Annotated in this window: 109 protein-coding genes (2 of these 109 cut by a window edge); 26 read left to right on the top strand and 83 right to left on the bottom strand. The window is 69.2% G+C overall.

What is annotated here, in order from left to right; genetic code table 11:
* Window positions 1–691, top strand: the 3' portion of a protein-coding gene (locus AB0K21_RS01630) for a polysaccharide deacetylase family protein (protein WP_343968171.1). 128 nt of this gene lie to the left of the window's left edge; 691 of the gene's 819 nt are visible here — the last part of the coding sequence; its start codon lies off the left edge, out of view; the stop codon is at window positions 689–691.
* Here the strand turns inward: AB0K21_RS01630 and AB0K21_RS01625 are convergent.
* The 3 genes from AB0K21_RS01625 to AB0K21_RS01615 all read right to left on the bottom strand — a co-directional run bounded on the left by AB0K21_RS01625 (window position 595) and on the right by AB0K21_RS01615 (window position 4446).
* On the bottom strand, window positions 595–1935 hold the full coding sequence (locus tag AB0K21_RS01625) for an acyltransferase (protein ID WP_343968173.1): 1341 nt from the start codon (window positions 1933–1935) through the stop codon (window positions 595–597). The genes AB0K21_RS01630 and AB0K21_RS01625 overlap by 97 nt on opposite strands.
* Window positions 1936–2004: 69 nt before the next feature.
* On the bottom strand, window positions 2005–3555 hold the full coding sequence (gene guaA, locus AB0K21_RS01620) for a glutamine-hydrolyzing GMP synthase (protein WP_343968175.1): 1551 nt from the start codon (window positions 3553–3555) through the stop codon (window positions 2005–2007).
* A gap of 57 nt (window positions 3556–3612) precedes the next feature.
* Complete coding sequence (locus AB0K21_RS01615) at window positions 3613–4446, bottom strand: SDR family NAD(P)-dependent oxidoreductase (RefSeq protein ID WP_343968176.1); 834 nt, start codon at window positions 4444–4446, stop codon at window positions 3613–3615.
* A 146-nt stretch (window positions 4447–4592) separates the two neighbouring features.
* Between AB0K21_RS01615 and AB0K21_RS01610 the strand changes: the two genes are divergently transcribed.
* Entirely contained in the window at window positions 4593–5339 is a 747-nt protein-coding gene (locus tag AB0K21_RS01610) for an SDR family oxidoreductase (protein ID WP_343968178.1), read from the top strand.
* 172 nt (window positions 5340–5511) lie between these two features.
* On the opposite strand, the gene AB0K21_RS01605 is transcribed toward AB0K21_RS01610, so the two are convergent.
* A complete protein-coding gene (locus AB0K21_RS01605; RefSeq protein WP_364146996.1) occupies window positions 5512–7059 on the bottom strand; it encodes a DUF885 family protein in 1548 nt (515 codons plus the stop codon).
* Between the two features lie 187 nt (window positions 7060–7246).
* The gene (locus AB0K21_RS01600) at window positions 7247–8644 is read right to left on the bottom strand and encodes a pyridoxal-dependent decarboxylase (RefSeq protein ID WP_364146993.1); all 1398 of its coding nucleotides are present in this window, start codon (window positions 8642–8644) and stop codon (window positions 7247–7249) included.
* A gap of 396 nt (window positions 8645–9040) precedes the next feature.
* On the opposite strand from AB0K21_RS01600, the gene AB0K21_RS01595 reads away from it, so the two are divergent.
* The gene (locus AB0K21_RS01595; RefSeq protein WP_343968183.1) at window positions 9041–9577 is read left to right on the top strand and encodes a hypothetical protein; all 537 of its coding nucleotides are present in this window, start codon (window positions 9041–9043) and stop codon (window positions 9575–9577) included.
* Window positions 9578–9628: 51 nt separating this feature from the next.
* Here AB0K21_RS01595 and AB0K21_RS01590 read toward each other — a convergent pair whose 3' ends face one another.
* Both AB0K21_RS01590 and AB0K21_RS01585 read right to left on the bottom strand, forming a co-directional pair.
* Window positions 9629–11320, bottom strand: coding sequence for a GMC family oxidoreductase (locus tag AB0K21_RS01590; RefSeq protein WP_343968185.1), 1692 nt, complete (start codon window positions 11318–11320; stop codon window positions 9629–9631).
* A gap of 143 nt (window positions 11321–11463) precedes the next feature.
* Window positions 11464–13029, bottom strand: coding sequence for a succinic semialdehyde dehydrogenase (locus AB0K21_RS01585; protein ID WP_364146989.1), 1566 nt, complete (start codon window positions 13027–13029; stop codon window positions 11464–11466).
* 89 nt (window positions 13030–13118) lie between these two features.
* Here AB0K21_RS01585 and AB0K21_RS01580 point away from each other — a divergent pair, with 89 nt between their 5' ends.
* Both AB0K21_RS01580 and AB0K21_RS01575 read left to right on the top strand, forming a co-directional pair.
* Complete coding sequence (locus tag AB0K21_RS01580) at window positions 13119–15161, top strand: beta-propeller domain-containing protein (protein ID WP_364146986.1); 2043 nt, start codon at window positions 13119–13121, stop codon at window positions 15159–15161.
* A 210-nt stretch (window positions 15162–15371) separates the two neighbouring features.
* Entirely contained in the window at window positions 15372–18278 is a 2907-nt protein-coding gene (locus tag AB0K21_RS01575; RefSeq protein WP_364146983.1) for a M36 family metallopeptidase, read from the top strand.
* Window positions 18279–18670: 392 nt separating this feature from the next.
* Here the strand turns inward: AB0K21_RS01575 and AB0K21_RS01570 are convergent, their stop codons facing one another.
* Together AB0K21_RS01570 and AB0K21_RS01565 are read right to left on the bottom strand one after the other, a co-directional pair.
* On the bottom strand, window positions 18671–19096 hold the full coding sequence (locus AB0K21_RS01570; RefSeq protein ID WP_343968194.1) for a hypothetical protein: 426 nt from the start codon (window positions 19094–19096) through the stop codon (window positions 18671–18673).
* Between the two features lie 311 nt (window positions 19097–19407).
* Window positions 19408–21159 carry a glycerol-3-phosphate dehydrogenase/oxidase gene (locus AB0K21_RS01565; protein ID WP_364146980.1) on the bottom strand — a complete coding sequence of 584 codons (1752 nt, stop codon included), beginning with the start codon at window positions 21157–21159 and terminating at the stop codon, window positions 19408–19410.
* Between the two features lie 182 nt (window positions 21160–21341).
* On the opposite strand from AB0K21_RS01565, the gene AB0K21_RS01560 reads away from it, so the two are divergent.
* The 5 genes from AB0K21_RS01560 (at window position 21342) to AB0K21_RS01540 (ending at window position 25227) form a co-directional block, all read left to right on the top strand.
* Window positions 21342–21932: a sigma-70 family RNA polymerase sigma factor gene (locus AB0K21_RS01560; RefSeq protein WP_364146978.1), complete on the top strand. Its 591-nt coding sequence runs from the start codon at window positions 21342–21344 to the stop codon at window positions 21930–21932.
* Window positions 21916–22761, top strand: coding sequence for a hypothetical protein (locus AB0K21_RS01555; RefSeq protein ID WP_343968200.1), 846 nt, complete (start codon window positions 21916–21918; stop codon window positions 22759–22761). Before AB0K21_RS01560 ends, AB0K21_RS01555 begins: the two co-directional genes overlap by 17 nt.
* Before the next feature lie 69 nt (window positions 22762–22830).
* Window positions 22831–23532: a hypothetical protein gene (locus AB0K21_RS01550; protein WP_343968202.1), complete on the top strand. Its 702-nt coding sequence runs from the start codon at window positions 22831–22833 to the stop codon at window positions 23530–23532.
* Window positions 23529–24359 (top strand): hypothetical protein, encoded by an 831-nt coding sequence (locus AB0K21_RS01545; protein WP_343968204.1) that lies wholly within the window; start codon window positions 23529–23531, stop codon window positions 24357–24359. The genes AB0K21_RS01550 and AB0K21_RS01545 overlap by 4 nt, the downstream gene beginning before the upstream one ends.
* A 1-nt stretch (window position 24360) precedes the next feature.
* A complete protein-coding gene (locus AB0K21_RS01540) occupies window positions 24361–25227 on the top strand; it encodes an ABC transporter ATP-binding protein (protein ID WP_343968206.1) in 867 nt (288 codons plus the stop codon).
* Between the two features lie 148 nt (window positions 25228–25375).
* On the opposite strand, the gene AB0K21_RS01535 is transcribed toward AB0K21_RS01540, so the two are convergent.
* From AB0K21_RS01535 to AB0K21_RS01525, 3 genes are all read right to left on the bottom strand, one after another.
* Window positions 25376–26254: a DMT family transporter gene (locus tag AB0K21_RS01535; protein WP_343968208.1), complete on the bottom strand. Its 879-nt coding sequence runs from the start codon at window positions 26252–26254 to the stop codon at window positions 25376–25378.
* Between the two features lie 184 nt (window positions 26255–26438).
* The gene (locus AB0K21_RS01530) at window positions 26439–27923 is read right to left on the bottom strand and encodes an MFS transporter (protein WP_343968210.1); all 1485 of its coding nucleotides are present in this window, start codon (window positions 27921–27923) and stop codon (window positions 26439–26441) included.
* 211 nt (window positions 27924–28134) lie between these two features.
* Window positions 28135–29652, bottom strand: coding sequence for a DUF2079 domain-containing protein (locus tag AB0K21_RS01525; RefSeq protein WP_364146973.1), 1518 nt, complete (start codon window positions 29650–29652; stop codon window positions 28135–28137).
* A 430-nt stretch (window positions 29653–30082) separates the two neighbouring features.
* On the opposite strand from AB0K21_RS01525, the gene AB0K21_RS01520 reads away from it, so the two are divergent.
* Window positions 30083–31690: a hypothetical protein gene (locus AB0K21_RS01520; protein ID WP_364146971.1), complete on the top strand. Its 1608-nt coding sequence runs from the start codon at window positions 30083–30085 to the stop codon at window positions 31688–31690.
* Window positions 31691–31890: 200 nt separating this feature from the next.
* Here AB0K21_RS01520 and abc-f read toward each other — a convergent pair whose 3' ends face one another.
* Window positions 31891–33525, bottom strand: coding sequence for a ribosomal protection-like ABC-F family protein (gene abc-f, locus AB0K21_RS01515; protein WP_364146968.1), 1635 nt, complete (start codon window positions 33523–33525; stop codon window positions 31891–31893).
* Between the two features lie 291 nt (window positions 33526–33816).
* On the opposite strand from abc-f, the gene nagA reads away from it, so the two are divergent.
* Window positions 33817–34953 carry an N-acetylglucosamine-6-phosphate deacetylase gene (gene nagA / locus AB0K21_RS01510; protein ID WP_343968220.1) on the top strand — a complete coding sequence of 379 codons (1137 nt, stop codon included), beginning with the start codon at window positions 33817–33819 and terminating at the stop codon, window positions 34951–34953.
* A gap of 72 nt (window positions 34954–35025) precedes the next feature.
* Here the strand turns inward: nagA and AB0K21_RS01505 are convergent, their stop codons facing one another.
* Both AB0K21_RS01505 and guaB read right to left on the bottom strand, forming a co-directional pair.
* Window positions 35026–36144: a GuaB3 family IMP dehydrogenase-related protein gene (locus tag AB0K21_RS01505; RefSeq protein ID WP_343968221.1), complete on the bottom strand. Its 1119-nt coding sequence runs from the start codon at window positions 36142–36144 to the stop codon at window positions 35026–35028.
* A 72-nt stretch (window positions 36145–36216) separates the two neighbouring features.
* Window positions 36217–37698 carry an IMP dehydrogenase gene (gene guaB / locus AB0K21_RS01500; protein WP_343968223.1) on the bottom strand — a complete coding sequence of 494 codons (1482 nt, stop codon included), beginning with the start codon at window positions 37696–37698 and terminating at the stop codon, window positions 36217–36219.
* Between the two features lie 292 nt (window positions 37699–37990).
* Here guaB and AB0K21_RS01495 point away from each other — a divergent pair, with 292 nt between their 5' ends.
* The gene (locus AB0K21_RS01495) at window positions 37991–38368 is read left to right on the top strand and encodes a DUF5319 family protein (protein ID WP_030912798.1); all 378 of its coding nucleotides are present in this window, start codon (window positions 37991–37993) and stop codon (window positions 38366–38368) included.
* A gap of 55 nt (window positions 38369–38423) precedes the next feature.
* Here AB0K21_RS01495 and AB0K21_RS01490 read toward each other — a convergent pair whose 3' ends face one another.
* The 4 genes from AB0K21_RS01490 to groES all read right to left on the bottom strand — a co-directional run bounded on the left by AB0K21_RS01490 (window position 38424) and on the right by groES (window position 41646).
* Complete coding sequence (locus AB0K21_RS01490) at window positions 38424–38567, bottom strand: hypothetical protein (RefSeq protein WP_343968227.1); 144 nt, start codon at window positions 38565–38567, stop codon at window positions 38424–38426.
* 142 nt (window positions 38568–38709) lie between these two features.
* The gene (locus AB0K21_RS01485; protein WP_343968229.1) at window positions 38710–39348 is read right to left on the bottom strand and encodes a sigma-70 family RNA polymerase sigma factor; all 639 of its coding nucleotides are present in this window, start codon (window positions 39346–39348) and stop codon (window positions 38710–38712) included.
* 273 nt (window positions 39349–39621) lie between these two features.
* Window positions 39622–41244, bottom strand: a complete 1623-nt coding sequence (gene groL, locus AB0K21_RS01480; RefSeq protein WP_343968231.1) for a chaperonin GroEL — start codon at window positions 41242–41244, stop codon at window positions 39622–39624.
* A gap of 90 nt (window positions 41245–41334) precedes the next feature.
* Entirely contained in the window at window positions 41335–41646 is a 312-nt protein-coding gene (gene groES / locus AB0K21_RS01475) for a co-chaperone GroES (protein WP_030912806.1), read from the bottom strand.
* A gap of 242 nt (window positions 41647–41888) precedes the next feature.
* Between groES and AB0K21_RS01470 the strand changes: the two genes are divergently transcribed.
* Together AB0K21_RS01470 and AB0K21_RS01465 are read left to right on the top strand one after the other, a co-directional pair.
* Window positions 41889–43055, top strand: coding sequence for a class I SAM-dependent methyltransferase (locus AB0K21_RS01470; protein WP_364146961.1), 1167 nt, complete (start codon window positions 41889–41891; stop codon window positions 43053–43055).
* A gap of 192 nt (window positions 43056–43247) precedes the next feature.
* Window positions 43248–44507 (top strand): hypothetical protein, encoded by a 1260-nt coding sequence (locus AB0K21_RS01465; RefSeq protein ID WP_343968233.1) that lies wholly within the window; start codon window positions 43248–43250, stop codon window positions 44505–44507.
* Between the two features lie 51 nt (window positions 44508–44558).
* Here AB0K21_RS01465 and AB0K21_RS01460 read toward each other — a convergent pair whose 3' ends face one another.
* Entirely contained in the window at window positions 44559–45086 is a 528-nt protein-coding gene (locus tag AB0K21_RS01460) for a MarR family transcriptional regulator (protein ID WP_343968235.1), read from the bottom strand.
* 107 nt (window positions 45087–45193) lie between these two features.
* Here AB0K21_RS01460 and AB0K21_RS01455 point away from each other — a divergent pair, with 107 nt between their 5' ends.
* Window positions 45194–46252 carry an alkene reductase gene (locus tag AB0K21_RS01455; protein ID WP_343968238.1) on the top strand — a complete coding sequence of 353 codons (1059 nt, stop codon included), beginning with the start codon at window positions 45194–45196 and terminating at the stop codon, window positions 46250–46252.
* Window positions 46253–46357: 105 nt separating this feature from the next.
* Here the strand turns inward: AB0K21_RS01455 and tsaD are convergent, their stop codons facing one another.
* The 12 genes from tsaD to glmS all read right to left on the bottom strand — a co-directional run bounded on the left by tsaD (window position 46358) and on the right by glmS (window position 58275).
* Window positions 46358–47389 (bottom strand): tRNA (adenosine(37)-N6)-threonylcarbamoyltransferase complex transferase subunit TsaD, encoded by a 1032-nt coding sequence (tsaD, locus tag AB0K21_RS01450; protein WP_364146956.1) that lies wholly within the window; start codon window positions 47387–47389, stop codon window positions 46358–46360.
* Window positions 47382–47834, bottom strand: coding sequence for a ribosomal protein S18-alanine N-acetyltransferase (gene rimI / locus AB0K21_RS01445; RefSeq protein WP_343968243.1), 453 nt, complete (start codon window positions 47832–47834; stop codon window positions 47382–47384). Before rimI ends, tsaD begins: the two co-directional genes overlap by 8 nt.
* Entirely contained in the window at window positions 47831–48514 is a 684-nt protein-coding gene (gene tsaB / locus AB0K21_RS01440) for a tRNA (adenosine(37)-N6)-threonylcarbamoyltransferase complex dimerization subunit type 1 TsaB (protein ID WP_343968246.1), read from the bottom strand. Before tsaB ends, rimI begins: the two co-directional genes overlap by 4 nt.
* A 116-nt stretch (window positions 48515–48630) precedes the next feature.
* Window positions 48631–49185, bottom strand: coding sequence for a class F sortase (locus AB0K21_RS01435; protein WP_343968248.1), 555 nt, complete (start codon window positions 49183–49185; stop codon window positions 48631–48633).
* 6 nt (window positions 49186–49191) lie between these two features.
* Complete coding sequence (locus AB0K21_RS01430; RefSeq protein WP_364146952.1) at window positions 49192–49869, bottom strand: hypothetical protein; 678 nt, start codon at window positions 49867–49869, stop codon at window positions 49192–49194.
* Between the two features lie 169 nt (window positions 49870–50038).
* Window positions 50039–50536 carry a tRNA (adenosine(37)-N6)-threonylcarbamoyltransferase complex ATPase subunit type 1 TsaE gene (tsaE, locus tag AB0K21_RS01425; RefSeq protein WP_343968253.1) on the bottom strand — a complete coding sequence of 166 codons (498 nt, stop codon included), beginning with the start codon at window positions 50534–50536 and terminating at the stop codon, window positions 50039–50041.
* Window positions 50533–51609: an alpha/beta hydrolase gene (locus AB0K21_RS01420; RefSeq protein WP_343968255.1), complete on the bottom strand. Its 1077-nt coding sequence runs from the start codon at window positions 51607–51609 to the stop codon at window positions 50533–50535. The genes tsaE and AB0K21_RS01420 overlap by 4 nt, the downstream gene beginning before the upstream one ends.
* Window positions 51610–51629: 20 nt before the next feature.
* Window positions 51630–52757: an alanine racemase gene (gene alr / locus AB0K21_RS01415; RefSeq protein ID WP_343968257.1), complete on the bottom strand. Its 1128-nt coding sequence runs from the start codon at window positions 52755–52757 to the stop codon at window positions 51630–51632.
* A complete protein-coding gene (locus AB0K21_RS01410) occupies window positions 52754–54349 on the bottom strand; it encodes an NAD(P)H-hydrate dehydratase (protein ID WP_343968260.1) in 1596 nt (531 codons plus the stop codon). Before AB0K21_RS01410 ends, alr begins: the two co-directional genes overlap by 4 nt.
* A gap of 10 nt (window positions 54350–54359) precedes the next feature.
* Window positions 54360–54710 carry a holo-ACP synthase gene (locus AB0K21_RS01405; RefSeq protein WP_030912838.1) on the bottom strand — a complete coding sequence of 117 codons (351 nt, stop codon included), beginning with the start codon at window positions 54708–54710 and terminating at the stop codon, window positions 54360–54362.
* 129 nt (window positions 54711–54839) lie between these two features.
* Complete coding sequence (locus AB0K21_RS01400; RefSeq protein WP_364146948.1) at window positions 54840–56255, bottom strand: alkaline phosphatase PhoX; 1416 nt, start codon at window positions 56253–56255, stop codon at window positions 54840–54842.
* A 178-nt stretch (window positions 56256–56433) separates the two neighbouring features.
* Window positions 56434–58275 (bottom strand): glutamine--fructose-6-phosphate transaminase (isomerizing), encoded by a 1842-nt coding sequence (gene glmS / locus AB0K21_RS01395; RefSeq protein ID WP_343968266.1) that lies wholly within the window; start codon window positions 58273–58275, stop codon window positions 56434–56436.
* A gap of 122 nt (window positions 58276–58397) precedes the next feature.
* On the opposite strand from glmS, the gene coaA reads away from it, so the two are divergent.
* From coaA to AB0K21_RS01360, 7 genes are all read left to right on the top strand, one after another.
* On the top strand, window positions 58398–59333 hold the full coding sequence (gene coaA, locus AB0K21_RS01390; protein ID WP_343968269.1) for a type I pantothenate kinase: 936 nt from the start codon (window positions 58398–58400) through the stop codon (window positions 59331–59333).
* Between the two features lie 134 nt (window positions 59334–59467).
* Window positions 59468–59995, top strand: a complete 528-nt coding sequence (locus AB0K21_RS01385; protein WP_364146944.1) for a DinB family protein — start codon at window positions 59468–59470, stop codon at window positions 59993–59995.
* A gap of 46 nt (window positions 59996–60041) precedes the next feature.
* Window positions 60042–60992: a DUF389 domain-containing protein gene (locus AB0K21_RS01380; protein ID WP_364146942.1), complete on the top strand. Its 951-nt coding sequence runs from the start codon at window positions 60042–60044 to the stop codon at window positions 60990–60992.
* A gap of 74 nt (window positions 60993–61066) precedes the next feature.
* The gene (locus AB0K21_RS01375; protein ID WP_364146939.1) at window positions 61067–61972 is read left to right on the top strand and encodes an ABC transporter ATP-binding protein; all 906 of its coding nucleotides are present in this window, start codon (window positions 61067–61069) and stop codon (window positions 61970–61972) included.
* Window positions 61965–62843 (top strand): ABC transporter permease, encoded by an 879-nt coding sequence (locus AB0K21_RS01370; protein WP_343968277.1) that lies wholly within the window; start codon window positions 61965–61967, stop codon window positions 62841–62843. Before AB0K21_RS01375 ends, AB0K21_RS01370 begins: the two co-directional genes overlap by 8 nt.
* A complete protein-coding gene (locus AB0K21_RS01365) occupies window positions 62840–63754 on the top strand; it encodes an ABC transporter ATP-binding protein (protein ID WP_343968279.1) in 915 nt (304 codons plus the stop codon). The genes AB0K21_RS01370 and AB0K21_RS01365 overlap by 4 nt, the downstream gene beginning before the upstream one ends.
* A 2-nt stretch (window positions 63755–63756) precedes the next feature.
* Window positions 63757–64473, top strand: a complete 717-nt coding sequence (locus AB0K21_RS01360) for an ABC transporter permease subunit (RefSeq protein WP_343968282.1) — start codon at window positions 63757–63759, stop codon at window positions 64471–64473.
* Between the two features lie 64 nt (window positions 64474–64537).
* Here the strand turns inward: AB0K21_RS01360 and AB0K21_RS01355 are convergent, their stop codons facing one another.
* The 6 genes from AB0K21_RS01355 to rplM all read right to left on the bottom strand — a co-directional run bounded on the left by AB0K21_RS01355 (window position 64538) and on the right by rplM (window position 74814).
* Window positions 64538–64846 (bottom strand): hypothetical protein, encoded by a 309-nt coding sequence (locus tag AB0K21_RS01355; protein WP_364146936.1) that lies wholly within the window; start codon window positions 64844–64846, stop codon window positions 64538–64540.
* Window positions 64847–64855: 9 nt separating this feature from the next.
* Window positions 64856–65191: a hypothetical protein gene (locus tag AB0K21_RS01350; RefSeq protein ID WP_364146934.1), complete on the bottom strand. Its 336-nt coding sequence runs from the start codon at window positions 65189–65191 to the stop codon at window positions 64856–64858.
* 82 nt (window positions 65192–65273) lie between these two features.
* Window positions 65274–72005 carry a fibronectin type III domain-containing protein gene (locus AB0K21_RS01345; protein WP_364146931.1) on the bottom strand — a complete coding sequence of 2244 codons (6732 nt, stop codon included), beginning with the start codon at window positions 72003–72005 and terminating at the stop codon, window positions 65274–65276.
* A 417-nt stretch (window positions 72006–72422) separates the two neighbouring features.
* Complete coding sequence (glmM, locus tag AB0K21_RS01340) at window positions 72423–73778, bottom strand: phosphoglucosamine mutase (protein WP_343968289.1); 1356 nt, start codon at window positions 73776–73778, stop codon at window positions 72423–72425.
* A 1-nt stretch (window position 73779) separates the two neighbouring features.
* Window positions 73780–74301, bottom strand: coding sequence for a 30S ribosomal protein S9 (rpsI, locus tag AB0K21_RS01335; RefSeq protein ID WP_030912863.1), 522 nt, complete (start codon window positions 74299–74301; stop codon window positions 73780–73782).
* Window positions 74302–74370: 69 nt separating this feature from the next.
* The gene (gene rplM / locus AB0K21_RS01330; protein ID WP_343968292.1) at window positions 74371–74814 is read right to left on the bottom strand and encodes a 50S ribosomal protein L13; all 444 of its coding nucleotides are present in this window, start codon (window positions 74812–74814) and stop codon (window positions 74371–74373) included.
* A 483-nt stretch (window positions 74815–75297) separates the two neighbouring features.
* On the opposite strand from rplM, the gene AB0K21_RS01325 reads away from it, so the two are divergent.
* From AB0K21_RS01325 to AB0K21_RS01315, 3 genes are all read left to right on the top strand, one after another.
* The gene (locus AB0K21_RS01325; protein ID WP_343968294.1) at window positions 75298–76002 is read left to right on the top strand and encodes a CAP domain-containing protein; all 705 of its coding nucleotides are present in this window, start codon (window positions 75298–75300) and stop codon (window positions 76000–76002) included.
* Between the two features lie 35 nt (window positions 76003–76037).
* Window positions 76038–76964, top strand: a complete 927-nt coding sequence (locus tag AB0K21_RS01320; RefSeq protein ID WP_343968296.1) for a hypothetical protein — start codon at window positions 76038–76040, stop codon at window positions 76962–76964.
* 95 nt (window positions 76965–77059) lie between these two features.
* Window positions 77060–78766 (top strand): hypothetical protein, encoded by a 1707-nt coding sequence (locus tag AB0K21_RS01315; protein WP_364146927.1) that lies wholly within the window; start codon window positions 77060–77062, stop codon window positions 78764–78766.
* Here AB0K21_RS01315 and truA read toward each other — a convergent pair.
* From truA to AB0K21_RS01090, 45 genes are all read right to left on the bottom strand, one after another.
* Window positions 78756–79634 (bottom strand): tRNA pseudouridine(38-40) synthase TruA, encoded by an 879-nt coding sequence (gene truA, locus AB0K21_RS01310; protein WP_343968300.1) that lies wholly within the window; start codon window positions 79632–79634, stop codon window positions 78756–78758. The genes AB0K21_RS01315 and truA overlap by 11 nt on opposite strands.
* 88 nt (window positions 79635–79722) lie before the next feature.
* Window positions 79723–80268 carry a 50S ribosomal protein L17 gene (gene rplQ, locus AB0K21_RS01305; RefSeq protein ID WP_364146924.1) on the bottom strand — a complete coding sequence of 182 codons (546 nt, stop codon included), beginning with the start codon at window positions 80266–80268 and terminating at the stop codon, window positions 79723–79725.
* 89 nt (window positions 80269–80357) lie between these two features.
* Window positions 80358–81374: a DNA-directed RNA polymerase subunit alpha gene (locus AB0K21_RS01300; protein WP_030912872.1), complete on the bottom strand. Its 1017-nt coding sequence runs from the start codon at window positions 81372–81374 to the stop codon at window positions 80358–80360.
* A gap of 99 nt (window positions 81375–81473) precedes the next feature.
* Window positions 81474–82100, bottom strand: coding sequence for a 30S ribosomal protein S4 (gene rpsD / locus AB0K21_RS01295; RefSeq protein ID WP_030912875.1), 627 nt, complete (start codon window positions 82098–82100; stop codon window positions 81474–81476).
* Window positions 82101–82119: 19 nt separating this feature from the next.
* Complete coding sequence (gene rpsK / locus AB0K21_RS01290) at window positions 82120–82524, bottom strand: 30S ribosomal protein S11 (RefSeq protein ID WP_012887860.1); 405 nt, start codon at window positions 82522–82524, stop codon at window positions 82120–82122.
* A gap of 45 nt (window positions 82525–82569) precedes the next feature.
* Window positions 82570–82950 (bottom strand): 30S ribosomal protein S13, encoded by a 381-nt coding sequence (gene rpsM / locus AB0K21_RS01285; protein ID WP_012887859.1) that lies wholly within the window; start codon window positions 82948–82950, stop codon window positions 82570–82572.
* A 210-nt stretch (window positions 82951–83160) separates the two neighbouring features.
* Window positions 83161–83274 carry a 50S ribosomal protein L36 gene (gene rpmJ / locus AB0K21_RS01280; protein ID WP_003956441.1) on the bottom strand — a complete coding sequence of 38 codons (114 nt, stop codon included), beginning with the start codon at window positions 83272–83274 and terminating at the stop codon, window positions 83161–83163.
* Between the two features lie 23 nt (window positions 83275–83297).
* Entirely contained in the window at window positions 83298–83519 is a 222-nt protein-coding gene (gene infA / locus AB0K21_RS01275; RefSeq protein WP_012887858.1) for a translation initiation factor IF-1, read from the bottom strand.
* Between the two features lie 406 nt (window positions 83520–83925).
* Window positions 83926–84363, bottom strand: a complete 438-nt coding sequence (locus AB0K21_RS01270) for a DUF1707 domain-containing protein (protein WP_343968310.1) — start codon at window positions 84361–84363, stop codon at window positions 83926–83928.
* A 50-nt stretch (window positions 84364–84413) separates the two neighbouring features.
* Complete coding sequence (gene map / locus AB0K21_RS01265) at window positions 84414–85232, bottom strand: type I methionyl aminopeptidase (protein WP_343968312.1); 819 nt, start codon at window positions 85230–85232, stop codon at window positions 84414–84416.
* 123 nt (window positions 85233–85355) lie between these two features.
* Entirely contained in the window at window positions 85356–86006 is a 651-nt protein-coding gene (locus AB0K21_RS01260) for an adenylate kinase (RefSeq protein ID WP_343968314.1), read from the bottom strand.
* A complete protein-coding gene (secY, locus tag AB0K21_RS01255; RefSeq protein WP_343968316.1) occupies window positions 86006–87325 on the bottom strand; it encodes a preprotein translocase subunit SecY in 1320 nt (439 codons plus the stop codon). Before secY ends, AB0K21_RS01260 begins: the two co-directional genes overlap by 1 nt.
* Window positions 87326–87504: 179 nt before the next feature.
* Window positions 87505–87960: a 50S ribosomal protein L15 gene (gene rplO, locus AB0K21_RS01250; protein ID WP_343968319.1), complete on the bottom strand. Its 456-nt coding sequence runs from the start codon at window positions 87958–87960 to the stop codon at window positions 87505–87507.
* A gap of 2 nt (window positions 87961–87962) precedes the next feature.
* Window positions 87963–88145, bottom strand: a complete 183-nt coding sequence (rpmD, locus tag AB0K21_RS01245; RefSeq protein WP_030912892.1) for a 50S ribosomal protein L30 — start codon at window positions 88143–88145, stop codon at window positions 87963–87965.
* A 3-nt stretch (window positions 88146–88148) separates the two neighbouring features.
* Window positions 88149–88781 (bottom strand): 30S ribosomal protein S5, encoded by a 633-nt coding sequence (gene rpsE / locus AB0K21_RS01240; protein ID WP_030912894.1) that lies wholly within the window; start codon window positions 88779–88781, stop codon window positions 88149–88151.
* Between the two features lie 61 nt (window positions 88782–88842).
* Window positions 88843–89226, bottom strand: coding sequence for a 50S ribosomal protein L18 (rplR, locus tag AB0K21_RS01235; RefSeq protein WP_030912897.1), 384 nt, complete (start codon window positions 89224–89226; stop codon window positions 88843–88845).
* A gap of 2 nt (window positions 89227–89228) precedes the next feature.
* Window positions 89229–89771, bottom strand: a complete 543-nt coding sequence (rplF, locus tag AB0K21_RS01230) for a 50S ribosomal protein L6 (RefSeq protein ID WP_343968323.1) — start codon at window positions 89769–89771, stop codon at window positions 89229–89231.
* 17 nt (window positions 89772–89788) lie between these two features.
* Entirely contained in the window at window positions 89789–90187 is a 399-nt protein-coding gene (rpsH, locus tag AB0K21_RS01225; RefSeq protein ID WP_343968325.1) for a 30S ribosomal protein S8, read from the bottom strand.
* Between the two features lie 146 nt (window positions 90188–90333).
* Complete coding sequence (locus AB0K21_RS01220) at window positions 90334–90519, bottom strand: type Z 30S ribosomal protein S14 (RefSeq protein ID WP_012887844.1); 186 nt, start codon at window positions 90517–90519, stop codon at window positions 90334–90336.
* Window positions 90520–90521: 2 nt separating this feature from the next.
* Window positions 90522–91091: a 50S ribosomal protein L5 gene (gene rplE, locus AB0K21_RS01215; RefSeq protein ID WP_030912902.1), complete on the bottom strand. Its 570-nt coding sequence runs from the start codon at window positions 91089–91091 to the stop codon at window positions 90522–90524.
* A complete protein-coding gene (gene rplX, locus AB0K21_RS01210) occupies window positions 91091–91387 on the bottom strand; it encodes a 50S ribosomal protein L24 (RefSeq protein ID WP_063766231.1) in 297 nt (98 codons plus the stop codon). Before rplX ends, rplE begins: the two co-directional genes overlap by 1 nt.
* 8 nt (window positions 91388–91395) lie before the next feature.
* On the bottom strand, window positions 91396–91764 hold the full coding sequence (gene rplN, locus AB0K21_RS01205; protein ID WP_012887841.1) for a 50S ribosomal protein L14: 369 nt from the start codon (window positions 91762–91764) through the stop codon (window positions 91396–91398).
* Window positions 91765–91945: 181 nt separating this feature from the next.
* A complete protein-coding gene (gene rpsQ, locus AB0K21_RS01200; protein WP_030912907.1) occupies window positions 91946–92227 on the bottom strand; it encodes a 30S ribosomal protein S17 in 282 nt (93 codons plus the stop codon).
* A complete protein-coding gene (gene rpmC / locus AB0K21_RS01195) occupies window positions 92220–92456 on the bottom strand; it encodes a 50S ribosomal protein L29 (RefSeq protein ID WP_030912909.1) in 237 nt (78 codons plus the stop codon). Before rpmC ends, rpsQ begins: the two co-directional genes overlap by 8 nt.
* Entirely contained in the window at window positions 92456–92875 is a 420-nt protein-coding gene (gene rplP, locus AB0K21_RS01190) for a 50S ribosomal protein L16 (RefSeq protein ID WP_030912912.1), read from the bottom strand. The genes rpmC and rplP overlap by 1 nt, the downstream gene beginning before the upstream one ends.
* 2 nt (window positions 92876–92877) lie before the next feature.
* Window positions 92878–93735 carry a 30S ribosomal protein S3 gene (rpsC, locus tag AB0K21_RS01185; RefSeq protein ID WP_326635525.1) on the bottom strand — a complete coding sequence of 286 codons (858 nt, stop codon included), beginning with the start codon at window positions 93733–93735 and terminating at the stop codon, window positions 92878–92880.
* A complete protein-coding gene (gene rplV, locus AB0K21_RS01180; protein ID WP_030912916.1) occupies window positions 93735–94088 on the bottom strand; it encodes a 50S ribosomal protein L22 in 354 nt (117 codons plus the stop codon). Before rplV ends, rpsC begins: the two co-directional genes overlap by 1 nt.
* 85 nt (window positions 94089–94173) lie before the next feature.
* Complete coding sequence (rpsS, locus tag AB0K21_RS01175; protein ID WP_012887835.1) at window positions 94174–94452, bottom strand: 30S ribosomal protein S19; 279 nt, start codon at window positions 94450–94452, stop codon at window positions 94174–94176.
* An 11-nt stretch (window positions 94453–94463) separates the two neighbouring features.
* Window positions 94464–95300 (bottom strand): 50S ribosomal protein L2, encoded by an 837-nt coding sequence (gene rplB / locus AB0K21_RS01170; RefSeq protein ID WP_271220144.1) that lies wholly within the window; start codon window positions 95298–95300, stop codon window positions 94464–94466.
* Window positions 95301–95390: 90 nt separating this feature from the next.
* Window positions 95391–95693, bottom strand: a complete 303-nt coding sequence (gene rplW / locus AB0K21_RS01165) for a 50S ribosomal protein L23 (protein WP_030912923.1) — start codon at window positions 95691–95693, stop codon at window positions 95391–95393.
* Window positions 95693–96340 carry a 50S ribosomal protein L4 gene (gene rplD, locus AB0K21_RS01160; protein ID WP_343968338.1) on the bottom strand — a complete coding sequence of 216 codons (648 nt, stop codon included), beginning with the start codon at window positions 96338–96340 and terminating at the stop codon, window positions 95693–95695. Before rplD ends, rplW begins: the two co-directional genes overlap by 1 nt.
* Window positions 96337–96990 (bottom strand): 50S ribosomal protein L3, encoded by a 654-nt coding sequence (gene rplC, locus AB0K21_RS01155; protein WP_343968340.1) that lies wholly within the window; start codon window positions 96988–96990, stop codon window positions 96337–96339. Before rplC ends, rplD begins: the two co-directional genes overlap by 4 nt.
* A 14-nt stretch (window positions 96991–97004) precedes the next feature.
* Complete coding sequence (gene rpsJ, locus AB0K21_RS01150) at window positions 97005–97313, bottom strand: 30S ribosomal protein S10 (RefSeq protein ID WP_030912931.1); 309 nt, start codon at window positions 97311–97313, stop codon at window positions 97005–97007.
* A gap of 334 nt (window positions 97314–97647) precedes the next feature.
* On the bottom strand, window positions 97648–98841 hold the full coding sequence (gene tuf / locus AB0K21_RS01145) for an elongation factor Tu (RefSeq protein WP_343968342.1): 1194 nt from the start codon (window positions 98839–98841) through the stop codon (window positions 97648–97650).
* A gap of 158 nt (window positions 98842–98999) precedes the next feature.
* Window positions 99000–101099 (bottom strand): elongation factor G, encoded by a 2100-nt coding sequence (gene fusA, locus AB0K21_RS01140; RefSeq protein WP_343968345.1) that lies wholly within the window; start codon window positions 101097–101099, stop codon window positions 99000–99002.
* 36 nt (window positions 101100–101135) lie between these two features.
* Window positions 101136–101606: a 30S ribosomal protein S7 gene (gene rpsG / locus AB0K21_RS01135; RefSeq protein ID WP_012887827.1), complete on the bottom strand. Its 471-nt coding sequence runs from the start codon at window positions 101604–101606 to the stop codon at window positions 101136–101138.
* Between the two features lie 2 nt (window positions 101607–101608).
* Window positions 101609–101980, bottom strand: a complete 372-nt coding sequence (gene rpsL, locus AB0K21_RS01130; protein ID WP_012887826.1) for a 30S ribosomal protein S12 — start codon at window positions 101978–101980, stop codon at window positions 101609–101611.
* A 541-nt stretch (window positions 101981–102521) separates the two neighbouring features.
* Complete coding sequence (locus AB0K21_RS01125) at window positions 102522–106409, bottom strand: DNA-directed RNA polymerase subunit beta' (RefSeq protein WP_343968351.1); 3888 nt, start codon at window positions 106407–106409, stop codon at window positions 102522–102524.
* A 26-nt stretch (window positions 106410–106435) separates the two neighbouring features.
* Entirely contained in the window at window positions 106436–109903 is a 3468-nt protein-coding gene (rpoB, locus tag AB0K21_RS01120; RefSeq protein WP_343968353.1) for a DNA-directed RNA polymerase subunit beta, read from the bottom strand.
* A gap of 443 nt (window positions 109904–110346) precedes the next feature.
* A complete protein-coding gene (locus tag AB0K21_RS01115) occupies window positions 110347–110880 on the bottom strand; it encodes a hypothetical protein (protein ID WP_364146909.1) in 534 nt (177 codons plus the stop codon).
* A complete protein-coding gene (locus AB0K21_RS01110) occupies window positions 110877–111395 on the bottom strand; it encodes a hypothetical protein (protein ID WP_343968357.1) in 519 nt (172 codons plus the stop codon). Before AB0K21_RS01110 ends, AB0K21_RS01115 begins: the two co-directional genes overlap by 4 nt.
* A gap of 202 nt (window positions 111396–111597) precedes the next feature.
* Window positions 111598–112599: an ABC transporter ATP-binding protein gene (locus AB0K21_RS01105; RefSeq protein WP_343968359.1), complete on the bottom strand. Its 1002-nt coding sequence runs from the start codon at window positions 112597–112599 to the stop codon at window positions 111598–111600.
* A gap of 232 nt (window positions 112600–112831) precedes the next feature.
* Window positions 112832–113221: a 50S ribosomal protein L7/L12 gene (gene rplL, locus AB0K21_RS01100; RefSeq protein WP_030923997.1), complete on the bottom strand. Its 390-nt coding sequence runs from the start codon at window positions 113219–113221 to the stop codon at window positions 112832–112834.
* A gap of 81 nt (window positions 113222–113302) precedes the next feature.
* Window positions 113303–113827 (bottom strand): 50S ribosomal protein L10, encoded by a 525-nt coding sequence (gene rplJ / locus AB0K21_RS01095; RefSeq protein ID WP_343968364.1) that lies wholly within the window; start codon window positions 113825–113827, stop codon window positions 113303–113305.
* 320 nt (window positions 113828–114147) lie between these two features.
* Window positions 114148–114907, bottom strand: the 3' portion of a protein-coding gene (locus AB0K21_RS01090) for an LppX_LprAFG lipoprotein (protein ID WP_343968366.1). 71 nt of this gene lie beyond the right edge of the window; 760 of the gene's 831 nt are visible here — the last part of the coding sequence; the start codon falls outside the window, past its right edge — the gene reads right to left on this strand; it ends in the stop codon at window positions 114148–114150.

Below are 114907 nucleotides of genomic sequence, written 5' to 3'. Positions count from 1 at the left end.
GGACTGCGCGAAGGTCAAGTGCATCGCGCTGACCTTCGACGACGGCCCCGGCAAGTACGCCGACAAGCTGCTCGACACCTTCAAGAAGTACAACTCCAAGGCGACGTTCTTCCTTGAGGGTCAGTACGTGAAGTCCCGCCCCGCGTTCGCCAAGCGGATGGTCGCCGAGGGCCACGACATCGGCAACCACAGCTACAGCCACCCGCACCTGCGGGAGCTGTCCGAGGACAAGATCCGCGAGGAGCTGACCAAGACCCAGGACATCGTCAAGAAGTCCACCGGGAAGTACCCGACGACGATCCGGCCGCCCTACGGCGAGTTCGACCAGCGGGTCGCGGCGATCGCCGCCGAGATGGGCATGCCGATCGTGCTGTGGAACGGCGGCTCCCGCGACTGGGCGACCAGGAACGAGAAGGCCATCTACGACGAGGTGCTCAAGAACGCCAAGCGTGACGGGGTCATCCTCATGCACGACTGGGTCGAGCAGACGGTCAAGGTGATGCCGAAGCTGCTGACCGCGCTGCAGAAGCAGGGCTACCACATGGTGGCGGTCTCCTCGCTGCGCGGCGCCAAGACCACGAAGGCCGGAGAGGTCTACCCCGTCGGCTCCGAGAAGGACGAGGACCTGACCTCCGAGTCGCCCACCGGCGACCCGGACGACTTCGCGGAGTCGCCCGAGGACGGCAGCTGAGCCGCCCCACCCGAGGACGCCCTCCTGGCCATCTCGGCTGAGGGCGTCCTCTCGGCGATCTCGTCCGCGGACCGCCGCCGAGCCAGCCGCCTGCCCAGCTCCTGCATGGGAAGCTCCACGTAGCGGTAGGTGAGCAGGCTCAGGCCGAGCACCACCAGCACGAACGCCGCGGACAGGGAGAGCTGCAGCACCGGCCCGGCCTCCCGCACGTCCCCGACAACGATGTGCGCGATCCGCAGCAGCGGGTGATGCAGCAGGTAGACCGAGTAGCTGACCAGCCCCAGCCAGACGAGGAACCTGGGCAGCCGGCGCCCGCGCAGGGCCATCGCGCCCGCGAACGACACCCCGGCCAGCGCCATGGTGACGAACCACGGCCCCGGCTGCACCCACCACCAGCCGGCCTGCTCCGACCAGACCGGGGCCAGCGCCACGAGCACCGTCGCGACCGCCACCGGCCAGAGGGCCCCCTCTCCGTGCTCCCAGCGACGGATCGCGGTTCCGGCGAACATCACCGCGAGAATCGCCGCCCCCAGCCACGGCACGAAACCGGAGAAGATCAGCAGCACCACGGCCATCGCCCCGAGGACATACGCGGCGATCTTCGTGAACCGCCCGCCGATCAGGCAGGCCAGGCCCGCGAAGAACAGCACGCCGGACACGTACGCGGGCCAGTAGCCCTTCATCGGCGGCGCCGTCAGCACCAGCCCCGCCACGACCGCGACCGCCCCGAAGCCGATGGCGAAGGCACCGCTCGCGCGGTGCACCCCGCCGACGAACAGCGCGGTGACGATCAGGTAGAAGACCATCTCGTACGAGAGCGTCCACATGGTGTCGGCCAGGCCGCCCAGGTGCACCACGTCCAGCAGCATCGTGGCGTGCGCGGACACCGAGGCCAGGTCCCTGGGCACCTGCTCGCGGACGGGCATCCAGATCGCCATGACCAGGACGCCCACCGCGACCAGCAGGTAGATCGGGTAGAGCCGGAACACGCGGCTGATCCAGAAGGCCCGCACATCACCCCGCCGCTCCAGCGAAACCGGGATGATGTACCCGCTGACCAGGAAGAACACCAGGACGCCGTACATCCCGAGGTTGAACCAGTACGGCCGCAGGGCGGGCATGAACCAGGGCAGCATGTGCTCCAGCAACACGGCGACCGCGCCGATCCCACGCAGCGCGTCGAGCCACGCCAGACGGGGAACGGGGGTCCTGGCGGAGCTCGCGCCGATCAGTGGGGAGGACACCCGCACCAACCTACCCCTCGGCACCCCGGGAAACCCCGCCATCGGCGGCAGCCGTCCCCCGCCGGGCGCCTACTCCCACTCGATGGTGCCCGGGGGCTTGCTGGTCACGTCCAGCACCACCCTGTTGACCTCGCGGACCTCGTTGGTGATGCGGGTGGAGATGCGGGCGAGCACGTCGTAGGGGACGCGGGACCAGTCGGCGGTCATGGCGTCCTCGCTGGAGACCGGGCGCAGCACGATCGGGTGGCCGTAGGTGCGGCCGTCGCCCTGGACGCCCACCGAGCGGACGTCGGCGAGCAGCACGACCGGGCACTGCCAGATCTCCCGGTCCAGCCCGGCGCGGGAGAGCTCCTCGCGGGCGATGGCGTCCGCCTCGCGGAGGATCTCCAGGCGCTCCCGGCTGACCGCGCCGACGATGCGGATGCCCAGCCCCGGACCGGGGAACGGCTGGCGCCAGACCATGGAGGCGGGCAGGCCCAGCTCCTCGCCGGCCCGGCGGACCTCGTCCTTGAACAGCGCGCGGAGCGGCTCCACCAGCGAGAACTGGAGATCGTCGGGGAGACCTCCGACATTGTGGTGGGACTTGATGTTGGCGGTGCCGGTGCCGCCGCCCGACTCGACCACGTCGGGGTAGAGCGTGCCCTGGACGAGGAAGTCGACGGGGCCGTCGGCGATGATGGCGCGCTGCTCGTCCTCGAAGACCCTGATGAACTCGCGGCCGATGATCTTGCGCTTCTCCTCGGGGTCGGTCACCCCTTCCAGTGCCTTCAGGAAGCGCTCCTGGGCGTCGGCCACCCGGAGCTTGACCCCGGTGACGGCCACGAAGTCGCGCTCGACCTGCTCGGCCTCGCCCTTGCGCAGCAGCCCGTGGTCGACGAAGACGCAGGTCAGACGGTCACCGATAGCCCGCTGGACCATGGCGGCGGCCACCGCGGAGTCGACGCCGCCGGAAAGCCCGCAGATGGCGCGGCCCTCGGGGCCGATCTGGGCGCGGATCGCCTCGACCGCGTCCTCGACGATGTTGAGCATCGTCCAGGAGGGGCGGCAGCCCGCGGCGGCCAGGAAGTGCTTCAGCACCGCCTGGCCGTGCTCGGAGTGCAGGACCTCGGGGTGGAACTGGACACCGTACAGGCCCAGCTCGGGGTTCTCGAAGGCGGCGACGGGCGTCTCGGCGGTCGCGGCGGTGACCGTGAAACCCTCGGGGGCGGCCGAGACGCTGTCCCCGTGGGACATCCAGACCGACTGCTTCGCGGGCAGCCCCGCGAAGAGCACGCCGTGCTCGCCCACCTCCAGGTGGGTGCCGCCGTACTCGGCGGTGCCGGTCCTGGCCACCTCCCCGCCCAACTCCTGGGCCATGACCTGGAAGCCGTAGCAGATGCCGAAGGTCGGCACGCCGGTGCCGAACAGGCCCTCGGGGGCGGCCGGGGCACCCTCGGCGTACACCGACGAGGGGCCACCGGACAGGATGATGGCCTTGGGCTTCTTGGCCATCATCTCCTCCACCGGCATCGTCGACGGGACGATCTCGGAGTAGACGTGGCATTCACGTACCCTTCGCGCGATCAGCTGCGCGTACTGCGCGCCGAAATCGACGACCAGGACCGTGTCGAACTCAGACACCAAGACCCCCAAAAGGAACAGAGCGGTGGTCCCAGTCTATCGGCGCCCGTCGGCGTGCTACTCGTAGACGGGAAACGGGGGCAGCGCTCCCGCGAGCAGGGCCTCGGTCTGCTCGCGCAGGCCGGCCGCGTAGCCGGAATGGGTGAAGACCAGGAAACGCTCCTGGCGGATGGCCGCCACCGCGGCGAGCGCCACCTGTTCGGGGTCGATGCCCCGTTCCACCAGACCGTCGATGATCTCAGCGGAGGCCACCTCGTCCTCGGTAGGCCCGGCGACCGTGAGATTCTCCGGCCTGACCCGTTCCGAGCGGTTGATGCCGGTCCGTACCCCGCCCGGGCAGAGCGCGGTCACCCGGAGCTTGGAGCCGGCCATCGCGAGGTCCTGGGCGAGGGACTGCGAGGCGGCGAACGCGGCGTACTTCGAGACCGAGTAGGCGCCGGAGAACGGCGCGGCGAACAGCCCCGAGACCGAGACGGTGTTGAGGATGTGGCCCTCGGTGTCCTGGGCGATCATACGGGGGACGAAGGCCCGGATCCCGTGGAGCACACCCCAGAGGTTCACCCCGAGCAGCCAGGCGAAGTCCTCGGGCTCCCTGGTCCACATCTGGCCGCCCTGGAAGACCCCCGCGTTGTTGCACAGCACGTGGACCGCGCCCAGCTCGCCGAAGGTCCGGTCGGCGAGGTGCTGCACGGCCGCCGGATCGGAGACGTCGGTGATCTCGGTGAGCACCTTGACCCCCTCCACCAGCGAGGCGGTCTCCGCGAGAGGGCCCGGGTCGACGTCGGCGAGCATGAGGGCCATCCCCTCCGCCGCCAGGCCCAGTGCGAGCGCCCGGCCGATCCCGCTGCCCGCCCCGGTGACGACCGCGATCTTGTCTGACAGTTCACGCATGGCGTTTCCTCCACCCTGACGGTTCCCGCATCGTGTTACCTCTAACTGACGGTTCACGTATCGCGCCGTCCCCGGCCGCACCATACCTAGCGGCCGCTTGGCCACAAAGCTAACGTGTGGCTCACCACCAGTCGAGGAGGCAGGCCATGGCAGGTACCGGAGTCGTCGTCACCGGCGGAGCGTCAGGGATCGGCAGGGCCTGCGCGCTCGCGCTCGCCGAGGCCGGGCGCCCGGTCGCGATCTGGGATCTCGACGAGACGGGTGCCAAGGAGACCGCCTCCTTCGTCGCCATGAACGGCGCCCCGGCGATCGCCGTCACCGTCGACGTCACCGACGCCTCGTCCTTTCCCGCCGCGGTCGCCACCAGCCGCGACGCCCTGGGGGCGATCGGCGGCCTCGTGCACGCGGCCGGGATCGCGGCCCCCCTGGGCGTCGGCGAGCTGACCGAGGCGGCCTGGGACGCGGTGCTCAACGTCAACCTGCGCGCCCACGCCCTGCTGGTCAAGGCCCTGCTTCCGGACCTGCGCAGGCACGAGGGCTCCGCGGTCGTCGGCATCTCCTCGGTCGAGGGCCTGGTCGGGCAGGCGTTCATCCCGGCCTACTGCTCTTCCAAGGCGGGCATGCTCGGCCTGACCCGCTCGATGGCCCACGAGCTGGCGCCGATCCGGATCAACGCCGTCTGCCCCGGCTACATCGACACCCCCATGCTGGTCAAAGCCACCGGCGGCGACCAGAGCTTCATGGAGTCCTTCGAACGCAAGTCCCTCTTCCACCGCCTCGGCCGCCCCGGGGAGGTCGCCGCGGCCGTACGGTTCCTGCTGAGCGACGAGGCGTCCTTCATCACCGGCACCCACCTGGTCGTCGACGGCGGCGCCACGGCCGTCGACCGCTGATCCCGCCGGTTAGCGCGCTTCGGTACGCCGTTCGGCCCGGCGGGAGCGGCGGCCTGGGCGATCGGTCGTCGATCTCCCGGCGGGCCGTCCCGGTACGGGCGTGCCCGGGAGGCCGCTCGACCTCACCGGAGCGCGGCAATGGAGGAAGGCACGCTCCGGCCTGGCACCGAGGTCACGGTGCTGGCCGACGGTCACCGGGGCGGGGCTGAAGGGCGTGGTCGAGGAGACCCAGGGGTGGGGAGCCGAGGTCGAACATCGCGGTGTGGAAGCGTTTGAGGCCGAAGTCCGAACCCCAGGCGGTCCTGGCGCGGTCCCGGAGGTCGAGGATCTCCAGCTTGCCCCAGGTGTAGCGGCCGTAGGTGGGGTCGAAGGTGGCCCGAGCCGCCTCGGAGAGCGCAGCCGGGCCGACGATGTGGGTGTCGGCGGCGAAGCGGCGGGCGCCCTCCTCGACGGTCATCGCACCGGAGTGCACGCCGATCGCGCAGGCCAGCCGGGTCACCCTGATCAGGGCCTCCAACCACACACCGATCTCGAAGCGCGGATCCTCCGGCGCGAAGCCCTCCTCGACGCAGAGCTCCTCCGCGTAGTGCGCCCAGCCCTCGGCGAAGGAGAGCGACATCAGCGTCCGCCGCACGTCGGAAGGGGCGTGGCGGAGCGCCCGGCTGTGTGAGAAGTGTCCGGGGGCGACCTCGTGCACGTTGATCGCGGGCAGCGTGGTCTCGCTGAAGACCTCCAGCCACTCCTCGACATCGCCCGGCGGCCACGAGAGGTCGGGCGGGGTGACGTGGTACCACGAGGGGCCGTCGGGCTCGCCGGGCGCCGACCAGCTCATCATGGCCATACCCCACCGGCGCGACTCGGGCGCGATGCCGACCAGGCACTCCCCGTCGTGGTAGGGCACCAGGTCCCTCTCCCGGGTGAAGTCGATCGCGCGCTCGGTGCCGATCGTGGCCGCCTCGATCACGCCCTCGGGACCGGGGTGCTGCCTGACCAGCTCGCGCGCGACCTCCAGCGGCTTGCGGTCGGCGAACCCCAGCGCGGCACAGGACTCCGTCAGCCGATCCATCAGCCGGTCGCGCTCGGCGTCGGAGCGTTCGGCGAGCCGTCCCAGGTCGACCGGGAGACCCTCGGCGGCGCTCATCAGCCGGGCGAGCCCCTCGGCACCGAGCGAGGCGTCCGGGTCGCCGGAGCGCGCGGCCTTCTCGACGTGCTCCACCAGCCGGGCGTGCGCCCGGAACGCCGCCTCGCGCACACTCTCCTTCGCGTCGCGGGGCACCCCGGCGGCCAGGCCGCGTACCGCGCCGAGCAGCGCGGTCGCGACGGGGGCGCTGAGCAGGTCGAGCGAGGCGATCGCGTTGTCCACCGCCTCCGGCCAGCGGGCGAGGTGGGCCTGCTTGGCGGCGTTCCGCTCGGCCTCGGGAGCGTACTCGCGGTCGTAGGTGGCCAGGTCCAGGTTGCCCACGTGCTCCATGGGGCTGCGCCGGTGCAGCTCCAGCTCGGCGAACTGCACCCGCGCGGCCTGCTCGAAGATCTGCAGGTGCGCCGCGTCATAGGGGTCCTCGGGCAGCGGCCCCTGACCCAGCGCGGCCAGCCCGGCGCGCACCCCCGCCGGCGACAGGTCCTGGATCAGGCCGTCGTACTCGTGCCGCCCGGCCATTTCCCGGACACCGGACACATTGAGATCGCATACCGCCCGCAGGCGCCCGTCGAGTTCGGTCATGGTCGCGACGCTATATCAGTACGGGCTCCGGGGGACCTGGCACGACAGCCCACGATCAGCCCGCGAGGCGACCTCACCCCGGCTACCAGGACAGGCCCCGAAACCCCATGGCAAGCCCGCAGAACGACCTCGACCCCGGATCCGGGGGCCAGGCCCGATTCAGCGCTTCTTTCCGGAATTCACCGGTTCACCGGCCCTCCTGGATTCGAGGATTCCCCAGCTCGGCGATCCGGTCGAGCAGCGCCTCCAGCGTCTTGTCGTCCGTGGCCGGGGCCATGACGGTCACCCGCAGGTGGCGGGCCCCGCCGATCTCCGCCGAGGTCAGCTGGAAGGCGCCGTCCGCCATCAGGCGCTCGCGGACGTCCACCGGGTCGCCGGTGCCGTACCTGAAGCAGACGATGTTGCTCTCCGGCTCGTACGGGCACTCGAAGCCCGGCCGCTCGCGGGCCAGTTCCCAGAAACGGTGCGCGGTGGCGTACCGCCGCGCGACGTGCTCGCCCAGGCCGCGCTCGCCCCGCCAGGCCAGGTTGAGGAAGATCTTCAGGCCCAGCTCGGCCTTGCTGCACTCCACGGTCCTGCCGATGAGGTCGAAGCCCTGCTCCCCGTAGAACAGGTAGCTGGCCCGCTGCTGGAAGGCCGCGTCCAGGTCGCCCTCGCGCCGGGTCAGCACCGCGGCGGCCAGGCTGGAGGTGCGCAGCATCTTGTGCGCGTCCCAGATCAGCGAGTCGGCGAGTTCGATCCCGTCGAGCAGGTGGCGGTGCTCGGCGGCCAGCAGCGCCGAGGCGCCGTGGGCGCCGTCCACGTGGAACCAGACATCGGCGGCGGCGCAGAACTCGCCGATCCCGCGCAGGTCGTCGTAGAGCCCGGTCCCGGTCGCGCAGGCGTTCGCCACCAGGGCCATCGGCCGCCGCCCGGCCTCGCGTACCCGTTCCAGGGCATCCGGCAGGCGGGCGACGTCGACCCTGCCGAGCCCGTCCACGTCCAGCGGCATGACCGCGCGCTCCCCCAGCCCGAGGATCGCGGCCGCGCGGCTGAGCGAGTAGTGCGCCGAGGCGGGGGCGAGCAGGGCGAGGTCACCGGGGACGCCGTCGGTCCACGCGCCGGGGGCGGCCGCCGCCCGTGCGGCCAGCAGCGCGGTCAGGTTGGCCAGCGAGCCACCGTGGGTGAGGACCCCGCCGCCCGCCTCGCCGAACCCGACCGTGTCCAGCATCCAGCGCAGCACCTCGAACTCGACGGTCGCCGCCGAGGCGCCCATCTCGTAGACCGCCATCGGGTTGTTGGCCGCGCCGTGCACGAAGTCGCCGAGCGCGGCGGGGAAGTCGGGCGCGGCGATCTGATGTCCCAGGTAGGCGGGGTGGTGCATCCGGGTGCCCTCGGCGAGGTAGCCGCGCAGGAACTCCCGGTACGCCTCCGCGGTCATTCCGCCCTCGCGGATCCACCGGGCCAGCCCGAGCCGCTCGGCCAGCTCGCCCGGGGGCCTGCGCCGGATGACCGGCACCGCCCCCGCCTGGCTCTCCGCCACGTAGGCGGCCAGCTCATCGACGGTCACCCCGGCCGCGCGGACGAACTCCTCAACATTCCACATCACATAGAAATCCTGGTCGAATCCACGACACCCCACCAAATGAGCCAAAAAGCGGTAGATCGGACCAACGAGACGGCCCTCAGCTACGAAGCGGCCTTCCACCCGATCAACTTATCTGTTCTGTAGAATTAACTCTACGTCAGGTATCATCATCTCCGCATGGATCGGCATCCCAGCAAGGAGATACGAGCGGCGATCGATTACATGATCGCCGCAGGCTGGAGGTCATGCATGGGGGCGCGCTTCATGTCCCGGTGGGCATCAGGGATGCAGGCCTCCCTCGTCCATCTGGTCGACACCGCGCTCCCCGGAGGCACACGCCAGGCGGCTGCGGCGTCTCGTCGACCAGTGCCCGCACGGGTTTGAGAACGAACTATCAGAGGGAGCGTGAGTCCCGTGACCGTCTACAGTTTCGAACTTCACTTCACGGCCCCGAGCGGCGAAACGGTGATCGACGCGCTGTACGAGGCCGGCTGGGACGACGCCACGGTGTCACTCGACCCGGCCACGGGCGGACCCGGCATCGCCTCGTTTGATCGTGAGGCGACCGGGGCGGTGGAGGCGATCGCGTCCGCGATCACCCAGGGGCGCTCGGTGGGGATCGAGGTGACCGGAGTAAGCGAGGACCTCGTGACGCTCGCCGAGATCGCCGACCGCACCGGCCGGAGCTTCGCCACAGCCGACCATTGGGCCGTCGGCCGCCGCGGGCCGGGAGGCTTTCCCGAGCCGAAGGTGCGGCGCCCCCGCGTGAGCCTCTGGTCGTGGGCGGAGGTGGCGACCTGGCTTCACAAGAACCGTCTTGCCGAGGTCTCGCCCATGGAGGTGGAACTCGCCGAGGTGTGCGAGATCGCGGATTCGCTCATCCGCGCCCGGCGCCTCCAACGGCGGCTTCCGGCAAAAGACCGCGAGCGCCTCTGTCACGCGATGGCCTGATGTCAGTCCTTGATCGTCGACTCACCTCACGTGCCATGGACGAAGTGCCGCTCAGGTGATGCCGACGATGGGGAGACGGAGGGCGCCGGGGGCGGTGGCGGGGACGGCGGGGTTGGCGGGGGCGACGGGGGTCAGGCGGGCGTACGGGGAACCCTGGGCGGGGCGCGGGTCGGTCTCTCCCCGGTTGGGCCAGAAGGCCATCGCGCGCTCGGCCTGGGCGGTGATGGTGAGGGAGGGGTTGACGCCGAGATTGGCGGAGATCGCGGAGCCGTCGACGACGTGCAGGCCCGGATAGCCGTGGACGCGGTGGTAGGGGTCGATCACCCCGGTCTGGGGCCCGGCGCCGATGGCGCAGCCGCCCAGGAAGTGCGCGGTGGCCGGGATGTCGAACAGGTCGAGCCAGGTGCCGCCCGGCATGCCGCCGACCTCCTCGGCCGCGTGCCGGACGAACTCGTGACCGGCGGGCAGCCAGGTGGGGTTGGGCTCGCCGTGGCCCCGCCCTGAGCGGAGCCTGCGGCCGAGGAGTCCCCTGCGCATGGACAGGGTGATCGAGTTGTCCTTGGCCTGCATGACCAGCGCGATGATCGTGCGCTCCGACCAGCGGCGGTGGTTGAACAGCCTCGGCACCAGGTGGGGCCTGCGCAGGGCCTCGCCGAGGAACTTGAGCCAGCGCGGCGCTCCGCCGCCGTCGATGAGCAGGGTGCGGAGCAGGCCCATCGCGTTGGAACCGTCGCCGTAGCGGACCGGCTCGATGTGCGTGTACGCGTCAGGGTGGATCGAGGAGGTGATCGCCAGTCCCCTGTTGAGCTTCTCCCCCTTGGCCGACGGGCGTTCGAACCCGAGCAGCGCCTCGGAGTTGGTCCTGGTGAGGGTGCCCAGCCGGTCGGAGAGGCGGGGCAGGGTCCCCGCTGCCTTGAGCCGGTGCAGCAGGCGCTGGGTGCCGTACGTCCCCGCCGCGAAGATCACCTGCTCGGCGGTGAACACGCGGCGGCGCCAGGGGGCGCCGGTCCGGTGCGTCTCGATCCGGTAGCCGCCGTCCACCGGCACGACCGAGGTGACCGTGGTCTCGGGGAGGACCTCGGCCCCGGCCCGCTCGGCGAGGTAGAGGTAGTTCTTGATCAGCATGTTCTTGGCCCCGTGGCGGCAGCCCGTCATGCACTCGCCGCACTCGGTGCAGCCCCTGCGGCGCGGCCCCGCACCGCCGAAGTAGGGGTCGTCCACCTCGACGCCCGGAGGGCCGAAGAAGACGCCGACCGGGGCCAGGTGGAAGGTGTCGCCCACGCCCATCCGCTCGGCGACGGTGCGCATCACCTCGTCGGCCCTGGTGACCGTCGGATTGATCACCACGCCCAGCATGCGCCTGGCCTGGTCGTAGTAGGGGGCGAGCTCGGCCTTCCAGTCGGTGATGCCCGACCACTGGGCATCCTGGAAGAACACCTCCGGCGGCTCGTAGAGGGTGTTGGCGTAGACCAGTGATCCCCCGCCGACCCCGGCGCCCGCCAGGACCATGACGCCGGTGCCCTTCTGGCCGCGGAGCAGGTGGATGCGTTGGATGCCCTTCATGCCCAGCCCCGGCGCCCACAGGAAGTCGCGGGCCCGCCAGGAGGTCTTGGGGAACGTGCCCTCGTCGAAGCGGCGCCCCGCCTCCAGCACGGCGACCCGGTAGCCCTTCTCGGTCAGCCGCAGCGCTGAGACGCTCCCGCCGAAGCCGGAGCCGATCACCAGCACGTCGTAGTCGAACACGACGACTCCTTTCGAGTAACGACCTTCGGCGGTTTCCGGCGGCTCAGGTGACCTCGGGGCGGCGCCGTGACGGACGTTCGCCGTCGCGGCCTCGTGGGCCTGGCCGGAGTGGTTCGGATGCGCTTCCGACTCCCCCGGGTGCCTCACTTCAGGTGGAGCGCCTTCATGACCCTGAGCGCGCCCGCGAGGGTGTCGGCGTACTTCTCGTACGCCATGCCGAGGATCGGCTCGAAACCCAGCCAGGGCGCCTGGCTGGAGACGGTCTGCGCCTCGGTGTACCTCAGCAGCCCTTCGGCGCCATGCCGGCGGCCGAGCCCCGAGGACTTCATCCCGCCCATGGGCGCGTCGTAGGAGGCGTAGGCCGAGGCGTACCCCTCGTTGATGTTGACGGTGCCCGCCTTGATCCGGGAGGCCAGTGCGCGCCCGCGCGACAGGTCGCGGGTCCAGATGGAGGCGTTGAGCCCGTAGGAGGTGTCGTTCGCCTTCTCGACCGCCTCGTCGTCGTCGCCGAAGCGGTAGACCGCGACCACCGGGCCGAAGGTCTCGGCGCGGCAGAGCTCCATGCTCTCGTCGACGTCGGTCAGGACGGTGGGCTCGTAGAACAGCGGGCCGAGGTCGGGACGGGCCTTCCCGCCGGCCAGCACCCTGGCGCCCTTCGCGACGGCGTCGTCCACCTGGGCGCCGACCGCCTCCAGCTGCCGCTGCGAGGAGAGTGAGCCCATCTGCACGTTCCAGTCGAGTCCCGCGCCGAGCCGCATGTTCCTGACCTGCCGGACGAACTTCTCCACGAAGGCGTCGTACACCGAGTCGTGGACGTAGAGCCGCTCGATGGACAGGCAGAGCTGCCCCGCGTTGGTGAAGCAGGCGCGCAGCGCGCCCTGGGTCGCGATGTCGAGGTCGGCGTCGTCGAGTACCAGCATCGGGTTCTTGCCGCCGAGCTCCAGCGAGCAGCCGATCAGTCGCCTGGCGGCCTCCTCGGCGATCTTCCGGCCGGCCCGGGTGGAGCCGGTGAACGCGACGTAGTCGGCGCCGTCGAGCAGCGGATCGCTCACCTCGTCGGGTTCGCCGAGGACGACCTGCCAGATCTCGCGGGGCATCCCGAGGGAGACCAGCAGATCGATGGTCCACAGCGTGGACAGCGCGGTCTGGGTGTCGGGCTTGTGGACCACCGCGTTCCCCGCGAGCAGCGCGGGTACGGCGTCGGTGACACCGAGCGAGAGCGGGTAGTTCCACGGCGAGATCAGGGCCACCGTTCCCCGGGGCCGGTGCGCCTCGGCGGTCCTGGTGGCGACGGGCAGTATCCCGGCCCGCGATCTGGTCTCCAGCAGGCCTGGGGCCCGCCGCGCGTAGTAGAGGGTGCAGCCCGCGACGTCGAGCACCTCCTCGAAGGCGTGCCTGCGCGCCTTGCCGGTCTCCCACTGGACCACGTCGAGGATCTCCTCGCGGCGGTCGAGGATGGCGTTGTGCAGGCGGAGGAAGGGCTCGGCCCGCTCCCTCACGGGCAGCGCCGCCCACGCCCGCCGCGCCTCCCGCGCCGCGGCGTGCGCGGCGCGGACGTCGTCGGCTGTGGAAACGGGCACCTCGGCGAGCACGTCGCCGGTGAACGGTGCCGTGATCTCCCGCGTCTTGCCGGCGGAGGTCACGTACGGTACGACACGTTCGATCATGCGGGGGTCGAGGGCCCGTGTCATTTCAGGGGGAACGGCCATGTTCGCAGGGTAATCGCGGGAGGCGGGCCGTGGCTACTCACCGGTAGCGAAGTGTTGAACCACACCCCTTTCGGATCCGTCGTAGTGGCATGAGGACATCGATTCGTACAGCCGGCGCGGTCACCCTCGCCGCGGCCCTGCTCGCCACGGCGTGCAGTTCTACGGAGACGAGGAGCGGCGCCGGACCCGCGGCACCGGTCACGCTGGGGAACATCAGGCTGGTCTCCTACAGCGGCTGCGACGACATGCTGGCCGGGCTGCGCGCGGCGACGGCGAAGAACGTCGGCCCGTGGGGCCTCGGCGGCCCGCCGATCCTGTACGCGGAGGCGGAGGCGCGGTCGGACGCCGCCGCCAAGGTCGGCGGCGCGGCGCCGCCCGAGCACTCCACCACGAACACACACGAGGCCGGGGTCGACGAGCCCGACCTGGTGAAGACCGACGGCGACCGAGTGATCACCGTCAACCGCGGCGTGCTGAGGGTGGTGGACACCGCGACCAGGAAGGTCACCGGCACGCTCAAGCTGGTGGACGCCGAGCAGGCGTGGGCCCCGGCCGACCTGCTGGTCGGCGGGGACAGGGCGCTGGTGCTCTTCTCCGGCGGCGGGATCATCCCGTACGGCGCGGTGGCCAAGCGCGCGCCGAGCCCGGGACCGCGCTACGTCCTCGTCGACCTGTCCGGGGAGCCGAAGGTGATCGGCTCGCTCACCCCGGACGGCTCCCACGTGGACGCCAGGATGGTCGGCTCGACGGTGCGGATCGTGGTCCGCAGCCAGCCGCGGATCGACTTCCCCGACCTCGGGCCCGATCTGTCGGACAACGAGCGCACCCGGCGGAACACCGAGGTCGTCGCGGCGGCACCGATCGAGGCGTGGCTGCCGAAGTACGAGCTGACGTCCGCGACCGGCGTGACCTCGGACCGCACCGTCGACTGCGAGCGGGTCAGCCACCCGGCGGAGTACACCGGGACGTCGATGCTGACCGTACACACCCTCGACCTGTCGCAGGCTCTCGCCGAGACGACCCCGATCAGCGTGGCCGCCGACGGCGACACCGTCTACGGGACGGGCTCCAGCCTGTACGTGACCAGCAACCCGCACTGGTGGTGGCCCAGGCCGATCGAGCCACCGATCGTCGAGGAGGCCCCGGCCACCACTCCCACGGTCGCCGCGACCCCGGCCGCCGCCGCCTCGGGCCTCGACCCCGCTCCGACCCTGCTCCCGGAACCGGCCCCCACACCGAGCGACACCCCCTCGCCGGCGACGACGCCGAAGGAGCCCGCGGAGGAGACCGAGGTCCACCGGTTCGACATCACCGCGGCCGGAGCGCCCCGCTACGTCGCCTCGAGCAAGGTGCCGGGCAGGCTGCTCAACCAGTACTCCCTGTCCGAGCACGAGGGGCACCTGCGGGTCGCCACCACCTCGACCGCCGGGCAGAACAGCTCCAGCGCCGTCTACGTGCTCGACTCCGGCACCCTGGCCGAGAGGGGCAGGGTCGGCGATCTGGGGCTGGGCGAGCGGATCTACTCGGTCCGCTTCATCGGCCCCGTCGGCTACGTGGTGACGTTCAAGCAGGTGGACCCGCTCTACACGCTCGACCTGCGCGATCCGGCGGCGCCGAGGAAGACCGGCGAGTTGAAGATCACCGGCTACTCGGCCTACCTGCACCCGGCGGGTGACGGGCGGCTGATCGGCGTGGGCCAGGAGGCCAGTGAGAAGGGCCGCACGCTCGGCACCCAGGTCTCCCTGTTCGACGTCAGCGATCCGGCCAACCCGCGCCGCCTGTCGCAGATGTTCCAGAAGGACTCGGGCTCCGAGGCGGAGTGGGACCCGCACGCCTTCCTGTACTGGGCCAAGACCGGGACGGCGGTCCTCCCGCTGAACTCCTGGACGGGCACCGAGCAGACCAACGGGGTCGCCCTGGTCCTCGACATCGGTGATTCCGCCGTCACCAGGACCGGCACGATCGTCCACCCCAAGCCCAAGCCGGTGAACGACACCCGCCTCGCCCCCTACGACCCGGGCATCCGCCGCTCGGTCGTGATCGGCGACAGCCTGTGGACGGTCTCCGACCTCGGCCTCAAGGTCAGCGACCTGAAGGACCTGGCCGACCAGGCCTGGATCTCCTTCTCCTGAGCCTTCCGAACCCTCGTCCCGCGCCCCCGTCCCGCCGCCGGGGGCGCGCCCGTCACCGCACTCGGGCGCTCCACAGAACCTCCTATTACACCGACATATCAGCCTTTACAAGATCTTGTTATGACACTTGAATAAGTGTTACCTCTTGCGCAACACACGTGATCCGCGTGTGGCATGGCCAACGACGGCCATCTCTCCGCAGGAGGATCGGTGTCGACCAGACCCTGGTTACGCATCACCGTCATCGCCGCCGCGACGGCGGCGCTCGCCCTTCCCCTGCCGGGAATCGCGCAGAGCGAACCCGGCGCCCAGCCCCCCAAGGCCCACGACTTCCAGGCCGAACAGGGCGCCAAGCCCGACCTGGACAACCGGCGCGGCAGCGTCGCGCCCCCGGCCTCGCTCTCCAGATCGGCGGCGAGCACCGCGACGATCCGGTGGAACGCCCTCGGCACCCCCGCCGTCGTCACCGGCTCCGCTCCCCTGGCCGAGGGCCTCGGCAGCGACCCCGAACAGGCCGCGCGGGCCTATCTCAAAGCGAACGAGAACCTCTTCGGCCTCTCCGGCGAGGCGGTGGACGCGCTGGAGAAGATCGCCGTCAACCCGATAGGGGACGGGCACGCCGTACTGCTCAGGCAGAGGTTCGGCGACCTGCCCGCGGGCGTGGACGGGCAGGTCGTGGTCGGCGTGAAGGACGGCAAGGTCCTGCACGTCACCTCGACGCTCTCCCGCTCCTCCGAGGCCCCGCCCGCCGCCAGACTCACCGAGCGGCAGGCGCTGGAGATCGCGGCCAGGGACGGCGGGATCGACCTGGCCACGGCCACCGTCAAGAAGGCCACCGCCACGGCGGTGCCCGCCCCCGACGGGACGCACAACGCGTTCCAGGTCGTCCTGATCGGCGGCGGCGACGGTGAACCGGCCGCTTACACCACCCACGTCGACGCGGTCAGCGGCGAGATCCTGACCCGCGAGAACCTGGTGGACCACCACGGCGCGCCCGACGACCCCACCTGGAAGGCGTTCCCCGCCAACCCGCCGGGCGACTACTCCTCCACCGACACCCGTAAGACCTGGTGCCCCGCCGCGGGCCCCGGTTGCGACCTGGTCGGGGCCGACCCGGCCACCGGCAAGGCCTGGGACCTGACCCACGCCACGGACGCCTCGACGAACACCAGCGTCGGCAACGCCGCCAAGACCGTGGAGAACCGCGCCAGCGGCGACGCGTTCTCGGTGGGCACCCGGAGCAACGTGGCCACGCCGAGCCGCCAGTACGCCTATCCGTGGACCAACAGGTGGTACACCGCCAAGTGTGACCCGGCGGCACTGGACGAGCCCGGCGAGGCCGACCTCGAAGCCGCCATGACCAACCTGCACGTCATGCACAACCGCATGCACGACTGGTCCTACCGGCTCGGGTTCACCGAGACCGCCTGGAACATGCAGAACGACAACGGCGGGCGCGGCGGTCTCGGTGGCGACCCCGAGCAGGGCAACGCGCAGGCGGGCGCCCGGGTGCTCAGCGTGCGCGACAACGCCAACCAGATCACCGGTCCCGACGGGATCGCCCCCATCACCAACATGTACCTGTGGCAGCCGATCGCGGGCTCGTTCTACGCCCCCTGCGTGGACGGCGACTACGACATGTCGGTGATCGGGCACGAGTACACCCACGCGATCTCCGGCCGCATGATCGCCGGCCCGAACGCCGGGTGGAGCGGCGCCCAGGCCGGGGCCATGAACGAGAGCACCTCCGACCTGTTCGCGATGGAGTACCTCGCCGAGTACGGTTTCCGCCCCGCGGGCGACACCCCTTCCGTCACCGGCGGCTATGTCACCGGCGACAAGAAGGCGGGCATCCGCAACTACGACATGGCCACCTCGCCGCTGAACTACAGCGACATCGCCTACGACCTCGTCGGCCAGCAGGTGCACGCCGACGGCGAGATCTGGTCGGCGACCCAGTACGACGTGCGCAAGGCGTTCCTGAAGAAGTACGGCGAGGGCACCCCGGCCAAGCAGAAGGCGTGCGCCGACGGCCAGACCCCGCTCGACCAGTGTCCCGGTAACCGCCGCTGGGCGCAGGTCTCCTTCGACGCGCTGCTGCTGATGGCCTCCGGCGCGGTCAGCTACGTCGACCACCGCGACGCGCTGCTCGCGGCCGACGCCATCCGGTTCGGCGGCGCCAACCAGGCGATCATGTGGCGGGCGTTCGCCGAGCACGGCCTCGGCCAGGGTGCGGCGAGCACCGGGCCGAACGACCCCGATCCGACGCCGAGCTTCGTCGACCCCGCGGGGAAGAACGGGAAGCTCCAGCTCAAGCCGTTGCTTGAGGCCAAGGACGCGGCGCTTCGGCTGTACGTCGGCGACTACGAGGGCCGCGTCGTGCCGGTGGCCGACACCGACCCGGCGACCGAGCTCGGCGACACCGTCGAGATGACCCCGGGGGTCTACGACTTCGTGGTCGCGGGCAACGGGTTCGGGCACACCCGGGTGAAGTTCGCGGTGCTGCCCGGCGTGAAGCTGCCGCTGCCGCTGCCGCTGGCGAAGAACGTCGCCTCGGCGGCGCTCGGCGCCACCGCGACGGGTGACGGCGTCAACCACGGCAAGCTGATCGACGAGACCGAGGCGACGAACTGGGCCTCGCTCACCGGGCCGGTCAGCGGCAGATCCGTCACCGTGGACCTGGCCGGGACCGCCCCGTCGAAGGTCCGCCGGGTGCAGGTCAGCGCCATGCTCCGGCCCAGCGTCAACGACCCGGCCGACCCCGGCGGCCAGAACCGCTTCAGCGCCCTGCGCGCCTTCGAGGTCCTGGCCTGCGACGCCACGAAGAAGGACTGCGCCTCGCCCGCGTCCTTCTCGGTCGTCTACACCAGTCCCGCCGACGCCTTCCAGACCCGCCTGCCGCGCCCCCGGGGCGCCGACCTGCTGATCAAGTCCTTCAAGATCCCGACGACCACCGCGACCCACCTGACCCTGCGGGCCGTCTCCACCCAGTGCACCGGCAACCCGCTCTACGCCGGCGAGCAGGACGCCGACCCCAACTCCGCCACCGACTGCGGCACCGCCAGCCCCGCCAGGGACCAGCTGCGCGCCGCCGAGTTCCAGGCCTTCACCCGCTAAGTGATCGAGTCCAAGGGGAATCAGTGATCGTAGGCGGTCCGTGAGCGCGGCGCGACCTGGCCGCTGGTGTGGTCGTGCCACGAAGCGGCGGTCAGCGCGAGAAAACACTGCGGGATGCGGATGATCACTCTCCCAGGATTACGACCACTGTGGCGTTCCAGGTCGAGTCGGCCCTTCAAGGTCTGATCGACCGACTCGACCTGACGCAGCGGTGTGAACGACTGCGGCCCGCCCGCGAAGGTTCGTCCTCGCGGGCGGGCCGCGACGGATCACCCCCGAAGAAGCCGGAGCGCCGGCGGACAAGCCCAGGTCCTGGGGCTATCCAGGCCGCGACGACCCCAACGAACTCATGGTTCGTCCCCTACTCACAGACCCTCGCGGGAAGGATCGGATCAGACGTGGGTGACCAGGAGGGTCACGCCGGCCTCGCCGCCGCAGTCGACGAAGACGGGGCCGACACCGTTGCCGATCTTGTGGGAGAGGGTCGCCTTGGCCACGAACTTCTTCGGGTTGTCGTCGATGATACGGATGTTCTCCAGCGACGGTACGCCGCCATACGCGCCGCTGACCACGGCCTTGAGCCCCTTACCCCCGCCGCAGTGGCCGGTGATCGTCAGCTCCTCTCCTCGCTTGGCGGTGGGGTTGGGGCTGACCTGGACGACCGCCCTGGCACCCTTCGGCGGCTTCGGCGCCGCCTCGGCTACGATCTTGCCGGTCACGCCGACCTTGTCGCTGGCGAACGCGCTGCCGGCGCCCAGTCCGAAAACCCCGACCGTCAAGCTCGCCCCGACGATCACGGCGATCATTTTCTTGTTCACGGTGGCTCCTTCGCCAAGTCTTCCCGGCCCGTATGGCCCTGGTGATCCCTTGTCGTTTCGGGATCTACTCGGTGAGTAGCCGACGGGGCCGCCATAGGTTCTAGCCCGGCCGGAGTGTGACGTGGATCACGGCCGGACGTGGTCCGGCGGTGACCGCGACGGCCACGGTGAGCGTCGCCGGAACCGTGTTGGCCGGCCGTGAAGGCCGACCACCCGCGCGGAGGTCCGCCGAGAAACGGCACGTTTGCGTGACCGCGCGGTCCGCGGGCCGGTGTCCGGTCTTGAGGCGCGCTCCGGACGGTCACACCGGCTTAGATCGGTTGGACCGGCTGGACGTCCGGTCCGGCCACCGGGACGATCTCCGGGGCGCCGAGGCGGATGGCGTCGGCCTCCTGGTCGGTGTCCTGCTCCTGGGAGAGGCGCTCCGACTCGACGCGCTTGGTGTAGTACTCCACCTCGCGCTTGATCTGCTCGGCGTCCCAGCCCAGCGGCCCGGCGAGCAGTTGGGCGGCCTCCTCGACCACGGCCACGCCGCGGTGGAAGGTTTCGATCGAGATGTGCGTGCGCCGGGTCAGCACGTCGTTCACATGCCTGGCCCCCTCGTGGGTGGCCGCGTAGACCACCTCCGCCCGGAGGTAGTCGTCCGCTCCGGTCAGCGGTTTGGCCAGCGACGGGTCCCGCTCGATCAGCTCCAGCACCTCGTCGATCATCGAGCCGTACCGCTGGAGCAGGTGCTCGATCCTGGCCACGTGCAGCCCGGAGGAGTGGGCCAGCCGCTGCCGGGAGTTCCACAGCGCCTGGTAGCCCTCGGCCCCGGCCAGCGGGACGCGGTCGGTGCAGGAGGACGGGACCCGCTGGTCCAGGCCGTGCGCCACCGCGTCGACCGCATCCTTCGCCATAACACGATATGTCGTGTATTTTCCTCCGGCCACCATCACCAGCCCCGGGACCGGGTGGGCCACCACGTGCTCGCGGGAGAGCTTGGAGGTCTCCTCGGACTCCCCCGACAGCAGCGGGCGCAGCCCCGCGTAGACACCCTCGACGTCCTCGTGGGTGAGCGGGACCGAGAGCACCTCGTTCACGTGGTCGAGGATGTAGTCGATGTCCGACCGCGACGCCGCCGGATGCGCCCGGTCCAGCTCCCACGCGGTGTCGGTGGTGCCGACGATCCAGTGACGGCCCCAGGGGATGACGAACAGCACCGACTTCTCGGTGCGCAGGATGATCCCGGTGAGCGAGTGGATCCGGTCGCGCGGCACCACCAGGTGGATGCCCTTGGAGGCGCGCACGTGGATCTGCCCGCGCCCGCCGACCAGCTCCTGGATGTCGTCGGTCCACACGCCGGTGGCGTTGACCACCTGGCGGGCCCGCACGTCCAGCTCACGGCCGCTCTCCAGATCGCGCACCCGGACGCCGGTGACCCGCTCCCCCTCGCGGAGGAAGCCCACCACCTGCGCCCGCGAGGCGACATGGGCCCCGTACGTGGACGCGGTCCGCAGCATGGTCATCACGTAGCGGGCATCGTCGACCTGGGCGTCCCAGTACTGCACCGCGCCGGAGAACGCCGACTTCCGCAGCGCGGGCGCGAGCCGCAGCGCCCTGGTACGCGACAGGTGCCGATGGCCGGGCACGCCCCGGGTGAGGCCGGTGGAGAAGCCCATCGTGTCGTACAGCACCAGGCCCGCGCCGACATAGGGCCGCTCCCAGCCCATGTGCTTGAGCGGGAACAGGAAGGGCACCGGCCGCACCAGGTGCGGGGCGATCCGCTGCAGCAGCAGGGCCCGCTCCTGGAGCGCCTCCCTGACCAGCTCGAAGTTGAGCTGTTCCAGGTAGCGCAACCCCCCGTGGATGAGCTTGGAGGATCTGGAGGAGGTGCCCGAGGCGAAGTCGCGCGCCTCCAGCAGCCCGACCGACAACCCCCGGGTCGCCGCGTCCAGCGCGACCCCCGCTCCGACGACTCCGCCTCCGATCACCACCACATCGAGTTCCTCGGCGCTCATCTGCGCCAGTGCGGCGGACCGCTCGGCAGGACCGAGCCGTGCGGTGCCCATTCGCGCCGTCATTTGCAACCCCCTGGGGTGCGACTTGTCGCCTTACGCGATGTATCTACCCATCTACCCTAGGCACCATTACTGACGAGTAGGAAGCAGCGGGCGAGATTCACGCCATATCCCCATGTACAGCGGGAAAACCGTTCCCGAAGATCGATTGAACCCCGACCGGGGGCCGGCGCTACCCACCTGGCGTGGACGGGGGAACCGAGAGAATGGCACTGCGCTGGTTCGGCGCCGCGCGCCGACGTGCCCGCGCGCGGGAGGACGACACCCGCGTGCTGGCCAGGGTGGCCGACGGCGACGCGGGCGCGCTGACCGAGCTGTACGAGCGATACGCCAGGCCGCTGTTCGCCTTCATCTACCGGCTCGCCGGGGATCGGGGCACGGCCGAGGAGATCCTCCAGGACACGCTGCTGGCCGTGTGGCGCTCGGCGGGCACCTACCAGAATCGCTCCAGCGTCAGCACCTGGCTGTTCGGGGTGGCGCGCAGGCAGGCGCACAACCGGCTGCGCGGCACCCCGCCTCCCCTCACGGCCGAACCGTCCGACGGGGTCGATCCCCTACCGGGCCCCGAGGAACTGGCCGTGGGCGACGATCGGGTGCGGGCGGCGTTGGCCCGGCTGCCGCCGGCCCAACGCGAGGTGGTCGTACTCGCCTTCCTCGACGACCTGAGCCACCGGGAGATCGCCGAAGTACTGGAAATCCCGGTCGGCACGGTGAAAAGCCGCCTGCACCACGCCCGAGCGACCCTGAGGGGGTACGTCGATGACCGGACATCCTGAACCACCGGAGACCCACGGCCGATCCGAGGCTCCGGGGATCTCCGGGCGACCCGAACCACCGGAACTCCACGACTGGCCCGAACTCCGGGGGATCCGCGAGGGCATCCCGGCTCCGCCCGGCCCCGAGATCGTGCGTACCGTCCTGATGAGGTCCGGGCTCGGCGACCTGGCGGCGACCCCGGCCACCCCGAGGCCGTATCGGGCGTGGGCGTTGCTGGCGATGGAGGCCAGGCTGCTGCATCCGGCGATCTGGCTTGCCTCCGCGCTGGTCATGGCGATCAGCGTCGGCTTCGTCATGGCCAAGGGCAGTTCCGGGGAGTTCGTGCTCGCCCTCGCCGCTCCGCTGATCGCCATGGCCGGTGTCGCCGCGTCGTACGGCCCCGAGCACGACGACGCCTTCGAGCTGGTCGCCGCCACGCCGATGTCGCCGCGCGTCATCCTGCTGGCCCGGCTGACACTGGTGTTCGGCTACGACCTGGCTCTGGCACTGCTCGCATCGGCGGCTCTGGCACTGTTCTCGCTGGACTCCGCTCCCTTTGGGCTGGTGCCGCTGGTCAGCACCTGGCTGGGCCCCATGGCGATGCTCGCGGCGCTCAGCCTGCTGCTGTCGGTGTGCTGGAACCCCGGCGGCGCGATGGGCGTCGGGCTGGCGGTGTGGACCCTCTACGCGCTGACCACCACCGATCTGCCCGTACCGGACGGCCTCCGGGATCTCTGGACGACCAGCCCGGCCATGGTCGGACTCGCCCTGGCCCTCCTCCTCGCCGCCGTGATCGCGGTGGGAACGGGTGAACCGATCCATCGTGCCCGCACGACCCGCCGGCCATGACCTGCCGTCTCTGCACTCCCGACGGAGATCGGTTGAACCGATTCGGCGTACCCTCGCAACTCACCGATCATGAGACCCCTCGAACTCTGGTCGCACGAGACGCGAAGGGCCGGTCCAACGGCCCTGCTGGCCCCGCCGGCCCTCCTCCTGCTCATACTGCTCCTCGCGCTCTTCGGCACCCGGCTCGGTTCCCGGGAGGGGAACACGGCGTGGTTCCTCATGACGATGCTGGAAACGGGCGTCCCGCTCCTGGCCGGTATCGCCGCCGCCTCGCTGATCGGCCGGGACCGCGCGGTGGAACTGCAGCTCACCCTGCCCGTGAGGTACCGATCGACCCTGCTGCGCCGCCTGGCGGCGACGATCGGATGGGCGTCGTGCTGCGCCCTGGTCGCCTCGCTGCTCCTGGTCGTCACCGGCTGGTGGGACCTGCTGCCCGTCGCGTCCCACGGCCTGGCCGGTCAGCTCGCCTGGCTCTCCCCGACACTCTGGCTGGCGGCCCTGGGACTGCTCCTCGCGGCCGCGCTCCGCAGCGCCGCCGCCGCCACCGCGATCGTCTCGTTCATCTGGTTGTTCGAACAGATGCTCGCACACCTCTTCCAGGAGGACCTGATGCTCCGCCTGCTCCACATGTTCGCCACCACGCACGGGACGGTGCCCGGCGACTGGCTGCCCAACCGGCTGACCCTGCTGGCGACCGCTCCACTGCTCGCCGCCGCGGCCTGGCCGCTGCTCGGCGACGCCGAGCGGATTCTCGGGGGTGAGGTCGAATGATCGCGACCTTCCGCTACGAGTTCCGCATGCAGATCCGCCGGCCCATGCTGTGGATCGTCTACGGGCTGACCCTCGCGGTGACCGTCGCCGGCTTCGGCTCGACGTACGTGACGCTGGACCTGGGCGGCGGCCAGGGAACCCTCCCGAACACGGCCATGGTCGCGTCGGCCACCCTGCTCATGTCCCTGCTGCCCATCGTCTACGGGTGCCTGCTCGCCGACCGGCTCGTCCGCGACCGGCGGCTCGGCGTCGCCGGGATCCTGGACACGACCCCGACCGGTCACACCGCTCGGCTGGTCGGCAAGTACCTCGGCACGTGCGCGGCCACCGTCACGCCGCTCGCGCTCGCCTACTTCGGCCGGGCCGTGGCCTACGCGATCGCCGAGGGCGAGCCCTCCGCGCTGGGCTGGGCGGTGGCGGTCTTCGTGGTGGCCATCGTCCCCGGGCTGCTCTTCGTGGGGGCGCTCGCCCTGGCCGGTCCGCTGCTGATGCCGCCGATGCTGTTCCAGGTGCTGTTCGTCGCCTACTGGTTCTGGGGGAGCCTCATTCCCCCCAGCATGATGCCGACGGTGTCCCACAGCATCCTCTCACCCAACAGCCAGTACGTGGCCTACGGCCTTCTCGGCTACCACCTTCCAAAGCTGCCCCCGAACACCGTTCTGCCGCCTGAGGGCGACGTCTACGGCCCCTGGTCCGACGCCTCGCTGAACTTCCTGCGGCCCGTGGCCACCGAGTCCACCGCCTTCCTGTGGATCGGCGTGATGCTGGTGCTCGCGCTTTCCGTCCTCTCCCTCGCCCGTCTCCACACCACCCGGACGGAGTCCTGACATGCGCATCGAGATCTCCCGCCTGACCAAGACCTACAAGGGCGGCGTGCACGCCCTCAACGGGCTCGACCTTGACGTGCCGACCGGTATGTACGGTCTGCTCGGCTCCAACGGAGCGGGCAAGACCACGCTCATGCGCATCCTGGCCGGGCTGCTCAAGCCCACCTCGGGGACGGTCCGCGTCGGCGGCCATGACATCGCCACCGCCGACGGACGCCTCGCCGTCCAGCGGACGCTCGGCTACCTCCCCCAGGACCTGGGGGTCTACCCCGACCTGACCGCGCGGCAGTTCCTGGACTACATCGCCCTGCTCAAGGGGATCGACTCCCGCCCCGCCCGGCGGCGCCGGATCGGCGAGCTGCTGGAGGTGGTCTCCCTCACCCAGGACGCCGACCGCAGGCTCAAGGGCTTCTCCGGTGGCATGCTGCGCCGGGCCGGCATCGCCCAGGCGCTGCTCGCCGACCCCCGGCTGCTCATCGTGGACGAGCCGACCACCGGCCTGGACCCCGAGGAGCGGATCCGGTTCCGCACCCTGCTCTCCCAGCTCGCCGGGGAGCGCACGGTCCTGCTCAGCACGCACATCGTCGAGGACGTGGCCCAGACCTGCCGTCTCCTCGCGGTGCTCACCAAGGGGCGCCTCGCCTTCACCGGGGACGTCGGCGAACTGGTCTCCCAGGCCGACCACCGGGTGTGGACCCTGACCACCCCCGGCCCCGCCCCCTCGTACGGCAGGGTCGTGGCCGCCGTCCCCGAGGGCACCGGAATGCGCTACCGCCTCATCGCCCCCACCGCCCCCGCCCCCCACGCCCGCCCGGCCGAACCGACCCTGGAGGACGGCTACCTGGCTCTGATGGAAACCGGCCGCTGACAGCGTGGACCGCGGCCGGCGGAGCCGGTCGCGCAGGAAGCGGCTTACGCAGCTGTCGAGGAGCTCCTCGCGCGACACCCGTCCGGCCGCGAGGAGCCGCCCCTTCGGTGGGACCGGGGCCGGAGCATCGCCGGTCGTCGCGAGCGGATCACTGCCGCTCTTCATCCTGGCGCCGAAGAGCATTCCGCGTCGGTTTGGCCAGAAACCGGGACCGGCCGAGGATGATGATGCCGGTCACCATCGCGATCAAGCCGGCCACCTCCGCCGCGAGCGCCTCCGGAGTGACCCGCAGCCGCTCGGAGAAGATCGCCACGCCCAGCACGATCCCGGTGATCGGCTCGGCGGCCGTGGTGGCCGGCAACGAGATCCGGAGCGGGGCGGCGTCGAACGCGCTCTGGTTGAGCAGCAACCCCACCACGGCGACGCAGGGCAGCAGGTACGGCTGCCAGGTACCGGCCAGGTTCAGCCCGCTGTCCAGGGTGAGCAGGGAACTGCGCGTCAGCACGTCCTGCAGCCCGTACAGCACCCCGGCGGCCGCCGCCAGCAACATCGCCCTGACCTGCAGGGAACGCCGCCGGCCGACCAGGACCAGCACACCCGCCACCACGACCACCGAGAGCACCGCCAGCCACCGCATGGAACCCGATCCAGGCAGAGCCCCGCCATGGGGCCGGCCGCCGTACAGGAACAGCGCCACTCCTCCGCTCACCAGTACCGCCCCCAGCTGCAACGTGCGTCCGAACGGCTCCTGGTAGACGACATGGGCCGCGGTCAGCGCGAACAGCAGGTTCATCGCCAGTAGCGGCGTCACCTTCGCCACGTCCGCCTCCCGCAGCGCGAGAGCGCCGAGGATCTGGCCGCAGAGCATCAGCCCGATCCCGCCCAGCCACAACGGTGTGCGGATGAGGTGCAGCAGCAGGCGCAGGCGCAGCATGTCCTCCAGGGGCTGGCGGTACGCCGCATGCTGCTGTGCGACGAAACCGAGGCCGAGAAGGCACGCCGCACCCAGCGAGATCACGATGACCACAAGCGGTGACCTGTTTCGATGTCCGGTCCGGCAGAAGGACACCGGGCGGTGCAGGCGTTCCCCACATCCTGACCACCAGTGCCCACTACATGAGTGGTCCGGCCCGGCAGGCTGGTGCTGAACGGACCCCCGACCAAGCCTTTCCCCGAACTCCGGCACCGTATCCGACCTGCCGGACTTTCACTCATGCCTGAGCTCCACGCCCCGTGTCCGTCATTCGTTCGGAGGCGGTCGCCGTCGCGACGTCGCGGGGATATGTACGCCGGCCGTACAGGAGAACGATCGCGTTCGCGATCAGCGGCACCAGCATGATCAGGAAGGTGTACTGCAAGCCCTGCGCGCTCCTCGTCCCGCCCGGGTCGAGGACGTCGGCCAGGAAGCCGAAGGTCACCGGAGCGGCGGTCTCCGCACCCGTGCGAAGGAATGTGCGGATGCTCTCCGCGCGCCCCCAAAGGCGGAAGTGGACGACGTCGAGGCGGGCGGCGTCCAACGGGGGGTTGGCCGCCGACAACGAGCCGGCCGAGACGAAGAGGAACGGCAGTGCGATCGCCATCGACGTGGTGAGCAGGCCCGGGAGGCAGAAGGCCGCACCGGTCAGGTACGCGACCGCGGGGACCACCAGGCGGGCGCTGACACGCCCGCGGCGGGTGAACCAGTCGGCGATCCGCCCGCCACAGAGCACCCCCAGCAGGGCACCGAACCCGACGAGCGGCACCAGACCCGTCACCGCGGCCTGGCTGAGGCCGTACTGCTGGTGGACGAAGACGACACCGAAGATCCGCAGACCGGCGAAAAAGAAGTATCCAACCGCCGAGGCGATGATCAAGACGACATTCGTCCGGATCCGCAGCACGTACCGCGCCGCCTGCCACATCGACATCCGTACCGGGTCACGGTGGAGCACCAACGCCGGATCGGGTTCGATCCCGAGATCCCGCACCGCGGAACGCGCCGCGTCGCCCGGCCCGGAGGCCGGGCCGGGCGTTCCGGCGAGCAGCCGGCTCTGGCCGCCGCGTTCGGGCTCGGGCAGTTTTCGAACGATGACGAACATCAGGACGATCCCGAGCAGTCCGAGGAACCAGAAGGTGGAACGCCACGACAGGAAATACCCGAGATTACCGCCTACCAGCAGCCCGGATCCGGCACCGAGCATCTCGCCGCTCAGGATGAAACCGTAGATCCGGCCCCGTTCGGCGGCCGGGAAGAAATCACCGACGAGCGAGGCGATCGTCGGCCCGGCCGCGGCCGTCACGGCTCCGAGCGCCAGCCGGGAGAGCAGGAGCCACAAGAACGAATCGGCCAGACCGCTGACCAGCATGGCCAGGCTCCACACGGCGATGCTCACGACCAGGATCCGCACCCGCCGCACCCGGTCGGTCAGCACACCGACGGGCAGGACGGCCAGGGCACCGGCCCCCGACGACACCGCGGACAGGGACCCGAGTTCGGTGTTCGTGATGCCCAGGCTCTGTTTGACCTCCACCCCCACCGCCCCGAGGGCCGCCTGGTCCGCGGCGACAAGTCCGAGAACGCAGGCCAGCAGGACAATGATCTGGAATCGCGCGGGGCCTCCCACCACGGCCGTCATCCGCCGCGCGGCCCAGTCGACCACGGCACGTACCAAGCCGCCGCCCCCGATGTGCCGCCTTCCCCCCGGATCCGCGGACATAGATCTCATCTCCCCCACTGCCTTTATGCCCCGAAGTGGACCTGGGGCCGACGCGGTGGGGACACTGCCGGGACACGGGGGCCTCCGGCGGATGCGCATCCTGGTCGACTCACGCCACACACGTTGAAAGATCATTGGGCCGTGTCGCCGTCACCGACGCCCATGGTCGGCGCATCCAGGACGCCTGCCCCGGCGGACGTGGTCCAGAAGATCAGGCGCGGTGCAGGACCACGTAGCCCTCGCGGTCGTAGACGACCTGGTAGCCCTGGCTCCTCAGTTCGTCGACGTGCTGGCGCTGGCGGTCGAGTGAGATCCAGGGGTAGGCGACACGGGCGGTGTCGGCGACGATCCAGGGGGCGACGGGGGGTCTGTCCTCCCACAGCAGGACAGTGGTGCGGGCGGACAGGTGGGGGCCCACGTGGTTGACGGCCGCGACGACCACGCCGGAGGGTACGGCCGCGACCGCCTGCTCGGCCGCGACCACATCGGGCTGTTTCTCGTAGAAGGAGGGCCTGATGAGCTGGTCGAGGGGGAATCGCGGGACGAGGGTGAGCGCGACGGCACAGACGGCGGCCGCCCAGAGCAGCGACGCGCCGCGCTCACTCAGGCCGGGTTCGCGATCTCGGGCCCAGCGGATCACCCGGGCGGCTCCGTCGACTCCCGCGCAGAACAGGACGGCCACCGTGATGGCGCTGTGGTGGAAGTCGGTCACCCACCACTGCGCGCGGTCCGAGAGCATGCGTTCCAGCAACTGGGGGAGGGCGAACAGCGTCAGCGGGGAGAACAGGCAGGCCAGCAGGGTCGGCCACAGCAGGAAGGCCAGCGTGTCGAGCTTGACCTGCGGGCTGAAGAGGCTGCCGAGGACGCCCAGCGGGTCGCTGAGGGCGTGCACGGCCACCGCGGACATGTCGCCACCGAGATGGCCGTACGCCCAGTACATGGTGGAGTCGCCGCCCACGGACGGGATGAGGACGGCGAGGACGAGACCGGTGTACGCCAGACCGACCCCCATGTACATGACCCCGTACACGACCCCGTGCAAGGTCCCGTGCCGGCGTCGCACCTGAAGCAGGACGTACCCGCCGAACCCGACGAGCATCAGCCCCATGTCCTCCTTGACCAGCAGCAGGGCCGCCGCCGCCAGCGCGGTGTGGCCGTGTCTGCCGGCGCTGAAGCGCTCGATCATGACGGCGGTGAGCAGCGGGGCGAACGCGGCCTCGTGGAAGTCGAAGTTCACCGCCCTCGCGATCGGCCAGGACACCGCGTAGGCGACGGCGACCAGGTAGGCGGGGCGGGTGCCGAGCGTCCGTCGGGTGAACAGCCACAGCGGCGGTATGGCCAGCGCGAACAGCGCCGCCTGGGCCACGATCAGCGTCTCGGGGCCGTCATGCAGCCAGTACAGCGGGGCCAGCACCGCCAGGATCGGCGAGAAGTGCTCGCCCAGCTGCACGAAGTCCATGCCCAGACCGAGGTTGACGCCGCGTACCGGACTGGTCGGGGCATCGAAGGAGGCGAAGCCCCGCACCGCCTGGTCGAACAGCGTCAGGTCCATGCTGGTCGCCCGGAACAGGTCGTACCTGACCAGCCCCAGCAGGCAGTAGACCCCGGTGGCCGAGAGGACCAGCGCGGTCAGGGCGACCACGTGCCGTCTCCGTGCCACCATCCGGAGCACCGCGGGGACCGCCGACCGGAGGCTCGCCCACTCGGCCGTGTCTGGCTGCAAGCCCACCTGTCTCGTCTCCAGCGCGCCGGATACCAAAGCGATCAAAAACTAGCATCATGGACATTAGCTGGAAACTGCCACATTTTACTTTCACAAAAACCCCGCCCGCCCCGTCGCTCTCCCGGCTCGCCGGTGATGGGCGCCAAAGGGTGACCCGGGGCCTGAGGCCCCGGGTACGGCGGCACACTCCCACCCCGTACGGGAACACCGTCCGGTCGATTCGCGGGAGGCGGGGATCAACTGCGCGGCGGAGCGTCGATCAGTCCCACGGCGGACGACGCGGGATGAAGGCGTTGCCTAATCTCCCGGTTAGTCCCAGCCGCACCCCCTGGGCTCAACGGCGGGCACTCGTCCGTCCCAGCAAGATCAAAGGGGCCCGCAAGACCGATCTGGACTCTCGGGTCGTCTGCCGCCCCGCAGAGGAGAACCCGTGCGCTTGAAAAGAGCATCCCTGGCCGTTCTGGCCTCGGCGGTGGCCCTGACCTGGCTTCCGGCCCAACCCGCGCTCGCCACCCCCATCCAGGGACAGACTCCCTGGTCGGTACTGCTGTGCAAGTTCGCCGACCATTTCGAAGAGCCCAAGAATCCGCAGCACTTCGAGGACCTGTTCACCACCGAGGGCCTGGGCAAGGGCGGGCTCGCCGACTTCGTCGCCGAGCAGTCACGCGGCCGGGCCTCGATGGCCGGCTCGGTCGTGAAGGGCTGGTTCCCGATGTCCGTCACCGCCGAACAGTGGAAGGCACAGAGCCCCGAGGCGAGGGTCAAGAGCTGCACGAACGCGGCGGGCATCGGCGGATACGGCGTGCCCGCCGGCCACCGCCTGGCCGTGATGGTCAACGCCTCCGTCGGACTCGACGCCAAGGTCCCGCTGGACGAGACCACCGCGCCGGTCGTGCTGGACCCGCCGCTGTGGGACCTCGCCACGGTCACCGCACACGTACTGAACCGATCTGGCCTGTCCTATCCCAGGTCGACGCTCTGGCGTAGCCCGTCGTGGCCCGTCTGGACCGCTCCGGGACAGTACGACGACCAGTGGGACGCGCTGAGCAACCCGAACGTCCACGCCGCCCCCTCGGCGCGGTTCGGCCGCGGCACGGTCGGGCTCAGCGGCCCGCACCTGGACGAACTCGGCTGGCTGCCCGGCGACCGGGTGGTCACCCTGGCCAAGGACGGGGTGACCACCCGGACCGTCAAGCTCGCCCCCCTGGAGCGGCCCGACCTGCCGGGAACGCTGCTGGTCCGCGTTCCCCACGACTCGGACCCGTCGCAGTACTACACGGTGGAGTTCCGCAAGAAGACCGGGCAGAGTGCCGGCATCCCCGGCGACACCGTGCTCATCCACAGTTACTACGCCGGCAGGCCAATGCTGGCCAAGAAGTTGAGCGACAAAGAGCCGATGCAGGCGATCGACGCCTACGGCGTTACCGTGACCGTCGACTCGGTCGGCTCGGACTCCGCGACCGTCACCGTCAGCACCGACGCCACCACCAAGTGCCTGGAGGGCTACGACCACCGCGAGGCCGTGGCCGGTGACAAGGTGTGCGTGACGCCCGCCGCCCGCGAGCAGGCGCGGGTCGACAACGAGGACGCGCCCAGGTGGGTGGACTACGAAACAGGAGGCTGCCTGTCCACCCGGCGCTGGCGGCTGATCACCCCCACCGACAAGGTCTGCATCACCCCCGAGACCGAACAGCAGATCATCGCCGACAACCAGGCCGCTCCCTCCCGGACCAACCCCGTCCGCAACGTATGGGGACCGAACGCCTGCGCCGACGACTACGTCTGGCGCCAGGCCGACGCGAGCGACTACGTCTGCGTGACCATGGAAACCCGCCTGCAGGTCCTGGAGGACAACGCCGCCGCGGCGAGCAGGTGGACCGACGGCCCCTACGGCCCGCGCACCTGCGTGTCCGGCTACGTCTGGCGCGAGGCCTTCATCGGCGACCAGGTCTGCGTCACCGGCGACCGCCGCGAGCGGGCCCGCCAGGACAACGGCCTGGCCCACACCCGCGTCCGCTGGCCGAACGGAGGATCCTCCCGGTAACCGTGACCGGGCGCCCGGCACGGAGCATGAGGACGACCTTCCCGAGGAACTCGCCCGCGAGTTCCTCGGACGCCCCGAGTCACCGGCCCCCTGGCGGCCCACCCCGAAGGACTCCGTTGCCCGATTCGTTGTCGATCCCCGCGACCTGCCTGCCAGGCACCGGATAACCGACCGGCGGCGACCAGGCAGTCAAGGTCACCTCACGCGTCAGGGGCGCTCGTTTCGAGGAGGCGGCCCTCGGCCAGCCGTAGCCAGCGGTTCACGCCGATCTCGGCGAGGAACCGCTCGTCGTGGCTGACCACCACGAAGGCGCCCTCGTAGGAGCGCAGGGCACCTTCCAGCTGGGCGACGCTGACCAGGTCGAGGTTGTTGGTCGGCTCGTCCAGCAGCAGCAGCCGGGGCGCCGGTTCGGCGTACAGGACGCAGGCCAGGGTGGCGCGCAGCCGCTCACCGCCGGACAGCACCCCGACCGGGAGGTGAACGCGGGAGCCCCGGAACAGGAAGCGGGCGAGCAGGTTCATCCGCTCCGCCTCCGGCAGCCCCGGCGCGAACGCGGCCAGGTTCTCCGCCACACTGCGGTCCAGGTCCAGCAGGTCCAGTCGCTGGGACAGGTAGGCGACCCGGCCGTCGGCCCGCCTGGTCCCGCCCCCCTCCGACTCCAGTTCACCGTTGATCATCCGCAGCAGGGTGGACTTTCCGGCGCCGTTGGGGCCGGTCAGCGCGATCCGCTCGGGCCCCCGGATCGTCAGGTCGACGCCCTGCCCGGCGAAGAGGGCCCGCTCACCGTGACCGACCCTCATCCGCTCGCCGAGGAAGACCGTACGGCCGGCCGGGACGTTGGTCCCGGGCAGCTCCAGCGAGATCCTCTGCTCGTCGCGCAGGGCGCGGCTCGCCTCGTCGAGCCGGGCCCTGGCCCCGCTGACCCGCGCGGCGTGCGTCTCGTCCGCCTTCCCCGCCGACTCCTGGGCGTTCCGCTTCATCCTGCCGGAGACGATCTTCGGCAGACCGGCGTCCTTGAGGGTGCGGGCGGCGTTGCCGGCCCGGCGCGCGGCCCGCTCGCGGGCCTGCTGCATCTCCCGCTTCTCCCGCCTGACCTCCTGCTCGGCGGTGCGGATGTTCTTCTCGGCGACCTCCCGCGCGGCGCGCACGGCCTCCTCGTAGGAGGTGAAGTTCCCGCCGTAGGAGCGGATCTCGCCCCGGTCGAGCTCGGCGATGCGGTCCATCCGGTCGAGCAGCGCCCGGTCGTGGCTGACCAGCAGCAGGCAGCCGTTCCAGTCGGCGAGCACGTCGTAGAGCCGCCTGCGCGCGTCGAGGTCGAGGTTGTTGGTCGGCTCGTCGAGCAGCAGCACGTCGGGCCGCTTCAGCAACTGCGCCGCCAGGCCGAGGGAGACGACCTGGCCACCGCTGAGGGTGCGCAGGTGCCGGGCGAGGGAGACGTCCCCGAGGCCGAGCCGGTCCAGCTGGGCACGGGTGCGCTCCTCGATGTCCCAGTCGTCGCCGACCGTGGTGAAGTGCTCCTCGCTCGCGTCCCCGGACTCGATGGCGTCCAGCGCGCTGATCACCGGGGCGATCTCCAGGACCTCGGCCACGGTCAGGTCGCCGACCAGGGGCAGCGTCTGGGGTAGATAGCCCGGCACCCCCCGTACCGTGACCGAGCCGGCGGTCGGGCGGAGTTCACCGGCGATCAGCCTGAGCAGCGTGCTCTTGCCGGCGCCGTTGGGCGCGACCAGGCCGGTGTGTCCGGCGGGGACGGTGAACGAGAGGTCCTCGAACACCGGGGTGTCGTCGGGCCAGGAAAAGGACAGGTTGGAAACCACGATCAGGGCGTCGGACATCAAATCGCTTCCGCGTTCGGCCGGCGCGGTGAGACCCGCCCGGCGAAATGATCAGGACACGAAGACATCACCGATCGGCGGTCCCGCGATGCGCGCGTCACCGATGGCGATGGGGGCCGGTATCACCCGGAGATGTCTTCTTCGCCTGCCATGTCATGTTCCGTTCCGCCGTTACTGACCGACTACCTTATCAGCGGAGGGCCTCTCTCTCATCGTCGATAAATCAGACCGGCGGCACCCCACGGTCGCGTCGGGAGCGGCTTCTTCCGGGAACCCGAGAGGATGGGGACCATGAGCATCACACTCGCTGACGCACGCATCGTGACCCCCGAAGGTGTCCACGGGGGCTGGCTCACCATCGAAGACGGCCGCATCACCCACGTGGGCCAGGGTTCCGCGCCGGGGTCCGGGCTCGCCCTCGGCGAACGGTACGTCGTGCCCGGCTTCGTCGACATCCACAACCACGGCGGGGCGGGCGGTTCCTTTCCCACCGGCGATCCGGAGCAGGCGAGCCGGGCCGTCGAGTTGCACGCCCGGCACGGCACCACCACGCTGATGGCCAGCCTGGTCACCGCCTCCCTGGACGACCTGGCCAGGGCCGCCGCCGCCCTCGCCGACCTGTGCGAGGACGGCCTGCTGGCCGGGATCCACCTTGAGGGCCCCTACATCTCCACGGCCCGGTGCGGCGCGCACAACCCGGCGCTGCTCCGCGAGCCCTCGCCCCAGGAGCTCGCCGGACTGATCAAGGCCGGGCGCGGCCAGGTGCGGATGGTCACCATCGCCGCCGAACTGCCCGGCGCGCTGGACACCGTACGGGAGGCGGCGGCGAGCGGCGTGATCGCCGCCCTCGGCCACAGCGACGCCACCTACACCCAGACGATCGCCGGGATCGAGGCGGGCGGCAGCGTCGCGACCCACCTCTACAACGCGATGCCGCCGCTGCACCACCGCGACCCGGGGCCGATCGCCGCGCTGCTCCAGGACGAGCGCGTCACGGTCGAGCTGATCAACGACGGCGTGCACCTGCACCCGGCCATGACGCGCCTGGCCTTCGAGGTCGCCGGTCCCGGCAGGACCGCGCTGATCACCGACGCGATGGCGGCGGCGGGCATGGGCGACGGCGTCTACGGGCTCGGCCCGATGAAGGTGAACGTGGTGGACGGGGTGGCCCGGCTGGCCGAGGGCGGCTCCATCGCCGGCAGCACCCTGACCATGGACGTCGCGTTCCGGCGGGCCGTGCACGAGGTGGGCCTGTCACTGTCCGAGGCGTCCGAGATCGCCTCTCTGACCCCCGCCAGGGTGCTCGGCCTCGCCGACCGCCTGGGGTCCGTCTCGGTCGGCAAGCAGGCCGACCTGGTGGTGCTCACCGAGGAGCTGGAGGTCTCCGGCGTGATGCGCAGGGGCTCCTGGATCGTCGAACCTCGCTGAACCGATCACTGCCCGGCGGCGCGTGCGAAACGGCGAATGCCCGGCCGGTCGGCCGGGCATTCGCGCGAGAGCTCAGCCGGCCTGCGGGGCGACGACCACCTCGACCCGCTGGAACTCCTTGAGGTCGGAGTAGCCGGCGGTGGCCATCGTGCGCCTGAGCGCGCCCATCAGGTTCATCGAGCCGTCGGCCACCGAGGAGGGTCCGTGCAGGATCTGCTCCAGCGTGCCGATCGTGCCGAACTCGACCCGCTTGCCCCGGGGCAGCTCGGGGTGCTGCGCCTCCGACCCCCAGTGGAAGCCCCGGCCGGGGGCCTCGGCGGCCCTCGCCAGCGGCGAGCCGACCATGACCGCGTCCGCGCCCACCGCGATCGCCTTGGCGATGTCGCCGGAGGTGCCCATGCCGCCGTCGGCGATGACGTGGACGTAACGGCCACCGGACTCGTCCATGTAGTCACGGCGGGCGGCGGCCACGTCGGAGATCGCGGTGGCCATCGGCACCGCCACGCCCAGCACCGTGCGGGTGGTGTGCGAGGCGCCGCCGCCGAAGCCGACGAGCACCCCGGCCGCGCCGGTCCGCATCAGGTGGAGCGCCGCGGTGTAGGTGGCGCACCCCCCGACGACCACGGGGACGTCGAGCTCGTAGATGAACTGCTTGAGGTTGAGCGGCTCGGCCCTGCCCGAGACGTGCTCGGCGGAGACCGTGGTACCGCGGATCACGAAGATGTCCACGCCCGCGTCGATGACCGCCTTGTGGTACTGGACCGTGCGCTGCGGGGAGAGCCGGACCGCCGTGGCCACCCCGGCCGCGCGGATCTCCTCGATGCGGCGGCCGATCAGCTCTTCCTTGATCGGCGCGTTGTAGATCTCCTGCAGCCGCTTCGTGGCGGGCTCTCCCTTGAGCTCGGCCACCTCCTGCAGCAGCGGCATCGGGTCCTCGTACCGGGTCCACAGCCCTTCGAGGTCGAGCACGGCGAGACCGCCGAGCCTGCCGACCTCGATGGCGGTCTTCGGCGAGACCACGCTGTCCATCGGGCTCACCACGACGGGCAGCTCGAAGCGGTAGGCGTCGATCTGCCAGGCGATCGAGACCTCCTCCGGGTCGCGGGTACGACGGGACGGAACGATGCCGATATCGTCGAGCGCGTAGGCACGACGGCCGTTCTTGCCGCGGCCGATCTCCACCTGAGTCATATGTCTGTCTTTTCCGTTCCGTGGCGTGCGTGGCGCACGCCACGCTTTCACGCGTGCGCGCTGCGCGCCGCTCTAGCGACCGTGGTAGTTGGGTGCCTCGACCGTCATCTGGATGTCGTGCGGGTGGCTCTCCTTGAGGCCCGCCGACGTGATCGGCATCAGCTCGCACCGTACGTGCATCTCGGGGATCGTGCGGCATCCGGAGTACCACATGCCCTGGCGCAGGCCGCCGACGAGCTGGTGGGCCACCGCGGCGACCGGGCCACGGTAGGGGACCTGTCCCTCGATGCCCTCGGGGATGAACTTGTCCTCGGCGCCGACATCGGCCTGGGCGTAGCGGTCCTTGCTGAACGAGGCGCCGCCGCGCTCACGGTTGCGGACCGCACCGAGCGAGCCCATCCCCCGGTACGACTTGAACTGCTTGCCGTTAATGAAGATCAGTTCGCCCGGGGACTCCTCGCAGCCCGCCAGGAGCGATCCGAGCATGACCGAGTCGGCCCCGGCCGCGATGGCCTTGACGATGTCGCCCGAATACTGCAGGCCGCCGTCGCCGATCACCGGAACCCCCGCGGGGCCGGCGGCGAGGGACGCCTCGTGGATGGCCGTCACCTGCGGGGCGCCGACGCCGGCGACCACCCGGGTGGTGCAGATGGAGCCGGGCCCGACACCGACCTTGACCGCGTCGACCCCGGCGTCGACCAGCATCTGGGCACCCCCGCGGGTGGCGATGTTGCCGCCGATCACGTCGACCCTGCTGTTGGCCTTGATCTTGGCGATCATGTCGGCGAGGCCCTTGGAGTGGCCGTGCGCGACGTCCACCACGATCACGTCGACCCCGGCCTCGATCAGCGCGCTCGCCCGCTTGTCCGCGTCACCGCCGACGCCGACGGCCGCCCCCACGACGAGCCGGCCGTTGGCGTCCTTGGTCGAGAGCGGGTACTTCTCGCTCTTGGTGAAGTCCTTGACGGTGATCAGCCCGCGCAGCCGCCCCCCGGCGTCGACCAGCGGGAGCTTCTCGATCTTGTTCTTCCTGAGCAGGTCGAACGCGTCGTCGGTGGAGACCCCGACCGGCGCGGTGACCAGCGGCATCGGGGTCATGACCTCGCGCACCGGACGGCTGTGGTCGCTCTCGAAGCGCATGTCACGGTTGGTGACGATGCCGACGAGCACGCCGCTCGCGTCGGTCACCGGCACGCCGGAGATCCGGTAGGTGGCGCAGAGGCGCTCGACGTCGGCGAGCGTCTCGTCGGGGGAGCAGGTGATCGGGTTGGTGACCATCCCGGCCTCGGAGCGCTTGACGAGGTCGGCCTGCTGGGCCTGGTCCTCGATCGACAGGTTGCGGTGCAGGATGCCGATGCCGCCCTGGCGCGCCATCGCCACCGCCATGCGGGCCTCGGTCACCGTGTCCATCGCCGCGGAGATCAGCGGGATCCGCAGGGTGATGCCCCGCGACAGCCGCGTGGTGGTCTCGGCCTCCCCGGGTTGCAGGTCCGAATACGCGGGCACCAGCAGCACGTCGTCGAACGTGAGCCCCCGATCGGTGAACTTGGCCATCTGCAACCCTCCTGCCGCGGCGCTCTCATGAAGGGGAAAGGCGCCGACCCCCGGGTCACAGTTTAGAGTCTGGCGCCAAACCTGGTGGACCCGGGGGAAAAGCCGGAGGCCCGGATCTCCCGCAGAAGTCGCATACTGGAAGTAGCCGGGTTTCCAGTACGGGTCGGAGATCTTCAAGTTCCCGCGTCCAGGACCTCCCGGCCACAGCGGTCGCCTGCCCGTACCGCCCCGGACCGTCATACTCGTACCGGTTCGGGGCCTGTCTGTCACATCCAGGCCATAAGGTGGGATCGTGCTCGACGATGTCCCTCGCGACCCGTTCGCGGATGACCCCGACGACCCGGCGGCGGCGCTGGGCGATCCCGACGATCCCGAGCCGCTGACCACGGACGAGCGCGACGAGGCCATGACCGACCTCGCCGACGTGGAGGTTTTCCGCTCACTGCTGGAGCCCCAGGGGGTGCTCGGTCTGGTGCTCGACTGCCCCGAATGCGGGGAGCAGCACTACTTCGACTGGGAGTTGCTGCGCGGCAACCTGCGCCAGATGATCGAAAACGGCCAGCCCCAGGTGCACGAGCCCGCCTACCAGCCCAACCCCACCGACTATGTGAGCTGGGAGTACGCCCGGGGCTACGTGGACGGCGTGATCGACACCGAAGAACACCACTGACCCGCGTCGCCGGTCGCCCCGGCCCGCCCACCGCGCGCCGCGAACACGCCCGAGGTCAGCCGGACGGCGTGATCGACACCGAGGAACACCGCTGATCCACGTCGTCGATCAAGGCGGCCAGCAGGGCGATCGCGGTGTCCGACGTGGAGACGGGCGTCCTGCCCGAGAGCGCCTCCACGAGGGCGTCGGTCTCGGCCACGGCCGGATCCTCGTCCGGCCCATACCTTCGAGCCGGACGTCGCGGGTGAACCGTTGTCATGATCGTTCTCGCTCCGGGTCGTCGCGAGCCCCGTCCCGCGGTTCGGGCTTTCGCGCGTGGCCCCTGCTCGACGGCTCGGCGGTCAAGCTATCGACTCCAGCTCCGCCATCGCTCGTAGCCGGGCCAGCGCCCTGTGCTGGGCGACCCGGACCGCACCTGGTGACATACCGAGTACATTACCGGTCTCCTCGGCGGAAAGGCCCGACACCACTCGGAGCATGAGGAGCTCGCGCTGGTTGTCCGGCAGCCTGGACAACAGCCGGCGTGCGTGCTCGGCCTCGATGTAGCGCACCACGGTCTCCTCCGGCCCCGGCCCCTCGTCGGGCCCGTCAGGAAGGTCCTGGGTGGGCACGGCGGACCGTACGGAGCTGCGCAGCGCGTCGGCCACCTTGTGCGACGCGATGCCGAAGACGAAGGACGCGAACGGACGCCCCATGTCACGGTAACGGGGCAGCGCGGACAGCACCGCGATACATACTTCCTGGGCCACGTCGTCCGCGATGTGATACTGACCGGAGACCCGGCCCAGACGACCACGGCAATAACGGACGACCATCGGCCGCAGTTGCGCGATCAGAGATTCGATCGCGGTGCGATCCCCCTGAACGGCGAGGCTCGTCAGATCCTTGAGATCGTCTCTATGGACGACCCCTTCGGACCTCGTCGCAAGCCTCACCCCATTTTTGGCGTCGGCGACGCATCCCTCGGTCACGTTAGGCATGATGCCCGCCCTGATAGTGCCTGTCGTCATAGCAAACGGCTACGGATTGGTCACATTGAGGCGGAGATAACGGTGCGTAATCATACAGTGACTACAGCGGCTACGGTATGTACGAATATTTCATTCGATTGCCAAATACATCGACTATTCGGAGGAACCGCGTTTGCGCTTACCGGTGACACGCCATGACGCGCCGCGGGCACATTTGGTTTACCGCAAAACGCGAACGGCTCGCGCCTCCGGAGAGACGCGAGCCGTTCGGAACCGGTGAGATCAGTGACCGTGGCCGTGGCCGTGGCCCTGACCGGCGGCGGCCGGAGCCTCCTCCTCGGGCTTGTCCACCACGAGCGCCTCGGTCGTCAGCAGCATGCCGGCGATGGAGGCCGCGTTCTGGACGGCCGAGCGGGTGACCTTGACCGGGTCGATGACACCCTGGGCGATCAGGTCGCCGTACTCGCCGCTGGCGGCGTTGAGGCCGTGGCCGACGGGCAGGTCGGAGACCTTGGAGGTCACGACGTAGCCCTCGAGGCCGGCGTTCTCCGCGATCCAGCGGGCCGGCTCGACGAGCGCCTTGCGGACGATGGCGACACCGGTCGCCTCGTCGCCGGTCAGGCCCAGGTCGTCGAGGACCTTGGAGACGTGCACGAGCGCGGAGCCACCGCCGGAGACGATGCCCTCCTCGATCGCCGCGCGGGTCGCCGAGATGGCGTCCTCCAGGCGGTGCTTCTTCTCCTTCAGCTCCACCTCGGTGGCCGCGCCGACCTTCAGCACGCAGACGCCGCCGGAGAGCTTGGCGAGACGCTCCTGGAGCTTCTCGCGGTCCCAGTCGGAGTCGGACTGCTCGATGGCGAGCTTGATCTCCTTGACCCGGTCGGCGATCGCCGAGGCCTCGCCGGCACCGTCGACGACGGTGGTGGAGTCCTTGGTGATGACGACGCGCCGGGCGGTGCCCAGCACCTCCAGGCCGACGTGCTCCAGCTTGAGGCCGATCTCCTCGCTGACCACCTGACCACCGGTGAGGATGGCGATGTCCTGCAGCATGGCCTTGCGGCGGTCACCGAAGCCCGGCGCCTTGACGGCGACGGAGGTGAAGGTGCCACGGATCTTGTTCGTGACGAGCACCGCGAGGGCCTCGCCCTCGACGTCCTCGGCGATGACCAGCAGGGCCTTCTTCGTCTGCGCGATCTTCTCCAGCAGCGGCAGGAAGTCGGCGACAGAGGAGATCTTGTTCTGGGTGATCAGGATGTAGGGGTCCTCCAGGACCGCCTCCATGCGCTCCTGGTCGGTCACCATGTAGGGCGACAGGTAGCCCTTGTCGAACTGGAGGCCCTCGGTGAACTCGAGCTCCAGGCCCATGCTGTTGGACTCTTCGACGGTGATGACACCGTCCTTGCCCACCTTGTCGAACGCCTCGGCGATCAGCTCACCGATCTTGGCGTCCTGCGCGGAGATCGTCGCCACATTCGCGATCTCCTTCTTGTCCTCGACCGGGCGCGCCGACTCGATCAGCCTGTCGCTGACGGTCTTGGCCGCGACGTCGATGCCGCGCTTGAGGGAGAGCGGCTGGGCTCCGGCGGCCACGTTGCGCAGGCCCTCGCGGACCATGGCCTGGGCCAGGACGGTCGCGGTGGTGGTGCCGTCACCGGCGACGTCGTTGGTCTTGGTCGCCACTTCCTTGGCCAGCTGCGCGCCAAGGTTCTCGTACGGCGCCTCCAGCTCGACCTCGCGGGCGATGGTGACACCGTCGTTGGTGATGGTCGGCGCACCGAACTTCTTGTCGATGACGACATTGCGGCCACGCGGGCCCAGCGTCACCTTGACCGCGTCCGCGAGAGCGTTCACGCCGCGCTCGAGAGCTCGGCGTGCGTCCTCCTCGAACGACAGGATCTTCGGCATGACAGTCCTCTCTATAAGTACGTCGGCGCATCAAAGCCCCGGGCGCTCTCGCGACCCGGGGCTCGATACGTCATCTTTGTGAAGCGAGAACTACTTCTCGATGATGGCGAGCACGTCACGGGCGGAGAGCACGAGGTACTCCTCGCCGTTGTACTTCACCTCGGTGCCGCCGTACTTGCTGTAGAGGACCACGTCGCCCTCCTTGACGTCGAGCGGAATCCGCTTCTCGCCCTCGTCGTCCCAGTTGCCCGGACCCACCGCGAGGACCTTGCCCTCCTGCGGCTTCTCCTTGGCGGTGTCCGGGATGACCAGACCGGAAGCGGTGGTCTGCTCGGCCTCAAGCGGCTGGACCACAATGCGGTCGCCAAGCGGCTTAACGGGAACCTTGGTGGCGGTCGTCACGTCGGACCTCCCCTTCAGATTTGAATGATCTAGAAGAGGCGACCAGCGGTCTGCCGTCGCGGGTGTCAGACCTGCCTCGTCGCATGTATTTGGCACTCTCACCGGGAGAGTGCCAATACGGAACAGTATGCAAGGAGGGCTTGACAGTCAACACGGAGCGCCCGTCTGCGCTTCGGGCGAACGTCAAACCAGGTGGAAGCCCTTCGCGAAGCCCCACGGTGGAGGCGGTAGCGTCGGGTGGTGTGAATCTCGACGCATTCCGCGAACTCCTGACCCCGCGCGGCCAGGAGGCGCTGGGCGCGGCGGCCGAGACCATCGGCGACGACCCGGTGGCGGCGGTGACAAGGTTAAGAAAGATCTACGACGCGGACCTGACCTCGGCGGCGCTCACCCAGGCCGAACTCCGGCTGCGCGCGAGGGAGAAGTTCGGCGCCGACGCCGATCTCATGTACTTCACCCGGCCCGGCCTGGAGCAGGCCACCCGCCGCGAGGTGGCCGACCACCGGGCGCGGCGCGTCCCCGCGGGTTCCCGGGTCGCCGACGTCTGCTGCGGTATCGGCGGAGACCTCCTCGCCCTGGCCAGGGCCGGATGCGTCGTCGAGGCGGTCGACGCCGATCCGCTCACCGCCGCGATCGCGGCGGCCAACGCCGACGCCCTGGGCTTCGGCGACCGGGTCTCGGTCCGCGCCGCCGACGCCTCCGCCCTGGACCCGGCCGCCTTCGACGTCCTGTTCGCCGACCCCGCGCGCCGTACGGCGCGGGGCAGGACCTTCGACCCGATGGCCTACTCGCCCGCCTGGCCCGCCGTACTGGAGATGGTGGCCAGGGCCGGGGCCGCCTGCCTGAAGGTCGCCCCCGGGATCCCCTACGAGTTCGTCCCCGCCGGCGCGGAGGCCGAGTGGGTCTCCTACCGGGGCGACGTCAAGGAGGCCGTGATCTGGTGCGGCACGCTGGCGGGCGAGACGGCGCGCAGGGCCACGATCCTGCCGTCGGGCGTCACGATGACGCCCGACCCCACCCTCGGCGACCCCGGTACCGGCCCGGCGGGCCGGTACATCTACGAGCCTGACGGCGCGGCGATCCGCGCCCACCTGGTCGCCGAGATCGCCGCGTCGGTCGGCGGGCGCCTGCTCGACCCGCAGATCGCCTACATCACCGGCGACGTCGCGGCGCCGACGCCGTGGGCGTCACGGTACGAGGTCCACGAGACGCTGCCGTTCTCGCTCAAGCGGCTGCGGGCGGCGCTCCGCGAGCGCGGGGCCGGCAATGTGACGATCAAGAAACGTGGCTCCGCGGTGGACGTCGACCGTCTCAGGAAAGATCTCCGGCTGCCCGGGAGCGAATCCGCGACGGTCATTCTCACCCGAATAGGTGACAGGCCATTTGCTTTCATATGCAGCCCCAGCTGACCAGCCAAAATGGTTGATTATTCCAGCAAACAGACAATTCCTGTCTTTTAATCTCGCCCCCGGAAAACCTTGATCCAGAGGCTAAGGTTGCCGGGCGGGAGTTCTCTCTCGCCTTCGATTTCATCCCGTTCATCGGCAGAACCGACCCAATCCAACCGCGCGGCTGAGCGTCGGCGAGCGAAGGAGCTCTCGGTGGATCACTCTGACCACACCCTGCTCCAGACGGGCAGTCAGACCGCCATCTCCGACCGGATGCGCGAGCTCCTCGCCCGGGCGGCTCAGGACCACGTCTACGAGCAGCGGACCCAGGGCGCCGTGCTCGACGAGATCCGGCAGCGCCTGGAGGGCATGGAGTGGCTGCTGCGCGAGGTCAGGGAGCGTGAGATCGGCGGGCTGAACGGCACGCTCGAATCCGTCAACGGGCGCCTGGACGACATCGCCGCCCGCCCGCCCTCCTGGGCCGAGGGCCTGGCCCAGCACGTCGAGGCGGTCCGCGACCACGTCGACGCCGTCGGCGAGCGGGTCGAGTCCTTCGGCAGGCGGGTCGACGCCGTCCGCGACCGGGTCACCCCCCTCGGCGAGCTGCCGAGCCTGTGGACCGATCTGGGCACCGTGGGCGAGAGCGTGGACGAGGCGCTCACCCGCCTCCGGGCGATCTCCGACGGCACCCAGGGCATCGACGAGCAGGTGCGGCAGCTGGCCGAGCACCTCGGCCGACTCCAGGCCGACATGGGCATCGCGGCGCACCGGTTCGGCCGCCTGGACAGGGCGCTGGCCGACCTCTCCCAGCGTGCCGGGCGCATCGAGGCGGGGATGCTCAGCCTGTCCGCGAGCGTCCAGCAGGCGGTCGGCACGGCCGCCGACCGAGTGCTCGCCGCCGTCGAACAGGTCAACGGCAGGGTCGAGCGGGTGGGGGCCGGGGTCGATCTGGTGGTGCCCAGGATCGACGAGCGCGCCGCCGCCGTGGAGAGCCGCGTCGACCGGCTGACCGGCCATCGCATGGCGGCAGGCGGCCGTTTCGACACCCTCGACGAGCGTCTCGACGACATCGAGGGCCGCCTCACCGGCCGGATGGACGTCATCGACTCCCGCCTGTCCACCCTGGACGGCCGCGCGGAGAAGTCCGGCGAGCGTCTGGAGAGCCTGGACGAGCGCCTTGAGGCGCTGCCCTCCGTCCTCGGCGTCGGTACCGGCGTCAGCGCGCTCATCGGCGCCCAGACCGACGAGCAACGCGAGCGCTTCGACTCCCTGGACGAGCGCGTCATCCGGGCCGAGGCCGCGCTGACACCGCTGGCCGAGATGCTCCGCGCCCAGCCCGACCGCGACCAGCTCTCCGACGCCCTGAACGAGACCGTGGAGCCCGCGCACGCGGACCTCACCCGCCGGCTGGGCGCCCTGGAGGAGACCATGCTGGCCCTGGCCGAGGCACTGCTCCGCCCCACCAGGGACTGACCGGAGCGCCCCGGCCAGGATCCGCTCCTCGCCGATCCGGTACGGGTGCCGTCAGCCGGTCCGAGCGGCGTCGAGGGCCTGGTCCCCGGCCGGGTCCCGCACACCCGCCTCGCGGCACAGGTTGCCCCTGACCACGCCGAGCAGGGAGGTCAGCTCCTTCGTCTGCTCCTCCGTCAGCCCCCGGGTCATCCGGCGGTGCATCTCGGCGAGGACCCGGTCCACCTCGGGGCGGAGCGTGTGCCCCCTGGGGGTGATCTCGACGATGCTGATCCGCCGGTTGGCCGGGTCGGGCCTGCGGCTGACGAAGCCGCTGCGCTCCAGGCGCTGCAGGGTCTTGGTCATGGTGGACACGTCGATGCCGACGATCTTCGCCAGCGCGTTCTGCGACTGGGGGCCGTTGTCCCACAGGGCGCCCAGCACGCGCTCCTGGCCGGGGTAGAGATCGATCTCCCCGAGGAGGCTGGCGAGCAGGACCCGGTGCCCCCGGGCGGCGTAGGCCATCAGGCAGTTGAGGTCGGCGTCGTACTCACCGCACTCCCTGGTCGCTTCGCACCTCTCGTCGAACAGCGGCTCCGCCATGTTCAGGTCCTTCCGTCCTCTCCGAGACTATCGCTTGCATGTTGGCCGACCAAGTTGTAGAACTGCTTATTGGCTAGCCAAGTTGGCCAGCCAAGAAAGGGATCGTCATGCCGTTCTCACCGTTCACGCTGGCCGGCCTCCAGTTGCCTAACCGCCTGGTCATGGCACCCATGACCCGCTCGCGGTCCTACCTCGACGGGATCCCCTCGTCGCTGACCGCCCTCTACTACGCCCAGCGAGCCTCCGCGGGCCTGATCATCACCGAGGGGGTGCAACCCAGCCAGGCCGGAAAGGGGTACATGGACACCCCGGGACTGCACACCGACGAACAGGTGGCGGGATGGCGGGAGGTCACCGACGCCGTCCACGCGGCGGGCGGCAGGATCTTCGCCCAGATCATGCACTCCGGCCGGATCGGCCATCCCGACAACACCGGCGCGCTGCCCGTCGGGCCGTCCGCCGTACGACCTGCGGGGCAGATCTTCACGCCCAGCGGCCTGCAGGACCACCCCACCCCCCGGGAGCTGACCACCGCCGAGGCGGAGACGACCATCCAGGACTTCGCGGACGCCGCCGCCCGCGCCATGGACGCGGGCTTCGACGGGGTCGAACTGCACGGCGCCAACGGCTATCTCATCCATCAGTTCCTGTCGCAGAACGCCAACCTGCGCGAGGACCGCTTCGGCGGCTCGGTGGACAACAGGATCCGCTTCGCCGTGGAGACCGCGCGGGCGGCCGCCGACCGGATCGGCCCGTCCCGGGTCGGCATCCGGCTCTCGCCCGGCAACGGGGCGGGTGACCTGGTCGAGGAGGACCGGCACGAGGTCTACCCGGCGCTGGTCTCCGAGCTCGCCGATCTCGACCTGGCCTACCTGCACCTGAAGGTGGACGGTTCGGACGACCTCGGCCTGGAGATCCGCAAGTCCTGGCCGAACGCCCTCATCGTCAACGACGCGTCGATAGGCGACCCGGCCGCCAGGGTCTCGCACTCCCTGGAGCGCGGCGCCGACCTGGTCTCGCTGGGCGCGTCGTTCCTGGCCAATCCCGACCTGCCGGTCCGCCTCCGTCTCGGCGCCGAGCTCAACCAGGCCGATTTCAGCTCGGCCTTCGGCGGCGACCACCGCGGCTACACCGACTACCCGGTGCTGGCTCTGCACTCCGCGTAGGAGCGGTGCGACAGCGCCTCGAAGGCCCCCCGTACAGCCGCCGCCCACGGGGGCGCGGCGGCCCGGGACAGCGCCTCGAAGTGCCCCTCGACAGCCGTGAGCCCGTCACACGTGAACCGTGGTGACGGGCAGCGAGGAGTCGGCGGGGATGTCCAGCGGCGACGGCTCGATACCTGCCGCCACCAGATCGGAGCCCAGCGCCGCCACCATGGCACCGTTGTCTGTGCACAGCCCGGGACTGGGGACCCGGAGCCGGACCCCGGCCGCCTCGCAGCGCTCCTGCGCCATCGCCCTCAGCCGGGAGTTGGCCGCCACCCCGCCACCGATCAGCAGGTCACCGACGCCGTACTCGGCACACGCCCGCAGGGCCTTGCGGGTCAGCACGTCGACGACGGCCTCCTGGAAGGACGCCGCCACGTCGGGCACGTGGATCGACTCGCCCGTCTTCTCCCTGGCCTCCACCCACCGGGCCACGGCGGTCTTCAGGCCGGAGAAGGAGAAGTCGAGCGTCCCGTCGTCGTACTTGCCGCGCGGGAACGCGATGGCCGCGCCGGAGCCGTCGCGAGCCACCCTGTCGATGTGCGGCCCGCCGGGGAAGGGCAGGCCGAGCACCCTGGCCACCTTGTCGAACGCCTCGCCCGCGGCGTCGTCCACGGTGGACCCCAGCGAGACGACCTCCCTCGCCACGTCGGGCACCAGCAGCAGGGACGAGTGCCCACCGGAGACCAGCATGGCGATGCACGGCTTGGGCAGGGCTCCGTGCTCCAGCTGATCCACCGCGACGTGGGCCGCCAGGTGGTTGACGCCGTACAGCGGGACGCCCAGACCCAGCGAGTACGCCTTGGCGGCGGCGACGCCGACGAGCAGCGCACCGGACAGCCCCGGCCCGGCGGTGACCGCGATCGCGTCGATGTCCGCGAGGCGCAGGCCCGCCCGTTCCAGTGCCCGCTCGACGGTCGGGGCCATCGCCTCCAGGTGCGCCCTGGAGGCGACCTCGGGCACCACCCCGCCGAAACGGGCGTGCTGCTCGACGCTGGAGGCGATGGCGTTGGCCAGCATGGTGTGCCCCCGGACGATTCCCACCCCCGTCTCGTCACAGGAGGTCTCGATGCCCAGGACCACCGGTTCGTCACGCATGGAGATCCTTTCTCATCATGATCGCGTCGGTGCCGTCCTCGTAGTAGCGGAGGCGCATGCCGATCCGCTCGAACCCGAACCTGTCGTAGACCGCCTGCGCGCCCGGGTTGTCGGCGCGCACCTCAAGGAAGACCGAGACCGCGCCCCTGCGCTCGGCCTCGGTCAGCAACTCGGTCAGCAGGGCGCCGCCGATGCCGCTCCGGCGCCACTCGGCCAGGACCGCGATGGTCTGCACGTCGGCCTGGTCCCCCGCCGCGGCGAGGCCCGCGTAGCCGACGATCGCCTCCTCGGCCAGGGCCACCACGTAGTGCCTGGTCCTCGGCTGGTCGTCCAGTTCGCCGCGGAGCATGCCCTCGCTCCAGGCGTCGGCGGGAAAGGTCCTGCGCTCGATCTCCATGACCGCGGGCAGGTCGTCGAAGGTCATCTGACGGAGCGCCGTCGTCATGCGGAGACCTTCTTGGGCGCCGAGGGCACCCGGGCGTCGGGACGGCGCAGGTAGATCGGGTGGGGCAGGCCGAGCACGGGGTGGGTGCCGCTCTCGACGACCGTGTCGACGTCCGGCTCGCCGAGCTGCTCGGCGGCCAGCGCCGCCAGCGCGCCCGCGTGGGGATACTCCGGCGCGTCCAGCAGCCGGGAGGCCCCGACGACCTCGGCGTACATCCGCGCGCCCGCGCCGACCAGCGGGAGCTCCCCCGGCAGGTCCTGGGGGCGGTCCACCGCGGGGCCGGACAGCCGGGTGCGCATCTCCTGGTAGTGCCCCCAGAACACCTCCTTGCGCCGGGCGTCGGTGGCCACCAGGAACGGCTCGGTCAGCCCGCTGCCGTAGGCGAGCGCGTCGAGCGTGCACACGCCGTACGCCGGGACGCCCAGTGACGTCGCGAGGGCCTGGGCGGTCATCAGGCCGACCCGGAGCCCGGTGTAGGGGCCGGGGCCGGAGCCCGCGACGACCGCGGTGACGTCGCGGAGCGAGGCTCCGGCCTCGCTCAGGACCGTCTCGATCGTGGGTACGAGCAGCTCGCCGTGGCGGCGCGCGTCTACCGTCGTCGACTCGGCGAGGACCCTCGCACCGTCGTGCAGCGCTGCTGTGACGGCGGGGGTTGCGGTGTCAAAGGCCAGGACCAGCACGAACAGTTAGCCTAGTCCTTCCGGGGAGGGCTCAGGAGCGCCACCCCGGTGGGGCGCGGGGGAACGCGGGCGGGAGCCCGCCCGCCACTCCCCGCACGGGCCTCGGGCGGGTGGGCTCAGGTCTTGACCAGGGTGGCGTAGACGATGAGGTTGTCGCGGTATTCGTGGTTGTCCCAGTCGAAGGTCCCGCCGCAGGTGATGAGCCGCAGGCCGTCCTCAAGGTAGACCTTGTCGGCGGGGAACCGGCTCTTGCTGATCTGCTCGATCGTGTCCACCCGGTACTGGGCGACCTTGCCGTCGCTGCGCACCACCTTGATGACCTGTCCCTCCCGCATCTCCTTGAGCCTGTAGAAGACGGCGGGCGCGGTCTTGGTGTCCACGTGCCCGAGGATCACCGCGGAACCCTCGTCCCCGGGGACCGCGCTGTCCTTGACCCAGCCCGCGCTGTCCGGCTTCTCGTACGGCGGCAGTTCGATCCGGCCGTCCTGCACGCCGAGCTTCATCAGGGGCGCCTTGATGCCCAGGGACGGGATGTCGATGCGGCTGGGCACGACCGAGGCCCGGGCCGGCGGCTTCTCCTCGCCGCCGCCCCTGCTGTTGAGCGCGACCATGACGGCGCCGGTGACGACTCCGGCCAGGACGATCCTGGACCAGCGGGTGGAATCGGCCATCGGGGACTATGAGCGGCGGCGACGCACGACCGCGATGCCGATGCCGCCCGCCAGGGCGAGGGCGAGCAGGACGCCCGTCGTGCCGATCGGCCCGCCCGAGTCGGCGGGGCCTCCCGCCGCGGTGCCGCCGCCGCCCGTGCCCGGCGCCTCGGTGCTGATGATCGTCCTGGTCGGCTTGGAGGTGGGCTTGGACGTCGGGCTGGAGCTCGGCTCGGTGTCGGCCACGATCCTGAGGTTGGTCTTGCCCGTGTCGTTGGTCCCCTCGCACCTGGCGTTGACCTCGTAGACACCGGCGGCCACGCCGTCGGCGACGGTGGCCTGACCGCGGACCCACGGGCGCGGCGTCGGGCTGGCGGTGTTCGCCGGGGCCGGCGTGGGCGTCGCGAGGATCGGGTCGAGGGTCACCGGGGTGCGGAAGATCCGGGAAGACGCGGTGCCGCGGTGCTCGGGGCCGCCCTGCGGGATCGGGCAGTTCGCCAGGACCCACACCTTCTGCCCGGCCTTGGCGCGGGCCGGTTGGAGCTGGACCTCGATGTCCTGCCGGCTGATGCCGGAATCAGGTGGGGCGGAGGTGGGTGTACTCGTCGGGCTGCCCGAGTTGGCCTCCGCCGAACACCCGACCAGCCCGGCCATCCCGAAAAGGACGATGGCTCCCGCAACCGCGACACGCTTGACGCTTGGCACCGTCGAACTCCACTTCGCCCTCCGGCCGACGACCCTCGCCCGGCACGATGTCCCACCTGTTCCCCATTAAACATGGGCAAACCCGCCAGAGTCGATCAACGCGCCCGACGATCTAGACCAATGGGGCGGGGTACCAGCCTGTCAGGATTTCCCGGCCCCCGTGGGGAAATCAGATGACACCTTCCCAGCGGGGTCCGATCCCGCGGAGGGTCACGGTCCGTTCCTCACCCGGCTCGCCGGACGCGCCCCTGCCGATGAGGATCTCCAGCCGGTCCTCGGCGAGCCCCTCCACCAGGCCCTCGCCCCACTCGACCACGGTCACCGACTCCTCCAGCGAGGCGTCCAGGTCGAGGTCGTCGACCTCCAGGTCCCCGCCGAGGCGGTAGGCGTCGACGTGGACCAGCGCCGGACCGCCGGAGAGCGAGGGGTGCACCCGGGCGATGACGAAGGTCGGCGAGGTGATCGGCCCGCGTACCTTGAGCCCCTCGGCGATGCCCTGCACCAGGGTCGTCTTGCCCGCGCCGAGCGGGCCCGACAGCACCGCCAGGTCCCCCGGCCGCAACAGCCCGGCCAGCCTCCGGCCCAGTTCCCGCATCTCCTCGGCGGTCGCCACGACTCTCACCGGTGCGTCACTCCCGTCACCACTCCTACCCGTGTCCGGGCTCATCGGTTCTCGTCGCCCGCGTCGGTGTCGGCGATCGCCCGCTTGAGCAGCTCGTGCAGCGCGTTGTTGACGAGCGCCGGCCGCTCCAACTGGACCAGGTGCGAGCTCTCCGGGATCTCGGTGAACCGGGCGCTCGGCAGCGCCGCCGCCATCGCCTTGCTGTGCTCGACGGGGGTGAGCCAGTCCTTGTCGCCGACCATGATGGAGGTGGGCACCTCGTCCAGCACACCCAGCGCGCTCAGCTTGTCATGCGACATCAGCGCCGGGTAGAACTCGGCGATCACTTCGAAAGGGGTGGAACGGATCATCGACTCGACGAAGTCGACGACCGTGGGACTGACGTTCTGGGAATCGCCGAAGCCCAGGTGGCGCAGGGCCAGGAAGGCCACGTCATTGCCGACCTGGCGGCTCTTGTCGACCAGCGCGCCACCGCGCCTCAGGATCGACACCGTGCCCGGCGTGACCTTGTGCACCGCCTTGGACAGCAGCGCGGGCAGGCCGAGGGAGATCTCGCCGAGCTTGCCGGGGGAGGTGGAGATCAGCGCGACACCCTTGATCTTGTCGCCGAACAGCTCGGGGTGCCGGTCGGCGAGCGCCATGATCGTCATACCGCCCATGGAGTGGCCGACGAGCACGCACGGACCCGGCACCAGCGCCTCGACGATCTCGGCGAGGTCGTCGCCGAGCCGGTCGATCGAGCAGTCCTCCGTCGGGATGCGCGGCGAGCGCCCGTGGGAGCGCTGGTCCCACAGGACCAGGCGGTGGGCCTCGCCCAGATCACGCCGCTGGTAGTGCCAGGAGTCGAGGTTGAGCGTGTAGCCGTGGCAGAACACCACGGTCAGCGGGGCGTCCTGGAGGCCGTCCACCTCGGCGTACAGCGGTACGCCGTCGGAGGTGGTGACCGTGGTGGGACGCCCCCGAAGCTCGCCGAGCGGCTCGCTCGCCTCCGGGTCGGGACGGAGTCTGATGCGGCCGACGGCGTACCGCTTGGCGAGGGCCCCGGCGGCCACTCCCGCGGACGCGACACCGACGATCGCGCTCGCGATACCGACCTTGCGCCGTGCGGTAATACTCATGCGCCCCCCTGAGCTTCCTTTCACCGGTAAACGCGTGGGACCCGCGAACCGATCCCGGTCACGATCTCATGCGTGATCGTGCCGAGGGAATCCGCCCATTCCTGTGCGGTCGGCTCGCCCCGCGATCCGTCACCGAACAGGATCACCTCGTCGCCCTCGGTCAGCCGGTCGTCCCCTACGTCGATCATGAACTGGTCCATGCAGACCCGACCGGCGATCCGCCGCCTGCGGGCACCCGCCAGCACCTCCGCCAGGTTGGTGGCGCGCCGCGAGATCCCGTCCGCGTACCCGAGCGGGACGAGACCAAGCGTGGTCTCCCGATCCGTGACATACAGGTGGCCGTACGACACACCCGACCCGGCGGGCACCCGCTTGACCAGCGCGACCCGCGCCACGAGCGTCATCACCGGACGCAGCCCGAAGTCGCCGAGCTCGGGCACGGGGCTCAGCCCGAAGGTCGCGATCCCGGGCCGGACCATGTCGTAGCGCGCCTGCGGCAGCGTCAGGGTGGCCGCCGAGTTGGCGATGTGCCTGATGACGTGGGAACCTCCGGCACCCGCCTTCTCCGCGACGGCCAGCGCCTCGTCGAACGCCATCAGCTGGGCCACGATGGACGGATCTCCCGGGATGTCCGCGCAGGCGAAGTGGGACCAGAGCCCGACGATCTCGACGGTCCCCTCGGCCCGCCGCCGCAGCGCCCGGTCGAGCAGGTCGGGCCACTCGTCCGGCGTCGCACCGCCACGTGACATGCCGGTGTCGGCCTTCAGATGCACCCTGGCCGTCCGGCCGGCCAGGGCCGCGGCGTCGGCGATCGCGTCGACCACCGCGGCCGAGCCCGCCGACAACTCGATGTCGTGCTCGACCGCCTGCTGCAGAGGCTCGCCCGGCGGGAGGATCCACGAAAGGATCGGCGCGGTGATCCCGGCGGCCCGCAGCTGGAGGGCCTCACGGACGTAGGCGGTGCCCAGTCGCCCGGCCCCGCCGGAAAGGCAGCCGCGCGCGGCGGGGACCAGCCCGTGCCCGTAGGCGTCGGCCTTGACCACCGCCATCATCTCGGCGCCGGGAGCGTGGCTCCCGAGCAGCGCCAGATTCTCGCGGATCGCCGAGAGGTCCACCCGTGCCTCGGCGGGAGTCATCGGGAAGCTCATCGGTCCAGTTTGGCAGGTGAGCGGCCCTGCCTGAGCCCGTTGACCAACGACCGCACCGTCTCCGGCAGGGCCTCGGCGACGTCGGAGGCGGCGAGAGGACCGCGCCGACCGGCGATTCCGTGCAGGTAGGCGGCGCAGGAGGCCGCGTCGTAACCGCTCAGCCCCGCGGCCAGCAGCGCGCCCGCCACGCCGGCCAGCACGTCGCCGGTGCCGCCGGTCGCGAGCCAGGGACTTCCGGTGGGGTTGATCCTGACCGGCCGCCCCTCCCGCGCGACCAGCGTGGTCGAGCCCTTGAGCAGTACGGTCACCTCCAGCTCGGCCGCCGCCCGCCGGACGTTCTCCAGGCTCCGTGCCTCGATCAGCTCCCTCGGCACCCCCGTCAGGCGGGAGAGCTCGCCGGCGTGCGGGGTGATCAGGACGGGCGCGTCCCGGCGGAGCAGTGACCGCTCCTGGGCCACCAGGGTCAGCGCGTCGGCGTCGACGAGCACGGGGACGTCCTCGGCCAGCACCGAGCGGGCGATGGCGCGCGCCTCGTCGCCGGTGCCGAGCCCGGGACCGAGCACCCACGCCTGCACCCGGCCCACCTCCTCGACGCCCTCGCCGGGGGCGAGCGTGGTGATCACCGCCTCGGGCCAGTGGGCCCGCACCTGGGCCACCGGCTCGGCGCTCCCCGCGTAGCGGACCATCCCCACCCCGGCCCGCAGTGCCCCGCCCACCGCCAGCACCGCCGCGCCGGTGTAGTGCTCGCTGCCCGCCGCGATCCCGACGACGCCCCGGCGGTACTTGTCGGAGGAGGCACCGGGTCTGGGCAGCAGGGCGACCACGTCGGCGTCCGTCAGCGCGACCGCGTCGGGTTCCGGCAGGTGAGGGCCGAGACCGATGTCGACGAGTTCCGTCCGGCCCGCGTGTCCGGCGCCGGGATCCACCAGCAGCCCAATCTTCCACGCTCCGAACGTGACCGTGGCGTCCGCGCGGACCGCCGCGCCCTCCACCTGGCCGCTGCTCGCGTCCACCCCACTCGGCAGATCCACCGCGACGACCTCGCCGGGCGCGTCACCCGCGAGCCGGGCCAGGGTCGCGTACGGCTCCCTGAGCGCCCCGGTCCCGCCGATCCCGAGCATCCCGTCCACGATCAGGTCCGCCGCGCCGATCAGGTCGCGGACCGTCCCGCCCACCACCGCGTCGTCATCCGTCACACCGTCCCCGGGCGCTCCCGGGAGGCTTCCCGCCACCGGCCGGCCGTTCGGGGTGGTCGCGGAGGTGGCGGCTTCGCCGCCGGGCAGACCGGTCACCCGGCCGCCCGCGCGGCGCAGGGCCGCAAGTCCCGCCTCGTGGACACGCCTCCCGGCGATGATCGCGTCGACCCCGGCCCCCCTGGCCGCCAGGCGTGCCCCGGCGTACAGGGTGTCGCCGCCGTTGTCGCCGCCGCCGACGAGCAGTACGACGCGGGAGCCGTACACGCCGCCGAGCATCCTGGCGCAGACCACCGCGAGCCCGGTGGCCGCCCTCTCCATCAGGGTGCCCTCGGGCAGGGTCGCCATCAGCGCCGCCTCGGCCGCCCTGATCTGGTCGGATGTGTACGCGGTTCGCATTCCACCGAATTTATCCCTCGGCGATCACATAGGCGATGGCGACACCCCCGTCGTGCGTCAGGGAGACGTGCCACCTGACCACGCCCAGGGCCAGGGCGACGTCCGCCACCTTGCCGGTCACCCGCAGTTCGGGCCGCCCGTGCTCGCCGGTGAGCACCTCGGCGTCCAGATGCCGCAGCCCTGGGGGCGCGCCCAACGCCTTGGCGACGGCCTCCTTGGCCGCGAACCTGGCGGCCAGCGACTCCGTCGCCAGCGCGCTCTCGGCGGCGGTGAACAGGCGCCCCCGCAGCGCGGGCGTCCGCACCAGGGTCGCCTCGAACCTGGCCACGTCCACGACGTCGACGCCGATCCCAACGATCATTTCCCCAGGTTACCGACGATCTTCGCCGGCCACCCACCCCGGCCGCCCGCCCCGGCCGCCTGTCGTCACGGACGTCGTACGGCCGGCCCCGGAGCGGGTCACGCAGGCCGGCGGGGGCCGGCGGGGAGGTCAGAAGCCGCCGCGCTGCCAGGGCCCCCAGATGGCGAAGCTCATCCCCGCCGACGACTGGACGTTGACGTAGAGGGTGTGCCCGCCGGGACCGAAGGTCGAGCCGGCGAACTCGGCACCCGAGTCCCCGGCGACGGGGGCCAGCCGGGAGAAGTCGAAGATCTCGCCACGGCTGGTGAGACCGCGCAGGTAGTTGTCGCCCGCGCCGTCCTCGCACAGGACCAGCGTGCCCCGGGGGCTGGCGGTGACGTTGTCCGGCAGGTCGAGGGTGACCGAGCCCGGCGACTCGTAGACGAGCCTGAGCCTCCCGCTCCACGTCTCGTACGCCCACACCTGGCCGCGCCCCTTGCCGAAGCCGCTGGGCGGGGTGTCGCCGGACGCGGTCGCGCCGCCCTGGGTGGAGGTGAAGTAGATCGTGCCGTGGTGGTTGATCGCCCCTTCCAGCCGGGAGAAGATCGCCGCACCCTTGGCCCTGCCCTGGTTGCCGACCGCCTGGACCGCGAGGTCGTTGACCGGGGTGCCGATGAAGGTGGGGTCGGGGTCGTCGATGTCCACCCAGGTGGTCTGGTAGGCGGCTCCCTTGGGCTGGCCGAGCGAGAGGTCCTTGCCCGGCGCGCCCCGCACGGCCAGCATCTGCAGTCTGCCGCCGTCGAGGATGCGACCGGCCCGGAGCGGGTTCTTCGGAGGCAGGTAGCGGTAGAACCCGGAGGCGAACGCGAAGTTGTCCTCGGTGAGGTAGACGGCGCCGGTGAACGAGTCGAACGCGGCCGACTCGTGGGCGAACCGCCCGGCGCTCCTGATCGGCCCCGAGGCCCTGCCGTCGATCGGGACCTCGAAGATGTAGCCGTGCTTCTGGGTGAGCTTGCCGTTGTCCTGGCCGGTGAAGTCGTTGCCCACGTCCGGCCCGTTGACCGTCTCCTCGCAGGTCACCCAGGCGCCCCAGGGCATCGGGCCGCCCGAGCAGTTCATCTGGGTGCCGGTCAGGCTGGGGGCCGCGGAGATCACCTTGCCGTAACGGGTGACCCTGAGCGTGGAGGTGCCGCCGCCCGCCGCCGGGTCGTAGGCCATGGCCGGGTCGCCGAACGCGCCGACCGGGCCGTTGACCTCGTGGTTGCGGACGAGGATCGCGGTGTTCCCGGGCCCGCGGAACGCGGCCATGCCGTCGTGCCTGGAGGGGACGGTGGAGCCGTCGCCGAACCTGTCCCCGGCGACGCTGAAGGAGGCGTAGCGGAAGCCGTCGGGCAGGTGAAGCCGGATCGCGCCGTCCCGCTCGTCGGCGACCGGCTTCAGCGGCCCGTACCCGCCTCCGGGGCGGGTCTCCCCGTTCACCCCCGCCCGCGCGACACCGGCGAACGGCCCGGCCACCCCTGCCGCGGCCAGCGCGCTGCTACCGGCGAGGAAACGACGACGATCCATCTTGCGACTCCCTGAGGTCCGGTGGATTCACGTCACGTTAATCCGCGGTCAGTAGTCCGCTATATGGCATATATCGACAATTAATCATGCAAGAAGGCGGGCAGCTCCTGTTCCCACTTCTGCCCCTCGGTAATCCATAGGGGTTGTCCACAGGTTGTGGACAACCCCTGTCCGGGGTTCACTCCACCGTGACCGACTTGGCGAGGTTGCGGGGTTGGTCGACGTCGTGCCCCTTGGCGGTGGCCAGCTCGCAGGCGAAGACCTGGAGCGGCACCGTGGCCACCAGCGGCTGGAGCAGGGTCGGCACGGCCGGAATGTGGATCAGCGTGTCGGCGTACCGTTCGACCACGTCGTCGCCCTCCTCGGCGATGACGAGGGTTCTGGCGCCCCTGGCCCTGATCTCCTGGATGTTGGACACGATCTTGTCGTGGATCACCCGCTGGCCGGCCAGCGAGGGGACGACGACCACGACCGGGAGCCCCTTGTCGATCAGCGCGATCGGGCCGTGCTTGAGCTCCCCCGCGGCGAAGCCCTCGGCGTGCATGTAGGCCAGCTCCTTGAGTTTCAGCGCTCCTTCCAGCGCGACCGGAAAGCCCACGTGCCGCCCGAGGAAGAGCACGCACCGCTCGTCGGCCAGCGATCTGGCCAACGCGCGGACCGGTTCGACCGTCGAGAGGACCTCGCTCACCTTCGACGGCATCTCCGCCAGCCGGTCGACGATCTGAGTGATCTCGTCGCCGAACTTCGTGCCCCGGACCTGCGCGAGGTAGAGCGCCACCAGGTAACAGGCCACCAGCTGGGTGAGGAAAGCCTTGGTGGAGGCCACCGCGACCTCCGGGCCCGCGTGCGTGTAGAGGACGGCGTCGGACTCGCGGGAGATCGTGGAGCCGTTCACGTTGCAGACCGCCAGCACCCGGGAGCGCTGCCCGCGCGCGTGCCGTACCGCCATGAGCGTGTCCATCGTCTCGCCCGACTGGCTGATCACGACGACCAGCGTGTCCCGGGTGAGGATCGGGTCGCGGTAGCGGAACTCGCTGGCCACCTCGACCTCGCAGGGCAGCTGAGCCCAGTGCTCGATGGCGTACTTCGCGATGAGCCCGGCGTGGTACGAGGTCCCGCAGGCCACCAGGATGATCTTGTTGATGTCGCGTAGCTCCTGGTCGGACAGGCGCATCTCGTCCAGCACCAGCAGGCCGTCCTGGCCGACCCTGCCGAGCAGCGTGTCGGCGACGGCCCTGGGCTGCTCGGCGATCTCCTTGAGCATGAAGTGGTCGTAGCCGTCCTTCTCGGCGGCCGAGGCGTCCCAGCCGATGTGATAGTCACGCGTCTCGGCCGGAGCCCCCTGGAAGTCGAAGACCGTGATCTTCGAGGGACGCAGCTCGACCACCTGGTCCTGCCCCAGCTCCACCGCCTCGCGCGTGTAGGCGATGAAGGCCGCCACGTCCGAGCCGAGGAAGTTCTCCCCGTCTCCCCTGCCGACCACCAGCGGCGAGTTGCGCCGCGCCCCCACCACCACCTCGGGCTCGTCCACCGAGACCGCGAGCAGCGTGAACGCCCCCTCCAGCCTCAGGCAGACCCGGCGCATCGCCTCCGCCAGGCCACCTGCGGCGAACTCCTCCAGCAGGTGCGCCACCACCTCCGTGTCGGTCTCGGAGACGATCCGGTGGCCCTTGTCCTCCAGCTCGCTCCTGAGCACGGCGAAGTTCTCGATGATCCCGTTGTGGATGACCGCGATCCGCCCGTGACAGTCGGCGTGCGGGTGGGCGTTGCGGTCGGTGGGCGCCCCGTGGGTGGCCCATCTGGTGTGCCCGATCCCGACCGTCGACGGCGGCGCGGGCCGCGAGAGCAGCGCCGAGCGCAGGTTGGCCAGTTTCCCCGCCCGTTTCTCCACGACCAGGCCGCCGGGTCCGACCAGTGCGATTCCCGCCGAGTCGTACCCCCGGTACTCCAGCCGGCCCAGTCCCTCGACGGCGACCTCGATCGCCTGCCGCTGTCCCGTATATCCCACTATGCCGCACATGACCTACCCCCTTCCCTGAGAGATCGGCCACCTTGTCTATGGAGAACCCCCCAGACACCCCAAGAATCCCGCCCGGCACCCGGCAGGATCGTACGCGGAGGCGATCAGTAGGCTTGCTGAACATGGCCAACGGTTTGGACACCGCGACACCGTACGTGCAGCTGAGCCGGGCTCAGTGGAGCGACCTGCGGAAGAACACCCCCCTGACGCTCACCGAGAGCGAGCTGGAGGAGCTGCGCGGCGTCGACGACCCGATCGACCTGACCGAGGTCACCGACATCTACCTGCCGCTCACCCGGCTGCTCAACCTGCACTTCACCGGAGTCAGGCAGCGCAGCGCGGCACTCAACACCTTTCTCGGCGGCGAGCGGCGGACGGCCCCGTACGTCCTGGGCATCGCCGGCAGCGTCGCGGTCGGCAAGTCGACCACCGCCAGGCTGCTGCACACCCTGCTGGCCCGCTGGCCGGAGCACCCCCGGGTGGACCTGATCACCACGGACAGCTTCCTGTTCCCGAACGAGGTCCTCACCGCCAGGAACATCATGCACAGGAAGGGTTTCCCGGAGAGCTACGACCGGCGGGCCCTGGTCAGGTTCGTCGCCGACGTCAAGGCGGGCCTGCCCGAGGTGACCGCCCCGATCTACAGCCACCTGGAGTACGACATCGTGCCCGGTGCGACCCAGACCATCCGCCGGCCCGACATCCTCATCGTCGAGGGTCTCAACGTGCTGCAGCCCGCCCCGCCCACCGCGCTGGCGATCAACGACTACTTCGACTTCTCCATCTACGTGGACGCCAAGGTCGAGCACATCCGCGACTGGTACGTGGACCGCTTCCACAAGCTGCGGCAGACCGCCTTCGAGGACCCGAAGTCCTACTTCAGGCACCTCGCCGAGCTGTCCGAGGAGCAGGCGACCGAGTTCGCCGAGGGCATCTGGCGCGACATCAACGAGCGCAACCTCCTGGAGAACATCGCCCCCACCAGGGGCCGCGCCGACCTGGTCCTGCACAAGAGCGCCGACCACTCGGTCAGCCGGGTCCGTCTCCGCCGCATCTGACCTTCCTCCCCTTCCGCCTCCCAGGATCAGCGGCCGCCCCGGCCCTCGTCGACAGCGCGCCGGTGGATCCGGCCGTTTCCCGGCGGCCGGAAAACGGCTTCCTGAACGGACCGGCGGTGTGACAAGGTCGGCCGATGCCTGTTTCCCGTGCCGAACTGCTCCGCTGGCAGTTCGATCTGACCTGGTCGCTGTTCGAACTCCATCTGGAGCGGCTGCGGCCGGAGGACTTCCTCTGGGAGCCCGCGCCGCACTGCTGGACGGTGCGCCCGGGCGTCGACGGGACGTGGGTGCCGGACTGGGAGGACGCCGAACCCGACCCCGTTCCGGTCCCCACCCTCGGGTGGGTCACCTGGCACCTCGGCTGGTGGTGGACGGTGACCATCGACCACGCGCGGGGGCGAGCGCCACGTGACCGGGAGGAGATCGGGTGGCCGGGCGACGGGCGGGCCACCGTCGACTGGCTACGCGGCCTTCGGGTGGAGTGGCTGGCGGTGCTGGATCGGCTCACCGACGCCGACCTGGACACCACCGCCCCCTTTCCCTGGCCGGACAGCCCCGAGCTGACCGTCGCCCACATGACCGCCTGGGTCAACTCCGAGCTGATGAAGAACGTCGCCGAGATCGGCCAGTTCCGCCTGCTCCGCGCCGCGTCCGCCGGGTGAATTCTCCGGGGTTCAGCGAACCGCCCACAGGTCCTAGGGTTGGCCCGTGTTGCATCTGCGCGTGATCAGCCCGCCGGAACTGTCGGACGGGGTGTTGGAGGTGCTCGAAACCTGCGTCGGCGTGGTCAACATCGTGGTGCTTCCCGGTGCCGCGCGCTCCCCCGCCGGGGACCTCGTCCAGTTCGACGTCGCCCGCGAGGCCGCCAACGAGGTGATCGAGCACCTGCAGCGGCTCGGCCTGCACTCCGAGGGGTCGATCGCGGCCGAGGAGGTCGACCTGTCGATCTCGGAGGTGTCCGAGCGCGCCCAGGAGGAGGCGCCCGGCGACGGGGACGACGCGGTGGTCTGGGCGGAGTTCGCCCAGCGGGTCGGCGACGACTCCCGGCTCACCTGGGCCTTCCTCGCGTTCCTGATGATCGCCACGCAGATCGCGGCGATCGGGGTGATCGTCAACTCGCCGATCCTCATCGTCGGCGCGATGGTGCTGGGGCCGGAGTTCGGTGCGATCGCGGCCATCTGCTTCGGCCTGATCCGTGCCGACCGGCTGCTGATCGGCCGCGCGCTCCGTACCCTGGCCGTGGGCTTCGCCGCCGCCCTCGTGATCACCTTCGCCTGCGCGCTGGCCTGGCGGTGGCTGGGCTGGATCGACAGCGGCTCGCTGCGGACCGGGCACGAGGAGATCGAGTTCATCGTCAAGCCCGACAGGTGGTCGTTCATCGTGGCGCTGCTCGCCGGGGCCGCCGGGGTGCTCTCGGTGACCGCCGGCAAGTCCTCGGCGCTGGTCGGCGTCTTCATCTCGGTCACCACGGTCCCGGCCGCGGGCTACTTCGCGGTCGCCGCCGCGCTGTCGCGCTGGGGTGACATGGGCGCGTCGGCCGTCCAGCTCGGGGTGAACGTCGCAGGAATGATCATCTCCGGGATGCTGACGCTCCTCGTGCAGAGGGCCTACTGGTCCCGGTTCGGCATGCGGCTTCCGGCACCCCCCGGCAGGCGGTGAACCGCCCTTTTGGACGAGAGGGCCTCCTTCGTATGACTGAGGTGTCCGCGCGCGGCGGCGGATAGTGTCCCGGTATGACTATCCTCGCGACCGAGGGACTGACCAGACGTTTCCCCCGGGTGACGGCGCTCGACCAGCTCACCGTCACCGTCGGCCCCGGCGTGACCGGTCTGGTCGGCGCCAACGGCGCGGGCAAGTCCACGCTGATCAAGATCCTGCTCGGCCTGCTCGAACCCAGCGCCGGCCGCGCCCAGGTACTGGGCATGGACACCGCGACCAGGGGCGCGGAGATCCGCCGGATCGTGGGCTACATGCCCGAGCACGACTGCCTGCCGCCCGATCTGTCCGCCACCGAGTTCACCGTGCACATGGCTCAGATGTCCGGCCTGCCGCGCACCGCGGCCCGCGAGCGCGCCGCCGACGTGCTGCGCCACGTCGGGCTCTACGAGGAGCGCTACCGCGCGATGGGCGGCTACTCCACCGGCATGAAGCAGCGGGTCAAGCTGGCCCAGGCCCTGGTGCACGACCCGCGCCTGGTCCTGCTGGACGAGCCCACCAACGGCCTCGACCCGCAGGGCCGTGACGAGATGCTCGCGCTGATCCGCAGGATCGGCTCGGAGTTCGGCATCAGCGTGCTGGTCACCTCCCACCTGCTGGGCGAGCTTGAGCGGGTCTGCGACCACGTCATCGTGATCGACGGCGGCAAGCTGCTGCGCTCCTCGGCCATCGGGGAGTTCACCCAGCAGACCCAGAGCGTGACCGTCGAGGTGGAGGAGGGCCAGGACGCGCTCGCGGCCCGGCTGACCGAGTTGGGCGAGACCGTGACCCCGCACGGCAGGATGCTGCTCGTCCACGTCCGCGCACCGGAGACCTTCGACGTCCTCCGCGACGCCGTCTGCGAACTCGACCTCTGCCTCGTCCGCCTGGAGCAGGGGCGCCAGCGCATCGAGGACGTCTTCAGGGAGCCGGCCAATGTCTGAACCCACGGGTGTCATCCACGACATCGGATACCGCCACTACGACGGGGCGCGGCTCGGCCGGGGCCACGCCACCGCCGCGCTGGCCGTGCACAGCCTGCGCGGGATCTTCGGGCTCGGCCGCACCGCCCGCTCCAAGATCATTCCCTTCATGCTGGTGGGCGTCATGCTCCTGCCCGCCGTTGTGTCCATCGCGGTCATGGCGCTGATCAAGCAGGAGGGGATGCGCTACACCGAGTACGCGGTGATCATGCAGGCCGTCCTCGCGATCTTCCTGGCCGCACAGTCGCCGTACGCCGTCGCCCCCGACCTGCGCTTCCGGGTGCTACCGCTCTACCTGTCGCGCCCGGTGACGCTCTGGGACTACGTCGGGGCGAAGCTGGCGGCGATGACCGCGGCGATGTTCCTGCTGCTGGCGGTGCCGCTCACCGTGCTGTTCATCGGCGAGGTGGTCATCGACCTGCCGGGCGACACGCACACCGTCGAATACCTCACCGGCATGGCCGGCGCGGCCGGCTACGCGCTGCTGCTGGCCTGCCTCGGCATCGCCATCGCCTCGTTCACCCCCAGACGCGGTCTGGGCGTGGCCTCGGTCATCGCCCTCTACCTGCTCGCCTCCGCCGTCTCCACCGTGCTGTTCGGGGTGCTGGAGTCGATGGGCAACGACGCCGCCGCCGCGTGGGCCTGGCTGATCAACCCGTTCTTCCTGGTGGACGCCGCCGTGCACGTCGGAATCTTCGGGGCGACCCCCGCCTCGAACGTCATCTACCCCTCGGGCGCGGGCAGCCTGGTCGCCGGAGTGATCATGATCGTGCTGATCGGCCTGTCCGTGACGGCCCTGATCGCGCGCTACCGGAAGGCGGCCTCCCGATGAGGATCGAACTGGCACAGGTCTCCCGCTGGTACGGCAACGTGGTCGCCGTCAACGACATCACCATGACCGTCGGCCCCGGCGTCACCGGGCTGCTCGGCCCGAACGGCGCGGGCAAGTCCACGCTGCTGCACATGATGGCCGGGTTCCTGGCGCCCTCGGGCGGCACCGTCACTCTGGACGGCGACCGGATCTGGCGCAACCACCAGATCTACCGCTCCATCGGCCTGGTCCCCGAGCGCGAGGCCGTCTACGGCTTCCTCACCGGCTGGCAGTTCGTGCTGTCCAGCGCGAGGCTGCACCGCCTGCCCGACCCCGAGGACGCCGCCGGCAAGGCACTCGCCCTGGTGGAGATGGAGAGCGCCAAGGACCGCAGGATCGAGACGTACTCCAAGGGCATGCGCCAGCGTGTCAAGGTGGCCGCCGCCCTGGTGCACGACCCTCAGGTCCTGCTGCTCGACGAGCCGTTCAACGGCATGGACCCCCGCCAGCGCCTGCACCTGATGGACCTGGTCGGCGCCATGGGCGCGGCGGGCAAGACCATCCTGTTCAGCTCGCACATCCTGGAGGAGGTGGAACGCGTCGCCCAGCACATCGAGGTGCTGGTCGCGGGCCGGCACGCCGCCTCCGGGGACTTCCGTGAGATCCGCCGCCGGATGACCGACCGCCCGCACCTGTTCAGGGTCCGCTCCAGCGACGACCGCCGCCTGGCGTCCGCGCTGATCGCCGACGCCTCCTCGGGCGCGGTCTCGCTGACCGCGGCGGGCCTGGAGGTGCAGGCGGTCGACTTCCGGCGCTTCACCCGTCTGCTGCCCAGGGTCGCCAGGGACGCGGACGTACGCGTCTGGCAGGTCTCCCCCGCCGACGAGGACCTGGAGAGCGTCTTCTCCTACCTGATCAACAGGAGCAGCTGATCATGAACGGTGTCATCGCCGGAATCTCCTACCGGGCCCTCCTCGGCCGCCGCCGGATCTGGCTGCTGATCATGCTGCCCCTGGTGCTGGTCGCCATGGCGGCCCTGCTGAACCTCATCGGCGCCGCCGACGAGCGGACCGCGGTCACGCTCATGCGGACCTTCGCCATCGGCACCATGCTGCCGCTGCTCGGTCTGATCGCCGGGACCGGGGTGATCGCCCCCGAGATCGACGACGGCACGATCATCCACCTGCTGGCCAAGCCGATCTCCCGCCCGGTGATCGCGCAGACCAAGTTCGCGGTCGCCGCCTCGATGCTCGCGCTGTTCGCCGCCGTACCGACCTTTGTCGCGGCCTACCTGCTGGTCAACCTCGAATCCGGGATCGCCTACGGCTTCGCCCTCGGCGCCCTGGTGGGCGGGATCGCGTACGCGGCGGTGTTCATGCTGCTGGGCGTGCTGACCCGGCACGCGGTCACCATCGGCATCGTCTACGCGCTCGTCTGGGAGGGTGTGGTGGGCAACTTCGTCCCCGGCGCCCGGAGGTTCTCCATCCAGCAGTGGGCCCAGTCGATCGCCGACCAGGTGTCCTCCTCGCCGTTCTTCTCCACCGAGATCACCCTCGGCTTCGCCGTACCGGCCCTGCTGATCATCACCGTCGGCGCGGTGGTCTGGTCGGGCCAGCGCCTCCGCGGCTTCTCCCTCACCGGCGACGAGTAGGCCCTGTGCACCCCCACGGCCGGGGGTGCACAGGTACGCGGGTCCATGAGGCCGGGCGCGATCGTTACGAGGACGACCGCCCCGGTTGACGGCGGAGTCCGGTTCGGCGGAAGGCCAGGAGCACGGCCAGGGCCAGCAGGCCGGCGCCCGCGCCCGCGTACCACAGGCGGCCCGTCACGGGGCCGGCCGCCTCGTGGGCGGCCGCCTCGGCGGCCGCACCGGCCGGCAACCGGTCGGAGTGGGTGGCGCAGACCAGGGGCCTGTCGTCCGTCCTGACGCTCGCACAGGCGACGGTGGCCAGGCGGAGCAGGTCCTGGGGGGTGTCTCGCACCTCGGCGACGGTGTGGAAGACGACCTTCTCACCCGCCGGCACATCGGCGGTCTAGAGCACCTGGCCCGCCTCGGCCCTGCCCTGGCCGTCGGCCGAGACGAAGTGCAGGCCGGTCGGCAGGCTCTGGGTGATCCTGAGTCCACGCGCCCTGTCCGCGCCGATGTTGTCGACGGTGACGGTGTAGGTGAACCGGTCCCCCTCCTCGGCGGTGGTCTGGCCGTTGTCGATGCCGATGCTCAGCCTGGGGGCGGCCATGACGGCCGCCTTCCCCTCCTTGCCGTCGGGATGCGGTTTGCGGGTGAACGCCGCCGAGGGCGTGGCAAGGGTGACGACCAGGACCGCGCCGAGCCCGCAGAGAGCGGCGGCACACCGTGTGATCACTGCCATGGCTTGCTCCTTCACATTGTTCGGGTGTCGGGTGAGGGATGCCTGGTGCGCCCCGCCGGGTTCCCGGCGGGGCGTCTGCGCGTCAACTGGCCGTCGCGACATAGGTGAGCGTCGCCGAATAGCCGCCGACCGGAACAAAGGGGATGTAACCCTCGAAGTCATTGCCGATGGCGTCCCCGCCGGGAGCGGACGGGCCGTCCTGCCGGTGGACGAGCACCGGGGTGGTGGCCGAGACGTCCTGGAAGGCCGACGTGCCGCTCTCGCGCACGCGCAGGTTCCCGATCGGGATGGTGGCGTCGTTGCCGGGCCGGTCCGAGGTGAGCTCGGCCGAATCCGCCTGCACGGTGACGCTGTAGCCGTCGAAGCTGTTCGTGATGACGGTCATGGTCACGGCTCCGTTGCTCCTGACCGTCGAATCCGGAGTGCCTGCCAAGACGAAACTGCCGGTCAGGTCGGTGAGGGTGATGCTGGTGGGGATCAGGGTGATCACGACCGAGCACCGCGGGTCGGTGCCCCCGACCGGGCAGTTGCCACCCGTCGTCGCCGAGGTGACCCGGTTGTCGAGGGTTCCGTCACCCGTGACCTCCTCATCGGTGACGACGGTGAAGGTGATGACCGCGCTCGCCTCCATCGGCAGCGCCCCGGTCCAGCCGAGGACCCCGCCGGCATAGCTGACGGTGCCGCTGGAGGCGCTCGCGTCGTTGTTGTAGACGGCGTCGTCGAGCACCCCGGCCAGCGAGTCGGTGACCACGGCAGCGGCGTACGGGGTCTCACCGGTGTTCGTGACCGTGATCGTGTACTGGACGGTGGCCTTCACCGCCACGGCACCGCTGTTGTCAGCGGTCTTGGTGATGGTGAGACCGGGAGTCAGGACCGCGACGGTCGTGGTGCAGCGAGGATCGCCTCCCACCGCGGGACATGTCGTTCCGGCGGCGGCGGAGATGACGGTGCCGGTGACCGTGACGGTGCCCCCGACGGGAATGTTGCCGGTCCAGGTGATGGCCGTGGCGCCGAGGACCAGCGTCCCGGAGCTCGCGGTCTGGTCACCGTTGGGGACGGCGTCGTCGACGGTGCCGGTGGTCGGACTGGAGACGCTGATCCCCGTGTAGGGGACCTTCCCGGTGTTGGTGAAGGTGGCGTTGAGCCGGATCGTCGAACCCGGTGTGGCACTGCTCCCGACGTAACCCTGCGAGATGACCAGCCGCGCCACCGCCACCACGACGGTGCAGCGCGAATCGGTGCCCCCTGTCGGGCAGTTGCTCCCCGTGGTGGGCGAGACGGCGGTGCTGGAGAGCACAGCGTCTCCGGTGCCGGGATCGTTCACGGTGACCGAGTAGGTGATCGTGGCACTCGTGCCGACCGCCAGGTCACCGGTCCAGCCCAGGTCGGACCCGGCGAGGGTGACCGTACCCGTCGTGGCACCGGCGTCCGCGTTGTAGGTCGCGTCGTCCAGCACCCCGGTCAGCAGGTCGGTGACGGCGGCCCCGGTGTACGGGGTCTCCCCGGAGTTGGTGACGGTGACCGTGTAGCCGACGGTGGCCCCTGGCGTCGTCGTACCGGTGTCCGTGCTCACCGCGATGGTCAGCCTCGGCACCAGGACCGTCACCACCGAGACGCACCCCGTGCCGGCGCTCCCCGCCGGGCAGGTGCTGCCCGGGGCGGACGACACCGCGGTGTTGGTCATCACCTTGTCGCCGCGGTCGGGGTTTCGCACGGTGACCGAGTAGGTGACGGTCGCGCTCGCCCCGATCGCCAGGTCACCGGTCCAGGTCAGGTCGGACCCGGCGAAGGCCACGGTGCCGGTCGTCGCGGTCGCGTCGCCGTTGTAGACGGCGTCGTTGAACACCTGGGCCAGTTGGCCGGTGACCTGGGCACCGCTGTAGGGGGTCTGCCCGGTGTTGGTCACCGTCGTCGTATAGGTGACCGTGCCGCCCGGCGTGGTCGTCCGGGTGTCAGCGGTGTTCGTGATCGTCAACGCCGGGACCAGGACGGTGACCAGGGTGAAGCACCCGGGCGCCGACGCGCCGACGACCGGGCAGGTGCTGCCGGGAGCGGCGGACGTGACGGCGCCTCTCAGGATCCTGTCGCCGGTGTCGGGATCGTTCACCGTGACCGAGCCGGTGATGGTGACCGTCGCACCGATCGCGATGTCCCCGGACCATGTGATCGACCCTCCAGGGGAGATGCCGACGCTGCCGGAACTGGCCGTGAGGTCGCCGCCGTAGGTCACGTCGTCGAACGCGGCCGAGACGTCGAACACGGCGCTGATGCCCGTGTACGGGGTCTGCCCGGTGTTGGCCAGCGTGGTGGTGTAGTTCACGACGCCTCCCGGGGTCGTCGTGGCCACGCCCGCCCCGGTGTTGATCGTCAGCCGCGGGACGAGAACCGTCACGCTGCCGGCGCACCGGGGGTCACCGCCGCCCGCGGGGCAGTTGCTACCGGCGGTGGCCGAGGTGAGGGTGCCGGTCAGCGTCCTGTTCCCGGTGTCGGGGTCGTCGACGGTGACCGAGTAGGTGATCGTGGCGCTCGCGCCGACCGCCAGGTTGCCGGTCCAGGTCAGCGCGGAGCCGGCGAAGCCGACCGAGCCGCTGGTCGCGGCGGCGTCCGCGTTGTAGGTCGCGTCGTCGAGCACCCCGCCCAGCGCGTCGGCGAACGTCGCGCCGGTGTAGGCGGTCTGCCCGGTGTTGGTGACCGCGACCGTGTAGTTCACGACCGAGCCGGGAGTCGTAATCGACGTGCCGGCCGACTTGACGATCGTCAGGCCGGGGATCAGGACCGTGACGGTGCTGAAGCACCCGGGGGCCTGGTTGCCGGCCGGGCAGTTGTTACCCGGCGCGGCGGAGGTGACGGCGGTCCGCAGAAGCCTGTCGCCGGTGTCGGGATCGTTCACGGTGACCGAGCCCGTGATGGTGACGCTCGCGCCGATGGCCAGATTGCCCGTCCAGGTGAAGGTGCCGTCCAGATTGTCGACGACGGTGCCCGACGTCGCGGAGAGGCTGCCGTTGACCGTCGCGTCGTCCAGCACACCCGCCAGGGAGGCGGTGAAACCGGTCCCGGCGTACGGGGTCTGCCCGGTATTGGCGGCCGTCAACGTGTAGTTCACGACCGAGCCCGGCGTGGTGGTGGCCACGTCCGCGCCGCTGCTGATCGTGAGGCCCGGAACCAGGACCGTGACGGTGGCGGTGCACGGCGCGGCGCGGTTGCCGGCCGGGCAGGTGCTGCCGGGGGTACCGGAGGTGATCGTGTTGGATACGGTCCGGTCCCCGCCGTCGGGGTTTCGCACCGTGGCCGAGTAGGTGATGTTCGCGCTCGCGCCGGGAGCGAGGTTCCCGGTCCAGGTCAGGTTGGGGCCGGTGTACGACACGCTGCCACCGGAGGCGGTCGCGTCCGCGTTGTAGACGGCGTCGTCGAGCAGGCCGGCCATCGAGTCGACGAACGTCGCGCCGGTGTACGGGGTCTGACCGTTGTTCGTCACCGTGACGGTGTAGCCGATCGTCCCGCCGGGGGTCGTCGTCGCGACGCTGGCGACCTTGGCGATGGACAGGCCGGACACGGTGACGGTGGCGGAGCACCGGGGGTCGCCACCACCACTCGGGCAGGTGCTGCCGACGGTCGACGAGGTCACCGCGTTGGCCAGCACCTTGTTACCGGTGCCCGGGTTGCTCACGGTGACCGAGTAGCCGATGGTCACCGTCGCCCCGGCCGGCACGTTGCCGGTCCAGGTCAGGCTCTGACCGGTCACCGAGACCGAGCCGATGTTCGCGGACGCGTCACCGTTGTAGGTCGCGTCGTCGAGAACACCCGCCAGCGGGTCGGTCAGTGTCGCCCCGTTGAAGGCGCTCGACCCGGTGTTGTTCACGGTGATCGTGTAGGTGAGCGTGTCACCGGGCACCACCGAGGAGGCATTGGCCGTCTTGACCATGACCAGCGGCCCGGCCACCATGACCAGCGTCGCGGACTGGGTGGCGGCCAGGCCGGCGGCGTCGACCACCCGGAAGGTGACGGGGGAGCTGCCCGTCGTGGTCGGGGTGCCCGACAGCACGCCGGTGGAGGCGTTCAGGGTGAGCCCAGGGGGCAGGCTGCCCGCGCTGACCGACCAGGTGTAGGGCGTGACCCCTCCGCTGACGGTGAGCGGGAGGCTGTAGGAGACTCCGACCTGCCCTGCCGGTGGCGCTGGGAAGGTGAACGCCGGCAGCGCCGCGATCGTCAGGCTCACCGTCCTGGTGTCGCCCTGGTTCAGGGCGTCGAGCGTTTTGACGGAGAAGGAGTAGGCGCCTCCCGCCGTCGGGGTGCCCGACAGCACGCCGGTGGAGGCGTTCAGGGTGAGACCGGGCGGCAGGCCGCCCGCGCTGACCGACCAGGCGTACGGCGCGGTACCCCCGCTCACGGTCAGCGGGACACTGTAGGAGACGTTCACCTCGCCGGCAGGCGGCGCGGCGAAGGTGAACGCGGGAGCGGAGTTGGGGACGACGGTGGCCGACGAGTCGGACGGCGTGCCGGAGCCCGCCGCGTTCACCGCCGCTACGGTGAACCGGTACGAGGTCCCCGGTGTCAGACCGGTGACGGCCTGGGTGGTCGCATTGCCGTTGAACGTCTGGGACGGCTGCGCGACGCCACCGATGTAGGGCGTGACGAGGTAGCCGGTGATGTCACTGCCGTTCGTCGCCGGCGCCGTCCAGGTGAGGCTCACCGAGGAGGTTCCGGCGGTGGCCGAGGTGATGGCCGGCCTGCCGGGAACGGCGTACGGGGTGACCGCGCCGGACGCCGGACTGGCCGTCCCGGTGCCGAAGGCGTTCGTGGCGGTCACCGTGAAGGTGTACGGCACAGCGGTGGTCAGCCCGCTCAGCGTCCGGGTGGTGGTCGAGGCGTCATAGGCCACCGGGGTCTGGGCCACCCCGTTCTTGTACGGGGTCACCAGGTAACCGGTGATGGCGCCGCCGTTGTTGTTCGGCGCCGTCCAGGTCACCGTGGCGCTGCTCACCCCCGCCGTGGCGGTGGGGGCGGCGGGCGCGGCCGGGGAGGCGGCGTAGACGTAGGTGGCGGACGCGGCGAGTCCCAGGGTGACCACGGTGACCGACACCGACGCGCTGGCGGCTCGGGCCGGCATGGCGGGAATGGTCAACGTGCCGTTGGCATTGGCGGTGAAACACCCGGTGGTGGCCCCCGAGGCGCAGGGCAGCAGGACGACGGCGGTGCCGGCCGCCTGCTCGGCGGTGGTGCCGATCATGATGGCCGTCGCGTTGGAGATGTTCGTCCCGCTCACGATGTTCGAGGAGCCGCCGGAGATCGAGCCCGTCGTCGAACTCAGGCTGACGCCGCTGGGCGCCGACGGCGGCGTTCCCTGGGTCGTCGTCGTCGAGTAGGCGGGGTTGGCGTCGATCGACGAGGCGGTGACCACGGTCGCGGTCTGGATCAGGGCCTGGGTGACACCGGTCCCGGTGACGACGCCCGTCACCGTGATCGGCGGTAACGTCGCTCCGGCCGCGAACGGGACGTTGCCGTTGGTGCAGGTGACGGACTGCCCGACCGGCGCCGCGCAGACCCATCCCGTTCCGTAGGCACCGGTGGGCACCACCCCGGCCGGCATGGTCTGGGTCATCGAGATCGGCGAGGATTCCGCGATGCCGTCCGCGCTGACGCCGGAGACGACACTGTAGGTCACGGGGGTGCCCGGCGCCGGCGTCGTGGCGCTGTAGCCGGTCTGCGCGACGGTCAGCTGGGGGACCGAGCTGACCGTGGTCACCGTGGCCGCGTCGACCTCGTGGAAGTCGGTCACGCTTCCGGTGGAGGCCACCCAGCCGAAGGCCAGTTGCCGGGGAGTCCCGTTGGCGTTCAGCCAGCCCGCCGGATACAGGCCGGTGGGCACCGTCGGAAGACTGCCGGTCAGGGTCTTGTTCGTACCGCCCACCAGGGTGACCACCACCACGTAACTGCTGGGCGGGACCACCAGTCCGGCGGCGGTGGTCAACGACACCGCGGTGGGGTTGATACCGATCTGCACAGGAACGGCGGTACGGCTGGTCGCCCGCAGCGCCAGCGGGGTGGCACTCGTCGAGGCGGCCGTGGTGTTGAGCGCGCAGTATCCGACGGTGCCGTTGCCCGGTCCGCGGATGACGACCTGGCCGGGCACCCGAACCCCCGTGCCCGGCAGGTTCGCGCAGCCGCTTCCCTGGTAGGTGCTGCTGCTGAAATTTCCGTACACGTCGAGGCCGATGCCGAGATACCCGTACGCCAGGCCGACGATGGAGCCGGTCCCGGAGTAGCCGAGAGCGCCGCCCGACTGACCGATGTTGGCCGGCGACTTCGGGTTCGCCGGGTCGACCGCCGCCAGCACGAAGGTGATGCCGTCGGCCCCGCCCCCGCCGTACTGGTAGGTGTTGAACGTCACGTCGAGCCCCTGCGAGGCGGGCACGCTGACCGCGCCGAAGAGACCACCCGTCTTGGTGGTCGTCGCGTTCGTCAGGCGCAGTTTGCCCGAGCCCTGACTGTCGGTGTTCCCGCTGCAGCTCTGCAGGACGCCGGTGCCGCTGTTGCCGGAGGCGGTCAGGCAGGCGTAGTTCGACCCGCTCGACCCGCTCGGCAGCGAGGGCAGCACCACGGCACCGGTGCCGTTGGCCGTGTTGTTGTGGAAGGGCTGGTTGAACACGACGGTGCCGGCCGCCGACGCGGCCGTGGTGGCCGGGGCGCTCAGCGCACCGGCGGCCATGCTCAGCACGAGAAGTCCGGAGAGGGTCCGCCCGCATCGCGGCAGCACGCCCTTCGCCATGACCGTGGATCGGCCCGCTCCCCTCGCCGGGCACGGGATGCCGTTCATCGTGACCACCGGAGATCCGCGAAGCGGATCGCGGGGCCGGTCATGGGGGCGGCGCCGGGAACAGCGAGAAACAAGGACACGGCGCGACACCCCTTCGATCGATCGTGATGCCGGCGGTCTTCCGCCGTACGGGCATCGTGGCCATTGAGGCGATCAGCCGACCGCCGGGCTCGGAGCCGTTCGACACGATGAACCGTGCCGGGAAGGGGAATCCCTCCACAAACACTGAAAGTGTCTGATCAACTACTTAGAGTGTCAATCAATGCGAAGTGTGGCGTGGCGCCGGACAAGAGGGGTGGAAAGGACGTCACATGCGCGATCGCTCATCGTCGCAGCGCTGAGGGCCGGGAAACGTCAGAGCACGGCCCGCACTCGGAGTGCGGGCCGTGCTCTGGTGATTCAGGTGATTCAGGTGATTCAGACGCAGGCCGTACGGACGACCTCGGCCAGCCGGCCCGCCAGTTGCTCGGCCTGCTCCGCCGAGGCGGCCTCGACCATGACGCGGATCATCGGCTCGGTGCCGCTCGGCCGGATCAGCACCCGGCCGGTCTCCCCCAGCTCCGACTCCGCGGCGGCGACCGCGGTCTCCAGCTCCGGAGCCGAGGCCTTGGCCCGGTCGACGTCTTTCACGTTGACCAGGACCTGCGGCAGGCGGGTCATCACCGAGGCCAGCTCCGCCAGCGGCTTCTTCGCCCGCGCCATGACCGCCAGCAGGTGCAGTGAGGTCAGCAGGCCGTCCCCGGTGGTGGCGTGGTCGAGCATGAGGACATGGCCGGACTGCTCGCCACCCAGGTTGTAACCGCCCGCCCTCATCGCCTCCAGGACGTAGCGGTCGCCCACGGCGGTCTCCACCACGTCGATCCCCGCGCTCTTGAGCGCGAGCTTGAAACCCAGGTTGGACATGACCGTGGCCACCACGGTGTCGCCGACCAGCTTCCCCTCGGCATGCATGGCCATGGCCAGCACCGCCATGATCTGGTCACCGTCGACGATCTCGCCGGTGTGCGAGACGGCCAGGCAACGGTCCGCGTCGCCGTCGTAGGCGATGCCCACATCCGCGTCGCGGGAGACGACGATCTGCTGGAGCTTCTCCAGGTGGGTGGAGCCGACCCCGGCGTTGATGTTGAGGCCGTCGGGGCGCGCCCCGATCGTCTCCACCGTGGCCCCGGCCCGCAGCAGCGCCTCGGGAGCCACCATGTGGGCGGCGCCGTGGGCGCAGTCGAGGACCACGTTGAGGCCGTCGAGACGGCAGTCCACCGTGGACAGCACGTGGGACACGTAACGGTCGGCCTCGCCGTACGCCTCGCGCACGCGGCCGACCGAGGCACCGACAGGGCGCTCCCACTTCTCGCCGAGCCGCTGCTCGATCTCGATCTCCACCGCGTCCGGCAGCTTGTAGCCGCCACGGGCGAGGAACTTGATCCCGTTGTCCGGGGCGGGGTTGTGGGAGGCGGAGATCATCACGCCCATGTCGGCTCTGAGAGCCGTGGTCAGGTAAGCGACCGCCGGGGTGGGCAGCACGCCGAGCCGGAGAACGTCCACGCCAGACGACGCAAGGCCGGCGACCACCGCGGCCTCCAGGAATTCTCCTGAAGCCCGGGGGTCCCGGCCCACGACGGCGACGGGGCGGCCTCGCCGCCCCACGCTGGCGCTGAACGCCCCGGCATCGCCGAGGACATGAGCCGCGGCCACGGACAGGTCCATGGCGAGCTCGGCCGTGAGGTCGCGTCCCGCGACCCCACGTACCCCGTCGGTGCCGAAAAGGCGCCCCAACTTAACGCTTGCTGTACTGCGGAGCCTTGCGGGCCTTCTTGAGACCGTACTTCTTGCGCTCGGTGGCGCGGGCGTCACGGGTCAGGAAGCCTGCCTTCTTCAGCGGCGGGCGGTTGACCTCGACGTCCAGGGCGGTCAGCGCGCGGGAGAGACCCATGCGCAGGGCACCGGCCTGGCCGGTGACGCCGCCACCGTTGATGCGGGCGATGACGTCGAACTGGTCCTCGGCGCCAAGAACCACGAAGGGCTCGTTGACGATCTGCTGGTGGACCTTGTTCGGGAAATAGTTCTCAAGCGTACGACCGTTGATCGTCCACTTGCCGGTGCCCGGCACGATGCGCACGCGGGCGACGGACTCCTTGCGGCGCCCAGTGCCGTACGAGTTGCCGGTGGTGATGGGCTTACGGACGGCGACGTCGCCGCTGACAGTGGACTCGGAGGTGTACTCGGAGGGGAACTCCTCCGCGGAGTACGCTTCCTGATCGCCCTCGATGGGCGTCTCGACACCGGTGGGCTCAGCCACGGTTCTCCTCTAACTTTCCTACTCGGCGTCGGCCGTCGGCCAACGCTGCTGGCGACAAGCAGCTAGCGACTACTGGGCGATCTGGGTGAGCTCGAAGGGCACCGGCTGCTGCGCCTGGTGCGGGTGCTCGGAACCGGAGTAGACCTTGAGCTTCTTGATCATCTTCCGGCCGAGAGCGTTCTTGGGCAGCATGCCCTTCACGGCCTTCTCGACGGCGCGGTCAGGACGCTTGTCCATGAGCTCGCCGTAGGTCATGGAACGCAGACCGCCCGGGTAGCCCGAGTGGCGGTAAGCCTTCTTCTGCTCAAGCTTGTTGCCGGTCAGCGCGATCTTGTCGGCGTTGATGACGATGACGAAGTCACCGGTGTCGACGTGGTTGGCGAAGGTCGGCTTGTGCTTACCGCGAAGCAGGATCGCGACGTGGCTGGCCAGCCGGCCAAGCACGATGTCGGTGGCGTCGATGATGTGCCACTGACGCTCGACTTCGGCAGGCTTGGGTGTGTACGTGCGCACGGTCGTATGCCTTCTTTGGTCGCGTCTTCGGCGCTGTCGGAGATGACAGCAACATGGGTCGGTAGGTGCGGGCACACGACAGCCCGGACCTTCCGTCTCCAGAACAGAGGAGATGACGCCGGACGCGCCGCGTATCGGTCTGCAGAGGAGACCAATTCGCACACAACGAACTAGCAGAGTACCGGCGCGGATGAGCACGAGTCAAAAAGACATGACTCTCCGGCGGTGCCCCTGGCATTCTACCTGGGACCCGGCAGTGCCCGGGAACCGCCACGCGCCGACGCGCGATCGGCAGCGGCCGGGCAGGTAGGGCCGGGGTACGGGGAAGCCCGGCACCGGGGCCGCGCGAGGAGCGTGGATCCGTGACGGTTCCAACACGTTCTCACCTTTCTCTTTTTCCTCACCGCAAACATCTCTATCTTTGATAGCGGTATGTGGCAGCTTCCTCACCCCGGGCATACCCAGCGAGCGCGCCTGCGTCGTATGGGGGTGTTCGTGTGCCTGATGACGGTCCTGCTGGTCGGCTTCATCATCGGCCGGGGCAGCCGTGACGAGGAGGCCGCCGAGCAGATCTACCTGAACAACCCCGGGTCGATCAGACCCACACCCAGCAACGGCGCCCTGGCGGGGCAGGTGGAGCGGGCTCCACTCACCCGGGTCGCCCGTCCCTCCGCCCTCCCGACCGTCCCGGCGGACCGGCGTCTGCGCCCCACCCACGGCACCGACACGAAGCTGGGCGAATCCGGCGACGACGGCCCCTCTCGCTACCTGCTCAACGGCAACGGTGACGACGCCACCACCTCCGCCCTCGGCGCGATGGAACGCGAGGTCGTCAGGCTCATCAACATCGAGCGCAGGCGGGCCGGGTGCGGGCCGCTCCGTATCGACCGGAGGCTGGTCCTGTCCGCCAGGAGGCACTCGGCCGGGATGGCGTCCGCCGGCAGCCTCTCCCACACCTCGCCCGACGGCACGTCGCCGTGGGAGCGAATGGACGCCACCGGCTACCGCGACGGCGGCGCGGAGAACATCGGGCGCGGCTACACCTCTCCCGACGAGGCGGTGCGGAACTGGATGGAGACCAGCGGCCACCGGCGCAACATCCTCAACTGCGAGCTCACCGCCACCGGCGTCGGAGCCGTCCAGGGGCCCGACGGGCCGTGGTGGACCCAGGACTTCGGATACTCCTGAGCCAACCGGCCCTGATACCGGGCTACGCTCGGCGCATGGGTTTTCCCGTGGAGCCGCCGCGCCGCCAGCCTTACAACCGGCCTGACGCATCGCCGCCCGCACAGGACCAGCACTGGTTCGACGCCTCGCCGCACAACCGTGCCGCCGAGCCCCCACGGGCGCCGCAGGCGCCGCCCGCCCAGGCCTCCCCTCCGCAGGAGCGACCACGGCAGGAGATGTGGAGTCCGTACGACGACGGCCCCCGCTCGCGTCGCCCGATCTTCATCGCGCTCGGCGCGCTCGTCGCGCTGATCGCCGGGGGCGTCGGCCTGGCCATGCTGGCCAACTCCGACCCCGCCCCGGTGCCCGGGGCGGCGTCCCCCTCGGCCAAGGCCCCCCTCGTGCCACCCGCCAACATCGCGAACGGCAAGTTCGGCCTCGCCTCCTCCCGCGCCACCGACCCGTACGCCCTCACTCTGAACGAGGTGTTCAAGCACAGGAAGGTACGGATCGGCGGGAAGAGCTACCTGATGACCACCCGCAGGACGGACAAGAAGTGCGGCGAGGCCGTGGTGGGAGCCGGGCTCCAGAAGGCCCTCACCGCCGCCAAGTGCACCCAGCTCCTGCGTGCCAGCTTCCGCGACGCCTCCGGAAAGATCATCGGAACCGTGGGAGTCGCCAACCTCAAGACGTCCGCGGGGGCCGCCAAGGTCGTCTCGGCCAGTTCGGGCAAGGAGCGGGAAGAGTACATCAAACCGCTTCCAGGTAAGGATAAGGTCACCAAACTTCTCGGAACCGGCGAGGCTTTCGTCGGCGAGTGGCGCCATGGGCACTACGCGGTAATGGTCTGGTTCCAGTACAAAGACGGGCACCTGCCGAAGAAGAACGAGGTCAAGCAACTGAACCAGGCGGCCTTCGGAGCGGCGGACGCGACCGTCACCCCCGCGCTGGAGTCGCGTTCGTTGACCGGCAAACGGCCCTGATCATGGGGCCATACTGCCGCTTTCAGGCATGAATCCGGCAGACGATACGGCCATACCCGCATGACGATCTCTCTTCTGTCGCTAGGCTGCCGCGTATGCGTGGCCAGGAATCCGGGTCCGAGCACCGACATGAAGCCGAGGGTTCGGCGACACCGGCGACGCCGCCGCCGAGTTTCGGCCAGCCCTCGCCGCACGTGCCGCGGACCGATCTCTCAGGTGATGAGCAGCCCGGCAGTCCTTCTCCGTGGCCGGAGGCGGATCCGGGTGCGGCTCAGCCGTGGACGGTCCCCGGTGACGACGGAGCTCCCTACGACTGGTACGCCCAGCCGGAGGACGGCCCACCACTGTCCACCGCGCCCATCGTGCCGGGAGCACCGCCCTGGCACCCGCCTCCGGCCTTCACCGCCGCCGCCGCGGGCATGCAGGTCTGGCCCTCGTCCGGGCAGGAGGCTCCCTGGCCCGCCGCGACCGGCGAGCCGGTGTGGACCGACCAGGAGGAGACCGTCGCCCGCCCGGGAGAGCCCGGCGACGTCGCCGTCTGGCCGCCGGACGCGGTCTTCCAGGAGGGTGGCGAGAGCGAGAAGAGGGTCGACGTCCGCGCCGCCTCACCCCACCAGGACCCGCCGCCCCAGGCTCCCATCCCCTCCCAGACCGGTCCCCGGAACGACCCCCAGGACGTCCTGGGGGACAACGACCGGCCCGTACCGGCGGCTCGGCCCCCCATGCCCGCACCCGTCACGCACCCCGTCGCGCACCCCGTGGCGATCGAGCCGGAGCCGATCTCGCAGGCGCCCCTGCCGGACACCGAGCAGACCGCTCCCGTCCGGACACCTCCCCAGCCGGCCGCCTCCGGCCCGCCCGCGCCGCTCTTCACCCCCGCGGAGCAGGTGACCCCGCCCAGCGGCGTCCCGGCGGTCACCCCGTCGTTCCCGCTCCCCGCCTTCCCTCCCCCGCCGGTGACGTCCTCATCCGCGAGCGAGCCGCCGGCATCCCCGAGCGACCCGGCGGCGACGCGCGGGCCGTTCACCCCGCTCTCCGCGTTCACCCCCGAGCCGCCGCCCGCCCCCCCGCCGCCTACCCGCGGCAGGGCCGGCACGACACTGCTCGCGGCCGTGGTCGCGGTCGTGGTGGTCGGCATCGGCATCGGGGCCTTCTTCGCCTACCAGTCGTTCAACGCCAAGCAGGCGGCGAACGCGGCGGATCCGATCCTCGGTCCGGGAAAGATCGACCCCACCGACAAACTGGACATCACCAGTGAGCCCGAGCCGATCAACACCACGATGCTCAACTCCGAGAAGACCGACCCGGGCAAGATGAGCGTGGCCGACGCCTTCGTCAAGAAGGTGTCCGTGGCGGGGACGACGTTCACCCGGGTCAAGACCAACCTCACCGAGCAGTGCCAGAAGGCCGCGACCGGCAAGTTCGCCGGCACCCTGCGCAGCCAGGAATGCCGCCGGGTGCTGCGGGCCACGTATGTGGACAGCAAGCGCAGGTACGCCGTGACCACCGGGATCGCCGTGCTTCCCACCCGCGAGTCCGCGGTCGCCGCCGACCGGGCCAAGGACCTGGAGCGCAACCTCTGGTTCCGCGGCCTGCCCTCGGCCGCCGGCACCGGAGGTGAGCGGGTGCACATCGCGGGCGGCTACGCGGCCGGGATGGTGTGGGGCCGCTACATCGTGTTCAGCTACGCCACCTACAGCGACGGCCACACACCGACGGCCAAGGAGAAGGCTCTGGGCAAGATCAGCGGTGCCTTCCGCGACCAGACCGCGAAGGTCGTGGAACGCCGCGTCACGAACTGAGCGTCCGCACCCGGCGGGTCTCCGCGGCCCGCCTGGCGAGCTCCTCGACGCCGGGGTAGCGCACCTCCTCAAGGCAGAGCCCGTGCGCGGGCGCGACGTGCACCCCCGAGTCCCGTACGGCCCGCGACAGCACTCCTTCCGGCCACCCGACCGCGAGCCTGCCCTCACCGACGGGCAACAGCGACCCGACGAGCGCCCGGACCATGGAGTGGCAGAAGGCGTCGGCCACGACCGTCGCCACGATGAGCCCGTCCTCGCGGACCCAGTCGAGCCGCTGCAGCCGCCGGATCGTGGTCGCGCCCTCACGCCTCTTGCAGAACGCGGCGAAGTCGTGCTCACCGAGGAGACCCGCGGCGGCCGCGTTGAGCCTGTCCACGTCCAGGGGCCGGTTGTACCAGACGATCTCGCGGCGACGGAGCGGGTCGACCCCGCCGGGGGCGTCGGAGATCCGGTAGGCGTACCGCCTTGACAGCGCCGAGAACCTCGCGTCAAAGCCTTCAGGAGCCACCGTGACGCGATGTACCCGTACATCCGGGGGGAGAACTCCGGCCAGCCTCCTGCGCGTGGCAGCGAGCCTCTCGTCGAGCTCCTCCACCGATCCGGGCTCCCGCGCGGGCACCACGCGGCGGTTGCGGCTGTCCAGCGCGCCGAGCGCGTCGGCGTCCAGGTCGACATGGGCCACCTGGCCGCGGGCGTGCACACCCGCGTCGGTCCGCCCCGCCACGGTCAGCGCCGGAGGCTCGGGGAGCCGGAGGATCCTACCGAGCGCCTCCTCGATCTCCCCCTGGACCGTGCGCCGTCCCGGCTGCTTGGCCCAGCCGGAGAAATCGGTACCGTCATAGGCGAGATCCAGCCTCAGCCGCACCACGATGTTCCTCTCGAAAGACTCTCGGAGAACGGAAAGAGCCCGGCATCCCGGTGCGGGAGTGCCGGGCCCGTTCACTGGGCCTGAAAGATCAGGCGTTGTCCTTCTTGGCCTCGGTCTCCTCGGCGGGAGCCTCGGTCGCCTCGGCGGTCTCCTCGGCCTTCGGCTCCTCGGCGCTCTCGGCCTCCTCGGCCTTGGTCTCCTCGGCCTTCGGCTCCTCGGCCTTGGGGGCCGGGGCGGCCTTGGCGGCCTGGGTCTGGCCGACGCGGACCGTGTTCAGCGGCTCGGACACCAGCTCGATCACGGCCATGGGGGCGGCGTCGCCCTTACGGAGGCCGACCTTGGTGATCCGGGTGTAGCCACCGGGACGCTCGGCGAAGGTCGAGGCGATCTCGGTGAAGAGGTGGTGGACGACACCCTTGTCCCTGACGACCGTCAGCACCTGGCGACGGTTGTGCATGTCGCCCTTCTTCGCCTTGGTGATCAGCTTCTCCGCCAGCGGCCGCAGACGCTTCGCCTTGGCCTCGGTGGTCTTGATCCGGCCGTGCTGGAACAGCTGGGTGGCGAGGTTCGCCAGGATCAGCCGCTCGTGGGCCGGGCTGCCGCCGAGACGGGCACCCTTGGTGGGCCTAGGCATAACGTTCTCCTTGGGAGTAAACCCGCCCCGGCCGTACAAGGTACCGGGGTCGGGCCGGGGAGTCGCTCACGATCCCCGTTATCGAAAAATCAGTACTGCTCGGTCTCGACGTAGGCGCTGTCGTCGTCGTCGTAGCCGCCGCCGGCCACCGCGCTCGGGTCGAACCCGGGCGGGGAGTCCTTGAGCGCGAGCGTCATCTCGTGCAGCTTCTGCTTGACCTCTTCGATGGACTTCGCACCGAAATTCCTTATGTCGAGGAGGTCCTGCTCGCTGCGCGCCACGAGCTCACCCACGGTGTGGATGCCCTCGCGCTTGAGGCAGTTGTAGGAGCGGACCGTGAGGTTCAGCTCCTCGATCGGCAGCGCCAGGTCGGCGGCCAGGGCCGCGTCCGTCGGCGACGGGCCGATGTCGATGCCCTCGGCCTCGACGTTCAGCTCGCGGGCGAGGCCGAACAGCTCGACGAGGGTCTTGCCCGCGGAGGCCACCGCGTCGCGGGGCTTCATGCACGGCTTGGTCTCGACGTCCAGGATCAGACGGTCGAAGTCGGTGCGCTGCTCGACACGGGTCGCCTCGACCTTGTAGGTGACCTTGAGCACCGGGGAGTAGATGGAGTCGATCGGGATGCGACCGATCTCCTGGCCCGGCTGCTTGTTCTGCGCGGCGGAGACGTAACCGCGACCGCGCTCGACGGTCAGCTCCATCTCCAGCTTCGCCTTGCCGTTCAGGGTGGCGATGCGCAGCTCGGGGTTGTGCACCTCGACACCGGCCGGGGGCGCGATGTCGGCGGCCGTGACGTCACCGGGGCCCTGCTTGCGCAGGTACATCACCACCGGCTCGTCGTGCTCGGAGGAGACGACCAGGTCCTTGAGGTTCAGGATGATGTCGGTGACATCCTCCTTGACGCCCGGCACGGTGGTGAACTCGTGCAGCACGCCTTCGATGCGGATGCTGGTGACCGCCGCGCCCGGGATGGACGACAGCAGCGTGCGCCGCAGCGAGTTGCCGATGGTGTAACCGAAGCCCGGCTCCAGCGGCTCGATGATGAACTTGGACCGGGTCTCCTCGATTGACTCCTCGAGGAGGGAGGGACGCTGAGCGATCAGCATGTGGAATCTCCCTTGCATGGCGGCGCCCGCTATTTGACGCCGCTCGAACAACAGCATAGGTGCCGTGCGGCGAATCGCCGCACGGCACCTGAGGAGCCGCTACTTGGAGTAGAGCTCGACGATCAACTGCTCCTGGACCTGGGTGTCGATCTGCTGACGGACCGGGAGCTGGTGGACCAGGACGCGCAGCGCGTCCGGGACGACACCGAGCCACGCCGGGTACGTCTTGTCACCGGCGGTGGCGCGGGCCACCTCGTAGGGCAGGAGGTTGCGCGACTTCTCGCGGACCTCGACGATGTCGTGCTCGCGCACGCGGTACGACGGGATGTCGACCTTCTTGCCGTTCACCAGGATGTGGCCGTGACGGACCTGCTGGCGGGCGGCGTCGCGCGACTCGGCGAAACCGGCGCGGTAGACCACGTTGTCGAGACGGCTCTCCAGGATCTGGAGGAGGTTCTCGCCGGTCTTGCCGGTCTTGCGGTTGGCTTCCTCGTAGTAGTTGTGGAACTGCTTCTCGAGGACGCCGTAGATGCGGCGGGTCTTCTGCTTCTCGCGGAGCTGGAGCTGGTACTCGGACTCCTTGGGACGGCCGCGGCCGTGCTCACCCGGCGGGTAAGGACGGATCTCGATGGGGCACTTCGCGGACTCGCACTTCTTGCCCTTGAGGAAGAGCTTGGTCTTCTCCCTGCGGCAGAGCTTGCAGTCCGCACCCGTGTAACGAGCCATTTTCTATCTTCTCCTGGGCTCAGACGCGACGGCGCTTGGGCGGACGGCAGCCGTTGTGCGGCACGGGGGTGACGTCCTGGATGGACCCGACCTCAAGACCCGTCGCCTGCAGCGAGCGGATCGCGGTCTCACGACCGGAGCCGGGGCCCTTGACGAAGACGTCGACCTTGCGCATGCCGTGCTCCATGGCGCGGCGGGCGGCGTTCTCCGCGGCCATCTGCGCGGCGAACGGGGTGGACTTGCGAGAGCCCTTGAACCCGACGTGGCCGGCGCTGGCCCAGGAGATCACGTTCCCACTCGGGTCGGTGATCGAAACGATCGTGTTGTTGAACGTGCTCTTGATGTGGGCGTGCCCGTGAGCGACGTTCTTCTTTTCCTTGCGGCGCACCTTCTTCGGTGCACCCTGGCGGCTCTTAGGAGGCATTCTTTGCCTTCACTCCTGAGGTCTTCGGTCCTGCGGCTACGCGGACTACTTCTTACCGGGCTTCTTCTTGCCGGCCACGGTCTTCTTCTTGCCCTTACGGGTGCGTGCGTTGGTCTGCGTGCGCTGACCGTGCACGGGAAGGCCACGGCGGTGCCGGATGCCCTGGTAGCACTGAATCTCGATCTTGCGACGGATGTCGGCCTGAACTTCGCGACGGAGGTCACCCTCGATCTTGTAGTTCGCCTCGATGTAGTCGCGCAGCGGGACGAGTTCCTCGTCCGTGAGCTGGTGAACGCGGAGGTCGCCGTTCACACCGGTGGCCTTGAGGGTTTCGAGCGCGCGCGTGCGGCCGATCCCGAAAATGTAGGTGAGAGCGATCTCCAGCCGCTTGTCGCGGGGGAGGTCGACGCCAACCAGGCGAGCCATGGTCGGGCATTCTCCTTCGTTGTGGCGGAGGTCCTACGCCTCACTTCCCCTCCCCATGCCCGGGGTGAGGGCCCCGGCCTCCGACCGGGGGTCTCCTGCGGGGTACGGCGCGAGCCGCCTGCGCAGGTGTGAAACGCGATTACCTTGGAAGCCCCACATGGGTCGAGCCCGCCTCTTAGGAGCGGACTCTCGTGAGGCCTGTTGGAACGACTAGCCCTGACGCTGCTTGTGGCGCAGGTTGTCGCAGATCACCATGACGCGACCGTGCCGGCGAATCACCTTGCACTTGTCACAGATCTTCTTGACGCTCGGCTTGACCTTCATAGTCCTATTCGTCCCTCAGACGCTTACTTGTATCGGTAGACGATCCGCCCACGACTGAGGTCGTAGGGGCTCAGTTCGACGACAACCCTGTCGTCAGGAAGGATCCGGATGTAGTGCATCCGCATCCGCCCGCTGATGTGGGCCAGGACCTTATGGCCGTTATCGAGTTGCACCCTGAACATCGCGTTCGGGAGCGACTCAACCACAGTGCCCTCGATCTCGATGGCGCCGTCTTTCTTGGCCATGTCCCTCGCGTTTCACTGATCGGTCGTCTGAGGCTTCGGAACACTAAGCAGCCGCGACCCAGCGCTTCGATGAGAGCGGCGGTTGCGAAACCGCCGACGCGCATTGGTCATAGTGAACCGAAGAAGGAGTGTACGGCACCGGGCGAGGAAATGCGAAACACACGGCCGGCACCTTGACACAACCGCTACAAAGGATACCGCAGATCCCTTCAGGGATGGACGGCACGGCTCGACACGCGAATGCCCGTGGCCTCATTGTGGCATGTCCAGCCTGGTCAGACCAGCATTCCTCCGGCCCGGTCAGACCGGATCCCCTCGGGCGACCGCCCCTATCGAGGCCGTCCGGGGAGTCCGCCCGACGTCCTGCGGCGGCTCGCGGCCCGGGCGGCCCCGGACGACCCGCCGCTCAGGTGGACTTCTTGTCCCCGCCCAGTCCGGCGAGGACGGTCGTCACCAGCAACACCACACCCCACGGGCCCATGACCCAGAGCGGCCACGGATAGGGGAAGTCGAAGCCGCCGGTCACTCCGATGATGAGCCAGATCATCCAGTTGACGCCGCTGGCCGTCGCCCAGGCGGCCCAGGCGGCCGCCAGACCCTTGTTCTGCGCCTTGTCCTGCTTGTCCCCCTTGACGCGCTCAGGGGCCCGGGAGGGGGTCTCTGGAAGCCGGCGCAGGTCGACGTCGGGAAGGTCGGAGGTGAGGACGGCGAGCTCGCCGTACGTCTTGCTGCTGTAGAGCTGTTCGAGGCGTTCATCGAACTCCTCGGTGGTCAGACGGCCCTGCGCGTAGTGCTCCCGCAGGACCGAGGCGACCTTGTCGCGGTCCCCATCGGAAGCTCGCATATCCGGACCAGACGCCATATCAACCACATCCGCTCGCCGGCGAGCCCGATCTAGCCCGCGTCTCCCAACAGGTTGGCAAGCCGCTCTTTACCCCCGTCAAGGGCGGTCAGTACCCAAGGTCCATTATGTGTCACGGCGACGCTGTGCTCGAAGTGTGCCGAGGCCTTACCGTCGATCGTGACCACGGTCCAGTCGTCGGCCAGCACCTTGGTCCGGTCCGTCCCCAGGTTGACCATGGGCTCGACGGCGAAGCACATACCCGGCTCGAAACGCAGACCACGACCCGGTTTGCCGTGGTTGGCCACCCACGGATCCATGTGCATCTCGGTGCCGATGCCGTGCCCGCCGTACTCCTGCGGGATGCCGTAGCGCCCCTGGGAGCGCACGTACTTCTCCACCTCGTGGCCGATGTCGGACAGGTGGCGACCCACGGTGAGCGCGGCGATGCCCCGCCACATGGCCTCCTCGGTGACCCTCATCAGCTCGGTCAGCTTGGGGTCCACCTCACCGACACCGACCGTGATGGCCGAGTCGCCGTGCCAGCCGTCCAGGATGGCGCCGCAGTCGATCGAGATGACGTCGCCCTCCCGCAGCGCCCTGCGGTCACTCGGGATGCCGTGGACCACCTCGTGGTTGACCGACGCGCAGATGGTCGCCGGGAAGCCCTGGTAGCCCTTGAAGGAGGGGATCGCCCCCTCGCCCCTGATGGCCTTCTCCGCGATCGCGTCGAGGTCCAGGGGCGTCATGCCCGGCTGGACGCTCTCCCGCAGCAACTGCAGGGTACGACCGACCACCAGGCCCGCCGCCCGCATCTTCTCCAGCTGTTCGGGCGTCTTCATCTGGATTCCGTGCTTGTTCTTCTTGAACACGTGCGCACCCCCTGGGGTGGTTCAACGGGCGGTCCGGGAGCCCAATTCCCCAGATTCTGCCCTAAATGACAGCACGCCACCCATGGGGAGCCATGGGTGGCGTGCGAGGTGAACATCGCTTCGCTAGCCGACGAAGGGGCTCAGGGCCTCCATAGCGCGCTGAGTGATCTCTTCCACCGGACCGGTGGCATCGACTCCGACAAGGATGCCCTCGTCCGCGTAGAAGGAGACCAGGGGGGCGGTCTGCTCCTGGTAGACCTCCAGGCGGTGCCTGACGGTCTCCTCCTTGTCGTCGTCGCGCTGGTACAGCCGACCATCACAGGCGTCGCAGATGTCGTCCTTCTTGTCGTCGAAGTCGACATGCCAGATCCGGCCGCACTGGCTACAGGTACGGCGCCCGGCGAGCCTGCGGACGACCTCCTCGTCGTCGACCACGAGCTCCAGAACGATGTCCAGACCGGATCCGAACTCGGCGAGGATCTTCTTCAGGATCTCGGCCTGGGGCACGTTCCTGGGGAAGCCGTCGAGCAGGAAACCGTCCTGCGCGTCCTTCTCAGCGAGGCGGTCACGGACCATCGCGATGGTGACCTCGTCAGGCACGAGGTCACCGCGGTCCATGTATTCCTTGGCAAGCTTGCCGAGCTCCGTGCCACCCGAGACGTTGGCACGGAAGATGTCACCTGTCGAAATCTTCGGGATCGACAGGTGCGACGCAATGAACTGGGCCTGTGTCCCCTTACCCGCTCCGGGGGGCCCGACCAGGACGAGGCGCACTATTTCAGGAAGCCTTCATAGTTGCGCTGCTGCAGCTGGCTTTCGATCTGCTTCACGGTGTCAAGGCCGACACCAACCATGATCAGAATGCTCGTCCCTCCGAACGGGAAGTTCTGACTCGCACCGACGAGCGCCAGCGCGACGATCGGCACCATGGAGATCAGGCCCAGATACAGCGCGCCAGGAGCGGTGAGTCGCGTGAGCACATAGTTCAAGTACTCAGCCGTCGGGCGCCCCGGGCGGATGCCCGGGATGAAACCACCGTACTTCTTCATGTTGTCAGCGACTTCAACGGGGTTGAAGGTAATCGACACGTAGAAGTACGTGAAGAACACAATAAGCAGGAAGAAAGTGATCATGTACGTCGGGGTGGTCCCTCCGCCGCCGAACTCCTGCGAGATCCACTGGATGATCTTGTTCGGCTCTTCCTGGCTGTTCGTGAAGAGCGTCGTGATCAGCTGCGGAAGGTAGAGCAGCGAGGAGGCGAAGATGACCGGGATGATGCCGGCCTGGTTGACCTTCAGCGGGATGTAGGTCGACGTCCCGCCGTACATCCGGCGGCCGACCATGCGCTTGGCGTACTGCACCGGGATCCGGCGCTGGGCCTGCTCGACCATCACGACCAGGGCGATCATCGCGATACCGACGACGATGACCACGGCGAAGACGAAGCCGCCCTTCTGCCTGGCGATGTTCAGCAGCTCGGACGGGAAGACGGCGATGACCTGAGTGAAGATCAGGATGGACATGCCGTTGCCGATGCCCCGGTCGGTGACGAGCTCGCCCAGCCACATGACGACGGCGGTGCCGGCGGTCATGGTCAGCACCATCGTGACGATGGCGAAGACGTTGTCCTTGTCGAGGAGGATCTCTTCACGGCACTGCGGGAACAGCTGGCCGCCGCGGGCCAGGGCCACGAAGGCGGTCGACTGCAGGACGGCAAGCCCGACCGTCAGGTACCGCGTGTACTGCGTGATCTTGGTCTGCCCGGCCTGCCCCTCCTTCTTGAGGGCCTCCAGGCGCGGAATGACCACGACGAGCAGCTGAAGAATGATGCTCGCGGTGATGTACGGCATGATGCCGAGGGCGAACACTGAAAGTTTCAGGAGGGCGCCGCCGCTGAACAGCTGCACCATTCCGTAGATGTTGCCCGCGTCCCCCGCCTGCGCCTGGGTGAGACAACGGCTGATGTTCTCGGTATGCACACCCGGAGTCGGCAGGACCGACCCAAGTCGGAACAGCGCAATGATGCCCAAAGTGAAGAGCAGCTTCTTACGCAGGTCCGGCGTACGGAACGCTCGGGTAAATGCGGTCAGCACGGTCCCTCCTGCGCGCCTGAAAGGCGAGGTCGGTCAGCGATGGTGCGGGGGTGTTCCATCTTTGCCATATCCAGTCAATGAGCCCAAGGAAATGAGTCGAGGCCCACTGTCCAGCGAACTCTAACGCACTACGGGCGCGGGGGCCCATTACGAGCCCCCGCGCCGCGTGATGATGACACCTACAGCTCGGAGACGGAGCCTCCGGCGGCAGCGATCTTCTCCTTGGCACTGGCGGAGAAGGCGTGCGCCTCCACGTTCAACGCCACGGAGATGTCACCGGTTCCCAGAACCTTGACGAGCTGGTTCTTGCGAACCGCGCCCTTGGCGACCAGCGTCTCCACGGTGACGTCGCCACCGTCGGGGAACAGCTCGCCGAGCCTGTCAAGGTTGACGACCTGGTAGGTCGTCTTGAACAGGGCGTTGGAGAAGCCCTTGAACTTGGGCAGGCGCCGCTGCAGCGGAACCTGACCACCCTCGAAGCCGAGCGGGACAGTGTTCCTGGCCCTCGTACCCTTGGTACCGCGACCCGCGGTCTTGCCCTTGGACGCCTCGCCGCGGCCCTTGCGGACCTTCGACTTGTTGGCGCCGGGGGCCGGACGCAGGTGGTGGATGCGGAGCGGAGTGTTCTCTGCCATGTCTAGTCGACCTCTTCCACGGTGACGAGGTGCGTCACCACGGAGACCATGCCGCGGATCTCCGGGCGGTCCTCCTTGACGACGACGTCGCCGATTCGCTTAAGACCGAGCGAGCGCAGCGAGTCACGCTGCTTCTGCTTGCCACCGATCTTCGAGCGGACCTGGGTAATCTTCAGGCGTGCCATGGGCTAGCTCACCGCCTTCGCCGCCGCGGCCTCCGCGAGACCCTCGGCGCGAGCCTTGAGCATCGCCTTGGGGGCGACGTCCTCGATCGGCAGGCCACGGCGGGCCGCGATCTCCTCGGGGCGGCTGAGGCCCTTCAGAGCGGCCACGGTGGCGTGCACGATGTTGATCGGGTTGTCCGAGCCGAGCGACTTGGACAGCACGTCGTGGATGCCCGCGCACTCCAGCACGGCGCGCACCGGGCCACCGGCGATGACGCCGGTACCGGGCGACGCCGGACGCAGGAAGACGACGCCGGCGGCCTCTTCGCCCTGCACGATGTGCGGGATGGTGCCCTGGATACGGGGCACCTTGAAGAAGTGCTTCTTGGCCTCTTCGACACCCTTGGCGATCGCCGCGGGCACTTCCTTGGCCTTGCCGTAGCCGACACCGACCATGCCGTTGCCGTCACCGACGATGACGAGGGCGGTGAAGCTGAAGCGACGACCACCCTTCACGACCTTGGCCACTCGGTTGATCTTCACAACGCGCTCGATGTACGAGACGCCCTTGTCAGCGTTGCCACCGCGGCGGTCGTCACGACGACCGTCACGCCGCTCGCCACCGGCGGCGCCACCGCGACGCGGAGCTCCAGCCATTAGTGGTTCCTCTTCTCATTCGTAAGACGGGCCATCGGTTGCGCACTGGTGAAAGGAGTCATCAGAACTCCAGTCCACCTTCGCGGGCGCTGTCCGCGAGAGCCGCGATGCGGCCCGCGTAGCGGTTGCCACCCCGGTCGAACACGACCGCGGTGATCCCGGCTGCCTTGGCCCGCTGAGCGAGAAGCTCGCCGACCTGCTTGGCCTTGTCGGTCTTGGCGCCCTCGGCCGAGCGCAGGGAGGCGTCCATGGTGGAGGCGCTCACCAGCGTGTGGCCCTGGGCGTCGTCGACGATCTGCACGAAGAGGTGCCTCGTGGAGCGGTTGACGACCAGACGCGGACGCGTGGCCGTACCGACAACCTTCTTGCGGACTCGGCCGTGGCGGCGGGCCCGCGAGACGGCGCGGGCGGCCGTGTGCTTGCCGAACGCAGTCTTGCCAGCCATGCCTACTTACCAGCCTTTCCGACCTTGCGGCGGATAACTTCACCCTGGTAGCGCACACCCTTGCCCTTGTACGGGTCGGGCTTGCGCAGCTTGCGGATGTTCGCGGCGATCTCGCCGACCTTCTGCTTGTCGATGCCGTCCACGTGGAACAGCGTCGGCTTCTCGACGCGGAAGGTGACACCCTCGGGGGCGTTGACGATCACCGGGTGGCTGAAGCCGAGAGCGAACTCAAGCTGAGTCGGGCTCTTGGCCTGCACGCGGTAACCGACGCCCACGATCTCCAGGGACTTCGAGTAGCCCTGGGTCACACCGGTCACCATGTTGGCGACCAGGGTGCGGGACAGGCCGTGCAGCGCACGGACCTTGTTCTCGTCGTTGGGGCGGGTGACGGAGAGGTTTCCGTCCTCACCCTTGGCGATCGCGATGGGTTCCGCGACCGTAAGCGAAAGCGTGCCCTTGGGGCCCTTGACCGTGACGTCCCGGCCGTCGATGGCGACGTCCACTCCGTTCGGTACGGGGATGGGCAGCCGTCCGATTCTTGACATGCTGTTCGTTCTCCCCTCTACCAAACGAAGGCGAGGACTTCCCCGCCCACTCCACGCTTGCCGGCCTGCTTGTCCGTCATGAGACCGCCGGACGTCGAGATGATCGCGACGCCCAGTCCGCCCAGGACTCGGGGCAGGTTGTCCTTCTTTGCATAGACCCGCAGGCCGGGCTTGGAAACCCGTCGCAGGCCCGCGAGCGACCGCTCACGGCTCGGCCCGAACTTCAGCTCCACCACGAGGTTCTTTCCGACCTTGGCGTCTTCGACGCTCCAGGACTGGATGTAACCCTCCTGCTGGAGGATCTCGGCGATGTGCGCCTTGATCTTCGAGTACGGCATCGCCACGCTGTCGTGGTAAGCCGAGTTCGCGTTTCGCAGACGCGTCAGCATGTCTGCGATCGGGTCGGTCATCGTCATGGCCGGTGGCCTTCCTCACCGCGGTTTCCACAGGGGACCTTCGGTGCGGTCATGGGCGCTTGTAGTCAGCGCCCGGTGAATACGAACTTCTATGTGTGGCCGGTGCCCCGCGCGGTCCCGTGATGGTCACGGGACCGCGCGGAGGGCTACCAGCTCGACTTGGTGATGCCGGGCAGCTCGCCCCGGTGCGCCATCTCACGGAAGCAGATGCGGCACAGGCCGAACTTCCGGTAGACGGCGCGGGGACGACCACAGCGCGAGCACCGAGTGTACGCCCGGACCTCGAACTTGGCCTTGCGAGCAGCCTTGACCTTGAGCGACGTCTTCGCCATGATCAGGCCTCCTTGAAGGGGAAGCCGAGGTGCTTCAGCAGCGCCCGGCCCTGGTCGTCGGTCTTAGCGGTGGTCACGACCGTGATGTCCATACCACGCTGACGGTCGACCTTGTCCTGGTCGATCTCGTGGAACATGACCTGCTCGGTGAGACCGAAGGTGTAGTTCCCGTTGCCGTCGAACTGCTTGGGCGACAGGCCGCGGAAGTCACGGATACGGGGCAGCGCCAGCGAGAGCAGCCGGTCGAGGAACTCCCACATCCGGTCGCCACGGAGCGTGACGTGCGCGCCGATCGGCATGCCCTCGCGCAGCTTGAACTGGGCGATGGACTTGCGGGCGCGGACGACCGCCGGCTTCTGGCCGGTGATCACGGTGAGGTCGCGGACGGCGCCTTCAATGAGCTTCGAGTCACGCGCGGCCTCGCCGACGCCCATGTTCACCTTGATCTTAGTGATGGTGGGCACCAGCATGATGTTCTCGAACCCGAACTGCTCGTTCAGCTTCGCGATGATCTCTTCGCGGTAGCGCTGCTTGAGGCGCGGGAGGGTCCGCTCTTCAGTGTTCGCGGTCATCAGTTGTCCTCACCCGTCTCCTCGGAAGCAGCCTTGGCCGACTCCTTCTTGGCGGGCTTGTCGTCATCCTTGAGCTTCTTGACGTTGCTCACGTGGATGGGAGCCTCCATGGTCTGCACGCCGCCGGTCTTGGCGCCACGCGGACCCTGGTTGGTCTCCTTGGAGTGCTTCTTGACCATGTTGACGCCCTCGACCACCACGCGCTCGTCGCGCGGGTGGGCGGCGATCACGCGGCCCTTGGCACCCTTGTCCTTGCCGGCGATGACCAGTACGAGGTCACCCTTCTTCACATGCAGCTTCGGCATTACAACACCTCCGGCGCGAGCGAGATGATCCGCATGAACTTCTTGTCACGCAGCTCACGTCCGACGGGACCGAAGATGCGGGTGCCCCTGGGGTCACCGCTGTCCTTGATGATGACGGCGGCGTTCTCGTCGAAGCGGATGTAGGAGCCGTCGGGCCGGCGGCGCTCCTTGACAGTGCGGACGATGACGGCCTTGACCACATCGCCCTTCTTCACGGTGCCGCCGGGAATGGCGTCCTTGACAGTGGCGACGATGATGTCGCCGATTCCCGCGTAGCGCCGGCCCGAGCCACCGAGCACACGGATGCAAAGGACTTCCTTCGCACCGGTGTTGTCGGCGACCTTGAGCCGCGACTCCTGCTGGATCACTTGTACTCCTGTTTGTCTCGCTGGTTCTCACCCGTGGGTGAGCCTTGCGGAACCTGCTGGGTCTTTGTCCCCCGGCGACAGTCCTTGGCGGACCGCCGACGCAGGCGGGGCGAAGATCGCTTCGCCCCCTTGGACGCCGTCATGGGGGGTGACGGTGTCACCCCCCACGAGGCGCGTTGTCTTACTTGGCCTTCTCGAGGATCTCGATGACCCGCCAGCGCTTGCTGGCGGAGAGCGGCCGGGTCTCCATCAGGAGAACGCGGTCGCCGACACCACAGCTGTTGGCCTCGTCGTGCGCCTTGTACTTGGTCGTCCTGCGGATGACCTTGCCGTACAGGGGGTGCTTGACGCGGTCCTCGACAGCGACCACGACAGTCTTGTCCATCTTGTCGCTGACGACCAGACCCTCACGGGTCTTGCGGTAGTTCCGCGTCTCGGTCGTGGTTTCCGTGGCCTCAGCCATCAATCGACTCCTTCTCTACCGTGACGATTCCGAGCTCCCGCTCGCGCATCACCGTGTAGATACGGGCGATCTCGCGGCGAACGGCACGCAGCCGCCCGTGGCTCTCCAACTGGCCGGTCGCAGCCTGGAAGCGGAGGTTGAACAGCTCCTCCTTGGCTTCCTTCAGCTTCGTGACCAGAGTGTCCTGGTCTTCCACCCGCAGCTCACCGGCGGTCAGGCCCTTAGCCATCACGCCTCACCCACTTCACGCTTGACGAACCGGCACTTCATCGGCAGCTTGTGCATCGCACGACGCAGGGCTTCGCGAGCCACCGGCTCGGCGACGCCCGACAGCTCGAACATGATGCGACCGGGCTTGACGTTGGCGATCCACCACTCCGGCGAGCCCTTACCGGAACCCATGCGGGTCTCGGCGGGCTTCTTGGTGAGAGGACGGTCCGGATAGATGTTGATCCAGACCTTTCCACCACGCTTGATGTGACGGGTCATCGCGATACGAGCCGACTCGATCTGGCGGTTGGTCACGTAGGAGTGCTCAATCGCCTGAATGCCGAACTCGCCGAACACGACCCTGGTGCCGCCCTTGGCGGCGCCGTGACGGTCGGGCCGGTGCTGCTTACGGTGCTTGACCCTGCGCGGGATCAGCATGGTCAGCTCCCTTCAGCACCCGGCTGCGCAGCCGGGCCGGTCTCGGGGGCGGCCTGGGAGGCCGCCTCGGTCCTGGGGGCGCGGTCGCCACGGCCGGCGCCGGCACCACGACGGGCGCCACCGGCGCCACGACGGGGACGGTCGCCGCCACCGGCACCGGGGCCGCGACGGTCGTCGCGGTCACGACGCTGGCCCGCACGAGCACCGGCGGCGGCCGCCTCGCGCTCGGCGCGGCTGGTCGGAGCCTCACCCTTGTAGATCCACACCTTCACGCCGATGCGGCCGAAGGTGGTACGGGCCTCGTACAGGCCGTAGTCGATGTCCGCGCGGAGGGTGTGCAGGGGCACGCGGCCCTCGCGGTAGAACTCCGAACGGGACATCTCCGCGCCGCCGAGACGACCGGAGCACTGCACCCGGATGCCCTTGGCGCCGCTCTTCATCGCCGACTGCATCGCCTTGCGCATGGCGCGGCGGAACGAGACACGGCTGGACAGCTGCTCGGCCACCCCCTGGGCGACGAGCTGAGCGTCGATCTCAGGGTTCTTGACCTCAAGGATGTTCAGCTGGACCTGCTTCTTGGTCAGCTTCTCGAGGTCACCGCGGATCCGGTCCGCCTCGGCGCCGCGGCGGCCGATGACGATGCCCGGACGGGCGGTGTGAATGTCGACCTGAACCCGGTCGGTGGTCCGCTCGATCTCCACCTTGGAGATGCCGGCCCGCTCCATGCCCTTCTTGAGCATGCGGCGGATCGCCACATCCTCGGCAACGTACGACTTGTAGAGCTTGTCGGCATACCACCGGCTCTTGAAGTCGGTCGTGATGCCGAGGCGGAACCCGTGCGGGTTAACCTTCTGACCCACTAGCGGGTCCTCCCCTTCGGCTCGCGGGACTCCACGATCACGGTGATGTGGCTGGTCCGCTTGTTGATCCGATAGGCACGACCCTGAGCACGGGGACGAAACCGCTTCAGCGTCGGGCCCTCGTCGACCCAGGCACGGCTCACGAAGAGCGTGTCACGGTCGAGCTTGAAGTTGTGCTCCGCGTTGGCAATGGCGCTCGACAGCACCTTGTACACGGTCTCGCTCGCCGACTGGGGAGCGAACTGCAGCACGGCCTGCGCCTCCGAAGCGGGCAGCCCGCGAATGAGGTCCACCACGCGGCGGGCCTTCATGGGCGTGTGGCGCGCGAACCGCGCCTGAGCCCTGGCTTCCATCGCTTACTCCTCTTACCTTCTGCTTCGTATCGGGCGAGTCCGTCGTGCCGTTTGTTCCCGGCTCGACTTCCTCTCCCTAAGGCGCTTATCGCCGGCTGCGGCGGTCTTCCTTGACGTGGCTGCGGAAGGTCCGCGTCGGCGCGAACTCGCCCAGCTTGTGACCGATCATCGACTCGGTGACGAACACCGGGACGTGCTTGCGGCCGTCGTGAACGGCGATCGTGTGACCGAGCATGTCGGGCACGATCATGGAGCGCCGCGACCACGTCTTGATGACGTTTTTGGTGCCCTTCTCGTTCTGGACATCCACCTTCTTCTGAAGGTGGTCGTCCACGAAGGGACCCTTCTTGAGGCTACGTGGCATTTTGGCTGCTCCTACCGCTTCTTCCGCTTGGTACGACGGCGGATGATCAGCCGGTCGCTGGCCTTGTTCGCCGCACGAGTACGACCCTCGGGCTTGCCCTTGGGGTTGACGGGGTGACGACCGCCGGAGGTCTTACCCTCACCACCACCGTGCGGGTGGTCGACCGGGTTCATCGCGACACCGCGGACGGTGGGGCGCTTGCCCTTCCACCGCATACGTCCGGCCTTACCCCAGTTGATGTTGGCCTGCTCGGCGTTGCCGACCTGGCCGATGGAGGCCCGGCAGCGAACGTCGACCTGGCGCATCTCACCGGAGGGCATACGCAGCGTGGCGTACTGGCCCTCCTTGGCGAGGAGCTGAATCTGCGCGCCGGCGGACCGGCCCAGCTTGGCGCCACCGCCCGGACGGAGCTCCACCGCGTGGATGAAGGTACCGGTCGGGATGTTGCGCAGCGGGAGGCAGTTGCCCGGCTTGATGTCGGCCGTGGGGCCGTTCTCGATCTTGTCGCCCTGCTTGAGGCCGGTCGGGCAGAGGATGTAGCGCTTCTCCCCGTCGGCGTAGTGCAGCAGCGCGATACGGGAGGTGCGGTTCGGGTCGTACTCGATGTGAGCGACCTTGGCCGGAATCCCGTCCTTGTCGTGACGCCGGAAATCGATGATCCGGTAGGCGCGCTTGTGGCCACCACCCTGGTGACGGGTGGTGACACGGCCGTGGACGTTACGGCCACCCTTGCTGTGCAGGGGTGCAAGCAGCGACTTCTCGGGCGTGCTGCGCGTGATCTCGGCAAAGTCCGAGACGCTGGCGCCGCGGCGACCCGGGGTCGTCGGCTTGAGTTTACGGATGCCCATCTTTTTCGTTCATCCTTCGTCGGTTAATCCGGTCGAACGCCCCTCACCTGGCGGTGAGGGGCTTCTCCCTGTACTTACTGAGCGAGCGCGTCAGCCGATCTGGCCGAAGATGTCAATCCGGTCGCCTTCGACCAGGCTGACGATCGCTCGCTTGGTAGCCGGACGCTGGCCGTAACCGAACCTGGTCCGCTTACGCTTGCCCTGGCGGTTGATGGTGTTGACGCTGGCCACCTTGACGCCGAAGATCTTCTCAACAGCGATCTTGACCTGCGTCTTGTTGGCCGTCTTCCGCACCAGGAACGTGTACTTGTTGTGCTCGTCGATCAGGCCGTAGCTCTTCTCGGAGACAACCGGCTTGATGATGATGTCGCGCGGGTCGGCGATCTTCTCCATCAGGCGTCTTCCTTCCCGCTCTTGCTCAGACGCGCGACGACCTGGTCGTACGCCGCCTGAGTGAAAACGACGTCGTCGTAGCAGAGCACGTCGTAGGTGTTGAGCTGCCCGGCGTCCAGCAGGTGGACCTCGGGAGCGTTACGCAGGCTCAGCCAGCTGAGCTCGTCACCCTCGTCCACGACGACCAGGACGCTACGGGCCTTGGTGATCCTGCGAAGCGACTCGAGAGCCGCCTTGGTCTTCGGGGTCTCCCCCGCGACCAGACCGCTGACCACGTGAACGCGGCCCCCGGTCGCCCTGTCGGACAGGGCCCCGCGCAGGGCGGCGGCCTTCATCTTCTTGGGAGTCTTCTGCGAGTAGTCCCGCGGAACCGGACCGTGGACGGTGCCACCGCCGGTGAACTGCGGAGCGCGGGTCGAACCCTGGCGGGCGCGGCCGGTGCCCTTCTGGCGGTACGGCTTCTTGCCGCCGCCACTGACCTCACCACGGGTCTTGGCCTTGTGGGTGCCCTGCCGGCGAGCGGCGAGCTGGGCCACGACGACCTGGTGGATCAGCGGGATGTTGACCTTCGTGCCGAAGATGTCCTCCGGCAGGTCGACGGTCCCGGCCTTGTCGCCGCTCACGTCGAGGACGTCAATGGTGCTCACTTGGCAGCCCCCTTCTTGGCGGCGGTGCGGACCAGGACCAGGCTGCCGTTGGCGCCGGGGATCGCACCCTTGATCAGGATGAGGCCCTTCTCGGCGTCCACGGCGTGGACCTTGAGGCTCTGGATGGTCGTGCGGGCGTTGCCCATCCGGCCGGCCATGCGCACGCCCTTGAAGACGCGGCCCGGGGTGGCGCAACCACCGATGGAACCCGGCGAGCGGTGCTTGCGCTGCGTACCGTGCGAAGCGCCCAGGCCCTTGAAGCCGTGCCGCTTCATGACACCCGCGTAGCCCTTGCCCTTGCTCTTGCCCGTCACGTCGACGTACTGGCCGGCCTCGAAGGTGTCGGCCGAGAGCTCCTGGCCCAGGGTGTACTCGCTCACGTCGTCAGTGCGGATCTCCGCGAAGTAACGGCGCGGGGTGATGTCGTGCTTGCGCAGGTAGTCGCCGAGCGGCTTGTTGACCTTCCGCGGGTCGACCTGTCCGAAGCCCAGCTGGATGGCGGTGTAGCCGTCCTTCTCAGCGGTGCGGACGCGGGTCACGACGCACGGACCGGCCTCGACGACGGTCACCGGGACCATCCGGTTGTCCGCGTCGAAGACCTGGGTCATGCCGAGCTTCTTGCCCAGGACGCCCTTGATCTGCTTAGCCATGTCAGTGCGTTCCCTCAGAGCTTGATCGAGATGTCAACGCCGGCGGGAAGGTCGAGTCGCATGAGCGAGTCGACCGTCTTCGGCGTCGGGTCGATGATGTCAATCAGCCGCTTGTGCGTGCGCATCTCAAAGTGCTCGCGACTGTCCTTGTACTTGTGCGGCGAGCGGATGACGCAGTACACGTTCTTCTCGGTCGGCAGCGGCACCGGGCCCGCGACCTTGGCGCCAGTCCTTGTCACCGTCTCGACGATCTTCTTGGCCGAGACGTCGATGACCTCGTGGTCATAGGCCTTGAGCCGAATGCGGATCTTCTGTCCCGCCATAATGGCCTCGGTGTCCTTCACTGTCGTCTGAAAAAGTTACGTGCGGCCTGTTGCCGCTGTGTCATGGCCGGGTCCGTCTCGGACGTCCCCTCCATGTTGCGCGGAGCCCACTTCGCCCTGGGGCGACGTTCTCCGCGCATGCCCCACGTAGCAGACGCTGTGAGTCCGCGCTTTCTTCCGTGATCTGGCAGTTACTTCGGTCATCGTTCGGCCGAACCAACTGCGAGATCACGGTTCGTGGGGTCCTGCCGGGGTCCGCGCCCTGCGGCGCGGGCCCCTCGTGGGGAAGCGGCCGGCCCTTTCGTCGAGGGCCGACCGCCACTCCGCGATCGTACTACTTGATGATCTTGGTCACTCGACCCGCACCGACGGTGCGGCCACCCTCACGGATGGCGAACTTGAGACCGTCCTCCATCGCGATGGGCTGGATGAGCGCGACGCTCATCTCGGTGTTGTCGCCCGGCATGACCATCTCGGTGCCCTCGGGGAGGTTCACCACGCCGGTCACGTCAGTCGTACGGAAGTAGAACTGCGGGCGGTAGTTGTTGAAGAACGGCGTGTGGCGGCCGCCCTCGTCCTTGCTCAGGATGTAGACCTGGGCCTCGAACTCGGTGTGCGGGGTGGTCGTGCCCGGCTTGATGATGCACTGGCCGCGCTCGACGTCCTCGCGCTTGATGCCGCGCAGGAGCAGACCGACGTTGTCACCCGCCTGGCCCTCGTCGAGGAGCTTGCGGAACATCTCGACACCGGTGACCGTGGTGGTGGTCTTGGTCTCCTTGATGCCGATGATGTCGACGGTCTCGCTGACCTTGACGATACCGCGCTCGATACGGCCGGTGACGACCGTGCCGCGACCGGTGATCGAGAAGACGTCCTCGACCGGCATCAGGAACGGCTTGTCGGTCTCACGGACCGGCTCGGGGACGTTCTCGTCCACCGCGGTCATGAGCTCGATGATCGAGTCGCCCCACTTGGCGTCGCCCTCAAGCGCCTTCAGCGCCGAGACGCGGACGACCGGCAGGTCGTCGCCGGGGAACTCCTGAGCCGAGAGGAGCTCGCGGACCTCAAGCTCGACGAGCTCCAGGATCTCCTCGTCGTCCACCATGTCGGACTTGTTGAGGGCCACGACGATGTAGGGGACGCCGACCTGGCGGGCCAGGAGGACGTGCTCCTTCGTCTGCGGCATCGGGCCGTCGGTGGCGGCGACCACGAGGATCGCACCGTCCATCTGAGCCGCACCGGTGATCATGTTCTTCACGTAGTCGGCGTGACCGGGGCAGTCCACGTGGGCGTAGTGGCGCTTCTCCGTCTGGTACTCGACGTGCGCGATGGAGATCGTGATACCACGAGCCTTCTCCTCGGGCGCCTTGTCGATCTTGTCGAACGGGGTCGCCTCGTTGAGGTTCGGGAAACGCTCGTGGAGCACCTTGGTGATCGCCGCGGTCAGAGTGGTCTTGCCGTGGTCGATGTGCCCAATGGTGCCGATGTTTACGTGCGGCTTGGTCCGCTCGAACTTGGCCTTGGCCACTGCTCTCTCCTTAGAGATTCTGACGTGACTTGCGTCTTCATATTCGGGTTCGGGGAGACCGGCCCCTGTCGGAACCGGCCCGCGAGAAAGCTCTCGCCCCGCACCCCCGGCAACGGGCGGCGAGTCTCCCCGCCACCCGTACCAAAGTGAGTGCTGGGCTACTCGCCCCGCACCTTCGCGACGATCTCCTTGGCGATGTGCGCGGGCACTTCCGCGTAGGAGTCGAACTGCATGCTGTAGCTCGCGCGTCCCTGCGTCTTGCTACGGAGGTCTCCCACGTAGCCGAACATCTCAGAGAGCGGCACGAGCGCCTTGACGATCCGGGCGCCGGAGCGCTCGTCCATCGCCTGGATCTGTCCGCGACGACCGTTGAGGTCACCGATGACGTCACCCATGTAGTCCTCGGGCGTGGTGACCTCGACGGCCATCATCGGCTCCAGGATTACGGCGTCCGCCTTGCGCGCGGCCTCCTTGAAGGCCATCGAGCCGGCGATCTTGAAGGCCATTTCGGACGAGTCCACCTCGTGGTAGGCACCGTCCTGCAGGGTGACCTTGACCCCGACCATGGGGTAGCCGGCGAGAACACCGAACTCGGCCGCCTCCTGGGCGCCCGCGTCGACCGAGGGGATGTACTCCCTCGGGATGCGGCCACCGGAGACCTTGTTCTCGAACTCGTAACCGTCGTTGCCCTCGCCCAGCGGCTCAATGTCGATGATGACCTTGGCGAACTGGCCGGAACCACCGGTCTGCTTCTTGTGGACGTAGTCGACCTTCTCCACCTTGCGGCGGATGGTCTCCCGGTAGGCCACCTGAGGCCGGCCGATGTTGGCCTCGACCTTGAACTCGCGGCGCATCCGGTCGACGAGGATCTCCAGGTGGAGCTCGCCCATACCCCAGATGACCGTCTGCCCGGTCTCCTCGTCACGACGGACCTGGAAGGACGGGTCCTCCTCGGCCAGACGCTGGATCGCGGTGCCCAGCTTCTCCTGGTCGCCCTTGGTCTTGGGCTCGATGGCGACGCTGATGACCGGCGCCGGGAAGTTCATCGACTCCAGGACCACGGGGTGAGCCGGGTCGGCCAGGGTGTCACCGGTGGTGGTGTCCTTCAGGCCCATGACGGCGACGATCTGACCGGCGACGGCCGACCCGCGCTCCTCGCGCTTGTTGGCGTGCATCTGGTAGATCTTGCCGATCCGCTCCTTACGGCCCTTCACCGCGTTGATCACGGCGGTGCCGGTCTCGAGCGTGCCCGAGTAGATGCGGATGTAGGTGAGACGGCCCAGGTGCTGGTCGCTCATGATCTTGAATGCCAGCGCGGAGAACGGCTCGTTCACATCCGCGTGGCGCTCGATGATCTCGTCTTCCTTGCCGACCGCGTGGCCCTTGAAGGCCGGGATGTCGGTCGGGGCGGGAAGGTAGGCGACGATCGCGTCGAGCAGGGGCTGAATGCCCTTGTTCTTGAACGCGGTGCCGGTCAGGACCGGGTTGATGGCGCTGCTCAGCGTCGCGCGGCGGATGGCCGCGACCAGCTGCTCCTCGGTGGGCTCGACGCCCTCCAGGAAGAGCTCCATCAGCTCGTCGTCGTTCTCGGCGACCGTCTCGACCAGCTTGTCACGCCACTCGCGAGCGGCCTCGGCGTGCTCGGCCGGGATGTCGACGGTCTCGTACATCTCGCCCTTGGCCGCCTCGGCGCTCCAGAGCAGACCCTTCATCTTGACCAGGTCGATGACGCCCTTGAAGTCGGCCTCGACGCCCCAGGGAAGCTGAAGAACCGCGGGGGTCGCGTTCAGGCGGCTGATCATCATGTCGACGCAGCGGTGGAACTCCGCGCCGACCCGGTCCAGCTTGTTGACGAAGCAGATCCTGGGAACTTCGTAACGGTCGGCCTGACGCCACACCGTTTCGGACTGGGGCTCGACGCCCGCAACGCCGTCGAACACGGCGACGGCACCGTCGAGGACGCGGAGCGAGCGCTCCACCTCGATCGTGAAGTCCACGTGACCCGGCGTGTCGATGATGTTGATCGTGTGGCCAAGCCACTCGCAGGTCGTAGCAGCGGAGGTGATGGTAATACCACGCTCCTGCTCCTGCTCCATCCAGTCCATCGTGGCTGCGCCCTCGTGGACCTCACCGATCTTGTAGTTGATACCGGTGTAGAACAGGATGCGCTCAGTCGTCGTGGTCTTGCCCGCGTCGATGTGGGCCATGATCCCGATGTTGCGGACCTTGGCCAGGTCAAGAGCGGTCGTGGTGGCCACTTCTCTCGCGTCCTCGTCGTCTCGTCGAAGCCGCTGTTACCAGCGGTAGTGGGCGAAGGCCTTGTTGGACTCGGCCATCTTGTGGGTGTCCTCACGCTTCTTGACGCTTGCGCCGAGGCCGTTGCTGGCATCGAGCAGTTCGTTCATGAGGCGCTCGGTCATGGTCTTCTCGCGGCGGGCCCGGGAGTACTGCACCAGCCAGCGCAGGGCCAGAGTGGTGCTGCGCGCGGCGCGCACCTCGACCGGGACCTGGTAGGTCGCGCCACCGACACGGCGGCTGCGGACCTCAAGGGTGGGCTTGACGTTGTCCAGCGCGCGCTTCAGGGTGACGACCGGGTCGTTGCCGGTCTTCTCCTTGGCACCTTCGAGGGCGCCGTACACGATGGACTGAGCGATGGACCGCTTGCCGTCCAGGAGCACCTTGTTGATAAGCGCGGTGACCAGGGGCGAGTTGTGAACCGGGTCAGCCATGAGCTGACGACGGCCAGGAGAACCCTTGCGAGGCATTCTTACTTCTCCTTCTTCGCGCCGTAACGGCTACGGGCCTGCTTGCGGTTACGGACACCCTGGGTGTCGAGCGAACCACGGATGATCTTGTAGCGAACACCCGGCAGGTCCTTCACACGACCACCGCGGACGAGCACGATGGAGTGCTCCTGGAGGTTGTGACCGACACCGGGGATGTAGGCCGTGACCTCGATACCGTTGGTGAGCCGGACACGCGCGACCTTGCGGAGGGCGGAGTTCGGCTTCTTGGGGGTCGTGGTGTAAACGCGCATGCAGGTGCCGCGTCGCTGAGGGCTGGCCTTGAGCGCCGGGGTCTTGGTCTTGGTGACCTTGTCCTGGCGGCCCTTGCGGACCAGCTGCTGAATCGTGGGCACCGCGTCTCCGTTCGTGCTAGCCGGTTAATCGAATGTCGTGCATTTTGCAGGTGCTGCCGGTGTCATGACCTGCGGTTCTTTCATCCCCTCCGACCCACGCGGTCGGGCGTGTCGCGCACTTGTCACGCCACAACCCGGTCAAGGCCGGTCCGGTGGAGGAGGCCATGCGGCGCCCCTGTCGACTCCCAGCGGGAACCTGTCCGACGCACACGCATGAGGGCCCATGAAGACATGAGCACGAAGGGCAAGACTACCCAGCCGAGCGCAACACGTCAAAACGGCCGCACCCGTAGGGCACCGCTCCGGGCGCCCGCATTCGTGTCATGACTCCCACGACCGGTTTCCGACCGACCGCTTTCGGGTCCACGTCGAGTTTACCCGTCGCAGAGCACTTCTCCGGCCGTTCTCTTCATTAACGTACGGCTTTCGCCGCAACATTCCGGTCAAGAAAGGACCACACCCACCCGTCACGGACGTGAACACGGTGGAAAGGCAACGGCGCCCGGCCCCCTGCCGGGGACCGGGCGCCGTCTGCGATCACTTAGCGGTTGTACTGACCGAAGTCGTACTCCTCCAGCGGAACGGCCTCACCGGAGCCCGAACCGAAGGTGTAGTCCGCCGCGGAGCCGTCGTAGCCGCCGACCGTGTACATCGCGGCCTTGGCCTCCTCGGTGGGCTCGACCCGGATGTTGCGGTACTGCGGCATGCCGGTACCGGCCGGGATGAGCTTTCCGATGATGACGTTCTCCTTGAGGCCGAGCAGCGAGTCCGACTTGGCGTGGATCGCCGCGTCGGTGAGCACTCGGGTCGTCTCCTGGAAGGACGCCGCGGACAGCCAGGACTCGGTGGCGAGCGAGGCCTTGGTGATACCCATCAGCACCGGACGCCCGGAGGCCGGCGTGCCGCCCTCCGCCACGCACTCGCGGTTGATCCGCTCGAAGCGCGGCCGCTCGACGAGCTCGCCGGGCAGCATGTCGGCGTCGCCGGACTCCAGCACGTTCACGCGCTTGAGCATCTGCCGCACGATGATCTCGATGTGCTTGTCGTGGATCGACACACCCTGCGAGCGGTAGACCTGCTGGACCTCCGCCACGAGGTGCAGCTGCACGGCCCGGGGGCCGAGGATGCGCAGCACCTCGTTGGGGTTGACGGCACCGGCGATCAGCTGCTGGCCGACCTTGACCCGCTGCCCGTCGGAGACCAGCATGCGCGAACGCATCGACACCGGGTAGGCGACCTCCTCGGAACCGTCGTCCGGGACGATCACGATCTTCCGGGTCTTGTCGGTCTCGTCGACGCGGACCCGGCCCTCGGCCTCGCTGATCGGGGCGACGCCCTTGGGGACGCGCGCCTCGAAAAGCTCCTGGACACGGGGCAGACCGTGGGTGATGTCGGCGCCCGCCACACCACCGGTGTGGAAGGTCCGCATCGTCAGCTGGGTGCCGGGCTCGCCGATCGACTGGGCGGCGATGATGCCGACCGCCTCGCCGACGTCCACGAGCTTGCCGGTCGCGAGCGAGCGGCCGTAGCAGGTGGCGCAGACACCGATCTTGGCCTCGCAGACGAGAGCGCTGCGGGTCCTGACGGTCTCCACTCCGGCCTCGACCAGGGCGGTGACGTGGATGTCGTTGATGTCGACGCCCACCGGCACGATGATCTTGCCGTCCACCTCCACGTCCTCGGCGAGGATGCGGCCGTGCACGTTGCTCTCGGCGTTCTCCGCCTTGACCAGGTTGCCCTGAGAGTCGCGGTCGGCGACGTGCAGCGGGACGGCGCGGTCGGTGCCGCAGTCGATCTCGCGGACGATGACGTCCTGCGCGACGTCCACCAGACGACGGGTCAGGTACCCCGAGTCGGCGGTCCGCAGCGCGGTGTCCGCCAGCCCCTTCCGCTGGCCGTGGGTGGAGATGAAGTACTCCAGCACCGACAGGCCCTCGCGGAACGAGGCCTTGATCGGGCGCGGGATCGTCTCGCCCTTGGTGTTGGACACCAGACCACGGATGCCGGAGATCTGCCGGACCTGCATCAGGTTTCCTCGGGCGCCCGACTGGACCATCATCCAGACCGGGTTGGTCTTCGGGAACGCCTTCTGCATGTCGTCGGTCACGTCACTGGTCGCGTGCGTCCAGATCTCGATGAGCTCCTGACGACGCTCCTCGTCCGTGATCAGACCACGCTCGTACTCGCGCTGGACCTTGTCGGCCCGGCGCTCGTACGTCTCCATGATCTCGGACTTGTTCGGCGGCGCGATGACGTCCTCGATGGAGATCGTCACACCGGCCCTGGTCGCCCAGTAGAAACCGGCGTCCTTGAGGGCGTCGAGCGCGGCCGCGACCTCGACCTTGGGGTACTTCTCGGCGAGCTCGTTGACGATGACCGACAGCTGCTTCTTGCCGACCTGCGAGTTCACGTACGGGTAGTTCGCCGGCAGGGTCTGGTTGAACAGGCACCGGCCCAGAGTGGTCTCCAGGCGGTAGCTGTCACCGGCCTCCCAGCCGTCGGGGCCCGCCCAGCCGCGGGGCGGCGGGACGTCCCCCCGCATCCGGATCTGGATCGGCGACTGGATGTCGAGCTCCCGGCGGTCGAAGGCCATCAGCGCCTCCGACACCGAGCCGAAGACCCGTCCCTGGCCGACGCCGTTCTCGTCCTCGTCCTTGATCGTGGTCAACGAGTAGAGGCCGATGATCATGTCCTGGGTGGGCATGGTCACGGGCTTGCCGTCGGCCGGCTTCAGGATGTTGTTCGTCGACAGCATCAGGATGCGGGCCTCGGCCTGCGCCTCGGCGGACAGCGGCAGGTGCACGGCCATCTGGTCGCCGTCGAAGTCCGCGTTGAACGCGGTGCAGACGAGCGGGTGGATCTGGATGGCCTTGCCCTCGACCAGCTGCGGCTCGAAGGCCTGGATGCCCAGGCGGTGCAGGGTCGGCGCGCGGTTGAGCAGCACGGGGTGCTCGGTGATGACCTCTTCGAGGACGTCCCACACGACCGGGCGGGCACGCTCGACCATCCGCTTGGCCGACTTGATGTTCTGCGCGTGGTTCAGGTCGACCAGGCGCTTCATCACGAACGGCTTGAAGAGCTCCAGCGCCATCTGCTTGGGCAGACCGCACTGGTGCAGCTTCAGCTGCGGGCCGACGACGATGACCGAACGGCCGGAGTAGTCGACTCGCTTGCCCAGCAGGTTCTGGCGGAACCGGCCCTGCTTGCCCTTCAGCATGTCGCTGAGGGACTTCAGGGGGCGGTTGCCAGGGCCGGTGACCGGGCGGCCGCGGCGGCCGTTGTCGAACAGCGCGTCGACGGCCTCCTGGAGCATCCGCTTCTCGTTGTTCACGATGATCTCGGGGGCACCGAGGTCGAGAAGCCGCTTGAGGCGGTTGTTCCGGTTGATCACGCGACGGTACAGGTCGTTCAGGTCCGAGGTGGCGAACCGGCCACCGTCGAGCTGCACCATGGGGCGCAGGTCCGGCGGAATGACCGGGATGCAGTCAAGGACCATCCCGTTGGGCGAGTTGCGGGTGTTCAGGAACGCCGACACGACCTTGAGACGCTTGAGCGCGCGGGCCTTCTTCTGGCCCTTGCCACTGCGGATCGTCTCGCGCAGGTTCTCGGCCTCAAGGGCGAGGTCGAAGTTGGTCAGGCGCTCCTGGATGGCCTGGGCGCCCATGCCGCCGCGGAAGTAACGGCCGAAGCGGTCGCGCATCTCGCGGTAGAGCAGCTCGTCGCCCTCAAGGTCCTGGACCTTGAGGTTCTTGAAGCGGCTCCAGACCTCGTCCAGCCGGTCCAGCTCGCGCTGGGCCCGGTCACGCAGCTGCCGCATCTCGCGCTCGGCGCCCTCACGTACCTTGCGGCGCTGGTCGCCCTTGGCGCCGGCGGCCTCAAGCTCGGCCAGGTCGGTCTCCAGCTTGCGCTGGCGAGCCTCGATGTCGGCGTCACGGCGCTGCTCGACGTGCTGCCGCTCGACGGAGATCTTCGCCTCCAGCGACGGCAGGTCACGCTCGCGCATTTCCTTGTCGACATGCGTGATCATGTAGGCCGCGAAGTAGATGACCTTCTCGAGGTCCTTCGGGGCCAGGTCGAGCAGGTATCCCAGACGGGACGGGACACCCTTGAAGTACCAGATATGCGTGACGGGCGCGGCCAGCTCGATGTGGCCCATCCGCTCACGACGCACCTTGGCGCGGGTCACCTCGACGCCACAGCGCTCACAGATGATGCCCTTGAAGCGGACGCGCTTGTACTTACCGCAGTAGCACTCCCAGTCGCGGGTCGGACCGAAGATCTTCTCGCAGAAGAGTCCGTCCTTCTCGGGCTTGAGCGTCCGGTAGTTGATGGTTTCGGGCTTCTTCACCTCGCCGTGCGACCACTGGCGGATGTCGTCGGCGGTCGCGAGGCCGATCCGAAGCTCGTCGAAGAAGTTGACGTCGAGCACTTGTAATCCCCTCCTCAGCTTCTAGATCAGACCTCTTCGACGCTGCTCGGCTCACGCCGGGACAGGTCGATGCCGAGTTCTTCCGCGGCGCGGAAGACGTCTTCGTCGGTGTCGCGCATCTCGATGGACATGCCGTCGCTGGAGAGCACCTCGACGTTCAGGCACAGCGACTGCATTTCCTTGATGAGCACCTTGAAGGACTCCGGGATGCCCGGCTCGGGGATGTTCTCGCCCTTGACGATCGCCTCGTAGACCTTCACCCGGCCCAGAACGTCGTCGGACTTGATGGTCAGCAGCTCCTGCAGGGCGTAGGCGGCGCCGTAGGCCTCCAGTGCCCAGACCTCCATCTCACCGAAGCGCTGGCCACCGAACTGGGCCTTACCACCGAGCGGCTGCTGGGTGATCATCGAGTACGGGCCGGTCGAGCGGGCGTGGATCTTGTCGTCGACCAGGTGGAGCAGCTTCAGGATGTAGATGTAGCCGACCGAGATCGGGTGCGGGAACGGCTCGCCGGAGCGGCCGTCGAACAGCCGGGCCTTGCCGTTCGCGCCGACCATGCGCCCGCCGTCCCGGTTGACCAGGGTGTTGTCGAGCAGGCCGACGATCTCCTCCTCGTTGGCGCCGTCGAACACCGGCGTGGCCATGTTGGTGCGCGGGTCGACCTCCGCGAAACCCTTGTCGCGCAGCCGCTCGGCCCAGGCCTCCTGGACACCGGAGATGTCCCAGCCTCTGGCCGCGATCCACCCCAGATGGGTCTCCAGGACCTGGCCGACGTTCATCCGGCCGGGCACGCCCAGCGGGTTGAGGATGATGTCGACCGCCGTGCCGTCCTCCAGGAACGGCATGTCCTCCACCGGAAGGATCTTGGAGATGACACCCTTGTTGCCGTGGCGGCCGGCCAGCTTGTCACCGTCGGTGATCTTACGCTTCTGGGCCACGTAGACGCGGACCAGCTCGTTGACCCCCGGCGGGAGCTCGTCGCCCTCCTCGCGGCTGAACACCCGCACCCCGATGACCTTGCCCTGCTCACCGTGCGGCACCTTCAGCGAGGTGTCACGGACCTCGCGGGCCTTCTCACCGAAGATCGCGCGCAGCAGCCGCTCCTCGGGGGTCAGCTCGGTCTCTCCCTTGGGGGTGACCTTGCCGACGAGGATGTCGCCGGGCACGACCTCGGCGCCGATGCGGATGATGCCGCGCTCGTCGAGGTCGGCCAGGACCTCCTCGGAGACGTTCGGGATGTCCCGGGTGATCTCCTCGGGGCCCAGCTTGGTGTCGCGGGCGTCGACCTCGTGCTCCTCGATGTGGATCGAGGACAGGACGTCGTCCTGCACCAGGCGCTGGGAGAGGATGATCGCGTCCTCGTAGTTGTGGCCCTCCCACGGCATGAACGCCACCAGGAGGTTCTTGCCCAGGGCCATCTCACCGTCGTCGGTGCAGGGACCGTCGGCGACGACCTGGTTGACCTCGATCCGGTCGCCTTCGGCGACGATCGGCTTCTGGTTGAAGCAGGTGCCCTGGTTGGAGCGCTTGAACTTGGCGACACGGTAGGTGGTACGGGTGCCGTCGTCGTTCATCACCGTGACGTAGTCGGCGGAGACCTCCTCGACCACGCCCGCCTTCTCGGCGGTGATGACGTCACCGGCGTCGGTCGCGGCACGGTACTCCATGCCGGTGCCCACCAGCGGCGCCTCGCTCTTGAGCAGCGGCACCGACTGGCGCTGCATGTTGGAGCCCATGAGCGCGCGGTTGGCGTCGTCGTGCTCCAGGAACGGGATCATCGCGGTCGCCACCGACACCATCTGGCGTGCCGAGACGTCCATGTAGTCGACCTCGTTGGCGCGCAGGGACTCGAACTCCCCGCCCTTCCTGCGGACGAGCACCCTCGGCTCAAGGAACGTTCCGTCAGGACCGATCGGCGTGTTCGCCTGGGCGATGACGTACCGGTCCTCCTCGTCCGCGGTCAGGTACTCGACCTGGTCGGTGACCCGGCCGTCGACGACCTTGCGGTACGGGGTCTCGACGAACCCGAAGGAGTTGACCCGGCCGAAGGAGGCCAGCGAGCCGATCAGACCGATGTTCGGGCCTTCCGGCGTCTCGATCGGGCACATCCGGCCGTAGTGGGACGGGTGCACGTCGCGGACCTCGAAGCCGGCCCGCTCACGGGAGAGACCACCGGGGCCCAGCGCGGACAGACGACGCTTGTGCGTCAGGCCGGCGAGCGGGTTGGTCTGGTCCATGAACTGCGACAGCTGGGAGGTGCCGAAGAACTCCTTGATCGAGGCCACCACCGGGCGGATGTTGATCAGGGTCTGCGGCGTGATCGCCTCGACGTCCTGGGTCGTCATCCGCTCGCGGACGACACGCTCCATGCGGGCCAGGCCCAGGCGGACCTGGTTCTGGATGAGCTCGCCCACCGTGCGAAGACGGCGGTTGCCGAAGTGGTCGATGTCGTCGGTCTCGACGACGATCTCACCGTTGGCGCCGGGCATCGACACCTCGCCGGCGTGCAGCCGGACGATGTACTCGATGGTGGCGACGATGTCGTCCTCGGTGAGCGTGCCCTGGGTGATCTCGCTGTCGACCCCGAGCTTCTTGTTGATCTTGTAACGGCCGACCTTGGCCAGGTCGTAGCGCTTGGAGTTGAAGTAGAGGTTCTCCAGCAGCGTCTGCGCCGACTCCTTGGTCGGCGGCTCGCCCGGGCGCAGCTTGCGGTAGATGTCCAGCAGCGCGTCGTCCTGGCCGGCCGTGTGGTCCTTCTCCAGGGTCGCCCGCATGGACTCGTACTGCCCGAACCGCTCCAGGATCTGCTCGCTGGTCCAGCCCAGCGCCTTGAGCAGCACGGTCACGGCCTGCTTGCGCTTGCGGTCGATGCGCACACCGACGCTGTCGCGCTTGTCGATCTCGAATTCCAGCCAGGCACCCCGAGACGGGATGACCTTGCATCCGTAGAGGTCCTTGTCCGAGGTCTTGTCGACGCTGCGGTCGAAGTAGACACCCGGGGACCGGACCAGCTGGGAGACCACGACACGCTCGGTGCCGTTGATGATGAATGTGCCCTTGCCGGTCATGAGCGGGAAGTCGCCCATGAACACGGTCTGGCTCTTGATCTCACCAGTGGTGTTATTGATGAACTCCGCCGTGACGAACATCGGGGCGGAGTAGGTCATGTCCTTGTCTTTGCACTCATCGACTGAGTACTTGGGCGGCTCGAACCGGTGGTCCCGGAACGACAGGGACATGGTCCCGGAGAAGTCCTCGATGGGACTGATCTCCTCAAAGATCTCTTCGAGGCCCGACTGGGCCGGAACGTCCTTGCGCCCGGCCTGGCGAGCCGCCTCGACCCGCCCCTTCCACTTCTCGTTGCCGAGCAACCAGTCGAAGGACTCGGTCTGAAGAGCGAGAAGATCAGGAACTTCGAGCGGCTCCTGGATTCGTGCGAAAGACACACGACGGGGACCGGCGGGTACGGCGAAGGCGTTGCGCGAGGCTGCCAACAGATGTCCTTCCGAGGGCTCGCGGCGGACTGACTACACGCACGCCAGACGACCATGCATCAGAGCACCAAAAGAAGCGGGTCGTCAAAGGGCAGCGCAAAGGGGCAGTGTAGCCGAACGGCACACACCTGTCCACCTCAGTCTCACTGCAAGCTCCACGTTGGTCGCAGCATCGCCCGTCAGAGCCGAAACGTCAAGCCCGGGAGCTGACATTTCGGCCGGGAAATAGCCGAGACCCTGGGAGTTTTCCCACCGGGTGACCTGCGCACACCCCAGGATCCAACACGATGTCCGACCTGGTGCGGCTGACGCTGAGTCACCCGGCGGTTCGATCGTCAGCCTGTGGTTCGACTGACGATCGACGCTGCCGTGGCAGGTGTACCCAACCTCGGACCCATCCCAAACCAAGGCTTTACTAACAATTGAATGAAGCGACGCGCCGATCATGGCGACGGAGGGTCTCCGAGCAGTGTGGAGAGCTCGGCGACGAACCAGCGAGAGTCCTTCTTGACCATGATGAACCTGGCCCGGTTCTGGCTGACCTGGCGGCGCGGTTCCTTCTCCCCCTGCGGGGTCTTCACGGTGCTCATGTTCATGAACAGCAGCACCTGGACCCGGCCGGAGTCGCCGGAGTCGCCGGACTCCACCGACTCCACGCCCGCCCCGATCACCGTCGCCTGCTGCACGGCTTTCTGCTCCCTGGCCTGCGCGGCCATCCCCCTGGTCAGCTGCCTGTAATGCAGGCTGAGCGCCCCGGTCGTGTAGCCGCCCGCCCGTGCGAAATCCTGTTCGATCGTACGATAGTCATAGGAGAGCATGTCGGAGGCGACCGACCGGGCCGCGGCGAGCGCCTCCCGTCCCGCCCTCTCGTCCGCGCGCAGCCTGCTGAGATCTGTGAACATGATCCAGACCACCGCCGCGAGCGCGAGCGCCACAACGGCCATGAGTCCGACCGCCAACCGGGAGACGCGCGTCACGGCACCAGCTCCGCCTTGGACACGAGCCAGGCTCCCCCGACCCTGGTCACTTCCATGTTCCACCGGTGGAACTGTTCCCGTGGAGCGTTCTTACTCCCGTCCCACCGGATCACCTCGTCGCCCACCACCATCACCTGGGCCGTGTCCCCCGCCAGCGAGACCAGCCCCAGGGCGCGCAGCGCGCCCGCACGGAGGATCTTGTCCTTGATCGTGCTCTCCCGGCGCTCCGCGGCGGTTCTGACGTACTCGGCTCTGGCCTCACCCGTGGAGCCGTCGAGGATTCGCTTGATGTCGGCGTCGACGCTCCGGTATCCGACGGAGAGCAGATGCACCGCGTGCGCTCCCGCCGCCCGCGTCGCCGCCTGTCTGTCGTCCGCCGCCGCCTGGGCGTCGCGCAGGTCGGTGCCGATCCAGAACGCGGCGACGAGCAGCATCGCGATCAGCACTCCGAGCACCGGTGCCGCACCCCTGGGCGTGCGACGGGGGCGGCGAGGGCGAGCGGCGTGCACTGCCATGCGTTCTCTCCCATCGCACGGTCCGCGGAACGCGAGCCGGTGAGCGCGGCTTTCCCGCACCGGGACGGCATGCTCCCCGATCGCCGGATCATAACCCGCCGCGCAGATCCGCATACCAGCCTTTGCTCACCTGCTTCGGGCCGTTTCGCCCAGCGTTTCGCTCCGTGCGGTGAACGGCGGGACGCCCGCTACCCGCCCGCGGTCAACGTGCGCCGTGGACGTGCGCCGTGACCAGCCGGGGATACTCCTCCAGCCAGTTCCGGCCCCTCTCGTCCACGAACGAGTTGGGCGGCGGGATGACCCCGTTGGCGGCCAGCCACGAACCCGGCGGGCGCTGCGTGCGGCGGATCCGGCTCTCGCTCGGCATCAGCTGCGGCGGGATCGGCGGCAGCCCGCCGGGATCGTGCCCCATCTGGGCCTCGGCCTCCAGCTCGGAGACGTCCTTCTCCTCGGTCATGCCGATCGGGCCGTGCCTGCGGGCGTTGAGGAACTGCCGGACCACCGGCTCGTCGCTGGAGAGCAGCATCTCCCTCGGCCCGAACATGATCAGCTCACGCCGGAACAGCAGGCCGATGTCGTCGGGCACCGTACGGGCGGTGTTGATGTCGTGGGTGACGATGAGGAAGGTCGCCTCGGTCTCCGCGTTGAGATCCACGATCAGCTGGTTGATGTAGGCCGTGCGAACCGGGTCGAGGCCCGAGTCGGGCTCGTCGAACAGGATGATCTCGGGGTCGAGGACCAGTGCCCTGGCCAGGCCCGCGCGCTTGCGCATGCCACCGGAGATCTCGCCGGGAAGCTTGCCTTCGGCGCCGGCCAGCCCGGCGAGCTCCATCTTCTCCATCACGATGCGGCGGATCTCGGTCTCGCTCTTCCTGGTGTGCTCGCGCAGCGGGAAGGCGACGTTGTCGTAGAGGTTGAGCGAGCCGAACAGCGCCCCGTCCTGGAACAGCACGCCGAACAGCCGTCTGAGCTCGTAGAGCTTGTTCTCACTGCAGTTGGCGAGGTCGTGCCCGTCGATCCAGATGTGGCCGCGTTCGGGCCTCAGCAGGCCCACCAGGGTCTTCAGGAAAACGGACTTGCCCGTGCCGGACGGGCCGAGCAGCACGGAGATCTCGCCGGCGGGAAGCGTCAGCGTGACGTCCTCCCAGATGACCTGCCTCCCGAAGGACTTGGTCAGACCCTCTACCACGACTTCGACGCCCACGTGCCGCCCTTCAGGAGCCCGCGGGACGTGCCCGTCCCGCGGCGTGCCGGAGACCTCGCCGACAGAACCTGCGACTGCATCAACCGTAGCCGCGATCGCCCGAATTGGAAGAGGGTCCAATAGCTTCCGCTGATCGTTATGCCGCGGTTATAAGACATCGCGTCCAACAGGGCGAACACAAAAAGAGCGGGCCACCGGCACCAGGTGGACCCGCTCTTTCCGGTAAGACGAACTACTTGACGGTGACCGTCGCGCCGGCACCCTCAAGGGCGGCCTTGGCCTTCTCGGCCTGCTCCTTGTTGACCTTGCCGTCGAAGACGGACTTGGGAGCGCCGTCAACGAGGTCCTTGGCCTCCTTGAGGCCCAGGCTCGTCAGGGCGCGGATCTCCTTGATGACCTGGATCTTCTTGTCGCCGGCGGCCTCGAGGACGACGTCGAACTCGTCCTGCTCCTCGACCTCTTCGGCAGCGGCCGCACCGGGGGCGGCAGCGGCGGCGACGGCGACCGGAGCGGCGGCCTTGACGTCGAAGGTCTCCTCGAAGAGCTTCACGAAGTCGGACAGCTCAAGGAGAGTCATCTCCTTGAAAGCGTCGAGCAGCTCGTCGGTGCTGAGCTTCGCCATGATGGTTCCTCCATACGGATCTGACTACTGGGAAAGTTGGGACCGCGGTTGCGTTAATCCCCTGTGACCGCCTGCGCGGACCTACTCGCCGGCGCCTTCGCGCTTGGCGCGCAGTGCCTCGGCCAGCTGAGCCATGTTGGTGGGCAGCGCGTTGAAGACGGCGGCCGCGTGGCCCTGCTTCGCCTTCATGGCACCGGCCAGCTTCGCGAGGAGAACCTCACGCGACTCGAGGTCGGCAAGCTTGGTGATCTCGTCCGGCGTCATCGACTTGCCGTCGACGACACCGCCCTTGATGACCAGGAGGGGATTGGCCTTGGCGAAGTCACGCAGACTCTTGGCAGCCTCGACCACGTCGCCGTTGACGAACGCGATCGCCGACGGACCCGCGAGCAGGTCGTTGAGCTGGTTGAACCCGGCCTCGGTGGCCGCGATCTTGGTCAGCGTGTTCTTCACCACGGCGAACTTCGCATTCTCACCGAGAGAAACGCGCAGCTGCTTGAGCTGGGCGACGGTGAGACCGCGGTATTCGGTCAGAACGGCAGCATTGGAGCCGTCGAAGCTGCTCTTCAGCTCAGCGACAGCCGTTGCCTTTTCTGCCTTCGCCATGGGCCTCCTTCCAGATGTGCCGCCGGGGTAAGGGCCCATGAAAAACAGACAAGCCCCGGCGCAGGCGCACGGGGCTCACATAAGGAGGTTAATCCAGATGAAAACTCACATCACACCTACGCGGGCCGTCCACTGACGTGGCTCCTTAGGTCATCAGGCCATGCGGCCTGACGACGACCGGCGGTCTTCGGCGTTGACAGCGTACGCCCTGCCGTCCACGAATGCCAAATCGGTCCTGGAAGCCGATCCCGCCCCCGCCGGCGGGAAAAGGCCCGCGCCCCCCGCCCGTGCGGGCGGGGGGCGCGAATCCCGGGAGAACCTCAGTTTCCGCCGCGGTGCTCGGGCAGGTCGCCCACCTGGTCGGCGGGCGGCGCGGTGATCTCGACGGGCTCGTTGAAGCCCTTGAAGAACGCCGTCAGGCTGAACGTCATATCCTGCTCGGAGCCGCCGAGCGTGACCTTGCGGGGCAGGCTCTGCGCATCGGCCCAGAGGTCGAACTTCACGTCCTTGACCCGCGAGAACTCCTCCTGGAGCTTCTCGCGCTTGGCCGGGTCGAGCAGCTGTGCGGCCTCGGCCACCGGGAAGGTGCCGCTGTAGTGGGTGGTGTCGACCCCGCCGACCGTTTCGGTGCCGACCGCCTTGACGTCCTTCGAGGCGGTCAGCAGCTTGACGGTGCCGGCCAGGTCGAACTGCTGGGCCTGGTCCATGAACCGCCTGACCCCGGCCTGCCCCTCGGCGTCGAGCTCGCTGAGCGGCATCTTGACCCACGGCTTGGTGGCGCCGGCGAACCTGCTGAGAAGCTCGGACTTCACATAGACCGTCTCACCCGACAGAATGGCCCGCGCCCCGCCGGGCACGTTCTGGCCGCCGAAGGTGAGCGTGTCGAGCTTGATGTCCGTCGCCAGCTGGGGCCTGCTCTGGTAGAGCATGCTGCCCTGGATCTTGCTCGCGCCCTTCTCTCGGCTGCTCGCGTCGAGAACCAGGTCCGCGGAGTAGGAGGTGACCTCCTCGGCCTTCTGCGCGCTCTGCTGCACCGCGTCGGCCGCGGCCAGTTTGACGTTTCCGAGGGAGCCGGTGCCC

Source organism: Streptosporangium sp. NPDC049248, assembly GCF_040678965.1.
In the GTDB taxonomy this organism is placed as follows: Bacteria; Actinomycetota; Actinomycetes; order Streptosporangiales; family Streptosporangiaceae; genus Streptosporangium; species Streptosporangium fukuiense.
This window is presented reverse-complemented; position numbering and strand designations above follow the sequence as displayed.

Excerpts from the sequence above, each read along its gene's own strand:
- rpsK (WP_012887860.1), bottom strand. The coding sequence starts at position 82,524 with ATGCCTCCTAAGAGCCGCCAGGGTGCACCGAAGAAGGTGCGCCGCAAG.
- rplP (WP_030912912.1), bottom strand. The coding sequence starts at position 92,875 with ATGCTGATCCCGCGCAGGGTCAAGCACCGTAAGCAGCACCGGCCCGAC.
- AB0K21_RS01550 (WP_343968202.1), top strand. The coding sequence starts at position 22,831 with ATGAGACCCCTCGAACTCTGGTCGCACGAGACGCGAAGGGCCGGTCCA.
- AB0K21_RS01530 (WP_343968210.1), bottom strand. The coding sequence starts at position 27,923 with ATGTCCGCGGATCCGGGGGGAAGGCGGCACATCGGGGGCGGCGGCTTG.
- AB0K21_RS01540 (WP_343968206.1), top strand. The coding sequence starts at position 24,361 with ATGCGCATCGAGATCTCCCGCCTGACCAAGACCTACAAGGGCGGCGTG.
- AB0K21_RS01350 (WP_364146934.1), bottom strand. The coding sequence starts at position 65,191 with ATGGCAGTGATCACACGGTGTGCCGCCGCTCTCTGCGGGCTCGGCGCG.
- AB0K21_RS01270 (WP_343968310.1), bottom strand. The coding sequence starts at position 84,363 with ATGCGAGCTTCCGATGGGGACCGCGACAAGGTCGCCTCGGTCCTGCGG.
- AB0K21_RS01555 (WP_343968200.1), top strand. The coding sequence starts at position 21,916 with ATGACCGGACATCCTGAACCACCGGAGACCCACGGCCGATCCGAGGCT.
- rpsM (WP_012887859.1), bottom strand. The coding sequence starts at position 82,950 with ATGGCTCGCCTGGTTGGCGTCGACCTCCCCCGCGACAAGCGGCTGGAG.
- AB0K21_RS01610 (WP_343968178.1), top strand. The coding sequence starts at position 4,593 with ATGGCAGGTACCGGAGTCGTCGTCACCGGCGGAGCGTCAGGGATCGGC.
- alr (WP_343968257.1), bottom strand. The coding sequence starts at position 52,757 with ATGAGCTTCCCGATGACTCCCGCCGAGGCACGGGTGGACCTCTCGGCG.
- rplB (WP_271220144.1), bottom strand. The coding sequence starts at position 95,300 with ATGGGCATCCGTAAACTCAAGCCGACGACCCCGGGTCGCCGCGGCGCC.
- tsaE (WP_343968253.1), bottom strand. The coding sequence starts at position 50,536 with ATGAGCCCGGACACGGGTAGGAGTGGTGACGGGAGTGACGCACCGGTG.
- rplQ (WP_364146924.1), bottom strand. The coding sequence starts at position 80,268 with ATGCCTAGGCCCACCAAGGGTGCCCGTCTCGGCGGCAGCCCGGCCCAC.
- guaB (WP_343968223.1), bottom strand. The coding sequence starts at position 37,698 with ATGGCCAAGTTCACCGATCGGGGGCTCACGTTCGACGACGTGCTGCTG.
- AB0K21_RS01600 (WP_364146993.1), bottom strand. The coding sequence starts at position 8,644 with ATGTGGAATGTTGAGGAGTTCGTCCGCGCGGCCGGGGTGACCGTCGAT.
- rpsE (WP_030912894.1), bottom strand. The coding sequence starts at position 88,781 with ATGGCTGGAGCTCCGCGTCGCGGTGGCGCCGCCGGTGGCGAGCGGCGT.
- rpmD (WP_030912892.1), bottom strand. The coding sequence starts at position 88,145 with ATGGCACGCCTGAAGATTACCCAGGTCCGCTCGAAGATCGGTGGCAAG.
- AB0K21_RS01580 (WP_364146986.1), top strand. The coding sequence starts at position 13,119 with ATGAGGACATCGATTCGTACAGCCGGCGCGGTCACCCTCGCCGCGGCC.
- groL (WP_343968231.1), bottom strand. The coding sequence starts at position 41,244 with ATGCCGAAGATCCTGTCGTTCGAGGAGGACGCACGCCGAGCTCTCGAG.
- AB0K21_RS01400 (WP_364146948.1), bottom strand. The coding sequence starts at position 56,255 with ATGGATCGTCGTCGTTTCCTCGCCGGTAGCAGCGCGCTGGCCGCGGCA.
- AB0K21_RS01615 (WP_343968176.1), bottom strand. The coding sequence starts at position 4,446 with ATGCGTGAACTGTCAGACAAGATCGCGGTCGTCACCGGGGCGGGCAGC.
- rplV (WP_030912916.1), bottom strand. The coding sequence starts at position 94,088 with ATGGAAGCCAGGGCTCAGGCGCGGTTCGCGCGCCACACGCCCATGAAG.
- AB0K21_RS01605 (WP_364146996.1), bottom strand. The coding sequence starts at position 7,059 with ATGACCGAACTCGACGGGCGCCTGCGGGCGGTATGCGATCTCAATGTG.
- AB0K21_RS01300 (WP_030912872.1), bottom strand. The coding sequence starts at position 81,374 with ATGCTGATCGCTCAGCGTCCCTCCCTCCTCGAGGAGTCAATCGAGGAG.
- rpsQ (WP_030912907.1), bottom strand. The coding sequence starts at position 92,227 with ATGGCTGAGGCCACGGAAACCACGACCGAGACGCGGAACTACCGCAAG.
- rpsJ (WP_030912931.1), bottom strand. The coding sequence starts at position 97,313 with ATGGCGGGACAGAAGATCCGCATTCGGCTCAAGGCCTATGACCACGAG.
- AB0K21_RS01370 (WP_343968277.1), top strand. The coding sequence starts at position 61,965 with ATGTCTGAACCCACGGGTGTCATCCACGACATCGGATACCGCCACTAC.
- infA (WP_012887858.1), bottom strand. The coding sequence starts at position 83,519 with ATGGCCAAGAAAGACGGCGCCATCGAGATCGAGGGCACTGTGGTTGAG.
- AB0K21_RS01565 (WP_364146980.1), bottom strand. The coding sequence starts at position 21,159 with ATGACGGCGCGAATGGGCACCGCACGGCTCGGTCCTGCCGAGCGGTCC.
- AB0K21_RS01345 (WP_364146931.1), bottom strand. The coding sequence starts at position 72,005 with ATGAACGGCATCCCGTGCCCGGCGAGGGGAGCGGGCCGATCCACGGTC.
- rpsH (WP_343968325.1), bottom strand. The coding sequence starts at position 90,187 with ATGACGATGACCGACCCGATCGCAGACATGCTGACGCGTCTGCGAAAC.
- AB0K21_RS01460 (WP_343968235.1), bottom strand. The coding sequence starts at position 45,086 with ATGGCGGAGCCGCTGTTCGACGAGAGGTGCGAAGCGACCAGGGAGTGC.
- AB0K21_RS01420 (WP_343968255.1), bottom strand. The coding sequence starts at position 51,609 with ATGAGTATTACCGCACGGCGCAAGGTCGGTATCGCGAGCGCGATCGTC.
- AB0K21_RS01320 (WP_343968296.1), top strand. The coding sequence starts at position 76,038 with ATGGGTTTTCCCGTGGAGCCGCCGCGCCGCCAGCCTTACAACCGGCCT.
- AB0K21_RS01455 (WP_343968238.1), top strand. The coding sequence starts at position 45,194 with ATGCCGTTCTCACCGTTCACGCTGGCCGGCCTCCAGTTGCCTAACCGC.
- AB0K21_RS01365 (WP_343968279.1), top strand. The coding sequence starts at position 62,840 with ATGAGGATCGAACTGGCACAGGTCTCCCGCTGGTACGGCAACGTGGTC.
- rimI (WP_343968243.1), bottom strand. The coding sequence starts at position 47,834 with ATGACGACGGCGCTCCGTCAGATGACCTTCGACGACCTGCCCGCGGTC.
- AB0K21_RS01585 (WP_364146989.1), bottom strand. The coding sequence starts at position 13,029 with ATGGCCGTTCCCCCTGAAATGACACGGGCCCTCGACCCCCGCATGATC.
- rplC (WP_343968340.1), bottom strand. The coding sequence starts at position 96,990 with ATGGCTAAGCAGATCAAGGGCGTCCTGGGCAAGAAGCTCGGCATGACC.
- abc-f (WP_364146968.1), bottom strand. The coding sequence starts at position 33,525 with ATGTCCGACGCCCTGATCGTGGTTTCCAACCTGTCCTTTTCCTGGCCC.
- AB0K21_RS01375 (WP_364146939.1), top strand. The coding sequence starts at position 61,067 with ATGACTATCCTCGCGACCGAGGGACTGACCAGACGTTTCCCCCGGGTG.
- AB0K21_RS01385 (WP_364146944.1), top strand. The coding sequence starts at position 59,468 with ATGCCTGTTTCCCGTGCCGAACTGCTCCGCTGGCAGTTCGATCTGACC.
- rplE (WP_030912902.1), bottom strand. The coding sequence starts at position 91,091 with ATGACCGCGAACACTGAAGAGCGGACCCTCCCGCGCCTCAAGCAGCGC.
- nagA (WP_343968220.1), top strand. The coding sequence starts at position 33,817 with ATGAGCATCACACTCGCTGACGCACGCATCGTGACCCCCGAAGGTGTC.
- AB0K21_RS01110 (WP_343968357.1), bottom strand. The coding sequence starts at position 111,395 with ATGGCAGTGCACGCCGCTCGCCCTCGCCGCCCCCGTCGCACGCCCAGG.
- rplR (WP_030912897.1), bottom strand. The coding sequence starts at position 89,226 with ATGGCTGGCAAGACTGCGTTCGGCAAGCACACGGCCGCCCGCGCCGTC.
- rplF (WP_343968323.1), bottom strand. The coding sequence starts at position 89,771 with ATGTCAAGAATCGGACGGCTGCCCATCCCCGTACCGAACGGAGTGGAC.
- rpmJ (WP_003956441.1), bottom strand. The coding sequence starts at position 83,274 with ATGAAGGTCAAGCCGAGCGTCAAGAAGATCTGTGACAAGTGCAAGGTG.
- AB0K21_RS01360 (WP_343968282.1), top strand. The coding sequence starts at position 63,757 with ATGAACGGTGTCATCGCCGGAATCTCCTACCGGGCCCTCCTCGGCCGC.
- AB0K21_RS01545 (WP_343968204.1), top strand. The coding sequence starts at position 23,529 with ATGATCGCGACCTTCCGCTACGAGTTCCGCATGCAGATCCGCCGGCCC.
- AB0K21_RS01220 (WP_012887844.1), bottom strand. The coding sequence starts at position 90,519 with ATGGCGAAGACGTCGCTCAAGGTCAAGGCTGCTCGCAAGGCCAAGTTC.
- rpsS (WP_012887835.1), bottom strand. The coding sequence starts at position 94,452 with ATGCCACGTAGCCTCAAGAAGGGTCCCTTCGTGGACGACCACCTTCAG.
- AB0K21_RS01485 (WP_343968229.1), bottom strand. The coding sequence starts at position 39,348 with ATGCCTAACGTGACCGAGGGATGCGTCGCCGACGCCAAAAATGGGGTG.
- AB0K21_RS01505 (WP_343968221.1), bottom strand. The coding sequence starts at position 36,144 with ATGACTCAGGTGGAGATCGGCCGCGGCAAGAACGGCCGTCGTGCCTAC.
- rplO (WP_343968319.1), bottom strand. The coding sequence starts at position 87,960 with ATGGCAGAGAACACTCCGCTCCGCATCCACCACCTGCGTCCGGCCCCC.
- rplW (WP_030912923.1), bottom strand. The coding sequence starts at position 95,693 with ATGGAGAAGATCGCCGACCCGCGCGACATCATCATCAAGCCGGTTGTC.
- tsaD (WP_364146956.1), bottom strand. The coding sequence starts at position 47,389 with ATGCGTGACGAACCGGTGGTCCTGGGCATCGAGACCTCCTGTGACGAG.
- AB0K21_RS01410 (WP_343968260.1), bottom strand. The coding sequence starts at position 54,349 with ATGCGAACCGCGTACACATCCGACCAGATCAGGGCGGCCGAGGCGGCG.
- glmS (WP_343968266.1), bottom strand. The coding sequence starts at position 58,275 with ATGTGCGGCATAGTGGGATATACGGGACAGCGGCAGGCGATCGAGGTC.
- rpsD (WP_030912875.1), bottom strand. The coding sequence starts at position 82,100 with ATGGCTCGTTACACGGGTGCGGACTGCAAGCTCTGCCGCAGGGAGAAG.
- rpsG (WP_012887827.1), bottom strand. The coding sequence starts at position 101,606 with ATGCCTCGCAAGGGTTCTCCTGGCCGTCGTCAGCTCATGGCTGACCCG.
- AB0K21_RS01405 (WP_030912838.1), bottom strand. The coding sequence starts at position 54,710 with ATGATCGTTGGGATCGGCGTCGACGTCGTGGACGTGGCCAGGTTCGAG.
- rplJ (WP_343968364.1), bottom strand. The coding sequence starts at position 113,827 with ATGGCGAAGGCAGAAAAGGCAACGGCTGTCGCTGAGCTGAAGAGCAGC.
- AB0K21_RS01315 (WP_364146927.1), top strand. The coding sequence starts at position 77,060 with ATGCGTGGCCAGGAATCCGGGTCCGAGCACCGACATGAAGCCGAGGGT.
- AB0K21_RS01325 (WP_343968294.1), top strand. The coding sequence starts at position 75,298 with ATGGGGGTGTTCGTGTGCCTGATGACGGTCCTGCTGGTCGGCTTCATC.
- rpmC (WP_030912909.1), bottom strand. The coding sequence starts at position 92,456 with ATGGCTAAGGGCCTGACCGCCGGTGAGCTGCGGGTGGAAGACCAGGAC.
- coaA (WP_343968269.1), top strand. The coding sequence starts at position 58,398 with ATGGCCAACGGTTTGGACACCGCGACACCGTACGTGCAGCTGAGCCGG.
- rplL (WP_030923997.1), bottom strand. The coding sequence starts at position 113,221 with ATGGCGAAGCTCAGCACCGACGAGCTGCTCGACGCTTTCAAGGAGATG.
- AB0K21_RS01435 (WP_343968248.1), bottom strand. The coding sequence starts at position 49,185 with ATGGCCGATTCCACCCGCTGGTCCAGGATCGTCCTGGCCGGAGTCGTC.